Source organism: Pseudomonas sp. SZ57 (assembly GCF_009495975.1).
Taxonomy (GTDB): Bacteria; Pseudomonadota; Gammaproteobacteria; order Pseudomonadales; family Pseudomonadaceae; genus Aquipseudomonas; species Aquipseudomonas syringae.
Map to the genome: position 1 here is coordinate 57672 of NZ_WIBD01000003.1, position 114818 is coordinate 172489.

104 protein-coding genes, 2 tRNA genes, 2 pseudogenes and 1 riboswitch (2 of these 109 cut by a window edge) are annotated in these 114818 nt (G+C 57.8%); of the genes and pseudogenes, 38 read left to right on the forward strand and 70 right to left on the reverse strand.

Annotation, left to right across the window (positions count from 1 at the left end):
* The 8 genes from GE543_RS03905 to GE543_RS27320 form a co-directional block, all read right to left on the reverse strand.
* Positions 1-853 carry the 5' portion of a DMT family transporter gene (locus tag GE543_RS03905; RefSeq protein ID WP_153220824.1) on the reverse strand. The gene continues 119 nt to the left of window position 1, outside the view, so only the first 853 of its 972 coding nucleotides appear in the window; the start codon lies at positions 851-853; its stop codon lies beyond the left edge, outside the window.
* Positions 854-937: 84 nt separating this feature from the next.
* The gene (locus GE543_RS03910; protein ID WP_003421655.1) at positions 938-2218 is read right to left on the reverse strand and encodes a TRAP transporter large permease; all 1281 of its coding nucleotides are present in this window, start codon (positions 2216-2218) and stop codon (positions 938-940) included.
* Positions 2219-2746, reverse strand: coding sequence for a TRAP transporter small permease (locus GE543_RS03915; RefSeq protein ID WP_004402549.1), 528 nt, complete (start codon positions 2744-2746; stop codon positions 2219-2221).
* 63 nt (positions 2747-2809) lie between these two features.
* Positions 2810-3823 carry a TRAP transporter substrate-binding protein gene (locus GE543_RS03920; protein ID WP_153220826.1) on the reverse strand — a complete coding sequence of 338 codons (1014 nt, stop codon included), beginning with the start codon at positions 3821-3823 and terminating at the stop codon, positions 2810-2812.
* A gap of 57 nt (positions 3824-3880) precedes the next feature.
* Complete coding sequence (locus tag GE543_RS03925; protein WP_153220828.1) at positions 3881-4765, reverse strand: SMP-30/gluconolactonase/LRE family protein; 885 nt, start codon at positions 4763-4765, stop codon at positions 3881-3883.
* A 42-nt stretch (positions 4766-4807) separates the two neighbouring features.
* Complete coding sequence (locus GE543_RS03930) at positions 4808-5635, reverse strand: NAD(P)-dependent oxidoreductase (protein WP_153220830.1); 828 nt, start codon at positions 5633-5635, stop codon at positions 4808-4810.
* A gap of 179 nt (positions 5636-5814) precedes the next feature.
* Positions 5815-7083, reverse strand: a complete 1269-nt coding sequence (locus GE543_RS03935; RefSeq protein WP_153220832.1) for an OprD family porin — start codon at positions 7081-7083, stop codon at positions 5815-5817.
* Between the two features lie 142 nt (positions 7084-7225).
* Positions 7226-7354 carry a hypothetical protein gene (locus tag GE543_RS27320; protein ID WP_256664677.1) on the reverse strand — a complete coding sequence of 43 codons (129 nt, stop codon included), beginning with the start codon at positions 7352-7354 and terminating at the stop codon, positions 7226-7228.
* 226 nt (positions 7355-7580) lie between these two features.
* On the opposite strand from GE543_RS27320, the gene GE543_RS03945 reads away from it, so the two are divergent.
* Entirely contained in the window at positions 7581-8345 is a 765-nt protein-coding gene (locus GE543_RS03945) for an SDR family NAD(P)-dependent oxidoreductase (protein WP_046236383.1), read from the forward strand.
* Between the two features lie 63 nt (positions 8346-8408).
* Here the strand turns inward: GE543_RS03945 and GE543_RS27745 are convergent, their stop codons facing one another.
* Both GE543_RS27745 and GE543_RS27750 read right to left on the reverse strand, forming a co-directional pair.
* Positions 8409-9272, reverse strand: a complete 864-nt coding sequence (locus GE543_RS27745; protein ID WP_371124103.1) for a methyl-accepting chemotaxis protein — start codon at positions 9270-9272, stop codon at positions 8409-8411.
* Between the two features lie 39 nt (positions 9273-9311).
* A pseudogene (locus GE543_RS27750) lies at positions 9312-10538 on the reverse strand (methyl-accepting chemotaxis protein); the annotation flags it as partial.
* A 172-nt stretch (positions 10539-10710) separates the two neighbouring features.
* On the opposite strand from GE543_RS27750, the pseudogene GE543_RS27755 reads away from it, so the two are divergent.
* Positions 10711-11685, forward strand: a pseudogene (locus tag GE543_RS27755) (cache domain-containing protein); the annotation flags it as partial.
* 117 nt (positions 11686-11802) lie between these two features.
* The gene (locus GE543_RS27760) at positions 11803-12591 is read left to right on the forward strand and encodes a methyl-accepting chemotaxis protein (RefSeq protein WP_370737602.1); all 789 of its coding nucleotides are present in this window, start codon (positions 11803-11805) and stop codon (positions 12589-12591) included.
* Between the two features lie 157 nt (positions 12592-12748).
* On the opposite strand, the gene GE543_RS03960 is transcribed toward GE543_RS27760, so the two are convergent.
* The 5 genes from GE543_RS03960 to GE543_RS03980 form a co-directional block, all read right to left on the reverse strand.
* Positions 12749-13012, reverse strand: a complete 264-nt coding sequence (locus GE543_RS03960; protein WP_046236434.1) for a hypothetical protein — start codon at positions 13010-13012, stop codon at positions 12749-12751.
* 162 nt (positions 13013-13174) lie between these two features.
* Complete coding sequence (locus GE543_RS03965; RefSeq protein ID WP_153220836.1) at positions 13175-13501, reverse strand: hypothetical protein; 327 nt, start codon at positions 13499-13501, stop codon at positions 13175-13177.
* Positions 13488-13718, reverse strand: a complete 231-nt coding sequence (locus GE543_RS03970; RefSeq protein ID WP_046236387.1) for a hypothetical protein — start codon at positions 13716-13718, stop codon at positions 13488-13490. The genes GE543_RS03965 and GE543_RS03970 overlap by 14 nt, the downstream gene beginning before the upstream one ends.
* Positions 13719-14054: 336 nt before the next feature.
* Positions 14055-14131 (reverse strand) — tRNA-Met (locus GE543_RS03975).
* A 117-nt stretch (positions 14132-14248) separates the two neighbouring features.
* On the reverse strand, positions 14249-15370 hold the full coding sequence (locus GE543_RS03980) for a J domain-containing protein (RefSeq protein ID WP_096114176.1): 1122 nt from the start codon (positions 15368-15370) through the stop codon (positions 14249-14251).
* A 1371-nt stretch (positions 15371-16741) separates the two neighbouring features.
* On the opposite strand from GE543_RS03980, the gene GE543_RS27765 reads away from it, so the two are divergent.
* A complete protein-coding gene (locus GE543_RS27765; RefSeq protein WP_370737603.1) occupies positions 16742-17767 on the forward strand; it encodes a methyl-accepting chemotaxis protein in 1026 nt (341 codons plus the stop codon).
* A gap of 63 nt (positions 17768-17830) precedes the next feature.
* Here the strand turns inward: GE543_RS27765 and GE543_RS03990 are convergent, their stop codons facing one another.
* The 3 genes from GE543_RS03990 to gmd form a co-directional block, all read right to left on the reverse strand.
* Positions 17831-18943: a glycosyltransferase family 4 protein gene (locus GE543_RS03990; RefSeq protein WP_153220840.1), complete on the reverse strand. Its 1113-nt coding sequence runs from the start codon at positions 18941-18943 to the stop codon at positions 17831-17833.
* A gap of 115 nt (positions 18944-19058) precedes the next feature.
* Positions 19059-19955 carry a GDP-mannose 4,6-dehydratase gene (locus GE543_RS03995; RefSeq protein WP_153220842.1) on the reverse strand — a complete coding sequence of 299 codons (897 nt, stop codon included), beginning with the start codon at positions 19953-19955 and terminating at the stop codon, positions 19059-19061.
* Positions 19955-20986, reverse strand: a complete 1032-nt coding sequence (gmd, locus tag GE543_RS04000) for a GDP-mannose 4,6-dehydratase (protein ID WP_003408569.1) — start codon at positions 20984-20986, stop codon at positions 19955-19957. The genes GE543_RS03995 and gmd overlap by 1 nt, the downstream gene beginning before the upstream one ends.
* 511 nt (positions 20987-21497) lie before the next feature.
* Between gmd and GE543_RS04005 the strand changes: the two genes are divergently transcribed.
* The 7 genes from GE543_RS04005 to GE543_RS04035 all read left to right on the forward strand — a co-directional run bounded on the left by GE543_RS04005 (position 21498) and on the right by GE543_RS04035 (position 30765).
* Positions 21498-22292 (forward strand): ABC transporter permease, encoded by a 795-nt coding sequence (locus GE543_RS04005; RefSeq protein WP_046236391.1) that lies wholly within the window; start codon positions 21498-21500, stop codon positions 22290-22292.
* Positions 22289-23506, forward strand: a complete 1218-nt coding sequence (locus GE543_RS04010) for an ABC transporter ATP-binding protein (RefSeq protein WP_046236392.1) — start codon at positions 22289-22291, stop codon at positions 23504-23506. The genes GE543_RS04005 and GE543_RS04010 overlap by 4 nt, the downstream gene beginning before the upstream one ends.
* Entirely contained in the window at positions 23503-25167 is a 1665-nt protein-coding gene (locus tag GE543_RS04015; protein ID WP_046236393.1) for a class I SAM-dependent methyltransferase, read from the forward strand. Before GE543_RS04010 ends, GE543_RS04015 begins: the two co-directional genes overlap by 4 nt.
* Positions 25167-27692, forward strand: coding sequence for a glycosyltransferase family 1 protein (locus GE543_RS04020; protein WP_046236394.1), 2526 nt, complete (start codon positions 25167-25169; stop codon positions 27690-27692). The genes GE543_RS04015 and GE543_RS04020 overlap by 1 nt, the downstream gene beginning before the upstream one ends.
* A 272-nt stretch (positions 27693-27964) precedes the next feature.
* Positions 27965-28438, forward strand: coding sequence for a GtrA family protein (locus GE543_RS04025; protein ID WP_225651098.1), 474 nt, complete (start codon positions 27965-27967; stop codon positions 28436-28438).
* 9 nt (positions 28439-28447) lie between these two features.
* Positions 28448-29302 (forward strand): polyprenol monophosphomannose synthase, encoded by an 855-nt coding sequence (locus tag GE543_RS04030; protein WP_046236395.1) that lies wholly within the window; start codon positions 28448-28450, stop codon positions 29300-29302.
* The gene (locus GE543_RS04035) at positions 29299-30765 is read left to right on the forward strand and encodes a hypothetical protein (protein ID WP_046236396.1); all 1467 of its coding nucleotides are present in this window, start codon (positions 29299-29301) and stop codon (positions 30763-30765) included. Before GE543_RS04030 ends, GE543_RS04035 begins: the two co-directional genes overlap by 4 nt.
* A 109-nt stretch (positions 30766-30874) precedes the next feature.
* On the opposite strand, the gene rfbA is transcribed toward GE543_RS04035, so the two are convergent.
* From rfbA to GE543_RS04095, 12 genes are all read right to left on the reverse strand, one after another.
* Complete coding sequence (rfbA, locus tag GE543_RS04040) at positions 30875-31756, reverse strand: glucose-1-phosphate thymidylyltransferase RfbA (RefSeq protein ID WP_046236397.1); 882 nt, start codon at positions 31754-31756, stop codon at positions 30875-30877.
* Between the two features lie 8 nt (positions 31757-31764).
* The gene (gene rfbD, locus GE543_RS04045) at positions 31765-32670 is read right to left on the reverse strand and encodes a dTDP-4-dehydrorhamnose reductase (protein WP_046236398.1); all 906 of its coding nucleotides are present in this window, start codon (positions 32668-32670) and stop codon (positions 31765-31767) included.
* Positions 32667-33767, reverse strand: coding sequence for a dTDP-glucose 4,6-dehydratase (rfbB, locus tag GE543_RS04050; protein ID WP_046236399.1), 1101 nt, complete (start codon positions 33765-33767; stop codon positions 32667-32669). The genes rfbD and rfbB overlap by 4 nt, the downstream gene beginning before the upstream one ends.
* Before the next feature lie 40 nt (positions 33768-33807).
* Positions 33808-34803, reverse strand: coding sequence for a class I SAM-dependent methyltransferase (locus tag GE543_RS04055; RefSeq protein ID WP_153220846.1), 996 nt, complete (start codon positions 34801-34803; stop codon positions 33808-33810).
* Between the two features lie 23 nt (positions 34804-34826).
* A complete protein-coding gene (locus tag GE543_RS04060; protein WP_046236401.1) occupies positions 34827-35993 on the reverse strand; it encodes a nucleotide sugar dehydrogenase in 1167 nt (388 codons plus the stop codon).
* A 35-nt stretch (positions 35994-36028) separates the two neighbouring features.
* Positions 36029-37414 carry a glycosyltransferase family 2 protein gene (locus GE543_RS04065; protein WP_153220848.1) on the reverse strand — a complete coding sequence of 462 codons (1386 nt, stop codon included), beginning with the start codon at positions 37412-37414 and terminating at the stop codon, positions 36029-36031.
* Positions 37415-37428: 14 nt separating this feature from the next.
* Complete coding sequence (locus GE543_RS04070) at positions 37429-40071, reverse strand: glycoside hydrolase family 99-like domain-containing protein (protein ID WP_046236403.1); 2643 nt, start codon at positions 40069-40071, stop codon at positions 37429-37431.
* Positions 40072-40163: 92 nt separating this feature from the next.
* Positions 40164-41480, reverse strand: a complete 1317-nt coding sequence (locus GE543_RS04075; RefSeq protein WP_153220850.1) for a hypothetical protein — start codon at positions 41478-41480, stop codon at positions 40164-40166.
* A gap of 158 nt (positions 41481-41638) precedes the next feature.
* On the reverse strand, positions 41639-44029 hold the full coding sequence (locus GE543_RS04080; RefSeq protein ID WP_046236405.1) for a glycosyltransferase: 2391 nt from the start codon (positions 44027-44029) through the stop codon (positions 41639-41641).
* Positions 44026-46473 (reverse strand): glycosyltransferase family 2 protein, encoded by a 2448-nt coding sequence (locus tag GE543_RS04085; protein WP_178118541.1) that lies wholly within the window; start codon positions 46471-46473, stop codon positions 44026-44028. Before GE543_RS04085 ends, GE543_RS04080 begins: the two co-directional genes overlap by 4 nt.
* 146 nt (positions 46474-46619) lie before the next feature.
* Positions 46620-48080, reverse strand: a complete 1461-nt coding sequence (locus tag GE543_RS04090; protein WP_046236407.1) for a DUF4214 domain-containing protein — start codon at positions 48078-48080, stop codon at positions 46620-46622.
* Positions 48081-48097: 17 nt separating this feature from the next.
* Positions 48098-48916: a hypothetical protein gene (locus GE543_RS04095; protein ID WP_010424838.1), complete on the reverse strand. Its 819-nt coding sequence runs from the start codon at positions 48914-48916 to the stop codon at positions 48098-48100.
* A gap of 791 nt (positions 48917-49707) precedes the next feature.
* On the opposite strand from GE543_RS04095, the gene GE543_RS04100 reads away from it, so the two are divergent.
* Genes GE543_RS04100 through GE543_RS04110 form a run of 3 tightly spaced genes read left to right on the forward strand, consistent with a single transcriptional unit; the run spans position 49708 to position 54204 of the window.
* Positions 49708-51462, forward strand: coding sequence for a type I secretion system permease/ATPase (locus GE543_RS04100; protein ID WP_153220854.1), 1755 nt, complete (start codon positions 49708-49710; stop codon positions 51460-51462).
* A 13-nt stretch (positions 51463-51475) separates the two neighbouring features.
* Positions 51476-52801: an HlyD family type I secretion periplasmic adaptor subunit gene (locus GE543_RS04105; protein WP_032658927.1), complete on the forward strand. Its 1326-nt coding sequence runs from the start codon at positions 51476-51478 to the stop codon at positions 52799-52801.
* Positions 52798-54204, forward strand: coding sequence for a TolC family outer membrane protein (locus GE543_RS04110; protein WP_153220856.1), 1407 nt, complete (start codon positions 52798-52800; stop codon positions 54202-54204). The genes GE543_RS04105 and GE543_RS04110 overlap by 4 nt, the downstream gene beginning before the upstream one ends.
* Positions 54205-54247: 43 nt before the next feature.
* Here GE543_RS04110 and GE543_RS04115 read toward each other — a convergent pair whose 3' ends face one another.
* Entirely contained in the window at positions 54248-55396 is a 1149-nt protein-coding gene (locus tag GE543_RS04115) for a glycosyltransferase family 1 protein (RefSeq protein ID WP_153220858.1), read from the reverse strand.
* Between the two features lie 276 nt (positions 55397-55672).
* Between GE543_RS04115 and GE543_RS04120 the strand changes: the two genes are divergently transcribed.
* Positions 55673-57091, forward strand: coding sequence for a mannose-1-phosphate guanylyltransferase/mannose-6-phosphate isomerase (locus GE543_RS04120; RefSeq protein ID WP_153220860.1), 1419 nt, complete (start codon positions 55673-55675; stop codon positions 57089-57091).
* Positions 57092-57233: 142 nt separating this feature from the next.
* Here the strand turns inward: GE543_RS04120 and GE543_RS04125 are convergent, their stop codons facing one another.
* The 10 genes from GE543_RS04125 to GE543_RS04170 all read right to left on the reverse strand — a co-directional run bounded on the left by GE543_RS04125 (position 57234) and on the right by GE543_RS04170 (position 66041).
* Positions 57234-58124, reverse strand: a complete 891-nt coding sequence (locus GE543_RS04125) for a VOC family protein (RefSeq protein ID WP_153220862.1) — start codon at positions 58122-58124, stop codon at positions 57234-57236.
* A gap of 14 nt (positions 58125-58138) precedes the next feature.
* Positions 58139-58903 (reverse strand): serine O-acetyltransferase EpsC, encoded by a 765-nt coding sequence (gene epsC / locus GE543_RS27620; RefSeq protein ID WP_153220864.1) that lies wholly within the window; start codon positions 58901-58903, stop codon positions 58139-58141.
* 228 nt (positions 58904-59131) lie between these two features.
* On the reverse strand, positions 59132-60232 hold the full coding sequence (gene ychF / locus GE543_RS04135) for a redox-regulated ATPase YchF (RefSeq protein WP_003404927.1): 1101 nt from the start codon (positions 60230-60232) through the stop codon (positions 59132-59134).
* A 21-nt stretch (positions 60233-60253) separates the two neighbouring features.
* Positions 60254-60838 (reverse strand): aminoacyl-tRNA hydrolase, encoded by a 585-nt coding sequence (pth, locus tag GE543_RS04140; protein WP_003317127.1) that lies wholly within the window; start codon positions 60836-60838, stop codon positions 60254-60256.
* Positions 60839-61002: 164 nt separating this feature from the next.
* A complete protein-coding gene (locus GE543_RS04145; protein ID WP_003317126.1) occupies positions 61003-61617 on the reverse strand; it encodes a 50S ribosomal protein L25/general stress protein Ctc in 615 nt (204 codons plus the stop codon).
* Positions 61618-61741: 124 nt separating this feature from the next.
* Entirely contained in the window at positions 61742-62683 is a 942-nt protein-coding gene (locus GE543_RS04150) for a ribose-phosphate pyrophosphokinase (protein ID WP_003317125.1), read from the reverse strand.
* A gap of 45 nt (positions 62684-62728) precedes the next feature.
* Positions 62729-62803, reverse strand: a tRNA-Gln gene (locus tag GE543_RS04155).
* A gap of 37 nt (positions 62804-62840) precedes the next feature.
* Positions 62841-63689, reverse strand: coding sequence for a 4-(cytidine 5'-diphospho)-2-C-methyl-D-erythritol kinase (gene ispE, locus GE543_RS04160; RefSeq protein WP_024693410.1), 849 nt, complete (start codon positions 63687-63689; stop codon positions 62841-62843).
* 2 nt (positions 63690-63691) lie between these two features.
* Positions 63692-64309 (reverse strand): lipoprotein insertase outer membrane protein LolB, encoded by a 618-nt coding sequence (gene lolB, locus GE543_RS04165; RefSeq protein WP_003408639.1) that lies wholly within the window; start codon positions 64307-64309, stop codon positions 63692-63694.
* Positions 64310-64313: 4 nt separating this feature from the next.
* Positions 64314-66041: a tetratricopeptide repeat protein gene (locus tag GE543_RS04170; protein ID WP_080052472.1), complete on the reverse strand. Its 1728-nt coding sequence runs from the start codon at positions 66039-66041 to the stop codon at positions 64314-64316.
* Positions 66042-66267: 226 nt separating this feature from the next.
* Between GE543_RS04170 and hemA the strand changes: the two genes are divergently transcribed.
* The 6 genes from hemA to GE543_RS04200 all read left to right on the forward strand — a co-directional run bounded on the left by hemA (position 66268) and on the right by GE543_RS04200 (position 71666).
* Positions 66268-67545: a glutamyl-tRNA reductase gene (hemA, locus tag GE543_RS04175; protein WP_003317121.1), complete on the forward strand. Its 1278-nt coding sequence runs from the start codon at positions 66268-66270 to the stop codon at positions 67543-67545.
* Positions 67542-68624 carry a peptide chain release factor 1 gene (gene prfA, locus GE543_RS04180; RefSeq protein ID WP_003408642.1) on the forward strand — a complete coding sequence of 361 codons (1083 nt, stop codon included), beginning with the start codon at positions 67542-67544 and terminating at the stop codon, positions 68622-68624. The genes hemA and prfA overlap by 4 nt, the downstream gene beginning before the upstream one ends.
* Complete coding sequence (prmC, locus tag GE543_RS04185; RefSeq protein WP_153220866.1) at positions 68625-69458, forward strand: peptide chain release factor N(5)-glutamine methyltransferase; 834 nt, start codon at positions 68625-68627, stop codon at positions 69456-69458.
* Positions 69452-70222, forward strand: coding sequence for a molybdopterin-synthase adenylyltransferase MoeB (locus GE543_RS04190; RefSeq protein WP_371927088.1), 771 nt, complete (start codon positions 69452-69454; stop codon positions 70220-70222). The genes prmC and GE543_RS04190 overlap by 7 nt, the downstream gene beginning before the upstream one ends.
* Positions 70215-71030 (forward strand): glutamate racemase, encoded by an 816-nt coding sequence (gene murI, locus GE543_RS04195; protein ID WP_153220870.1) that lies wholly within the window; start codon positions 70215-70217, stop codon positions 71028-71030. Before GE543_RS04190 ends, murI begins: the two co-directional genes overlap by 8 nt.
* Before the next feature lie 117 nt (positions 71031-71147).
* Positions 71148-71666, forward strand: a complete 519-nt coding sequence (locus GE543_RS04200) for an acyloxyacyl hydrolase (RefSeq protein ID WP_002552154.1) — start codon at positions 71148-71150, stop codon at positions 71664-71666.
* 311 nt (positions 71667-71977) lie between these two features.
* On the opposite strand, the gene GE543_RS04205 is transcribed toward GE543_RS04200, so the two are convergent.
* The 12 genes from GE543_RS04205 to GE543_RS04260 form a co-directional block, all read right to left on the reverse strand.
* The gene (locus tag GE543_RS04205; RefSeq protein ID WP_044309893.1) at positions 71978-72337 is read right to left on the reverse strand and encodes a YkgJ family cysteine cluster protein; all 360 of its coding nucleotides are present in this window, start codon (positions 72335-72337) and stop codon (positions 71978-71980) included.
* Positions 72292-72801: a DUF2878 domain-containing protein gene (locus GE543_RS04210; protein ID WP_003318232.1), complete on the reverse strand. Its 510-nt coding sequence runs from the start codon at positions 72799-72801 to the stop codon at positions 72292-72294. Before GE543_RS04210 ends, GE543_RS04205 begins: the two co-directional genes overlap by 46 nt.
* Positions 72794-74062, reverse strand: a complete 1269-nt coding sequence (locus GE543_RS04215) for a cyclopropane-fatty-acyl-phospholipid synthase family protein (RefSeq protein WP_003421694.1) — start codon at positions 74060-74062, stop codon at positions 72794-72796. Before GE543_RS04215 ends, GE543_RS04210 begins: the two co-directional genes overlap by 8 nt.
* Positions 74049-74849 (reverse strand): DUF1365 domain-containing protein, encoded by an 801-nt coding sequence (locus GE543_RS04220; RefSeq protein ID WP_371927089.1) that lies wholly within the window; start codon positions 74847-74849, stop codon positions 74049-74051. The genes GE543_RS04215 and GE543_RS04220 overlap by 14 nt, the downstream gene beginning before the upstream one ends.
* Positions 74846-76093 (reverse strand): NAD(P)/FAD-dependent oxidoreductase, encoded by a 1248-nt coding sequence (locus GE543_RS04225; protein WP_153220872.1) that lies wholly within the window; start codon positions 76091-76093, stop codon positions 74846-74848. The genes GE543_RS04220 and GE543_RS04225 overlap by 4 nt, the downstream gene beginning before the upstream one ends.
* Positions 76090-76878: an SDR family oxidoreductase gene (locus tag GE543_RS04230; protein ID WP_003408650.1), complete on the reverse strand. Its 789-nt coding sequence runs from the start codon at positions 76876-76878 to the stop codon at positions 76090-76092. Before GE543_RS04230 ends, GE543_RS04225 begins: the two co-directional genes overlap by 4 nt.
* Positions 76875-77297 (reverse strand): nuclear transport factor 2 family protein, encoded by a 423-nt coding sequence (locus tag GE543_RS04235; RefSeq protein ID WP_153220874.1) that lies wholly within the window; start codon positions 77295-77297, stop codon positions 76875-76877. The genes GE543_RS04230 and GE543_RS04235 overlap by 4 nt, the downstream gene beginning before the upstream one ends.
* Entirely contained in the window at positions 77290-78738 is a 1449-nt protein-coding gene (gene phrB / locus GE543_RS04240; protein WP_153220876.1) for a deoxyribodipyrimidine photo-lyase, read from the reverse strand. The genes GE543_RS04235 and phrB overlap by 8 nt, the downstream gene beginning before the upstream one ends.
* 9 nt (positions 78739-78747) lie before the next feature.
* Positions 78748-79650, reverse strand: a complete 903-nt coding sequence (locus GE543_RS04245; RefSeq protein ID WP_003408656.1) for a MerR family transcriptional regulator — start codon at positions 79648-79650, stop codon at positions 78748-78750.
* Positions 79651-79653: 3 nt separating this feature from the next.
* Positions 79654-80616: a DUF523 and DUF1722 domain-containing protein gene (locus tag GE543_RS04250; protein ID WP_103695894.1), complete on the reverse strand. Its 963-nt coding sequence runs from the start codon at positions 80614-80616 to the stop codon at positions 79654-79656.
* Between the two features lie 117 nt (positions 80617-80733).
* Complete coding sequence (locus tag GE543_RS04255) at positions 80734-80949, reverse strand: TIGR02450 family Trp-rich protein (protein ID WP_003318221.1); 216 nt, start codon at positions 80947-80949, stop codon at positions 80734-80736.
* The gene (locus tag GE543_RS04260; RefSeq protein WP_153220877.1) at positions 80946-81932 is read right to left on the reverse strand and encodes an NAD(P)/FAD-dependent oxidoreductase; all 987 of its coding nucleotides are present in this window, start codon (positions 81930-81932) and stop codon (positions 80946-80948) included. Before GE543_RS04260 ends, GE543_RS04255 begins: the two co-directional genes overlap by 4 nt.
* A gap of 289 nt (positions 81933-82221) precedes the next feature.
* On the opposite strand from GE543_RS04260, the gene GE543_RS04265 reads away from it, so the two are divergent.
* Positions 82222-83124, forward strand: a complete 903-nt coding sequence (locus tag GE543_RS04265; RefSeq protein ID WP_153220880.1) for a TIGR01777 family oxidoreductase — start codon at positions 82222-82224, stop codon at positions 83122-83124.
* A gap of 27 nt (positions 83125-83151) precedes the next feature.
* On the forward strand, positions 83152-84174 hold the full coding sequence (gene hemH, locus GE543_RS04270) for a ferrochelatase (protein ID WP_003408660.1): 1023 nt from the start codon (positions 83152-83154) through the stop codon (positions 84172-84174).
* Positions 84175-84250: 76 nt separating this feature from the next.
* Here hemH and GE543_RS04275 read toward each other — a convergent pair whose 3' ends face one another.
* Positions 84251-85528: a uracil-xanthine permease family protein gene (locus GE543_RS04275; RefSeq protein WP_003408661.1), complete on the reverse strand. Its 1278-nt coding sequence runs from the start codon at positions 85526-85528 to the stop codon at positions 84251-84253.
* A 4-nt stretch (positions 85529-85532) separates the two neighbouring features.
* Positions 85533-86171, reverse strand: a complete 639-nt coding sequence (upp, locus tag GE543_RS04280; RefSeq protein WP_003408662.1) for a uracil phosphoribosyltransferase — start codon at positions 86169-86171, stop codon at positions 85533-85535.
* 207 nt (positions 86172-86378) lie between these two features.
* On the opposite strand from upp, the gene GE543_RS04285 reads away from it, so the two are divergent.
* The 3 genes from GE543_RS04285 (at position 86379) to GE543_RS04295 (ending at position 87860) form a co-directional block, all read left to right on the forward strand.
* Positions 86379-86936, forward strand: a complete 558-nt coding sequence (locus GE543_RS04285) for a hypoxanthine-guanine phosphoribosyltransferase (protein WP_003421702.1) — start codon at positions 86379-86381, stop codon at positions 86934-86936.
* Positions 86937-87002: 66 nt separating this feature from the next.
* Positions 87003-87506 (forward strand): hypothetical protein, encoded by a 504-nt coding sequence (locus GE543_RS04290; RefSeq protein ID WP_153220882.1) that lies wholly within the window; start codon positions 87003-87005, stop codon positions 87504-87506.
* Between the two features lie 66 nt (positions 87507-87572).
* The gene (locus GE543_RS04295; protein WP_004419120.1) at positions 87573-87860 is read left to right on the forward strand and encodes a PA4642 family protein; all 288 of its coding nucleotides are present in this window, start codon (positions 87573-87575) and stop codon (positions 87858-87860) included.
* Between the two features lie 299 nt (positions 87861-88159).
* Here GE543_RS04295 and GE543_RS04305 read toward each other — a convergent pair whose 3' ends face one another.
* Both GE543_RS04305 and GE543_RS04310 read right to left on the reverse strand, forming a co-directional pair.
* Complete coding sequence (locus GE543_RS04305; RefSeq protein ID WP_153220884.1) at positions 88160-88993, reverse strand: amino acid ABC transporter permease; 834 nt, start codon at positions 88991-88993, stop codon at positions 88160-88162.
* The gene (locus GE543_RS04310; protein ID WP_371927090.1) at positions 88990-89811 is read right to left on the reverse strand and encodes an ABC transporter substrate-binding protein; all 822 of its coding nucleotides are present in this window, start codon (positions 89809-89811) and stop codon (positions 88990-88992) included. Before GE543_RS04310 ends, GE543_RS04305 begins: the two co-directional genes overlap by 4 nt.
* Positions 89812-89921: 110 nt before the next feature.
* On the opposite strand from GE543_RS04310, the gene GE543_RS04315 reads away from it, so the two are divergent.
* Positions 89922-90818, forward strand: a complete 897-nt coding sequence (locus tag GE543_RS04315) for a homocysteine S-methyltransferase family protein (RefSeq protein WP_178118542.1) — start codon at positions 89922-89924, stop codon at positions 90816-90818.
* An 85-nt stretch (positions 90819-90903) separates the two neighbouring features.
* Here the strand turns inward: GE543_RS04315 and mqo are convergent, their stop codons facing one another.
* The 3 genes from mqo to GE543_RS04330 all read right to left on the reverse strand — a co-directional run bounded on the left by mqo (position 90904) and on the right by GE543_RS04330 (position 93367).
* Entirely contained in the window at positions 90904-92412 is a 1509-nt protein-coding gene (gene mqo / locus GE543_RS04320) for a malate dehydrogenase (quinone) (RefSeq protein WP_003408666.1), read from the reverse strand.
* A 362-nt stretch (positions 92413-92774) separates the two neighbouring features.
* On the reverse strand, positions 92775-92951 hold the full coding sequence (locus GE543_RS27235) for a hypothetical protein (protein ID WP_153220886.1): 177 nt from the start codon (positions 92949-92951) through the stop codon (positions 92775-92777).
* A 182-nt stretch (positions 92952-93133) separates the two neighbouring features.
* Positions 93134-93367 carry a hypothetical protein gene (locus GE543_RS04330; RefSeq protein ID WP_153220887.1) on the reverse strand — a complete coding sequence of 78 codons (234 nt, stop codon included), beginning with the start codon at positions 93365-93367 and terminating at the stop codon, positions 93134-93136.
* A gap of 228 nt (positions 93368-93595) precedes the next feature.
* On the opposite strand from GE543_RS04330, the gene GE543_RS04335 reads away from it, so the two are divergent.
* On the forward strand, positions 93596-94177 hold the full coding sequence (locus GE543_RS04335) for a YajG family lipoprotein (RefSeq protein WP_003408667.1): 582 nt from the start codon (positions 93596-93598) through the stop codon (positions 94175-94177).
* Between the two features lie 73 nt (positions 94178-94250).
* On the opposite strand, the gene GE543_RS04340 is transcribed toward GE543_RS04335, so the two are convergent.
* Together GE543_RS04340 and GE543_RS04350 are read right to left on the reverse strand one after the other, a co-directional pair.
* Positions 94251-94457, reverse strand: coding sequence for a hypothetical protein (locus GE543_RS04340; RefSeq protein ID WP_003346138.1), 207 nt, complete (start codon positions 94455-94457; stop codon positions 94251-94253).
* Between the two features lie 284 nt (positions 94458-94741).
* Entirely contained in the window at positions 94742-95908 is a 1167-nt protein-coding gene (locus GE543_RS04350; protein WP_100072302.1) for a 1-acyl-sn-glycerol-3-phosphate acyltransferase, read from the reverse strand.
* A 103-nt stretch (positions 95909-96011) separates the two neighbouring features.
* Here GE543_RS04350 and GE543_RS04355 point away from each other — a divergent pair, with 103 nt between their 5' ends.
* From GE543_RS04355 to GE543_RS04370, 4 genes are all read left to right on the forward strand, one after another.
* On the forward strand, positions 96012-96194 hold the full coding sequence (locus GE543_RS04355; RefSeq protein ID WP_003318204.1) for a CPXCG motif-containing cysteine-rich protein: 183 nt from the start codon (positions 96012-96014) through the stop codon (positions 96192-96194).
* Complete coding sequence (locus GE543_RS04360) at positions 96194-96454, forward strand: putative signal transducing protein (RefSeq protein WP_003346143.1); 261 nt, start codon at positions 96194-96196, stop codon at positions 96452-96454. The genes GE543_RS04355 and GE543_RS04360 overlap by 1 nt, the downstream gene beginning before the upstream one ends.
* A gap of 29 nt (positions 96455-96483) precedes the next feature.
* Complete coding sequence (locus GE543_RS04365) at positions 96484-97113, forward strand: SOS response-associated peptidase (RefSeq protein WP_003365552.1); 630 nt, start codon at positions 96484-96486, stop codon at positions 97111-97113.
* A gap of 183 nt (positions 97114-97296) precedes the next feature.
* Positions 97297-98115, forward strand: coding sequence for a M48 family metallopeptidase (locus tag GE543_RS04370; RefSeq protein WP_100072300.1), 819 nt, complete (start codon positions 97297-97299; stop codon positions 98113-98115).
* Positions 98116-98169: 54 nt separating this feature from the next.
* Here GE543_RS04370 and GE543_RS04375 read toward each other — a convergent pair whose 3' ends face one another.
* Positions 98170-98754, reverse strand: coding sequence for a TMEM165/GDT1 family protein (locus tag GE543_RS04375; RefSeq protein WP_003415077.1), 585 nt, complete (start codon positions 98752-98754; stop codon positions 98170-98172).
* A 13-nt stretch (positions 98755-98767) separates the two neighbouring features.
* Positions 98768-98961: riboswitch (yybP-ykoY riboswitch) on the reverse strand.
* A gap of 39 nt (positions 98962-99000) precedes the next feature.
* Positions 99001-99999 (reverse strand): class I SAM-dependent methyltransferase, encoded by a 999-nt coding sequence (locus GE543_RS04380; RefSeq protein ID WP_003346154.1) that lies wholly within the window; start codon positions 99997-99999, stop codon positions 99001-99003.
* A gap of 234 nt (positions 100000-100233) precedes the next feature.
* Between GE543_RS04380 and GE543_RS04385 the strand changes: the two genes are divergently transcribed.
* The 5 genes from GE543_RS04385 to GE543_RS04405 all read left to right on the forward strand — a co-directional run bounded on the left by GE543_RS04385 (position 100234) and on the right by GE543_RS04405 (position 109285).
* A complete protein-coding gene (locus GE543_RS04385; RefSeq protein WP_153220888.1) occupies positions 100234-100866 on the forward strand; it encodes a LysE family transporter in 633 nt (210 codons plus the stop codon).
* Positions 100867-101023: 157 nt separating this feature from the next.
* On the forward strand, positions 101024-102706 hold the full coding sequence (locus GE543_RS04390) for a fatty acid--CoA ligase (RefSeq protein WP_153220889.1): 1683 nt from the start codon (positions 101024-101026) through the stop codon (positions 102704-102706).
* Positions 102707-103015: 309 nt separating this feature from the next.
* Positions 103016-104953, forward strand: a complete 1938-nt coding sequence (locus GE543_RS04395; protein WP_153220890.1) for a DUF1302 domain-containing protein — start codon at positions 103016-103018, stop codon at positions 104951-104953.
* Positions 104954-104981: 28 nt separating this feature from the next.
* A complete protein-coding gene (locus GE543_RS04400) occupies positions 104982-106346 on the forward strand; it encodes a DUF1329 domain-containing protein (RefSeq protein WP_032698033.1) in 1365 nt (454 codons plus the stop codon).
* 209 nt (positions 106347-106555) lie between these two features.
* Complete coding sequence (locus GE543_RS04405) at positions 106556-109285, forward strand: LuxR C-terminal-related transcriptional regulator (protein ID WP_178118543.1); 2730 nt, start codon at positions 106556-106558, stop codon at positions 109283-109285.
* A 24-nt stretch (positions 109286-109309) separates the two neighbouring features.
* On the opposite strand, the gene GE543_RS04410 is transcribed toward GE543_RS04405, so the two are convergent.
* The 6 genes from GE543_RS04410 to rutA form a co-directional block, all read right to left on the reverse strand.
* Positions 109310-110503: an HD-GYP domain-containing protein gene (locus GE543_RS04410; protein ID WP_100072293.1), complete on the reverse strand. Its 1194-nt coding sequence runs from the start codon at positions 110501-110503 to the stop codon at positions 109310-109312.
* A 228-nt stretch (positions 110504-110731) separates the two neighbouring features.
* The gene (gene rutF, locus GE543_RS04415; protein WP_046236804.1) at positions 110732-111268 is read right to left on the reverse strand and encodes an NADH-dependent FMN reductase RutF; all 537 of its coding nucleotides are present in this window, start codon (positions 111266-111268) and stop codon (positions 110732-110734) included.
* A gap of 26 nt (positions 111269-111294) precedes the next feature.
* A complete protein-coding gene (gene rutD / locus GE543_RS04420; RefSeq protein WP_153220892.1) occupies positions 111295-112074 on the reverse strand; it encodes a pyrimidine utilization protein D in 780 nt (259 codons plus the stop codon).
* A gap of 41 nt (positions 112075-112115) precedes the next feature.
* A complete protein-coding gene (gene rutC, locus GE543_RS04425; RefSeq protein ID WP_003317005.1) occupies positions 112116-112499 on the reverse strand; it encodes a pyrimidine utilization protein C in 384 nt (127 codons plus the stop codon).
* 10 nt (positions 112500-112509) lie between these two features.
* Positions 112510-113247 carry a pyrimidine utilization protein B gene (gene rutB, locus GE543_RS04430; RefSeq protein WP_024959488.1) on the reverse strand — a complete coding sequence of 246 codons (738 nt, stop codon included), beginning with the start codon at positions 113245-113247 and terminating at the stop codon, positions 112510-112512.
* A complete protein-coding gene (gene rutA / locus GE543_RS04435) occupies positions 113247-114329 on the reverse strand; it encodes a pyrimidine utilization protein A (RefSeq protein WP_153220893.1) in 1083 nt (360 codons plus the stop codon). The genes rutB and rutA overlap by 1 nt, the downstream gene beginning before the upstream one ends.
* 293 nt (positions 114330-114622) lie before the next feature.
* Here rutA and rutR point away from each other — a divergent pair, with 293 nt between their 5' ends.
* Positions 114623-114818, forward strand: the beginning of a protein-coding gene (rutR, locus tag GE543_RS04440; protein WP_032702618.1) for a pyrimidine utilization regulatory protein R. 533 nt of this gene lie beyond the right edge of the window; the window shows 196 of its 729 coding nt (coding positions 1-196); its start codon is at positions 114623-114625; the stop codon falls past the right edge of the window.

The following is a 114818-nucleotide window of genomic DNA, read 5'->3' on the forward strand; positions in this document are numbered from 1 at the left end:
CCACCTGACCGCTGCTGAGCAATTGATCGAGAATCAGCCAGCCAAACAGCAGGCTGGCCACCGGCTCGATGTTCATCACTGGCGCGTTGCGGGCGATGTCCAGCCGTGCCATGCAGATGAACAGCAGCGAGAAACCCAGACCATACAAAACCACCAGACTGGCCAGTGCGGTCCAGCCGACAGAACTCGTCGGCAGACCCACGCCACCGGGCAGCACGCCGCTGCTGCCGGCAATGGCCGCGACGACGAACACCACGGCCATGGTCAGCATGCTGCGTACGCTGCCGCGCATGCCGGCCAGTTTGTTATCGGTAATCCACAGCGCAAAGGCGAACACCACCGCAGCGGTCGACGCGTAGGCGACACCCTCCAGCCATTGCGGCTCGCTGCTGCCGGGGTTCGACAGGCGCTGTGGCACGTCCAGCGCCAGCGTCAGGCCAAACAGAATCAGGCCCATCAGGCCTGCGGCACGCCGCGTCGGCCGGGCACCGCCCAGTGCCCAGGTCAGCAACGCCAGCAGGATCGGCGAAACATTGACCACCAGCAAGGCCAGGGCCACCGGAATACGCGCTACCGCCGAGTAGATGCAAAAGCTTTGAGTGGCGATCAGCAGCCCCAGAAGCAGCTGCCAGCGCCAGGTACTCGCGGGCAGACTGAGCCTTTCGCGCTGCCAGAGCACCAGACTGGTCAGCGCCAGCAAGGTCACGCCGGAGCGACAGAGAATGGCCAGCAGCAGGCCGGTGTCATGATCGAAGGCAATGCGTGCCGCGATGTGGTTGCCGGCAAACGAACAGGCCAGCAGCGCCAGAATCAGCACAGCAATGTGGCGCGGAAACAGGGCAGGGGCAGACATACGCAAACCAGCCTCCTTGGCTGGACAACAGGAGTGCATGCCGGAGCGCTTTCAAGCGCTCCGGCAGCCTTGCAACAGAAGACTTTAGAGCACGACGCTCGGCAGCCACAACGAGATGGCAGGAATGTAGGTCACCAGCATCAGCACCAGGAACAGCGCGACATAGAACGGTACCAGCGCTTTTACCGTCGCTTCGATGGTGACTTTACCCACCGCGGCACCGACAAACAGCACCGCGCCCACCGGCGGGGTAATCAGCCCGATACCCAGATTGACCAGCATGATCATGCCGAAGTGCACCGGGTCGATACCGACGCCAACGATGACCGGCAACAGAATCGGGGTCAGGATCAGAATCAGCGGCGCCATGTCCATGACCGTGCCGAGCAGCAGCAACATCACGTTGATGCACATCAGGATCACGTAGCGGTTGTCCGACAGGGTCAGGAACGCGGTGGTGATCTTCATCGGGATTTCCATCAGCGTCAGGATGTAACCGAAGCTGGCGGCAAAACCGATCAGGATCATCACGATGGAAATGGTGCGTGCCGCCCGGTGCATCAGTTTGGGCAGATCGCGCCATTTGTAATCGCGGTAGATGAACATGGTGACGAAGAACGCCCAGAGCACGGCAATGGCTGCCGACTCGGTGGCCGTGAAAATCCCCGACAGAATGCCGCCGAGAATAATGACCATGGCCATCATGCCCCAAAGCGCTTCACCGGCAATTTTCAGTGCCTGGCGCAGCGGGATCACTTCACCCTTGGGGTAATTGCGCTTGCGCGCGAAGATCATGCACAGGCCCATCATCACTGCGCTGAGCAGCAGGCCCGGGAGGATCCCGGCCATGAACAGCGATGCGATCGACACCGTGCCGCCTGCCGCCAGCGAATAGAGCACCGAGTTGTGGCTGGGCGGCGTCAGCAGCGCCTGCACCGAGCCGCTGACGGTCACTGCCGTCGAGAAGTCCCGCGGGTAGCCGTTGCGTTCCATTTCCGGGATCAGCACCGAGCCCACCGAGGCCGTGTCGGCCACCGAGGAACCTGAAATCGCGCCGAAGAAGGTCGAAGCCACGATATTGACCAGCGACAGGCCGCCACGCACGAAGCCCACCAGCACTGCGGCAAACGCGACCAGGCGTCGCGACATGCCGCCTTCGGCCATGATTGCTCCGGCCAGTACGAAGAACGGAATTGCCAACAGCGAAAATTTGTTCACGCCGCCCGCAATCTGGATCATCAGTGCATCGGCCGGGATGTCGATCCACCAGGCGCCGATCAGGGCTGAAAGGCCCAGCGCGTAGGCCACCGGCATGCCGATCAGGATCAGCGCGATAAAGCTGCCCAACAGTATAAAAGCGTCCATTTATGCGGCACCTTCGCTTTCTTCAATGACGTCGAAACGCATGACCGCGCGATGACTCTGGTCACCCAGCAACAGCCTTTCCAGGACGAAGACCAGGGTCACGAGACCGCCGAGGGGGATCGGCAGATAAGAGATACCGACGCGCAGAAACGGCAGTTCGCCGACGAATTGATTCCAGGTGGTGGCGCACAGCTTGAAGCCCTTGAAGATCATGAACAGGGCGACGATCGCCATCAGAATCTGCACCACCACGCCGGCAACTCTGCGCACCTGTTGCGGCATGCGGTCCACGGCCATCGACACGGCCATGTGCGCACCGGCCCGGTAACTGGCGGCGGCGCCGAAGAAGGTAAACACCACCATCAGCAGGATGGCGGTGGGTTCCGGCCAGCTGGAACCGCTGCCGAGGATGTAGCGGGCAAAGATGCCCCAGGGGATGATCAGGGTCATGATCAACACCGACAGACCGGCAATGCCGATGCAGACCCGGTAAAGCGTGTCGTTGATGCGCAATAGCGTATTTTTCATAAGGCTCACCACTGCGGCGACGAACGAGCTGGTGCTCGTTCCCGCTGCTTGATCGGGACAGGCTTATTGGGCCGCTTGTGGGGTGCTCGCAGTGGTCTGGACCGCTTCGATGCGGTTGATCAGATCCTTGTAGGGCGCACCGAATTTGTCGCGTACCGGCTGGGTCGCGTCGTAGAAGGCTTTCTTCTGCTCAGGCGTCAGCGTGATGAACTCCACGCCAGCAGTCTTGAGCTTGGTCTCGGCATCGGCTGTCGACTTGTCCCACAGCACGCGCTCTTCCATCTGCGCTTCACGTGCGAGCTTTTTCACCAGCGCCTGCTGCTCGGGGTTGAGCTTTTCCCAGGTGGCTTTCGCCATCACGATGGGCTCGGGCAGGATCAGGTGTTCGGTCATGGTGAAGAACTTGGCGTTCTGGTAGTGGTTGTGCTGGAAATACGTCGGCGGGTTGTTTTCCGCACCGTCAATGACGCCGGTCTGCAGGGCGCTGAAGATCTCGCCGGTGGCCATGGCGATGCCGTTGCCGCCCATGTCGTTAATGGTTTCGATGAACACCGGGTTGCCCTGAACGCGGATTTTCATGCCTTTGAGGTCGGAAATCTGGCGTACCGGCTTCTTGGTGTACAGGTTGCGGGTGCCGCCATCCATCCACGCCAGGGCGACCATGTTGAATTGCGAATTGGTGATCTTGTCGAGGATTTCCTGACCGATCTCGCCATCAATGATGGTGCGCATGTGCGCCTGATCACGGAACACGAACGGCAGGTTGAAAACGTTGACGTCCGGCACGACCGGGCCAACGATGCCGAGGCTGACGCGAGTCATCTGCACGGCACCACTCTGCACCTGTTCGACGACTTCCTTCTCGGAGCCGAGCACGCCACCCGCGTACATCTTGAAACTGATCTCGCCCTTGGACTGTTCTTCGAGTTTCTTGCCCATGTTCTGTTCTGCCACGACCGGCGCATAGCCAGCAGGGTGAACCTCGGCGAACTTGATTTTGACGTCAGCGTGGGCCATGCCTGATACACAGAAGGCCAGCGGAAGTGCTGCGATGAGAAGCTTGCGTTTGAAATCCATGGATATCTCCGATTTTGTTATTTTTGGTCGAGCTACGGGATTTTCGGTAGGGCGCTGTCAGCCCTGAAACGTGGGTTCCTCCAGGCCCTGGACGCCAGGTCGCAGGGCGAACACGCCACCGGCCAGCGGCTGATCGCCAATATCGCCACCCGGGCGAATCGACGTCACGAACAGGGTGTCCAGATTGGGGCCGCCAAAGGCACACATGGCTGGCTTTTTCACCGGCACGACCAGCGAGCGGTCGAGTTTGCCGGTGGGGGTGAAGCGGTGAATCAGGCCTGCGTCGTTGCCACAGATCCAGTAGCAGCCGTCGGTGTCTATCGCCGCACCGTCGGGACGACCCAGGTGATGGTTCATGTCGACAAACAGGCGGCGATTGTGTGGCGTGCCGCTGTCGGTGTCGTAATCGAAGGCCCAGATCTGTTGCACGCTGGGGTGTGAGTCGGACAGGTACATGACCTTGCCGTCGGGGCTGAACGCCAGGCCGTTGGGGACGATGAAGTCCTTGAGCTGCGCGTCCAGCGTGGTCTGGCCGGCACTGTAGCGATACAGCGCACCCACCCTTGCACCGGCGGCCATGTCCATGAACATGGTGCCTGCCCAGAAACGGCCCTGTCGGTCGCAGCGGCCATCGTTGAAGCGCATGCCAGCCTGCGCGTGTTCGACGCTGGCCAGAAGCGTGCTGATCAGGCTGCCGTCTTCGCAGGGCTGCAAATGAAAGATTCCGTTCTCCATCCCCGCAATCCAACCGCCGCGGCTGTCGGCGGCGATACAGGCGAGCATCTGCGGCGCTTTCCAGCTGCGCGTGCTGTCCTGACTGAAGTCCCAGCGATGCAACTCGCCCTTGGGAATATCCACCCAGTACAACGCTTGGTCACGCACGCTCCAGACCGGGCTTTCGCCGGTGGCGTTCTGTGCATCGACAATCAGTTCGGCATCCATGACGGTTCGTGTCTCCAGAGTGCTGCGAGAGGAAAGCGCTGCTTATTGGTCGCCGAACGGTCCTGAGGCCACAAAGGCACCGCCCTGGTAGAGCATTGCCGGGTCATCGGCTGCCGGCAGCGGCTGGGCGTCGACCTTCTCGCGAAAAACTTCCGAGCTGTCTTTCGGGGTGTAGTCCAGTTTGCTGGCCAGGCGGTTGTCCCACCAGACGGTCTTGTTGTCCGAGACGCCGTAGACCACGGTGTGGCCCACGTCTGGCGTGTACAGAGAGCGCTCGATCAACTGGGTCAGGTCGGCAAAGCTCAGCCAGGTGCTCATCATCCGGCGGTTTTGCGGTTCGGCAAACGACGAGCCGATGCGGATGCTCACGGTTTCGATGCCGTAGCGATCAAAGTAGAAGCTGGCCATGTCTTCGCCGTAGGACTTGGACAGACCGTAGTAGCTGTCCGGGCGGCGAGGGGAGTGCGCGTCGATGGTCTCGGTCTGCTTGTAGAAACCGATCACGTGGTTGGAGCTGGCGAAGATCACGCGTTTCACGCCGTGCCTGCGGGCCGCTTCGTAGATGTGGAACACGCCGCAGATATTGGCGCCGAGGATCTCCTCGAACGGCCGCTCGACCGATACACCGCCGAAATGCACGATCGCGTCGACGCCTTCTACCAACTGGTGTACGGCATCCTTGTCGGCCAGGTCGCAGACCTGAACTTCTTCACGGTCGTCGACAGCGGGCGCCATTTCGGCAATGTCAGAAAGCCGCAGCACGTTGGTGTAAGGGCGCAGAGTTTCGCGCAATACCTTGCCCAGGCCACCTGCCGCGCCGGTCAGCAGGAGGCGATTGAAGGGAGTTTGAGTGGTATGAGCCGATGCCATGAGAGAAGTCCCGATTGTTATTTTTGTCATCTGTTGTCGTATGACTTGCCGGATTATCGGCACCGCATACGCTGATTGTCAACGCGGCCAAGGTCTAAAAACGGACTGGGCACGCACTTGGCCGGATACATTTGTAACAAGGCAAAACCTGCCGTGGCCGACAGGCTCTGCCACCGGTTTCAAAGCAATGAAATAGGGTAGCTGACGAACACGCGATTCTCGTCGAATTCGTTGGTGCTGAAATCACGACGCAGGCTGGAGTTGCGCCATTTGACGTTCAGATTCTTCAGCGCACCACTTTGTACGGTATAGGCCAGTTCAGACTCCCGGCCCCATTCCTTGCCGTCAGTGATGTTGCCGGTGTGCACATTGTCGCCGCTGATGTAGCGGTTCATCAGGGTCAGACCGGGCACACCCAGCGTCGCGAAGTTGTAGTCATGACGCAGCTGCCAGGATTTCTCTTTGGCGTTGTCGTAGCTGGAGTTGTAACTGTCGTTGGCCAGCGTACCGCCACTGGTGCCGTTGACGCGCATCCACGCCGTGTCGCCAGTCAGCTTCTGCAGACCGACATAGAAGGTGCTGCCGCCGTAGCGGGCCGAGAGCAGCGCGTAGGCCGTCTTGTTATCCAGGTCGCCGGCCAGTTTGTTGCCGTCTTCCTTGCCGATGAAGTAACCCAGGTTCGCGCCCAGGGTCCAGTCGCCGAGCGGCTGGCTGTGCAGCAGGTTGAAGAATTGCTGCTGATAGATGTCCTGCAGCTCCGAGTACCAGACGCCTACCTGAGTGCGCTTGTCGTTGAAGACATACTCGCCGCCGCCGAAGTTGAAGCGGTCCGAAGTGAATGCGCCTCGCCCGTTCAGCGACATGTCTTCCATGCTCGCATCGTTGCGCGGGCTGTTGCCGCGGAATTGCCCGCCGTACAACGTCAGGCCGTCGATCTCCTTGGAGGTGACCTGGCCACCGCGAAACGTCTGCGGCAACGAACGACCATCATCGGAGCGCAGGATCGGCAGCACCGGCATCCACTCGCCGACCTTCAGTTCGGTCTTGGAAATCCGCGCCTTGCCCGCCACGCCCAGGCGCCCGAAATCATCGGCCGGACGACCGTCGCTGTGGATCGGCAGCAACTGAGTGCCACCCGTACCCTTGCCGCCATCGAGCTTGAGCGAATACAGCCCCAGCACGTCAACCCCGAAACCCACCACACCCTGGGTGAAGCCCGACTTGGCGTCGAGAATGAAGCTTTGTGTCCACTCTTCGGCCTTGTTCTGCGGCGCCGTACTGTTCGGGAAAGCCGGGTTGGTGAAATTACGGTTGAAGTAGGCGTTACGCAGGGTGAGCGTGGCCTTGGTGTCGTCGACGAAACCCTCGGCCATGCCGAGCATCGGGAAAATCAGCGTCATGCCGCCGACGCCCAGCAGGATGCGTGAGCGGGTAGTGTGAGATGTCATTATTGTTGTGCTCCCTTGTTTAGTGAAACCGTCCCCTTTCCTGGCCGCGCGCAAGCGGCGGCCGACACCTTCGAGGATTACGTGATGCCTGTCGCCAGGCATGGCCTCGACCTGCAGGCGGCCGAGTACCGTTCGCTGTGTTTCAGCGAATGTTGTGAATCGAGAAGGGTGTCTGGAAGTGCGAGTGTTCAGTAAACGAGGTGTCACTGATCAAGGCTTCGGTGATTGAGCCTTTACTGATCGGGCGGGCAGGCGCGGCGTGAATGTTCATAATGGACTGGCCTCGGTGTTGTTTTTATTTTTGGCGTTATAGGTTGTCGTACAACTACGGGGATTATTTGCAGACCGTCGCCGCGTTGTCAACGCACCCATGGTCGAGGTTTAACGATTCACCGGCCATTTACAGCGCTCTTGAAAGCAAAATTAAATGCGAGTGAACGCTGCGGGCGGGTGTGCAGTCCACCCGATAATCCCGTTCATTTTTTGGAGACTGCCGAATGAATCGTTTCACCCAGAAAGTCATCGTCGTCACAGGTGCCGGTTCCGGAATCGGCGAAGCGACCGCCAAACGTTTTGCCGAGGAAGGCGCAAGTGTCGTGCTGGTCGGCCGTAATCGCGACAAGCTGGCCAAAGTAGCCGCGCAACTGAAAGGCGAAGGGCACTTGGTCAGAGCCACCGATGTGGCCGACCCGAGCGACGTGGAAGCGCTGTTCAAGGAAGTGGCGACCCGCTTCGGGCGTCTGGATGTGCTGGTCAACAATGCCGGCATCGTCAAGTCCGGCAAAGTGACCGAGCTGGGCATAGAGGACTGGAAAGAGCTGATGTCCGTTGACCTGGACGGCGTGTTCTATTGCACCCGCACCGCCATGCCGGCACTGATCGCCAGCAAAGGCAACATCATCAATGTCTCGTCGGTGTCCGGTCTGGGCGGCGACTGGGGCATGAGCTTCTATAACGCGGCCAAGGGCGCCATCACCAACTTCACCCGTTCGCTGGCCATGGACCATGGTGCTGACGGCGTGCGCGTGAATGCCGTCTGCCCCTCACTGACCCGCAGCGAGCTGACCGAAGACATGATGGGTGACAAAGCATTGATGGCCAAATTCATGGAGCGCATCCCATTGGGTCGCCCGGGCGAAGCCGAAGACGTCGGCGACGTGATCGCCTTCCTGGCCAGCGACGACGCGCGCTTCGTGACCGGCGTCAACCTGCCAGTCGATGGTGGCCTGTCGGCGTCCAACGGGCAGCCGCCACAGGCGTGACGGTCAGGAGTGCAGAAACAATCAAGCCCGGTAAAGACCGGGCTTGATTTCAACACAGGGTGGTCAGATCCGGAAGTGGCTGACCATCGTCTGCAACTGCCCGCCCAGGCGCGCCAGCTCAACGCTGGACGCAGCGGTTTCTTCACTGGCCGAAGCGGTCTGCTCGGACACATCGCGCACGTTGACGATGCTGCGGCTGATTTCTTCAGCGACTGCGCTTTGCTCTTCAGCGGCGGCGGCAATCTGCTGGTTCATCGCCTGAATGCTCGACACCGTTTGCGTGATGCTGCCCAGCGACGTGCCAGCCTTACGGCTGAGGGTCACGCTGCTGACGGTCAGTTCGCGGCTGTTAAGCATGATGCTGGACACTTGGCGCGTACCGCTCTGCAATGCAGCGACCAGTGTTTCGATCTCCACGGTGGATTGCTGCGTACGTTGTGCCAGGCCGCGGACTTCGTCGGCAACTACCGCAAAACCACGTCCGGCTTCACCCGCACGGGCCGCTTCGATAGCCGCGTTGAGCGCCAGCAGGTTGGTCTGTTCGGCCACCGCCTTGATGACGTCCATGACCTTGCCGATCTTGTCGCTTTCCTGCTCCAACTGAGTCATGGCATCGGCGGAGCGACCCACTTCGTTGGCCAGACGCTCGATCTGGGCGATCGCTTCACCCACCACCTTGTCGCCGTCACGCGCTTCGCGGTCGGCGTTGGAAGCGGCCTGCGAGGCCTGTTCGGCGTTACGCGCCACTTCTGCAACCGTCGCCGACATCTCGTGCATGGCGGTGGCGACCTGATCGGTTTCGACTTTCTGGCTGTTGACGCCAGCGCTGGTCTGTTCGGTAACCGCCGACAGTTCTTCGGCGGCACTGGCGATCTGTACGACGCTGTCGCGAATACCGCCAATCAGCTCGCGCAGGGTGGTGCCCATGCGCTGGATGCCTTGCTGCAGAACGCCGAGTTCATCACGGCGTGTCACGGCCAGGGTATGGGTCAGGTCACCGGATGCAATACGGTCGACCACCGCCAGGGTTTCCTGCAGTGGACGGGTAATCTGCCGGGTGATGATGACTGCGGCGATGATGCCCAGAATGATAGCCAGCAGTGTGCAGACAATCTGCGTGGTACGCGCCTGTGCGCTTTCCTGATCGCGGCGATCCAGTTGCAGCTTGTACATGTCCTCGCTGATCTTGACGATATCCTGCCCTTGCGTGGTCATTTCCTTGCGCGCCTGGACAATCGTGCCCGTGGCGGCCTTGAAGTTTTGCAAGGTCGTCCGGTACGCCATCAACGAGGTTTCCAGCTGCCTGAGCTGATCGGCCTGAGTGCCGCTGAAGGTCGCCTTGAGCACGTCCAGATCCTTGATGGCCGCATCCAGTTTCGAAACAGCTGCCTGCTCGGTCTCGGGCGTGGCATTGGTGGTGTAGCCGCGCACTTCATAGCGTGCGAGTCTCAAGTCATCTTTTGCGTCGGTGACGAGTCGGTACTGCTCGAAGCGGTTGGCGTCAGCCGGGTCCATGTTTTTGACTTCAGTCACAAGCTGCTCGAATACCGCGAGGCTTTTGACAGCATGGGTCGTCAGCTCATCACGCGCAGCGGTACTGGCCTTGTAGCCACTGCGCATGTTGTTGAGGGACTTCTGGTAGTCAGCGATCACAATGCCCAACTGATCGAGCATTTTCAGATTTTCGGGACTTTTGAACGAGGCGCGCAGTTTTTCCTGATACGCCTTGAAGCTGTCCAGCGAGGTCTGCACGGTTTCGGCAACCTTCTCGTCGCCATCGGCCACCATGTACTGGAGGCGTGTCACGCGCAGTTTGGTCAACTGGGCATTGAGTGAAGTAATGTCACTCATCCAGTTGCTGCGATTGATCAGCCCGCTCATGCTGGTCCAGCCAGTCAGAGCAAGAATGGCTGTAAAAACAAGTACTAGACCGAAGCCAAGGGCCAGTTTCATATTCACGCTGATGTTTGCGAACCAGCTACTCATTGAATTCTCCAACAACTGCCATTGAAACGGTCTTCTCCCTGAAAGGTATGGCATACAGGTCAGGGCGGGGTGAGGTATACAGACACTATCGGCAGGGACTGGCCAAGCTGAAATAAAAAATAAAGAAAGTTCCGCGACGCTCCGAATATTTTTTTCCAGGCATATCATTTGCGCCGGTACACCGTTATAAAGCACCGCGTAAGTCATTGAATTAGAACCGCCGCATTCCAGGAGGAACGGCACACTTTCGGCTGTGTTTACACGATTAAAACCCTATCCGTTGTAGGTTCATTGTGTGTGCAGGGCATGACATTTTTTGTGTCGCAAGTTGCTCTGACATCCGAGCCTGCTCCCAGCAGTCCTGTTGAGATGCCTTGTCATGAATTTGAAGTTTCGTCATAAGATTCTGCTGGCCGCGGCCGGTGTAGTGGTGCTGGCGTTCGCCCTGTTCACTTTGTACAACGATTACCTGCAACGTAAGACGATCAACCAGAACCTCGAGTCCTCCGTGGGCCAGGCGGGTCAACTGACTGCCAGCAGCGTCCAGAACTGGCTGAGCGGGCGTATTCTGGTGCTGGAAAATCTCACCCAGAACGTAGCCTTTCAGGGGGTCAATTCCGACCTCAGCGGACTGGTCTCGCAGTCTGCGCTGGTATCGACCTTTCAGTTCACCTATGTCGGTGACAGCAAAGGCACGTTCACCCAGCGGCCCAATGTGGACATGCCGGCAGGCTACGACCCTCGCCAACGGCCCTGGTACAAGTCCACCGTCGACGCGGGCAAAACCATTCTCAGCGCGCCTTATCAGGCTTCCGTGGGTGGTCTGGTGGTAACGATCGCCAGCCCGGTCAAGGCGGCAGGTCAGGTCACGGGTGTCGTCGGCGGCGATCTGAGTCTCGACACGCTGGTAAAGATCATCAACTCGGTCGAATTCGGCGGGCTGGGTTACGCCTTTCTGGTCAGTGGCGACGGACAGATCATCGTCAGCCCGGACAAGGAACAGGTGATGAAAAACCTCAAGGACATCTACCCCGGACAGACCGTCAGCCTGGACGCGCGCCTGCGTGAGGTGACCCTCAATGGTCAGCAAAGGCTGCTGTCATTCACCCCGATCACCGGGCTGCCCTCGGCTGACTGGTACATTGGCCTTTCGATCGACAAGGAAAAGGCCTATGCGCCGTTGAGCCAGTTTCGCAGCTCGGCGATGGTTGCCGTGCTGATTGCAGTGGCTGTGATTGCGTTGCTGTTGAGCCTGCTCATTCGTGCGCTGATGCGCCCGCTGACCGACATGGGCCGTGCGATGCAGGACATCGCTCAGGGCGAGGGTGATCTGACCCGGCGCCTGAGCATTCAGGGCAAGGACGAGTTCGCCGCACTGGGCGGTTCGTTCAATCAGTTCGTGGAGCGCGTGCACGCGTCCATCGTCGAAGTCTCCTCAGCGACGCTTCAGGTGCATGACCTGTCGCAACGGGTGGTCAACTCCTCCAACTCGTCCATCGTCGGTTTCGATGAGCAGAGTGCCCGAACCAACAACGTCGCTGCAGCGATCAACGAGCTGGGTGCTGCAACCCAGGAGATTGCCCGCAACGCATCGGACGCCTCGATCCAGGCCAGTGAGGCCCGCAACCAGGCTGAAGACGGTCAGGTAGTGGTCGAGAAAACCATCCACGCCATGAGCGCGCTGTCGGCCAAGATCAGTGATTCCTGCACGCAGATCGAGCAACTCAACGCCAGCACCGAAAACATCGGTCACATTCTTGATGTCATCAAAGGCATCTCGCAGCAAACCAACCTGCTGGCCCTCAACGCCGCCATCGAAGCCGCCCGCGCGGGTGAAGCCGGACGCGGTTTTGCGGTAGTGGCCGACGAGGTGCGCAACCTTGCGCATCGCACCCAGACATCTGCCGACGAGATCCACAAGATGATTGGCGGCCTGCAGACCGGCTCTCAGCATGCCGTACTCAACATGAATGAAAGCCAGACGTCGAGTCAGGAAAGTGTCGAAGTTGCCAATCAGGCGGGCAGTCGTCTGCGCGATGTAACACGGCGCATTGGCGATATCGATGGCATGAATCAATCCGTTGCTGCGGCGACAGAAGAGCAGACTGCTGTTGTCGAAACACTCAATATCGATATCAATCAGATCAACACGCTTAATCAACAAGGCGTGGCCAACCTTAATGAAACGCTCAAGGACTGTGCTGCGCTTTCGCAACAGGCCGGGCGTTTGAAGCAACTGGTCGACAGTTTCAAGATCTGACCGTATATCCAGTGATCCAGGCCGGGCCACTTACAGGTGGCCAGGTCTTTAAGAATGAGGGATTAAAAGCATCAGTGCATGTATGTTTCAGCAAACCCGCTGGACCGTCCAGCGTCATCCGCCCATTAAAAAAGCCTGCTCGGTGGCAGGCTTTTGGTCAGAGATCCTTTTTAACCTCTTTATCGATGTGCTTGTCAGCCTTGTGACGCTCTTTGTCGTCATGCTTCGCACCTTTGTCGACTTCGTCGGCGTCGTGCTTCATACCCTTGTCCACTTCCTTGGCGTCATGATCGACACCCTTATCCAGCTCTCGGTTATCGTGTCGGACACCCTTTTCCAGTTCACTCTCTGCAAAGGCGACTGGCGCTACCGCACCTGCCAGGAAGAGGGCGGCAGTCATTGAGAGTACGAATTTACGCATGCTTTGCTCCTTCATGAGAAATGCTGGCTCGTCTTGAGCCATCATTTTCGAGCATAGCTCATACCTGACAATCGGAATTGGCAAAGAAGTGTACTGAGCAAAAAAGCCCGGCATTTGGCCAGACTTTGCGGTGCGGTGCGGTGCGGTGCCTAGTCGGAAGAGTTAGCCGAGCGCCCTGGCAAGCCCGAAAGCTGTTGCTGAAAATAGCGCCGCCATACTCGTGGCGCCAGCGAGGAACTTCCAGGTCTGCTCGTTCATGGACTTGTGAAGTGATACTGCGAGCTCTGAAAGATCAGTTTTTGTGGCAGAGACGTCTAGCTTCGCCTCTACTCGAATAAGCCTGACCTGAATCTCGGACATCGCTGATTCGATCTTTTCTACACGCTTTTCCAATCTATCACCTCCAGGTGGGTCGGTCGGCCCGCCTTGGCCTTTGAGCTTTTCATATTGAGCCTGGAGAAGCCGAACATCAATATTACTGCTCGACATCGACATCGCCCTCAATTTCGCCTATTTCCTTGAGCAGGTCGATTTGCTCCTGAATACTGTCAAAAGCCATTTGCGCTGCTTCACGTGCTGCTGGCGTGAGGCTATCTGCACTCAGAAGCGCCTGGCTAAGATTCAGAACGGTAGCAAGATTTGCAACTCCAAGCCGATGAAGCCTTGAAACCGTCATTTTGAGTTGCATCACATCGTTGCCTTCCATAGCGCTTTCTTTCTCCGATTGCGTAGCGAATCACCCGAAATCAAATCGTTGCCACCGCAGGCTTGGCAGATGATCCAGCATGCAATTTGCGCAGGGTAGGTCGTGTCACGATACGCAAGCAAGGGAAGATAGGGTACGAATGATTTCAAGCCGGCGGCCGATATGGCTGGCACGATCTTGCCGAGCGGATGTGAGGGGGGAGCGTGGAACGGGGTCTTCAGAGAGGAGCCGAGAGAATAATAACGATGAGCAGGCATCGCCAGAAACAAGAAAGCCCGCACGAGGCGGGCTTCTTGTTGATTCACAGTGATCAGAAGAAAACTGTGAATCGGTACTTGGTGGCTACACAGGGACTTGAACCCCGGACCCCAGCATTATGAATGCTATGCTCTAACCAACTGAGCTATGTAGCCAAGTGGCGCGCATTATTCTCGGAGAACGCATATGTGTCAAGCGTTGTTGTGAAAAATAATTGCGTGCGATCAACCGGTTAGGTCGAAGCCCGGGTTGGAGTCAGGTTTTTCGGGCTTTCAGCGCAACAGGGTCTCCAGCATTTCCAGGTCATCGAATTCTTCTACTCTCTCCAGCATCTCGGCCATCTCCCGTTGATCCCTGAGCCAGGCTTTAAGGCTTTTCGGGTCGGTCAGTAACTGCAGTTCGTCCTGTTCCTCGTCGAGATGCTCCCGTATGGCTTTGACCTGCCTGGCACATTTTGTGTTGGCAGTCTTGGGTTTGAGGTCCTCGTACGGGTCCATCAGGAATTGTTCCCGGATCAGCATCTTGCGATCGTGGATCTCGTCTTCCAGCTCTCTGAGCTGTTCGCTCAGGATCCGGTTGAAATGCTTGAGGCGCTTGTCGGAGATGCTGTCGATGTGGCTCTGATCGATTTGCTCGATCTCCATTTGCATCTGTAGCAGCGCCAGCAGGTTGTCATTTTCATAGGCCTCGTTGACCCGTTGCATGAGCGCCGTTTTCCGCTCGCGCTCATCGGCATCCTGTTCACGGTCCGGGTGCAGCGCGCTGGCCAGCTTGCGGTAAATTTCGCGCAGTGACTGGCTGCCTTCAGCCTCTTCCTGCTCACGACGCAGTTCGCTGGCCGTCGGCTTTTTCGGCTTCTGTGCGCCTTGTGCCTGCTCGGCCTGTTCTCTCAGCTTCTCTTCAACATGCCGGGTCACGTCTTCGAGGGAGTCCAGGTCGACATCGTCGTCCAGTTCCACGCCCAGATCTTCTTCCAGCGATGATTTGAACCGCTGTCTTTGCAGGCGCTCCTCCTCGTCGTAGTCGTTGCCGGTGTATTTGAAGTAGAGATGCTTGAGTTCTTCATCGTGTTCGCCGCCAATGAGCGATGTGGTCAGGTCGCAGATAATCTCGAGCAGCGTGGCTCTGTCTTTTTTGGCCAGGCGGAACTGATCGAAAGCTACGTCAAGCAAGCGCAGCTTGTTCATCCCGTTCGCGGCCTGCTCACCGAGCATCGGAACCAGTTCTTCGATCCACAGCTTTTCGCAGGTGGTTGAAATCGAGAGCCACTGCTGCAAAAGCTTGCGCCTGGCTTCGAGCTTTTCCATCAGCGTATTGAATTTCTTCTGACCGGCGCTCAATTGCGGCCTGGACGGTTGCGCGACGATACGTGGCGAGGCGGGTGGGGTGGTCATGAAGACCTCCTTGATGGCGAGAGCACTGCTGCGTGTTGGTCGATTGTCGTTCCCCAGTCTACTTTTTTCGACCTTTTTGCGGGATGAATAAATGGCTGCCGTAAAGCACTCTTTTCGTCTGCCGAGCGGTCCGGTTCTTGCTTGGATGTGCCAGATAGCGCGTTTGAGAAGCTTTTTGACGCCAAAAACAATGAATGGCGACACTTTGCGTACCAATCTGAGGCGACGCGTATCGCCATTGAAACAAGAACATGGCATTTTGCTGTTAGTGTTTTTCCAACAAAAGGCATCGCCTCTGTTTTTGCAGATCTGGCAGGTGTTCACCGGGAGTCGCAGGACATGAACAGTCTTTTGTCACCAGGCATGCGCCTGATGGGACATTTTGGTTTTGCTCGCAAGTTTCAGGTCTTGTTCCTGCTGTTCATGTTGCCGCTGGCGGGCAGCGCATGGGTCATCACCAAGGAGTACAGCAACAAGCTCGATGTCATTTCCGGGGAGCAATCCGGCGTGCGTCAACTGCTGGCGCTCGACGATCTGAACATCGAACTCTCCGCCCAGCGCGACCATGCCGCCCGCTGGAAAGCGGCCGACATCCTGCGCGAACCAACCCCGGCAGCGAAGGCAGCGATGGCCAGCGTCGATGCAGGCATCCCTCGTATTGCCAAGGCGCTTGATGGCGTTCAGGCGGTACTGGTCGAAGAAAAAGCACCTGCCGATACCATGAACCGTTTCAAGGCGCTTCAAGCCGCCGTCACCGGTCTGGACACGGCATCATTGCGCACGGTCGGCTGGTGGCCTGATGGCTACGACCGATTCACTACGGTGCTGAACCTGGTTCAGGCACTGCGCGAGCAGATCGCGATGGACAGCGGTTTGATTCTCGACCCCTGGCTTGAAACCTACATGCTCATGCAGCTCTCCACCCAGCAAGTGCCGGACCTGATCGAGCGTATCGGTCGTCTGTCGAGTGTGGGGCAGACGTCGGTGGCATCGGGACAGTTCAGCTTGCAGAGCCGTCTGCAAATGCGCGACCTGCGTGGTCGCATCGATGATTCCAAGGACCAGATGCAAAAGGCTGCCGGCCTGCTGCTGTCCAAGCTTCCCGAGCAGTTACAGCCGTGGGCCGACAAGTACGCTGCAGTAATGCAAGTGCTGGAAGCACAGCTTAAGGTGATTGATGACGGTGTTTTCGGCGGCAGTATCAAGCTCAAGCCGGAAGAGTTTGAGAAGAGCATCGACACCCTGACCGGCAGTACGGCAGATTTGCGCAGGCAGTCGCTTGACGCGCTCAATGGACGCCTCGATTACTACCATGAGACTTCCAACACGGAGTTCATCCCGATGGCGGTGGTCTTCTGCGTTCTGGTGATCATGGCGATCTATCTGTTCGCCTGTCTGCAATCCTCGATTCGCAACAGCGCCAGAGGCATCACCACGCTGGCTGAATCCCTGCGTGACGGCAATCTGTGTGTGGAAGTCGCTGTGCAAGGCCGTGACGAGCTGGCTGCCATCAGCCGCGCGCTGAACGTCGCAGTGGTGCAACTGCGTACCAGCCTGCTGGGCGTCAATCAGGAAACGGTTCGCGTCGGCGATGCGGTGCTGACGCTGAATGCCCAGTCCAGTGGAACGCTGAGTGAGGTCGAAGACCAGCAACAACAGATCAGTCAGATCGCCGCAGCAGCCACCGAACTGGCTGCCACTTCTCAGGGCGTGGCCAGAAGCTGTGAACAGGCATCGGAAAGCGCCAGGCAGACCCGTCAGATTGCTCAGCAAAGCAGCCAGGACAGCCAGCGCACCACCGACAGCATCCAGCAACTCAATCAGCGGCTGACCGAAACTGCCGCCGCGCTGGGCCGGGTCAGCGAGCAGGGCCAGCAGATTCAATCGGTGGTGGATGCCATTCGTGGTATCGCCGAACAGACCAACCTGCTGGCCCTCAACGCAGCCATCGAGGCGGCACGCGCCGGTGAGCAAGGCCGCGGGTTCGCCGTGGTTGCCGATGAAGTGCGCAGCCTGTCCCAGCGCACCCAGGCCTCGACCGCTCAGATCGCCGGCACGGTCGACAGCCTGCGCTCCACCGTGACGCAGGCGGTCAACCTGATGGAGGCGGCCTGTGGACAAGCCGTCAACGATGCGCAGTCGGTGACCGGTCTGGGCGTCCGCCTGGGCGAAATCGCCACGGCAGTGCAGGGTGTGACCGATACGCTGGCGCAGATATCGACCGCCGTGGAAGAGCAGGCGACGACCGCTGATGAAGTGAGCAGCAACATCCAGCAGGTCGATCAGGCCGCAGGGCGTTTGCTGGAAGGTGCCCGTGCGGTCAATCAGGCGGCGGATACCTTGAGTCAGGGCAGTCGGGCGCTGAATGACAATACGGCGCGGTTTCGCTTGGGGTGATACGCCAAGTGGTCAGTAAAAAGCCCCAGTGATGGGGCTTTTTTATTCATCGAGAGACGATATTCATTTCAGCAGGTCGTGATAAACCTGCACCGTCGACGCGCACATTCTTTCTGCGGTGAACACCTCGTGGAAACGTGCCAGCGCGTTCTCGCCAAAGCGGGCCGCTTGCTGCGGGTCTTCCCACAAGCGGCGCATCGCTTCGCGCAACGCCAGCGGATTTTCCGGTGGTACAGCCAGACCGGTTTCTTCGTCGATATTCACGTAGGTCGTGCCGGTGCCGATCTCGCAGGAGATCATCGGCTTGCCGTACATCGAGGCTTCAAGCAGCGAGATGCCGAATGCTTCCGAGCGTAGGTGGGAAGGGAAGACCAGGGCGTAACACATCTGCAGCAGGCACGCCTTGTCTTCATCGTCCAGTCGACCGAGAAACAGCACGTTGCGCAGTTGCAGTTTCTCGGCCTGTTCCTTGAGCTCGGCCTCCTGAGGCCCACCACCGAGTATCACCACCGGGTAATCAACGCCCTCCAAGGTACTGAGCAGTGTGTGCAGGCCCTTGTAATAGCGCAGCACGCCGACGAACAGAAAGAACTTGCCCGGCACGCGCTGCTGCCATTCTGAACGTTTTTGCGCCTGGACCACCGGATAGGCCGACTGATCCAGCCCGTAGGGCACGACCACGGTCTTGTCGGCGAAGGGCTTCAGGGTCTCGCTGGTCTGCAGATAATTGGGCGAGGCCACCAGAATACGGTCCATGCGTTGGAGAAACTGGTTCATCAACGGGCTGTACAGCTTCAGCAGTGTGCGCTGCTTGATGATGTCCGAGTGATAACTGAGCACCGTTGGCCGGCCATGGCGGGTGGCGAAATGCACCAGATCCATCAGCGGCCAGGGGAAATGAAAATGAACCAGATCGGCTTCTGCGGCCATTTCCCTGAACTGACTGAAAACACTGGCAGAAAAGCCCGTGGACGCCAGATTGAAGTTTTCCTTCACGCGCGTGACCTGGTGGTCGGCGACCTGCAGGCGAGCGGGTGAGGGGGATGGGCTCAGCGTCAGCACCTGGCTTTCTACATCCTGCGCACGGCAGCCCTGAGCGAGCTGGAAAATGACCTGCTCTATCCCGCCGGTGGTGTCCGGGTAGTAGGTTTTGAAGAAGTGAAGAACCTTGATCATCGTCTGCCTGATTCAGCCATGCGTGCTGAGTCGTTCACCACGGGCTTTAAGGGTGTTTAAAAAGGAAAGGCCTGTCTACCAGGTAGACAGGCCTTATTTTGTAACTGCCCACCAATCAAGCGGAGGGCAACATCCAGCTCAGGGTTTCCCGAAGCGGCGGGGTCTCCCAGTCGTGGACCAACGCGCGCAGGCGAGCGTTGTTGCCGCACAAGGTCTTGACCTCATTGGCCCGGACAAACGCAGGGTTGATCTGAACGTCGATATCCTGACCCGTGATGTCCCGGCACATGTCGATCACTTCGCGCAGCGAGTGCGTCACGCCAGAGCTGACGTTGATTGTCTGCCCGACCGGGCGGGCTTCCAGCAGACCGCGGTAGGCGCTGACAACAGCGCGCACGTCACTGAAATCACGCCACACATCAAGGTTGCCCAGTTCGATGGTGCTGGCCTTGCGTGCGAAGTGCGAAACGATCTTGGGCAGCAGAAAGTTCTCTGCCTGCCCGACGCCGGTGTAGTTGAACGGCCTGGCGATGACGATGGGCAACCTGGTTTGCCAGAGGCTCGCCATGTATTCCATCGCCAGTTTGCTCACGGCATAGTCGTTGGCCGGTGCGGGCGGAGTCGTTTCATCCAGCATGCCGGAGGAAGCATTGCCGTAGACATTGGCGCTGCTCGCCAGCAACACACAGTCAGGCACCTTGCCGCAGGCATCGATCGCTTCGAGCAGGTTGCGGGTGCCGATCAGGTTGACCTGATAGAAAGCATCCGCTGCCCCATGCCCGACGAACGCCAATGCTGCGAGGTGCACGACGATATCCGGCTGAGTGTCTGCCAGCAGCTTGCGAAGACCTGCCACGTCTGCCAGATCCACCTGGTAGTAGCCGGGACTGTCCGAAGGCTGACTGCCGACGCCGAGGACTTCACAGCCCTGGGCGGCAAGCTCGTTCGCCATGAAACGGCCTGTAAAGCCGTTGATTCCGGTGATCAGTGCGCGCTTGCCGGCAATACTCATCAGAACGAAAAGCCTTTTTCATTACGACGCAGATCCGCTTCGACCATCATGCGGCACAGCTCTTCCAGATTGGTCTTCGGTTCCCAGCCCAGGACTTCCTTGGCTTTTGCAGGGTTACCGATCAGCAGCTCGACTTCGGTTGGGCGGTAGAATTTCGGATTGACCGAAACCAGTACCTTGCCAGTGTCCGCGCAAATGCCTTTTTCCGACTCGGCTTCGCCTTCCCACTTGATGGTCACACCGGTGGCCTTGAATGCCATGCTCACGAAGTCGCGTACGGTTTCAGTGCGGTTGGTGGCCAGGACAAAGGTGTCCGGCTCATCAGCCTGCAGCATGCGCCACATGCCTTCGACGTATTCCTTGGCAAAACCCCAGTCGCGCTTGGCGTCCATGTTGCCCAGTTCGAACGACTCGATCAGGCCCAGTTTGATCTTGGCAACCGAATCGGTGATCTTGCGGGTCACGAACTCACGGCCACGCAGTGGCGACTCGTGGTTGAACAGAATGCCGCTGGTGGCAAAGATGTTGTACGACTCACGGTAGTTGATGGTCATCCAGTGCGCGTAGAGCTTGGCGACGCCATACGGGCTGCGCGGGTAGAACGGAGTGCTTTCTACTTGCGGGATGGCCTGGACCTTGCCGAACATCTCGGAAGTCGACGCCTGGTAGAAACGGATCTTGGTGTTGACGATGCGGATGGCTTCCAGCAGGTTGACTGCGCCGATGCCGGTGATTTCGGCAGTGGTCAACGGCTGTTCGAACGACACGCCCACGAAGCTTTGTGCCGCGAGGTTGTAGACCTCGGTAGCGCCCGTGGTTTGCAGCAAGCGAATGCTGGCAGACAGGTCAGTCAGGTCATACTCGACGAGATGCAGATTAGGGTTGTTCTGGATCCCGAGCTCTTCTATACGCCAGAAATTGACGGAGCTGGTACGGCGATAGGTGCCGTAAACGGTATAGCCTTTTTCGAGCAGCAGCTCAGCCAGGTAAGCGCCGTCTTGACCAGTAATGCCGGTAATGATTGCTTTCATGCTATGTCTTTTAACTCCATCGAAGAACGGGGCCCCGGATTATTATCGAGGCTTGTACTGTATGTCTGGTGTGCAATGATACAGGTTAGAAAGCCTATATACGACTGTTTCACCCATAGATCCTTAGCTTTCAAGAGTGAGTGATCCGCGATCCGGAGTGTCTGGCGGTGCAATCGCTATGGCCATGAGGCATCATTGGGAGTCTTCAATCTCCGTCATTTTTCAAACGGGCGCTGGCTTGCCAGAAAATAGCTGATTTTTCGATGTTTTCCACCGTCAGACCCGGCTGGGCTTCATGAACAATTCAGCTATAAAGCGGGGATTTGTAGACTAGACGGTGACTATTCCAGCGAAGGCGATATAGTGCGCCCCCAGAAACCTTTTCTGCTTTTTACGTATCGTGGCTTCGTATGCCTCTCACAGGGCGAGCCTCGATTGAGGCCTTGAGTAACGTTGCGCGAAACGGAAACACTCAGGGTAAGCACGACTTCACCCTTTTCAGGAGTCATCAATGTTGGAGCTGTTCAGAAGCCTTTGGGGTTACCGGGGATTCGTCTTTTCATCTATACGCAATGAGTTTTCCGCACGATTCTCCCGTAGCCGCCTGGGTGGCCTGTGGATGATTATCAACCCGCTGGCACAGGTTGCGATCTACGCGCTGGTTCTCTCCAACGTTCTGGCTGCCAAACTACCTGGCATCGACAACAAGTATGCCTACGCGGTCTACCTGATGGCCGGTATGCTGGCCTGGAGCTATTTTTCTGAGATCATCGGTCGTTGCCTGACGCTGTTCATCGATCAGGGCAACCTGATGAAAAAGATGCGCTTTCCGCGTATTACATTGCCGGTGATTGTCGCGGGTTCATGCCTGCTCAACTACGTACTGCTGTTTGCCGCCATCTTGCTGGTCTTCGCAGCGTTGGGACAATGGCCGCACTGGCAAATGTTGTGGCTGATCCCGCTGACTATCGTGATTACTGCGCTGGCCGTAGGGCTGGGGTTGATTCTGGGCGTCTTGAACGTATTCATACGCGACGTTGGCCAGGTCATTCCCATTCTGCTGCAGGTATGGTTCTGGTTTACCCCGATTGTCTACCCGCTCAACATCATTCCTGAGCAATTCAAGAGTGTCATGGGCATCAATCCCATGTTTCCGATCGTCAGCGCCTATCACGATGTTCTGGTTTATGCGCGAGCGCCTGATCTGCAAAGTATGGCCGTCACTGCCTCTGTTGCTGTTGGGTTGATGCTGTTGGGCCTCTTCATGTTTCGCCGGGCGGCGCCGGAAATGGTGGATGTACTATGAGCCTGCTAAGTGTCAATAATCTGGGTAAGGCCTATCGCGTCTATGCCTCCGAGTTTCAGCGTATCGCTCGCTGGTTTGGGCTGAGTACCAAGCCCAAAGAGGAACATTGGGTTCTCAAACATATAAGCTTTTCGATTCACCCGGGTGAGGCTATAGGCATTGTCGGACAGAACGGCGCGGGCAAGTCGACACTGTTGAAAATGATAACTGGCACCCTGCAGCCGACTGAAGGCAATGTGCAGGTCAATGGACGCATCGCTGCGATTCTTGAGCTGGGAATGGGTTTTACCCCTGATCTGACTGGCCGTCAGAATGTGTATCATGCGGCAGGCCTCATGGGCTTCAATGCCGACCAGATAGATACCGTTATCAGCGAGATTGAAGCCTTTGCGGAGATCGGAAGCTATTTCGATGAGCCGGTGCGCACCTATTCGAGTGGTATGCAGATGCGTGTGGCATTTGCCGTCGCTACTGCCATCAGGCCTGAGATCCTTATTGTCGACGAGGCCTTGTCGGTAGGTGACAGTTATTTTCAGCACAAAAGCTTTGACCGCATACGCGAGTTTCAAAAGCAAGGCACAACCCTGTTGATCGTGTCGCACGACCGTGGGTCCATTCAGGCATTGTGTAATCGAGCGATCCTTCTTGAAAAAGGCACCGTCATCAAGGATGGCAAGCCCGAAGAGGTCATGGACTTTTACAATGCTTTGATCGCTGAAAAAGAAAACGCCACCGTGCAGACTCGAGAGCTGGAGGAGGGTGTTGTGCAGACGCGGTCAGGTAGCGGCGAGGCCACAATAGGCCCCGTTACTTTGCATAACGCTGCGGGCGAACGCATTGAATATGTGTCTGTTGGTGAGCCGGTTTCATTGCGTATTAACGCTCAAGTGAATAGCGCAATCCCCGAGCTGGTGGTGGGGTACTTGATCAAGGACCGTCTTGGGCAGCCAGTGTACGGCACCAACACTCACCATATGGGGTGCAAGGTTGTCGATCTACAGGCAGGCGAGTCGTTGGACTATGTGTTCAGCTTTGCGGCCAACCTCGGTCCGGGCTCTTACTCGATTGCGGTAGCGCTTCATACAACGGACAGTCATTTATCACGCAACTATGAATGGGTAGATCTGACGCTCGTGTTTAACGTAGTCAATATTTCGCAAAGCGAGTTTGTAGGACTGGCCTGGCTGCCGCCTGTTGTGGAGTGCAATCGATGACCCTTCCTTTCTATCGCGCCTTTGAGGACCGCCATCGTGGTTCCCGTGAGTTGATTCACGAGCGGCAGCAGGCATACTTTCCGTTCATTCAGCCTCTGGAACGATTGTATCCAGAGTCCAAGGCTGTGGATCTTGGCTGTGGTCGCGGAGAATGGCTCGAAATCTTGATTCAGACCGGTTTCGCTCCGCTCGGTATAGATATGGATAAAGGTATGCTCGACGCGTGTACCGAGCGCGGTTTGCCCGTTGAACTGGGTGATGCACTCAGTTCGCTGAAAAAACTGCCCAACGAAAGCCAGGCACTTGTTTCAGGCTTTCACATTGCAGAGCACATACCCTTCAAGGATCTGAAAGTCCTGGTCACAGAAGCACTACGAGTATTGAAGCCGGCAGGTCTACTGATTCTCGAGACGCCCAACGCAGAGAATCTGGTAGTAGGTACACACAATTTCTATCTTGATCCGACTCATGAACGCCCGATTCCGCACTTGTTACTGGATTTTCTGATCGAATTCTCCGGGTTCAGTCGATCGAAGCTGATGCGCCTTCATGAACCTTCGGTATTGGCAAATGGCGGTCCCGTTGATCTGATGGATGTTTTGGGCGGGGCTAGTCCGGATTATGCGATTGTCGCTCAAAAAATGGCATCAGCTGAACAGCTCGAGCTTTTTGACAGTGCGTTTTCGACGGACTACGGCCTTGCGCTCGATACGCTTGCCAAGCGATATGATGAACAGGCCTTGAATCGACTCCAAGAGATTGAGCAGCGTAATCAGAACGTGGAAGCTCTTTTAGAACAGCTAACGCTTCGTAGCGAGCAAGCCAAGCAGGACACTGAACATGCCGTGCAGCACAGCGAGCAATTGGAAGTTGTCGTTCATGAGCTTGGAGGACGTACTGATATAAATCACGCACGAATGGATGCTCAACTGCAAGAGCTTCATGAGCGCATGAATACCCAACTTCAAGAGAGTTATACGTACATGGACGCGCAGTTGCGAGAGATCGGCTTGCGCGCTGATCTTGCGGAGTCGCGCTACCACACTGTGCAGTTGTTGCAGGAAGACACGCTCCATCATGTAAAGCAGGCAGAGGATCGTATTGATGAAGCCTTGGCCACCATAGGGCAGCTCCAGACCAGGATTGAACTCCTGACTCGGGATTCTTTAACTGATGGACAGGCAGAGCAGGCTCAGGCGCAAGCGCAACTTGACGATTTGAATGCACGTTTGAATGCGTCGCTGGGCAATGCACATCACTGGTGGTTGCGCGCTACAGCCTATGAGCAGCAGTTGAATGCGGTGCACCGGAGCACGTCCTGGCGCCTTACTGCACCGCTGCGGTTCATCGCGCGCTGCATTTACTGGCCGTTCCGCCGCAGTCGTCCTACGCTCGGCCAGGCATTACGTCGCACCGTTCCACATGCGCGGCTGTGGCTGGCACGTAGACCCGCAATCGAACGTCCAGTCCTCGCGGTTTTGAAGTCGAGTCCTTGGCTTCACGCCAAGCTGAGCGGAATGCATCAGGCGACTGTGAACCCGGCACCTGAAACCATTATCAGCGATCCACCGCACGGCGTGATTGATCACGCACCACTGACCCAGCGAGGCCGCACCATCGAGAATGCCCTCAGGGAAGCTATGATTAGAGGGCAAAAATAATGCGCATCGTAATTGACATGCAGGGCGCACAAACAGAAAGCCGGTTCCGCGGTATTGGTCGTTATAGTCTTTCTCTGGCGATGGGCATTGTGCGCAATCGTGGTGATCACGAGGTTTATCTGGTCCTCAACGGCATGCTTAGCGAAAGTATTGAAAGCATCCGCGCAGCGTTTGTCGGCTTGCTGCCGCAGAGTCATATACGTGTATGGTATGCCCAAGGGCCGGTATCTGATATGGATCCGGCCAATGTTGTCAGGAGGGATGTGGCGCAGCGGATTCGGCAAGCCTGCATCAGCGACTTGAAGCCGGATGTAGTGCATGTCACTAGCGCGGTCGAAGGGTATGGCGACGATGCGGTCATTGGCAGCCCTCTCCTGGACACGACATCGTTGGTCAGCTCGACACTGTATGATCTGATCCCCTTTGTTAGTCCGGAGAAATACTTAGACAATAATCCCGTCTACAAAAAGCATTATCTGAACAAGGTTGAGGACTTCAAACACTACGGTCTTCTGCTTTCTATTTCGGAGTTTGCGAAGGAAGAGGCGCTGTCTCTGCTGCCGCTTGATAACTCTAAGATCGTCAATGTATCGACAGCCGCAGACGATGTTTTTCAACCGGTTACCTTGAGTATTGATGAACGCGCTGATCTTGAAAAAAAGTTCGGACTGCGAGAGAGGTTCGTGCTTTATTCCGGCGGAGCTGACGAGCGCAAGAACCTGCCACAATTGATCAGAGCGTTTTCAATGATCAAGACGGAGCAGAGCGACATTCAGTTAGTCTTTGCGGGAAAAATGCCGGATTTCCATGTAAACACTTATCTGGCACTCGCCGAAGAGCTTGGCCTGGGTCCAAGTGATGTCGTGCTAACAGGCTATGTCACTGACGCTGAGCTGGTGGCATTATATAGTTCATGTCAGGTGTACGTATTTCCTTCTTGGCATGAAGGTTTTGGTTTGCCACCGCTCGAGGCGATGAAGTGTGGTGCGCCGGTAATAGGTGCCAATACCTCTAGCGTGCCAGAGGTCATCGGTTGGCATGACGCGACGTTTGATCCGTTCGACGTTAAGGCGATTGCCGAGAAAATCCGTACCGTACTCAACGATGACTCGTTCCGAAATACCCTTGTCAGCCATGGTCTGCAGCGTGCCGAGAAGTTCTCATGGGGTCGCACTGGCATTGCCTCGGTCCAGGCATTCGAACAGGCTCTGGCCAATTTCAGACGTTCGGCTGACAGAATATCTCCGGAAAAAGATAGTGCATTGGCTCTGGTTGACGCATTGGCCGCAACAGGGCACTTGGGCTCTGGAGATCTGGATATCCCGCGCCTTGCCAAAGCCATTGATTTTTCTTTGCAGGGCCCTGCAGATAAACCAACGCTGTTCGTTGATATCTCGGAATTGTGCAAACATGACGGCAAGAGCGGAATACAGCGAGTTGTACGCAGCATCCTGGCCGAATGGCTGAACCACGCTCCTGAGGGCTATGTTGTCAAGCCGATTTATACGAAGGCAGGTGAGCCTTTTTACCGGTATGCAGCGCAGTTCACGACGTTGTTTCTGGGTAAGGAGGCCAGTGAAGCAGAAGAGGACGAAGTCATCAGCTACCGTGCGGGTGATACCTACCTTTGCCTCGATCTGTTGATGGATGTTCTGCCACATAAGCAGACTTATCTGGATACGATGCAGGCCCATGGGGTCAACATCTTCTTCGTTGTCTACGATCTTCTGATTCTTCAACTGCCGCACTGTTTTGTTGACAGTCTGCAGGCGCATTACGTGAAGTGGATTCACGCAGTTGCCCAGTACGATGGCGCGATGTGTATATCTCATGCGGTTGCAGACGAAATGCGCCAGTGGCTGGAGCACAATGCTCCCCCGCGTACTCGCCCTTTCCGCATAGGTGCTTTTCATCTAGGCGCAGATATCGACCAGTCAATGCCGTCCACCGGCTTTCCGGAAAATCCTGCTCTTCGCATCGAGTCGCTTGAGCCGTTCCCGAACTTTCTCATGGTAGGCACACTTGAACCCCGTAAGGGGCATGCGCAGACGCTGGACGCGTTCGAGCTGCTGTGGGCGTCAGGTGTCAAGGCGAATCTGATCATCGTTGGCAAGCACGGCTGGCTGGTGGATGATCTGGCGGCGCGGCTGATGAGCCATGAGCAACTGGGCAAGCAATTGCTGTGGCTGGATGGGGTAAGTGACGAGTATCTCGAGCATCTCTATAACCATTCCGATTGCCTGATAGCAGCTTCCTACGGTGAAGGCTTTGGTCTGCCATTGATTGAAGCAGCGCAATACAAACTGCCGATCATTGCAAGAGACTTGCCTGTATTTCGCGAGGTGGCGGGTGAGTTTGCCTGGTATTTCAATGGCGCGATTGCGCAGGACGTCGCCGATAGCCTGACTGAGTGGCTGATTCTTTTCGAGCAGAAGCAACACCCACAGTCTGGCGAGATGCCTTGGCTTACCTGGAAAGGTAGCGCGCAACAGCTCATTGGCGAGATAGAAAAGTACGCTTTTTGACGCGCCCTTCTTGGCTCAAGCTCTGATCATGTGCTGCAGGAGCAGTCCTGTGGCCTGAAAGCGGTGTGAGATTTAGGTCGTGGTGCTTACTCGTAGGCGTTCATCGGGACCTTGTACGAGGTGGCGTGTGTTGTCGTTTGGTCTGGTTGTAACGCCGTGTTACTTGCTAGATAGGCCTAAAAACCCTATCATTCCGGCCTATTTTTTGGGCGATTTCTGCGCGTTAATCAGCGTTTGTCAGCGTCAAAACCTTCAATACGGTAGTGAACAGCGTGATACCTAATTTAATACGAAGAATCGCCAACCTCGCTTACAGACTTACCCGAGGGATATTTCCCTTATCACTCATCTCATTCCTGATCGTTGGATCACTTGGCGTTCTGGTACACATGAGTGTTCTCAAAACACTCATGCTGACCTCGACGGACAGCTTCCGGTACGCCAACGCGGGCGCGATGATCGTTGCTGCCAGCTTCAACTATCTGATGAACAACAAGTCGACCTATCGTGAGACAAGCCTGGCCGGCAAGCGAATCATTGCCGGGTATTTGATCTATCTGACGATCACTTCTCTTGGGCTGGGTTTGAGCTTGCTGATTTCTGGAGAGGTCTACGACCGGATACAGATGCCTATGATTTCCGCGCTGTGTGGCATCGTGGTGGGTTCGCTCTGGAATTATTTCATGTCCTATAACTTCGTTTGGAAAATGCTGTCTCCAAAACCCAAGCCAATTGAACAGAATTAAGCAAAAATAATGAAAAAATTGATTTTTTTTGCCACCTATAACGAGGCAGGCAACGTAACGTCCATGATTGAGCGGATCACCGCTGCCGCACCCGATGCGGACATCCTCGTGGTCGATGACAGCAGCAAGGACGGCACCCTCGATATTCTGGCCACCTTGGCCAGGCCAAGCCTGAAAGTGATCGTGCGTCCAGGAAAACTGGGGTTGGGTACTGCCCACCTTCTGGCGTGGAAGTATGCGATTTTTCATTCATACGACATTCTGGTCACCATGGATGGCGACCACTCCCACGATCCCGCCGACATCCCGAAGCTGATTGGTGCTCTGGATGCCACGACAGATCTGGTCATCGGCTCTCGTTACGCTGAAGGCGGAAAGTGCGATTACACCGGATATCGTCTGCGTGTCAGTCAGGCAGCAAACAAAGCCGCCAGGCTGTTGCTTGGCATCAAGCTGACCGAGTTTACTACCTCTTTTCGCGCGTTTCGCGTCAGCCGGTTGAATGCAATCGACTTCGATACACTGGTCGTGGGCGGCTACTCATTCTTCCTCGCGGTGATTGTTCAGGCTTACCGACATGGCCTGAAACTATCCGAACGTCCGATCCACTTCCATGAGCGCAATGCTGGTGTATCGAAGATTCCTCCACTGGAAATCTTCCGCGGCATCGCTAATTTGCTCAGGCTGACGGCAATCAGTCATTTCACCAAGATTTCTCCTGCGGTGAACAACGTGATAATGAAATGCGAGAAATGCCAATGTGAATTCTCGCTGATCAAAGTAGATCAGCCGAGCGCAAAAGGCATCAAGGATGACGTTTGTTTGAGCTGCGGTAACCGTCAGCATGGTGCGAAAAGCGTATGACAGGCACTTCGACCAGTGATAGTGATGAGCGTCGCAAGCTGCTGCTAGGTGTTCTGCTTATAGTGATGTCTGGTGTAATTGCGGGTGCGATATTCCCGCTTACCCAGGCGTTAGCCGGGTTTCAGGATGGCGATGGGATCCTGACCTCGCTGATGTCGACCCAGAAGTTGACCTGGTATTTCTGGGGCCAGGACCGCCTGCTGAATTTCATACCCGCACTGGCCTCGCCATTTACAGATGTGGAGACCAATTTGAGGGTGCAGGTTTTTTTTCGAAGCCTGTTCGCGTATCTGTCCCCGTTGGGCATATTGATCTTCTTCAACAGAAGCCCGAAGTTTCTGTTGGTCGCAATTGCAATTACCAACGTCATATTGCTGGCTTGCCTGAGCCAATACGCTCATTTCAATTTCTATGTTCAGCACAATACGTTCGGTACATCGCTGGTCATGCTGGCCTTCGCTTACGCACTGACCTACTCAAAACTACCAAAGCCTGTGATTGCTGCCATTGCGTTGTTTGTGTGCAGTGTCGCTTACGCCACTAACTATGCGTTACTGACCTACGCGATCCCGGCGATCTTTCTGCTTGGCGTCTTGAGGTGGCCTTCCTGGGAACGATACCTTTCCTTTTTTGTCATCAATTGCCTGGCGGTTCTGATCGCGCGCTATCATAGCCAGACCTATGGCGTGGCACCTACTGAGCTAGGTCTTTTGATATCGCTTCAGGCCGTTATTGATGCCCTGCATGTCATTTATCAGAATCTTAAACTTGGCGCATTTCTGCTGTTCCTCGCTATCACATTCGTTTGTTATCAGATATCGGCAGAGAAAAAGTTTCTTGAATTAAGCGGCGTGTTGTGCGTAGCGTTGGCCATCGTTGTACTGTTGGCCAACACACTATGGGTTCAAATGAACCTACATAACATACGTTATTTCCTGACCAGCGAACTCATCATCGCCAGTGTGTTCGGTTTTGTCATCACCCGTACACTCATGCTGGGTCGGTACAAGTACGCACTGCTCATCCCGGGGCTTGCACTGGTGTACTGTGTATTTTTTCCTCTGGGTGGTTTCACAGCGACTTATAAAGAGCTGGTTGGTGCACCATGGCGCTCCAATTCCAGTGCCGTGGCCAATGTGGCTGTGGAAGAAAAAGCCGAGGTCATTGCTGGTGCTTTCTGGGACGTCTGGCCCGCTGTATTCGAAACCAAGCATCTGCAGCCTGATTTGCCCGTCTATGGCGCTGCGTTTCGTGGCGGAGTCCTCAGAGATGACTTCCTGGCAACGACAAAGGGCAAGGGCGAATTTACGGCGCTTTGCTTCTTCGACACCACTGAGCTTTGCGTAAACGAAATCGTTGGTAACTTCGGTGTCACAGGTGATAACCAACTGGTTGTCAAGAAGGCCGAGCCTATCGTTGTAGGTGAGAAAAAACTGCTCAAAATGGTGCTTGAAGTCAACTGACTCCAGATGTAGCTCCTGTCAGCAGCGCTAAACAGCGAAAGGGCGCGATACCGTTAAAAACGGTATCGCGCCCTTTATCGATCTGGCATCTCGAACCGCCAGATTCAGATCAGAAGACCTTTTCCTTCAGCACATTCTTCAAATACTGGCCGTAGCCATTCTTGATCAACGGCTGCGCAAGCTTTTCAAGCTGAGCGGCATCAATCCAGCCCGCGCGATAGCAGATCTCTTCCGGACAGGCGACTTTCAGACCCTGGCGTTTTTCCAAAGTGGCGATGTACTGGCCGGCCTCCAGCAGGCTGTCATGCGTACCTGTGTCCAGCCAGGCATAGCCACGACCCATGATCTCGACGTGCAGTTGCTTCTGCTCCAAGTACAGCGTGTTGAGATCGGTGATCTCCAGCTCGCCGCGTGCGGAGGGCTTCAACTGACGGGCCAGATCGACCACCTGATTGTCGTAGAAGTACAAGCCGGTGACGGCATAGTTCGACTTGGCTACCTGCGGCTTCTCTTCCAGCGACAGCACTCGGCCGCTGGCATCGAATTCGGCTACGCCATAACGCTCGGGGTCCTGCACGTGATATGCGAAGACCGAGGCGCCCGACTCACGGTTGCTGGCATTGAGCAGCAGCGACTGGAAGTCGTGCCCGTAGAAAATGTTGTCGCCCAATACCAGTGCCGATGCATCGTTGCCGATGAAGTCCGCGCCGATGGTGAACGCCTGAGCCAGGCCGTCCGGGCTAGGCTGAACTGCATAGCTGAGGTTCAGGCCCCACTGGCTGCCGTCGCCCAGCAACTGCGAGAAGCGCGGCGTGTCCTGCGGTGTGGAGATGATCAGAATGTCGCGGATCCCGGCCAGCAACAGCGTGCACAGCGGGTAGTAGATCATCGGCTTGTCGTACACCGGCAACAACTGTTTGGAGACAGAGAGCGTGGCCGGGTGCAAACGGGTACCCGATCCACCAGCCAGAATGATTCCTTTACGAGCCATGAGAGTCCTTAGCGCTGGATTTCGTCCAGCATGCGTTGTGCGCCTTGTTGCCAAGACGGCATCTTCAATTGAAAAGCAGTTTCGAGTTTACTCAAAGCCAGCCGCGAATTGCGCGGGCGCGGTGCAGGCACTGGATACGCTTCTGTGGGGATGGCGCCGATCTGGTCGGGTGCTACCTTTAATGCCACGCCATTACGTGCGGCGTGTTCCAGAACGAACTGTGCAAAGCCGTACCATGACGTCTCACCAGCAGCAGCCAGGTGATAGATACCTGCCAAGGCTGCCGGGTTCTGATCAGCGCGCACTCGATGCAGAATCTGCGCAGTGACGTCGGCGATCAGTTCGGCACCGGTGGGGGCGCCATATTGGTCCGCTACCACGTTCAACGAGTCGCGTTCGGCGGCCAGGCGCAGCATGGTCTTGGCAAAGTTGTGGCCGCGCGCCGCATACACCCAACTGGTGCGCAGTATCAATGCCTTGGCACCACTGGCCTGAATCGCCTGCTCGCCCATCAGCTTGCTACGGCCATAGACCGACAACGGACCGGTTGGCGCGCTTTCCTGCCATTGTTCTTCACCACTGCCATCAAACACATAATCAGTCGAGTAGTGAATCAGCCATGCGCCCAGTGCGGCAGCCTCGCTAGCCAAAACGCCCGGAGCTTCGCCATTGATCAACATTGCCAGATCCGGCTCGCTCTCGGCCTTGTCCACGGCCGTATAGGCCGCTGCATTGACGATCACATCAGGCGCCAGCGCACGAACCGTGGCGGCCAGGCGTTCCAGATCGGCCAGATCACCGCACAGGCCATCGGCACCCTGACGATCCAGCGCAATCACCTCGCCCAGCGGTGCCAGAGCGCGCTGCAGCTCCCAGCCAACCTGCCCATTCTTGCCCAGCAGCAGAATCTTCATGCGTCGCTGACCTCATACTGTTGCACGATCCAGTCACGGTAACTTCCGTCCATGACACCACTCACCCATTTCTGATTGGTCAGATACCATTCCACCGTCTTGCGAATACCGGTCTCAAAGGTTTCTGCAGGCTTCCAGCCCAGCTCGCGTTCAATCTTGCGCGCATCGATCGCGTAGCGGCGGTCATGGCCCGGGCGATCGGTGACATAAGTGATCAGCTCTGCATAAGTGCTGACCGGCTGACCGGTCTTCTGATTGATGACCTGACGTGCGGCGGCCGGAGCCAGTTCATCGAGCAGAGTACACAGGGTCTGCACGATATCGATATTGGCCTTCTCGTTCCAGCCACCGATATTGTAAGTCTCGCCCAGCGCACCGGCTTCCAGAACACGGCGAATACCTGAGCAATGATCTTCGACGTACAACCAGTCGCGGATCTGCTGGCCATCACCGTAGACCGGCAGCGCCTTGCCGGCCAATGCGTTGACGATCATCAGCGGGATCAGCTTTTCCGGAAAGTGGAAAGGCCCGTAGTTGTTTGAACAGTTGGTGGTCAGTACCGGCAGGCCATAGGTGTGATGGTAGGAACGTACCAAGTGATCACTGGCAGCCTTGCTGGCCGAATAAGGGCTGTTCGGCTGATACGGCGTGGTCTCGGTAAAAGCCGGATCGTTCGCGCCCAGCGTGCCATAGACCTCGTCGGTAGACACGTGCAGGAAGCGGAACGCAGCCTTGTCAGCCGCCTCCAGACCGTTCCAGTACGCACGAGCCGCTTCGAGCAAACGGAACGTACCCATCACATTGGTCTCGACGAAGGCTTCGGGGCCGGTAATCGAACGATCCACATGCGATTCTGCAGCGAAATGCACCACCGCGCGCGGGCGATGCTCGGCAAACAGCCGCTCCAGCAATGCAGCATCACCAATATTGCCGTGAACGAAACGATGCTGCTCGTTGCCTTCCAGCGACTGCAGGTTGGCCAGATTGCCAGCGTAGGTCAGCGCATCGAGGTTCAATACCGGCTCGCCATTACGAGCGCACCACTGCAGAACGAAATTCGAGCCGATGAAGCCGGCTCCGCCTGTGACTAGGATCATTGAGAGTCTCTTGAATTAGTGTTTGATCAAAGGCTGCGCGTTAAACCAAGCCGCTCTTGAGTCGTGCGTCGTTAATACCCGCTAACTGTGTTTCAATGGATTGAAGCCGCTCGCTCAATTGCAGTTTTTCGGCTTCGAGGGCGAAAATAAGTGCTGTTTCGTCTGCAAAATCGACGTCTTTTTTATCATATTTTGACTCGGCAGTGACAGGGTTTTTACTGTCGGCTTCGGAATTACTCTCTGAGCCTGGGGACCTAGCATAAGAGCGTTGCGTCGGTGCTTTGCTCACCGAGCCATCAAGGTGTTGAACCGGGACTACCAGATCTCTGTCACCTTTGACCACTCTAACCCCCAACTGAGTTTCCGAAGCCTTTTTGCGTTGGACGATGCACACAGAGTTAATGAACTCCACCGAGTAGATCTCCGATAACAGCTCCTCAGTAAGACGCTCTGTGATGCAAAAAGTAGAAAGCCGTTCGAGTCGTGAGATGGGGAGACCCCAGTGCTCGTAGTTAATGATGTCAGACAAGGCCTTGAAGAAGTTGATGCAAGATGTCGGATGATCCAGGCCGCCCTCATAGTCAGCCCAGTAGCTGCAGTGCAGGTCTTCCGCGACATAAATACCGTCGTAGCGCAGGCGAGAAAACAGATTGCTGAACGACTTTATGATGTCTGAGCTGAGGTGGGATCCATCGTCAATGATAATATCGAATTCGCTCGACAGTGAAGCAATGGAAGACAATGTGTTGGGCTGATTGATATCGCCTATGATAATGTTGATGTTGCCAGAGGCATATTCAAGCTGGGAGCAGGCCGGATTAATATCACAGCCTATAATGTGAGTGGCTTTTGGAAAATACTGACTCCAGATGTCCAGCGATCCACCGTTCTGCACGCCAATTTCAAGCAATGCCAGAGGCTTGTCCCGTAGCGAGTTGAACAAGCGAGAATAGGCTGGAATGTAAAGACTCCACTTGTCTGAAATGAAACCTTGATGGCACATATAGAGATCTTGAAGGCTTTTTAGCTCACTCATGGCACATAATCCTCTGGTGCGACTCAATCTTCACCAAACAAGTCTCGGGTGTATACCTTGCTCAGGCAATCCATAATGTCCGCAGACAATCGATTGGCAACGATAACATCCGACATTCTCTTGAAATCGTTCAGGTTCTCAATAACCTTTGATCCAAAAAAATCTGTGTCTTCCAGGACCGGTTCATAAACAATGACGTTAATGCCTTTGGCGATCAGCCTTTTCATGACGCCTTGTATTGAAGAAGTTCTAAAGTTATCCGATCCTGCCTTCATGATAAGCCGATAAACGCCGACCGTCTTGGGGTTCAGTTTCGAAATCGCATTGGCGATATAGTCTTTTCGCGTGGCATTTGACTCGACAATTGCCCGCACAAGAGTATTAGGTACATCAGCATAGTTGGCCAATAACTGTTTGGAGTCTTTAGGCAGGCAATACCCTCCGTATCCAAATGAAGGATTATGATAGTGTTCCCCTATGCGCGGATCAAGACTCACACCTTCAATGATTTGTTTTGTTTGCAGATTGTGAATGTCGGCATAGGTATCCAGTTCATTGAAATAAGCTACGCGCATGGCCAAGTAGGTGTTGGCAAAAAGCTTGATAGCTTCAGCTTCTGTTGATTCTGTCAGCAGGACAGGCGTGTCCTTTTTCTTAGCGCCATCCAGTAGGAGCTGAGCAAAGCGTTGTCCTTTTTCCGAGCGGTCACCCACAATAATTCTTGACGGATGAAGGTTGTCATAGAGTGCTCGGCCTTCTCTCAAAAATTCAGGAGAAAAAATTATATTTTTATAATTAAACTGGATGCGCATGCGTTCGGTGAAACCGACAGGGACTGTCGATTTTATTATTATCGTAGTGCCAGCGTGAATTTGAAGTGCATTAGCAATTACTGATTCAACCGATGAGGTGTCAAAAAAATTTGTGACAGCATCATAGTCGGTAGGCGTCGCGATGATGACGTAGTCGGCTCCCAAGTAGGCCTCCGAATCAACGAGCGTAGCTCGTAGATTCAGAATTCTTGACGATAAGTAATCTTTGACTTCCGGGTCTGACATGGGCGCATGGCGAGAGTTTATAGCGTCCACTTTCTCTTTGAGGACATCCAGAAGGATCACTTCGTTATGTTGAGCAAGCAGTATGGCATTCGACACGCCAACATAACCTGTTCCGACAATTGCAATTTTCATCTGACGCTCGTTTTAGTAGTGCTAGAGTGACGAGTCTACGGTGAGGTCTGTAGGTCATTAAGGTTAAGTATTATTTCTTTGTGAGTAGATGCATAAGTCAAAAGCAGCCTGATCTCTTCTGACAGATAAAAAGATTCTGATGTGCTTTTGGTTAGGGTCATCACAAAGCCCGCGTCACTGTCAGCGTCGGGATAGAGTTCCAGAACATCCAGTCGATGAATATAGTCTATGTGTATATGAATGTCAGCGCTGCCGTTATAAACAACTGAAACCTCCGGTTTGGAGCATGACAGGGTGTCGAACGTCCATCCTTCGACGTGTATAGATCGGTTGTGCTCAGTCAAAAGTAGCACGTCAACCGAAAGAAAAGCACTCTCCACTTTTAGAGCTTCAGAAATAAGATCATTTATCTTAACGCCCTTAAGCTGCTCTCTGTATCTGGGCAATAGGTCAGGGTTGGCCCTAATTAATGCAACCGCTTTGTAAAACCGCTCAAAAATGAAGTGCCTGGCCTCTGCAAGCAGTGCTCTGATTCCCGTTCTTTGCAAGAAGTCTTCAAAGCCTGAGTCGTAGTGTTCAAGCAAGAGAGCGTCAATTTTGAAAGGAATGCCAGGACCTGAATCCAGATCTGCCAAGTAGCCTGTTCTATTTGCTTTAAATACATTGTCATCATTTTTATGACCACGGCCACGCAGTAAGGATGACAGGTATTCTAGGGAGGATCTGTTGATCTGATGAAGAATAAACGCATCGTCATTTAACGACGCCTTTGTTTCCTCAAAAAACGCAAGTGGAGCTAATGATTTATTTTGAGTCTCTTCGTCATCTCCAGAGAACACAACTTTATTATCGAGCAGGTAGAGCCCTTCATAAATCAGATGGTTGTGTATAGATAGCTCTTCCATTTGCGTTGTTAGTTTGGTAAGGGTTTTTAGGTGCCTGTTCTTTTGGACAATATTAATGTTAGAAAACGGTGGGCTAAAAACGTGCTTGAAACGGTCAGGTGAGTCTATAGCCCATTGGAATGAGATAGCATCAAATGATGCAGACTCAAGAATGTAATCTTTGATCGATGATTTGAAGTTTCTTGGAGTCCAAAACTCATCGAGGTCAAGAAACATAATATGAGAACACGTTGATTCCAGTAATGTCTCAAAATAAATCTTTGAGTAGACTCTTTGTTGAAACGGCAAATCTTCTTCCAGGCATTGCTTCAGGAACGCATCTGCGTTCCTGAATTTGATCACGTCAGACCCGTAATGCTCCGCTAATACAGTGAGCATCGGGTCAGAGACATCGGTGGTGTTGTTTAACCAAATTTCAATCTCGTCAAATCCAAAAAACAAATGGTGGTATATCCATTGAGGTATATAGGCTCCTTCGTCTTTCGCAATAGCAGCCAGTTTTATTTTTATACTCATGACCTGCTTATTCCTTAACCAATTTTCGCAAAAGCGTATGGTTTTTTGGATTTTTTGCTCACCTGTTCGACCGTTTCGAGTCCTGCTGCAAGGCTACTAATCGAGATAATGCGCTCAATGGCGTGGGCGAAGGTGCCATCTGTTTGCCCTAACTCTTCGTCGAAGTCACCCTCATCAATAGCAAGGTTTAGCAGCGGCAATAATGCTTTCGTTTGAGCAAAGAACATTGTTCCGGCGGGAAATTCCTTGTCAATAATTTCTTCAAACTCGAAGCCCAGGCGGTTGGCGAGCCGTGCGCAGTTTTCAGCGTTGCCGCCCCAATGATTTTTCAAGGGTACAAGGTGTCCGCTAGGCGACAAAACGCCGATGCGTTGGTTCTTGATAAGTGCCTGATGATTTTTATACAACGCCCCATCACTCACTAGCTTATCAACGAGTTCATTACGCCATTTATCACCGTCTTCGCGATGCTTGGATCGTTTAGTGTGCAACTTCAAGATGATGGGATATTCATCTTTCGCGACGATTCGTGCGAGGTGCATGAAAGGGAGTATGTCTCGGCCTAGGTTTTGAACGCCAGACAATAGATACGGTAAGCCTGAATCGTTCAACAGTGCTTCTACTTCTTTCTCGTTTTCATGAGGCGTCGAAACGTAAAGTTTTATTTTTAAGGAGGATGCGTTCTCCTGGATTTTTGAAATGAACTCTTTAAGTATGTCTACGTAAAATGCATGGATTACGATAGCCAGTTTATTATTGTCTTCTTTTATTTTTTCAGCTCTGACTGCCGCAGCCTTTACCAAAGACATTTTAGTTGATTCTAAGTAAGCGTAACCATATTTCTGGTCAGGTTCCAAATGAGCACCTTCTGCCCATTCATTCCAGGCATTGATGAATATCAGGTTTTCGCCACTGCCTTTGTTGTATTCGTTGACATATTTGATGGAGTTGTCCAGCCATTTCTGATAGAGCAGAGGTGAACTGTTTAGGAAGATATAGCCTTTGTTCTTTTTACGTGCGGTGTTGTCCCATGAAGGGCATGCGCCTCTAAATATAGTGAAGTCTTCTTTTCGGTAGTTATCGCTTTGAACGACCAGGTTTTCGTAGTTGAATAATCCACCTTCAAATTCATCGGGCAGGTTTTCCAACAATGCAGACGAGGGCGAAAGTCCAGCGCTATTGGGTGTAAAGTCTACCACAGCGTCAAAGCCAAACTCATCGGGGTGAGATTTTTCAAAAGAGTTTGTCATGGCAAGGTATATTTCGCCTATGCCATCTTTTCGGCAGTAATCACGCCAGATTTTAGCAGTTCGTTTTGCATCCGGAAGTTCGGCTGGTCGATAAACGACGACCAAAGGTTTACCGTCTACACAAATATATCTTTTGTCAGAAATATATTTCTTTATGTATTTTATGAACTTCAAGTCATCTTGGTCAGAGTGTTTTTGTGCCATTAACACATCGGACTCGTTACCGTCCCAACGGCGGGACCAGTTTTCATTGGCCCAGCAAAGGCAAAAAGGCATCGAGTGACTTTTGTCCTTATGAAACATTTCTATAGGCTTTTCAAGCAGACGTTTTCCGTCGAACCAGTAGAAATAGAAGCAGAAACCATCAATGCCGTAATCTTTAGCTTGAAGGATTTGGCGTTTTAAAGTTTCCGGTTTCAATAAGTTGTAGTAGCCCACGTCCTCATGAGGGACATGGGGTTGATAATGACCTTCGAACTGAGGTTTCGCGGGTTGTACATTAGTCCACTCAGTGAATCCTTTACCCCACCATTTGTCATTTTCAGGTATGGCATGGAATTGAGGAAGAAAAAGGCAAATCGTTTTAACTGTTTTCTCCGGTATGAAGCTATAGGTTCCGCGTTTGATCGGAGGGTTGTCGATAGTTCCCAGTTCTTCAATTTTCAAGAATCGTTTGAAGTTTCGGCCTTCCATGAGGCCTTGGAAAATGTAATGCTCTAACGGGTTTATTTGTGCTGAATAAACGTCTGGATTTAATTCAAAATAAGCGATGGTCGAAAATTTGGTGCTAGGGTCTCGGCCCATTTTCCAGCCGTATCTCATATAGTGGATGACGGGGTCTATGCCGCTCAGCGCGACGTCCAGATAAGTTTTTACATACCATGCTTTATCGAAGAGTTTCGAAGCTGCTATCGCTTCGTAAACGAAGGAGTTTACTTTTGGAGAGGCTCCACTTGCGTAGCTGTAATCGACGCCATCATCAACCCTGCTATGGCTGCGTATCGCCAGGGCCAGGTCTTTTATAAGATCTTTTTCCGTTTCTGGTTTTGCTTCAAAAGTAATGACTGTTTCTGTCGGTAGCTCGCTAAAATCAAGCTGCCACGTATAGTCGTCAATGATTTTCACAGGAGCGCCAGCGGACTCACTTAGGGGCGGCATTTCAACCGGCGCAGCGTGTTCAATGAACTCTCGCTGTGAAAGGCGAGCGGGCTGAGCTGCCGCAGCAGCGAGTATTTCGGTTGCGTTTCTACGCTGTTTGGCGAGCTTTATGTTGAATTCAATAAGTGAACTTATAGAGGGGTTTTGTTCAACTGCCAGCGTATAGAGCTCTAAGGCCTTGTCGTAATCATGCTCTCTCATCGCGAGGTTTGCTTGAGTCATCAAAGACTGGATCGGGACATTTTTCATAAAGTGCAAGCCTGTGAATAGATTTAATTAGACGATATGGCGTCTACGATTCTTCTGCTACCTTGGTATGGCCAAAGAACGCAAACCATAGATCATGCCTCGATACGTCGGTGAGTTCTCATGTTATTAACCATGATTGCTCTCACCGCGTTAGCTAATTCCTGCCACTCCTTCCAGCGCAGTGACTTTTTAACGGCTTCTCTTTCCAGCCTGCCCAGCTGAACTGATAAATTACTTACCAAGGCTGCTATCAGTATTTGGTCAGCATCTGAAAGAAGCTGCCATACGTTTGTATCGATAGCTTGTGGGCGGGCAAAACGCAGTTCTAACCGCAACCCGCGTCCGTCTTCACTCTCGACAAACCAATTGTCGATGACATCTCGCGCACTTTCCGGGAACTCCAGACGAGGGTTTTCTCCAAACCCTCCATTCTCGTCGACCGTTGCCAAGTTGTATTCAAGGCTATCCCAATGCTTCTCGCCGAGGCTCACATTGCTTAATGAAATACCGAGTGATCGGTAGTGTTCAGTTTGAATCGTGTTGGTCAATGTCACTTTGTCATAGCGTAAAGAGAGCGGCCAGTTATCCAGTCGCTCCACCAGCTTTGCCAACCCGTTCCCGAGTAAACTAGCGTTGACGTTTTTTGACACCGATGTGTCTGCTCCTTTATCAAGAGCACTTGCCATTCTCTTGAGCAATTCTTTCAGCTTTTTCCAGTCGCTCGTTCCCAGTGAACTCAGCAGCCAGTTTGTGCCTTGGTATGGATGACCCTGAATAGGAGTGCAAGGAAAAACGTCTTTGTCGGTCAGGCTATAAGGCCAACTGATCCAGTTTGAATTTTGTTTGTCAGTTCGGTGAATAAAAACCTCCACGTTGTCATTAAGACAGTAGGTTTTCATTTTTATTAAAGGAATCAGCTCATCGCCTAGATAAGCGTTGTGGATGTGCCATTGAACGACTTCTGCTGAGCCTTCATCCTCTAGGCGTTCCACTTCTACACGTTCCACTTCCCAGTGGGTTGGAAACTTTTCCAATACGTTCCTGAGTCGACTCGATTGCTGGTTCAAAGCTTGCGTATTCAGTTCATCACGCTGCATCAGTCGCTCGTAGGCTTCCTGTGCTTCGTGAAGCTTTTCTAAAAGAAGCTGGTTTTCAGACAACACATCATTAAGCTGCTCGAGCTGTCTATGCTGCTGAAATGCATTTTCCTCTTTTTCTTCAGCGGTAACCCTTTTCAGCTCCGACCTGAATGCTTCCAGCCGCTGCAGGGTTGCTTCGATTTCTGAATCGATCAGCATGGTCATCTCTTTTCTTGACTGGTTTTTTTCAAAACCTGGGCCGCCTTGAGTGGATCTAAAGCCCGCACTGACTTCCGGGCCAGCGCCGCCATAAACAGAAGTGTTATTCATTTTTACGCCATTAATTCTTGAGATTCATTAAAAATGACAAATTATTAAAAACGTCTGGCCAGCCTTGGATAACTTTGATCCGTCCGCGGGCGGCGTTGATTACGCTATCCGATGCCTGTTTACAAACTAGAAATTCTGTTCCGATCACGTGGACGCCCTTATGGGGTTATCATTCTTGCTTCGCTATCCCTTGGCGGCATCGCCAACCCCCCATAAGGCCCACTCAAATAATCCAGACTCAGCGCCGGGTGGTAATACGGGTCGCTTTGGCCAGATTGGGACCAGCGTTCGATAAAGCCTTGCTGTTCCCGTTGACCACGGGCTCGCTTTTCCGGAGTCTGGTCTTTGCCGCGGCTGGCCGATTCGGCGTGGATGAGTTCGGCGAATGGCGTCCATATGATGTTCAAGCCTTGTTGTCGAATACGCAGGCACAGATCCACGTCATTGAAGGCCACTGGGAAAGCCTGTTCATCCAAGCCTTGCAGCGTATCGAAGACCGATTTGCGCAACAGCAGGCATGCCGCCGTAACTGCGCTTTGGCGTCTGGTGATCTGATTCATGCCCAGGTAGCCAGGGTCGCGTTGTTCCAGGTGGTTGCCAGTGTGCGCGGCCAGTCCGTTGACTCCTACCGCCACGCCGCCGTGCTGCACCATGCGGTTGGGCCACAGCAGTTTGGCTCCCACTGCGCCGACGTTCGGACGGAGCAGTTGGCTGACCATTTCCTTTAACCAGTCGGCCGCTATGATTTCGATGTCGTTGTTGACCAGCCCGATCAGTTCACCTGTGGCATGAGTGACTGCATAGTTATTGATCGCTGAGTAGTTGAATGGATGAGGGTAGGGCAGAACCTTCACGCCGCGCTCAGACAGCTGTTGCAGGTAAACCAGGGTTTGCGGGTCACTGGACTGGTTGTCGACAACGATGATTTCCAGGTCAGGATAATCAGTCGCGGTCAGCAGGCCTTCGATACAGGTGCGCAGCAACCCGAGTTGGTCGCGGGTTGGAACGATCAGGCTGACGCGCGGCAGGGTGGCCGGCAAGGGCCACTGCGTACGCAACAGCGTCGGGAAGTTCGGCAGTTGTGTGACGCTGGCACCTGGTGCGAGGCTTTCGCTCAGCCAGGCAATCGCTTGCAGGCGTTGCGCAGAAGGTTCGGCTTGCTCCGGGCTGGCGGCTGCTAGATGGCTGCGGTGATAAAGCACGTGCGGCAAATGTGCGACGACGGCCTGGCTGGTCTCGGTGGCCAAGGCGATGGCCGCGCTCAACTGGTGCCAATCAAGAGTTCGCTGGCCATCAGTGGCGGGTATCAGCGCCAGTGCCTTGTCGATGATCGCAGCGCCGAAGATCGCACCGGGGGTGAAGATATCGGCCCCCATAAACAGGTCGATATCCCATACCGGTTTCAACCACGGCAGGCTGCGCTCGCCTTGTGGACCATCGCGATCACAATCTGCATAACCCCAAGCACAGCCATCGTCGAGCAGAGCACTCAGGTGTTCCAGTGCGTGCATTTCCAAGTGATCGCCGGCCATCAGCGGGACCACTGCGTCGCAGCCTGCTTCAAGTAACTGCTTGAGTGCGGGCAGCAGGCCAGTGGCGTCTGCTTTGACCAACTGATGAGGCGCTGTTCGCTGGCTGTTCATGCTCGCGAGGCTGATGGCTTCGAGCTGGGTGTCGCCGTCACTGATCAACAGCAAACCGATCCTGCAGTGCTGCAGATGATCGTCTTTTGGCGCAGCAGGACGGAAGCGTTCAAACCACTCGGGGTAATGATGAAAGCCTGCACTTTTCGGCAGGCGCATTGCCTGGTCCGCTGCAATCCGGGTCAGCAATGCCAGATTTTGCTCGGTGGGTGCGCGCTCATGCTGCTTGAGCAGACCTTCCAGCCCGTCGTGCCAGCAGCACAGGGTTATCGGGCTGCCGGAAAGCGTATGGCCGAGGTCATTTTCGATGTCCAGCGTATGTGGCTTACCATCAGCGAGTTCCCAGGGCAGATCAAAACTGAAACCGTGATCGCTGCTGGCGCGATAGACCAGCGCCTGGTGATGAACATTGCAGGTAGCCTGGCCCAGTACCCGACTGCCCTCACGCACGGTGATTTGCACATGCCGCTGCGGTGCATCCGGGTCCCAAGACCAGCCGCCGAGCCGCAGGCCACCGCTGTGCCAGACCTGAGACGCGATGGGCGCCGGCTCTGCGCTGGGCGTGGTCGGTAATTGCAGGTCGCCCGCAAGCCAGCAGTCACTGTTGGCCACCCGGGCGCTGATGTGCTTTGCATTATCCAGCCAGCCTTGGCGTAGCTGTACACCAAAGCCATGGAATGGATCATCCGCACCGACACGGGGATGAAACTGGTCGGCCCGCACCAGTGAAACGCAGGCGCCGTCGACGTAGACCTCGACAACCAGGCGTTCATCCATGTGCAGGGTATCGAGCGCCCAGCCTTGCAGCACATCGCCATACAGGCCGGTGATGGCACCATTGAAGCGGTTATTGCCGGGGGGCTGAGCGGTCGGGTCGGAGTTAACCTGTGGGTGTTCTGAGATCATGTCCGACTCAATGAAGTAAGCAGTGTGTTGATCGGTAATGCTCCGGCTTCCTGGGCGAGCGGCCCTGGCATGGCGTACAGCGGCAGACCCAGTTCGACGGCCAGGTCCGCAGCGCGCCAGGATGCGCCTGGGCTGCGCTCCAGGCTCAATGCGGCGGTGCATCCGCCAAGCAGAATGCAGTCGGCCTGGCTCAAGCCTTGCGCAATGGGCAATGCATGAATTGCGCCAGTGGCGAGCAGGGGGGCGACCCATGGGCCGTCCTCTGCAACGAGCAGTACCAGAGATTGATTTTCGTGTGTGATGCGCCTGCCCAGTTCCAGCCACTGTTTGGCAATGTCAGGGTCTGAAAGGCGGTCGGCAATCAGCAGGGTGGTTTGCACGGAATCGCTGTTCGGCAGCGCTTGGGGGGCTGACCGGATCAGAATATCGGCCTGGGGCAGAGCGGCGGCGTAACGCTCGCGCAGGGCCTGCCACGGCAACTCGATGCTCTGCGCCTTGCGTGCGAAATGCGGCCAGTCGAAGCGGCTGTCTGGCGTGAGCAACGCGTCATCGCGGCAAACGATTCGGTAAGGTTTATTCAGTTGCTCGGCCAGTGCGCAGAGTGCTTCAGGGCAATTGGCGAGGTTCTGATAGATCAGCTCTTCCAATGGCAGGCTGCGCAGGTCGTGCAGCAGTTGCTCGGTGTCGGCAGGCAGTTCGTAATCAAGGCTGAATGCCAGCGGCAGCACGTTGGCCTGCAGCGTTGCCTGCGCATGCTGGCCCTTGTTCCGCCACGTGAGGCTTAAAGGCGCTTGCGATGCTGTGCTGTTGGCGATATGCAACTGCCGCAATGCCGGTGTCGACAACTGCTCGGGCAGTTGCACAAGGCGCGCGCGTTGCAGAGCCTCACGCGCATGCCTGATGGGATCGCGCAGGCAGAAGTTTTCATAGCGCGATGACGCGTCCGGGTAGCGACGCTTGAGGATGGCGTTATTGTGCGCCACCCGCAGCGCCTTTTCGGCGCCGAACGAAATCCCGCCCTTGTGCGCAACGAACACATTGGGCGCGCCCACATGACGCCAACCCAGGCCGCGTGCCCTCAGGCACCAGTCAGTTTCCTCACCATAACCGCGCAGCAGTTCGACTTCATCCAGATAACCCACACTGTCCAGAGCGCTGCGTTTGATGTACAGGCAAAAGCCGCAGCCGGTTTCGAGTTCCATGGCCGGGCTGCCAGTCATTCGCGCCAGATCGTCCAGGCGGGCCTGTTCTGCTGCGCTGGGCATCGGATGGCTGAAACGGCTTTCAGGAAAGCTCATCAACTCGCCGTTATTGGTGAACGGGGTGACCGAGGCGATGGTTTCGTCGGCATAGGCAGTCGTACGCAGCCGGTCCAGCCAGTCACCCTGCACACGGGTGTCGGCATTTAACCAGACCACATCCTGCTTCGGGCTCAAAGCCATCGCCCGGTTCATGCTGCGGATGAAGCCCAGGTTGATGGGGTTCTGCACCAGAGTAATTTTGCCCTTGCCCGCGAGAACCTTGAGGGCTTTGCGCAGCGCGGGGACCGGCGTTGCGTCTTCGATCACCACCAGACGATGAGGTGTGCGATTGCGTTTGCGCGCTTCCAGCGCACTGTTGATACACTCAAGGGTTTCTTCCAGCCCGTCGTAAACAGGGATGAGTACATCCACCGGCTGCTTGTCACCAACCTTCAACGCCGCAGGCGGAGCAATGAAAGTCGGCATTGCTGACAGCGGGCTGCCCAGCAGCGCAGTGCCGTTATCGAAGCGCACATGCACGGCAGGGGTGGCGTTGGGCACCTTGATGCGAATACCGCCGTGAGTCGCAGGCAATCCTGCCGCTGTCAGTAACGGGTGCGGGGCGCTGGCGACCATGCTGATCAAGTGACCGTTGGCTTCCAGTTGCAACGACACAGGCGTCTGCACATCGTGCACGTCGATGGCCCAGCCGTGGATCTCCTGCACATCAGGCAGGTAACGGACCACGCCCAGCGTGCCTGGCAATCCGGTCTGCGCAGCCAGCAGTTTGAGTACCAGAGTGAGTTCGTTGGCAGCGGTAATATCAGGGAGGTGCGCGAGAATGATGCGGCGTAAGTCTTCGGGTGTTTCCGACAGGCTGCGTGCCTGCCAGAGCATCATGCGTAGCGAAGCGTCGGCAGGCAGTTTTTGCCAGACATTGCTCATGTAACGGTTGGCCAGTAGCGGCTGACCCTGGGCAATGATGCTGCGCCCGAGCAGGGCGTGAATATCCGCACGCAGAGGAAAAGCATGCGCGGCGTTGAGCAAATAAATAAAAGCAAGCTTTGGGTCTTGCGGCAGGGCCTCGATACCTTTCCAGACCAGTGCTTCCGGACGGTATTCAGGGGTCTGCAGCGCACACTCGAGTGCCACGGTGGCAAGGTTGTGCTCATCGGCCTGGCGGTGGCGATGAAACATATCCATGAGCGTTTCTCGCCCACGGTCGAGGTGTCTGGACATAAGCTGGCGTGTTCACTTTAAAAATAAAAGAGGGGCGACCCGAAAGTCGCCCCTTTTTGCATACAACCCGGCCTTGCGGCCGGGCGTATTTGTTACAACGACGGGGCTAGTTACACCGCGCCGTGCAGCACGATAACGTTGTCGTTATGTGCTACTGCTTCCTGCGAACCAACGATGCCGATAGCGACGTCAGCGTGGGTGCCGCCGTTAGCCAGAACTTCAGTCCAGGTAGCTTTGCCGCCTGCATCCGAAGCGCGACCGGTAGCGGTCAGGTACAGATTGTCGATGAAATCGCTATCTGCCTTGGCAGCAGCTTCCTGCGAACCAACGATGCCCTGAGCCACTTCAGCACGGCTGGAGCCGTTGAACAGCTGCGATACCCAGTTGTCCAGGCCGCCTTGGTCAGCAGTACGGCCTAGCGCTGCGGTGTACAGGTCCCGAACGAAGTCACCGTTCGACTGATCGAACGTCTGAGCTTCTGCGGAACCAGCAATACCTGCAGCTACATCAGCCAAGGAACCGCCGCTAGCCAGCAAGGCCTGCCAGTTGGCCAGACCGCTGGAATCGGCACCGCCAGTGCGACCCAACAATTCGGTGTACAGGCTGTTGATAGGCGCAGCACTCGAATTGTCGGAGAACTCAGCGGAGTTCAGGAAGGTATTCGCGATTTCTGTCAACGAAACACCGGAGTTCGCAATACCCGCGAACGCCTGAGCGCCACCCAGATCTGCGTCACGGCCCAGAACGCCTTCATACAAACGCAATGCCGCAGCTTCAGTGTCGTTCTGTGCCAGAACAACAGTTTCAACAGCGCTGGTAGTAGTGTTGACGAAGGTCAGGAACTCAGCGCCAGTGATCGAGGCAGTTTGCGCGCCGGTCAGGTTGACGTTGAAGTTGTTGCCAGCGGTGAAGGTGTAGTCAGCAACCGAGCCGTCCAGCTGCACAACGTCGTAGCCTGCGCCTGCATTGACAACGTCTGCGTGGTTAACACCACTCAGAACGATGGTGTCGTTGCCGGTACCGGTGATGATGTTGTTGTTGCCAGCACCAGCGATAACAGTGTTGTTACCGTTGCCAGTGATGATGGTGTCGTTGCCTGCACCAGCGTCAATGAAGTTGTTCTGATCGCCATTAACGATGATCACGTCATCGCCCGAGCCAGTGGTCAGCAAGAACTGAGTGGTGGCGGAAGCATCAGCCGAAACAGCAACGCGAGCCAGCGACGAAACGTCGGCAGCAGCATCAGTAGCGATGGTCGGAGTGATGTTGACGCTCAGGTTAGCCTGGCTGTCCAGAATGATCGCCTTGGCAGCAGCTACTTCAGCGGTAACATTCAGGGTAACCAGGTCGCCGCGTGCGCCAGCGATAGTGCCAGTGATCACGTCGGTAGTACCGGTTTGGCCGGTAGGAATCTCAAGGCCGTTTACACCGTCCCAGCTAGCCAGGTTTACAGTGGAAGCGCTGTCCAGAGCCAGCAGAGTGCTGATTGCGGCAGTGGTGCTGTCGGTCAGGCTGGTAGCTGCCAAGAACGAGTTGAACTCAGTTGTAGTTACCGGGGCATCGTATTGCATGGGAAATTCCTGTTACTTCAAGCCATCTGGCCTGTGCTGCTAATTTTCTGCGTCAATGCAGAGTTTTCCCACGGAGACTTATAGCGGGCAGCGTTCATCTTCGTAGCGGGTGCGATGCAAATGTGTAACGCCACCAGGGGCTCTGTGCCGGTGGGGCCGTACATCATCTGGTTGGCGACAATGACCTGCGGCGCAGCGCCGCGAAAGACAAGGTGGCCAGACAATTCGTAAAAATGCCGATCGGGTCCGACCAGGCTGAAACCTGCTGAAACCAGAGGCAAAGACTTGCCACGGGTACCGGTGAAGGCTCCCGTAGCGACATTAGGGCTAGGGCCGGAGCCTGCAACGGTAGAGGTGTAAACCAGGTCCACGCCTGCCGGCTTGTCGTCCCACAGGATGGAAAATCCTTCAAGGCGACGGGTGCCGTCAGGTTCACCGGTCCAGCCTTCCGTAGACATCACATCACCTTCGCCTTGCAGATGTGCGACCAGCTTCAGCGCAACGGGCGTGAGAGTCGACGAGATTGCCGCGCTCGGTTCGGCAGTCGCAGCGATCGTGAAATTGCGCATGATGGCGGTAGACGTGTCGATTCGGTCGATGCGCAAGTCGATAGGGTCGATGACTGCGTCGAACATATGGTATTCGGTGATCAGAACCGTGGTGATACCACCCTTGACGCGAGCAACGATAGTATCGCCCAACCGGGTCAGCATGTTCTTGCTGACACCTTCGGCTGGAAAGAAATCAATAGAACCTTTACCCAGTGGGGCTTGCTGCAGTGCGATGCACACAGGCTTGTCCGCGGGTGGCTGCGAGGCATAACGGAATATGTACATTCCTGGCTCGAGCAGCGTCACGCGAGAGCTGATCTTTAATCCATCGAGTTCTGGAGACTGCACCCAACAAGCTTCCTTCTTATCCTGAGCGGCTAAACCGTCAATCCCGTTAGAGGTCTGACAATAAGCTGCTCGGGTACTGCTACATAGGGTTAATGGCCGTGTGCTAGCCAGACTGCGAGAGTAGTCCTTTGGTAGGAAAAGTCAATTTGAATCAGGTGAATTTTCGGCAGCTAATGTGTGGAATTTCTTACACTCATATTTCGCTCAAGAACGGCCCTGTTGGGGCGGTAGGTGGCCGAAAGCCATAGGCTTTTAGGCTTTGCTCACGTCCGGCCGGATTGATTCGGGATGTTTCTGCGCTCACGTGCAGGCTCACGTTGGTCCATGGGTAGGAAGTTGAAGTCAACAGGTGTTATTGTCCTACAAACCGCTGTAGTGGAAGTGTTTAATCGGTCAGGTTTTTAGCGGGACACGCCTAGCGGCCTCAGCCTTTTGCCCATAAAACTCTACCTAGGCCATATCCCTAGCTTCTTACCGCACTCATGCGTATATGACAGTTTTTGCATTGCACACTTTTATTTGCACTGTAAGATCAAAAAATAAACGTTCAAAGTTTGTGCAAGTATCTGGCGCCACGTGGGTGATGCGGACGAACCTTGACGTCCAGGAAACCTTCACTTGTATCTGGCTGCCTTTTGCGTATTTTGATGGCGCCATAATGCTGCGTTGCTTCAAAAGCAGGTGCTACACTGCCGCGCGTTCACCGATCTCTCATCAGTACGGATTCTATGAGTCGTTCACACGAAAATAATTTGCAGGTAGCCCTCAAGGCTTGCAGAGGCAGCTTTATCTCAGTCGGTTTCTTTAGTCTGTTCGTAAACGCCTTGATGCTGGTCCCTACGTTTTACATGATTCAGGTTTCCGGGCGGGTGGTGCCTAGCAGCAGTACCTCTACCCTGTTCATGCTGACTCTGATCATGACCGTGCTGATGTTGACCTTGGGGTCACTAGAATGGGTCCGATCGAGGATTCTCGTTCGTATCAGTAATCGGCTGGACATGATGCTTAGTAGGGATGTGTACCGGGCCAGCTTTAAGAAAGCGCTGAGCAGTGGTGGTATGGATGCATCCGCGCAATCACTTAACGATCTCACGGGATTGCGCCAATATCTGACAGGTAACGGCCTGTTTGCATTTTTCGACGCCCCTTGGTTGCCCATCTATACGGCCGTCATGTTCATGTTTCATCCTTGGTTCGGCTGGATGACAGTAGCCTGCGCGATTGTCCTGGTGATACTTGCCTACCTGAACAATCGCTATACCGGTAAGTCCTTGATCGAGGCCAATCAGCAAAGCGTGGCAGGAAATCTTCAGACGACCAAAAACCTGCGCAATGCCGAAGTCATCGAATCGATGGGTATGCTTGATACCTTAATGGCGCGCTGGGGCAAGCGCCAGCGCAGAGTCCTGGTGCTTCAGTCAGATGCCAGCGACAAAGGCGGCGTCATCACTTCGATTTCCAAGACCTTCAGAAACTGGTCTCAGTCATTCATGCTGGCGCTAGGTGCTTATCTGGTGATTACTCACCAGGTGAGCCCAGGTCTGATGATGGCGGGCTCTTTGCTCTTAGGGCGTGCGCTGTCGCCAATCGATCTGATGATCGGCAGTTGGAAAGGTTTTGTTGCTGCACGTGTGCAATATAGCCGCCTGAATGAAACCCTTGAAAAGCTGCATAACGAACCGGATCGTATGGCCCTACCTGATCCTGAAGGGCACATTCAGGTCGAGAATCTGGTGGTTACTCCCCCGGGAGCGAAAACACCGGTAATTCGTAATATAAGCTTTGTTGCGCCAGCAGGAACCGTCGTCGGTATCGTAGGACCGAGCGCGGCAGGCAAATCGACGCTGGTCAGGGCTCTACTGGGCATTTGGCCCGCACAGCACGGTACGGTGCGCCTGGACGGTGCCGACATCAGTGCCTGGGACAAGCAGAAGCTTGGCCCGCACCTGGGCTATCTGCCACAGGACATTGAACTGTTCGAGGGCAGCATCAGCGATAACATCGCCAGGTTTACCAAGGTCGACCCCGAGAAAGTGGTTCTGGCGGCGCGCACCGCGGGTGTGCATGAAATGATCCTGCAACTGCCCGACGGCTACGACACCGTGATCGGCAGTGATGGCGTCAACCTGTCCGGTGGGCAGCGGCAACGCATCGGTCTGGCCAGGGCTATCTACGGCAGCCCGCGGTTGATTGTGCTGGATGAGCCCAACTCCAATCTCGATGAAGTCGGCGAGCGCGCTCTGAGCGTGGCGCTGCAGCTGATCAAGGAGTCAGGTGCGACGGTATTCATCGTCTCTCACCGCCCGAATATTCTGTCGCGGCTTGACCGGGTAATGGTCATGAACGCCGGCACTATTACCTTGTACGGCGCGCGTGATCAGGTCATTGCCGAGCTGGCACAACAACAGGCGAAGGCGCAGCAGGCTCAGCAACGCGTGGCTCCTGCAGCCACCGGTGTCGGCCCTGCGCAACCTGGCGCGTGAAAGGAATTCATGAATGAGCATTAAGACAATATCCACGCTCGACACGCACTCGGATGATATGCCCACCTCTGACAGGGGTATTCGTCGGATAGGCGCAGTGATTGTGCTGGTCACTTTTGGCTTGTTCGGAACCTGGGCGGCATTCGCTCCATTGGAAAATGCCGTCTATGGTACTGGGTTGGTCACAGTGCAGAGCTATCGCAAAACGGTCCAGCACCTTGAAGGCGGTATCGTCAAGGAATTGCTTGCGAGAGATGGAGACACTGTACGAAAAGGTGATCCTTTAATTGTGCTGGATGACTCACAACTTCGTTCTCAATATGAGTCCACTCGCAACCAGTTGGTCTCTACTCAGGCCAGGGAGGCGCGACTGCGCGCTGAACGTGACGAGTTGAATACAATTCCGCCGTTGGCCGTCAGCGGTACAGACAGTCAGCGGGCCAAGGAAGCAATTGAAGGCGAAGAGCAAGTGTTCCGGGCCCGGAAAAACTCACGCCTCACCGAGATATCGGTACAACGCGAACGCATCGGGCAATTGAAGCAGCAGATCCTTGGCCTGCAAGACATGATTCGCACCAAGATCAGCCTTGAAAAATCCTACAGCAGTGAGATCACTGAGTTGAAGGATTTGCTGTCCCAGGGCTTTGTCGACAAGCAGCGCTTGCTTGAGCAGGAGCGCAAGCTGGACATGCTCAAGTCTGAGGTAGCCGATCACGAGTCCACGATCACCAAGACTAAGTTGCAGATCAGCGAGACCGAACTGCAGATCATTCAGTTGAACAAGAACTTCAGCTCTGATGTTGCGAAAGAGTTGAGCGACGTGCAGGCCAAGGTATTCGATTTGCAGGAGACTGCGACCGCGCTGCAGGACCGCCTGTCTCGCGTGGTCATTCGGGCTCCCGAAGACGGAATGGTACTGGATATGAAAGTTCATACCGTGGGCGGCGTAGTCAGCGCTGGTACGCCATTGCTGGATATCGTGCCGGAATCTGCCGAGCTTGTGGTAGAGGCTCATGTTTCAACCAACGATATTGATCGAGTCGCTGTGGGTCGACTAACTGACGTACGCTTCAGTGCGTTCAACAGTGCAACCACGCCGGTAATACAGGCCGTAGTCACTAGGGTTTCTGCTGACCGCCTGACGGATCCTGCTTCCGGTGACCCTTATTATCTCGTGCGTGTGAAGCTGACTGATGAGGGGTTGAAAAGGTTGGAAGGTCGTAAACTGCAACCTGGCATGCCTGCCGAAGTGCTCATTAATGCTGGTGAAAGGACGATGCTGGAATACCTGATGAAGCCGGCTCGTAACATGTTCGTTAAATCGATGATCGAGGAATGATCGTGCTGCGCTTCGTTCCTGTGTTCCTTTCCCTCGGGCTGGCCAGTGTTCAGGTTCATGCAGACCCTACGCAGCCCGCTGCACCCCAGGTCACCAGCGCTTCTGCATACTCCGTGGATCTGATGAAGCTGTATCGCGAGGCGCGTCTGGAAGACCCGCGCATGCTGTCTGCCTACCTGCGTGCCCAGTCGGCAGTCGACAGTGAGCGCGATGCGCTCGGCGGTCTGTTGCCGCAGGTGACTGCAAACGGCAGTTACAACCGGATCCTGCGTAAGGACGACACGCAGCGCGAGATCTATAACAACTCCAGCTATTCGCTCAACCTGACCCAGTACCTGTACAACAAGCAGGCCTGGGAAACCTACCAGAAGGCCAAGAGCACGACGGAGCAGAAAGGCCATCAGGCCGAAGATGCCCAGGCTGAAGCCACGGTAGATCTGGCCAAACGGTATTTCCAGGCGCTGTCTGCCGACGATGAACTCGAGCTGATCATGGCTGAGCGCCGGGCGACGCAAAAGAGCCTGGATCGGGTCAGTGCGATGTACGACAAGAAGATGGCCGTCGTCACTGATCTGCTGGATCTGAAGGCGCGTGTCGATTTGCTGGCCGCGCAGGAGGTTGACGCCCGCAACCAGATCAGGCTCAGCCGTGCTGCGCTCTCTGAAATTGTCGGTCGGCCGATCACTGAGCCGCTGAGTCGCATCAGAAACGACATTGCGCTGCAGGTGCCGTCCAAATCGATGGACACCTGGGTGGCGCAGGCCATCGACAGCAACCCGCTGCTCAAGGCACGTGAAAGCAGCCTCGACGTCGCCAACGCGGCGGTACGTGAAGGCAAGGGCGGGCATTATCCGACCCTGACCTTTACTTTGGGTGCCCAGCAAAGTGACGTGGGCTATGACAACACCCTGTCACCGCGCAGCGACAGCTATGTGGCGACGATCGGTGTGCGCGTGCCGATTTACAGTGGCGGCTCGACCTCTGCGCGGGTTCGTGGCCTGTACAACGAGCAACTGGCCACCGAGCAGGATGTGGAAAGCGTGCGCCGTCAGGTGGTCAAGGAAACCACCAACGCCTACCTGACGGCGTTTTCCAGTGTCGAGAAGATCCGCGCCAACAAGAATGCGCTGGCATCTTCAGAGCAGTCGAGCATTGCGGCGCAAAAAGCCTTTTCTTATGGTGTCGTTAACGCGGTCGATGTGCTGACCAGCGTGCAGAACGAGTTCAAGGCGCGGCGTGACCTGCTCAAGGCGCAGTACGATTTCATTACCAACCTGTTCATCCTCAATCGATGGGCAGGCCGCCCGCCACAGGAGAGCGTCGACAGCGTCAATGTCTGGCTGGGTGGTACCAATCCGGCAGTCGAGAAGGCTGCGGACTCAGCCTTGAAAAAGACGCCCTGATCGCACCCGCGGCGCGCTTCAGGGCTGTTGCCTGGCGGCTCTTCTAGCGACGAGCCGCGAGCACCATGCGGTAGATATCCAGCGTGTTCTGCGCACAGGCATCCCAACTGAAGTGACGCGCACGTGCCAGCCCCGACTGGGCCTTGCGCTCACGCTCTTCAGGCTGTTCCAGTACGGCGAGCATCGCGGCACTGATGCTCTGCGCATCGTGTGGGTCGACAGCCCATGCTGCATCGCCTGTCACTTCCGGTAGTGAAGAATTATTGGATGCGATCAGCGGGCACTGTGCCGCGAATGCCTCGATGGCCGGCAGGCCGAACCCTTCATACAGCGAAGCAAACACCAGCGCTTCGGCACTTTGCAGCAGCGCCAGCACCTCATTCTGTGGCAGGTAACTTAGCCAACGGCCTTCGCCACGTTGCTGCAACGCCTCAAGCTGCGGTAGCAGTTCTTCGTTGCTCCAACCGTCACGACCGACAATTACCAACGGATGCTCTTTACGTACCTGTGCGGGCAGTTGCTGGAAGGCTTCCAGCACGCGCTGCAGGTTCTTGCGAGGCTGCAGGGTGCCAACTACCAGAAAGAAGCCGGGTTTGAGGCTATAGGCGTCCAGCACCCTGTTGCGCTCGGCGGCGCCGATGCGCTCGAAATACACAGGGTCCACGCCTAGGGGCGTGACGCTGATGCGCTCTGGCGCGATGCCCAGGTGACGAATCATGTCCTGCTTGCTGTATTCGGAGATGGTGATGATGTGATCGGCACGTTCGATGCTGGTGGTGAACAGCCAGCTTTTCAGGCGCTTGAGGTCTTGCTTGATCCATTCCGGGTGCAGCACCGGAATCATGTCCATGATCGTAGCGACGACAGGTACGCCTTTGATCCGCGGAATATGGTGATCCGTGGCATGGAACAGTTGTACGTCTTTGGCGATGCTTGCCGAGCTACCCAATGGCAGTTTGAGGACGCCACTGAGCACGGCATGAATACGGTAGTCGCTGGACAACTGTTGCGGCTGACCACAGGCCAGGACTGGCAGTTGCTTGCCGAAAGCGTAAGGTTTGACGTGGATATCTTCAGCCTGACTCAGCTTGGTCAGGCTGTGCCAAAGCGCCCTGGAATATATGCCGATACCGTCCAGATGGCCGGCACGTTCGCCTTTCGCCCAGACCGTACAACTTAAGCCTATATCCATGTTCTGTCGTTCTCAATGTCGATCAATTACATTACTTCTCAATGGTGTACCAAGGCAGCGTATTACGCTTGCGTGTGGCGGATATGCGGAGTCGGGCGCGGAATCGGGCGCGAAGACTAACATGCGGCGGCCTGGCTCGCACGGGGTGGCGAGCAGTTGCGGCGACGGAGTTACTGAATGGTAGGCATATTGTAGTGGCCTTCATGTTGCATAGCAGCCAGAGCACCCGGATAATGGGCCTTTGCCACGCCTTCGTGGCCCAAGAATGGAGCGTCTATGTTCACCCCTGTAATCCTGGCTGGCGGTAGTGGTTCGCGGTTATGGCCTTTGTCGCGGCAGAGTTTTCCGAAGCAGTTTCTTGCCCTTGATGGCCAGGATCAGGGAACCATGTTTCAACGCACACTGGCTCGCCTGAAAGGCCTTGAACACGCGCCTGCGGTAGTTGTGAGCAATGAAAATCATCGCTTCATCGTCGCCGAGCAACTGCGTGTAGCGAAGATGGGTAGCCGTCGTGTCATTCTCGAACCACTTGCCCGCAACACGGCGCCGGCCATCGCTCTGGCTGCGCTCGAAGCAACGACTGATGGCACTGACCCGATTCTGCTGGTGCTGGCTGCCGACCACCATATCCATGACGAAGAAGCTTTCCGACAAGCCGTAGCGGTTGCACAGGTACATGCCGAGGCGGGTCGTCTGGTGACGTTCGGGATTACCCCGACTCACGCTGAAACCGGTTTTGGCTACATCCACTGTGGTGAATCCATTGCCCAGGGCGGCTTCGCGATTGAGGCCTTCAAGGAAAAGCCTTCGCCGGAAATGGCTGCCGAATACTTGTCCTCGGGTGCTTACCTGTGGAACAGCGGCATGTTCATGTTCCGTGCCTCGGTGTTCCTGGCTGAGCTGAAAAAGCATCGCTCCGACATATTGTCTGCCTGCCGTATAGCCTTGGCTGACTCCGATGCCGACAACTACTTCCTGCACGTTTCGGCCGAGAAGTTTGCCTTGTGCGCCGATGAGTCCGTGGACTACGCGGTCATGGAGCACACCGACCTCGGTCTGGTCGTGCCACTGGATGCAGGCTGGAACGATCTGGGCAGTTGGGCAGCGATCTGGGACGTGGGCCCGCACGACGAAAATGCCAACCGCCTGGAAGGCGATGTGATGGCAATCGACACGCGCAACTGCCTGGTGCAGTCGCACCATCGACTGGTTGCTACTGTTGGCGTCGAGGACCTGATCGTCATCGAAACCAAGGACGCCGTCCTGGTTGCCAACAAGCACAACAGCCAGCAGGTCAAGGACGTAGTCAAGCGTCTGCAGGCAGAAGAGCGTCCCGAGTTCGTCACTCATCCACTGGTCAACCGCCCGTGGGGCCACTACGACACGATCGATCTCGGCGAGCGTTATCAGGTCAAGCGCATCAGCGTACTGCCCGGCGAGTGCCTGTCGCTGCAGATGCACTACCACCGCGCCGAGCACTGGATCGTTGTATCCGGTACCGCCAAGGTTATCTGCGACGATCAGGAACTGATCCTTTCCGAGAATCAGTCCACTTACATCCCGCTGGGCGTCAAGCACTCGCTGGCCAACCCTGGCAAGGTGCCGTTGGAGCTGATCGAAGTGCAGTCCGGCTCGTACCTGGGCGAAGACGACATCGTGCGCTTTGAAGACCGTTACGGTCGTCTGAAGAAGTAATCCGACATCCGCTGCATGCTGGTCCGAACGCCCCGCAAACCTGTTTGCGGGGCGTTTTTCGTTGGGAAAGGGCCGGTTGTTCTGTCCATGTGTCTGCCGCCTGATCGTTCAGGACAGTGACAGCTCCTTGACTAAGCCTCGTCTAGCGGTTCTGAGTGAACTCCAGGATGACGTTGCCGGCGGCTTGTGGCGCGACGTAGATGCGCCCCGAGGCTTCTCGATGCGCAACCTTGTTGTCTTTGAGGATCGTGCGCAGTGCATCGAGGCGTTTGGTGTGCAGCCGGATGGCAATCGCGTGGGGACGCTCTTCAACGCTGCCGGGCAGTTCGATGCCTGCAAACTCTCGGGCTGCCGTGGCTGCGTCGATGGCCCTGAGCAGGCCGCATCGTGTATCTGCTTCCAGTACCTCGCCGTTGTACCTCACCGCATCGCCATAGATCGCTCTCCAGCGGGGCTCCAGTAACCGGGGTTCTGCAAGGTAGGTGATCGCAAGGATTGCGTCCGCGCCATTGGGGTGGTTTTGCCAGCCTGGAACCCATATCAACTCGGGTCTGTGTTGATGGCAGATAAAGTTGGAGGCGTCCGGTAGTTCAGAGTCTATAAACAAGGCCAGGGAAACCACCGCTTCATCCTGACGACCATCGGGCAAGGTCATCTTGCGGCGAAAGTCGATACGCCCCTGACTTTCGAGACCAGCCTGCACCATACGGGCGTGGTCAGCGTCGGCATCTTTGCTGTGCAGTGCTACCAACGAAATGCCTTCTTCACCGCGGTCGAGAAATTGCCCCAACTGACGGCCGAAACAGAAGCCGTTTACCGCGTTAGTTCCGAATTTGGAGGCATCTTCGACGCCGATCAGTTCGATGAAGTTACCCGGGAACATCATCAGGGATGTGACACTTCCCCAAGGGTGACGGCTGACCGGGGAGGGCGCGAACCCCATCTTGCGATAGAGCTCCAGTGCCTCGGAGTGATTGCGTACCGTGACCAGAGGATGATCGATACCCTGCGGGAACTGCGCGGTAGCTGTCATGGCGGGATCTCCTGTTAGCGTCGGGATTTTGCGTTAAAGGTAGCGAGGGCTGCGGGGGCGTCGCCTATCACCTTGGCTGGAGCACCTGCAACCACGGTTCCTGCGGCTACCGGCTTGAGTACCACCGCATTGGCCGCCACGATTGCACGGGCCCCCACCTCAATGTTTCCCAGAACGGTTGCACCGGCGCAAATCAATGCGCCTCGGCGTATCTTGGGATGTCTGTCGCCCGCCTCGCTGAGTGTGCTGCCCAGCGTGACGCCGTGCCACAGGCTTACCTCATCCTCGACTACAGCGGTCTCGCCAATGACCAGGCCAATACCGTGATCGACGAACAGTGCTCGGCCCAGACGAGCGGCAGGATGAATGTCGATGCTCCAGGTATTGGCCGCCCAGTTCTGTACAAGCACCGCGCTTTGCACGTCTCCGTCAGCCCAGAGTGCATGGGCGATGCGATACGCCTGCACGGCGAGGATACCGCGGAAGGTCAGAAAAGCGGTGAGGTGGTCAGGGCAAGCCGGATTGACGATTTCCAGGTGGTTTATATCGGCTGCGGCCGCTTCTGCGATACCGGGGTTGGCGTCGATTATCGACTTGAACCAGCTCTCCAGTGCTACGTTACTGGCTTGAGCCTGAATCTGACGCGCGAGGTTTGCGGCAAGCGCAGCCTCGAACGTTTCGTAGGCGAGCAGGTGGCTTTTGGCGTATTCGCCTAATGCCGGATTGCGTTCGCTCAACTGGTGAGCCTGTTCGCGAAGGCGCTGCCAAAGAGGGCTCATATCCATCTCCTGTGTCGGTAGGGGAGTATGGGCATGGCGTCGAAGAGCCAGCAAAAACACAAACTGAAAACTTTGTTGCTTTTAGTGCAACACAAGAATGGAGCGTAGCAGGCGCAAGGCGCGTTTTTCGCAAGCAGCCCAAAAACGACAAAACCGCGGCAGGGCGCGGTTTTATCGAGGTATGCAGTTCGAAGTGTTTCAGGAAGCCCCTGAAACCGGGTACTCGAATCAGACGTTAAACCGGAAATGCATCACATCACCGTCTTTAACGATGTATTCCTTGCCTTCCAGACGCCACTTGCCGGCTTCCTTGGCGCCTGACTCACCCTTGAACTGGATGAAGTCGTCATAGGCCACCACTTCGGCGCGGATGAAGCCTTTTTCGAAGTCGGTGTGGATCACGCCTGCGGCTTGTGGTGCGGTGGCACCGACGCGGACGGTCCAGGCGCGGACTTCTTCGACGCCTGCGGTGAAGTAGGTCTGCAGGTGGAGCATTTCGTAGCCAGCGCGAATCACGCGGTTCAGGCCGGGTTCTTCGAGGCCCAAGGCTTCGAGGAACATGTCCTTCTCTTCGCCGTCATCGAGCTCGGCGATTTCGGCTTCGATCTTGTTGCAGACCGGCACCAGCATTGCGCCTTCTTCTTCGGCGATGGCGCGGACCACGTCCAGCAGCGGGTTGTTCTCGAAACCGTCTTCGGCGACGTTGGCGATGTACATGACCGGCTTGGTGGTCAGCAGGTGGAAGCCACGGATGGTGGCTTTCTCGTCATTGCTCATGCTCTTCATCAGGCTGCGTGCAGGCTTGCCTTCGCTGAAGTGTGCAATCAACTGCTCGAGCAGGCCCTTCTGGACCACTGCGTCCTTGTCGCCGCCCTTGGCGTTGCGGGTGACCTTTTGCAGTTGCTTCTCGCAGCTGTCGAGGTCGGCGAAGATCAGTTCCAGATCAATGATCTCGATGTCGCGCTTGGGGTCGACGCTGTTGGAAACGTGAATCACGTTCTCGTCTTCAAAGCAGCGCACCACGTGGGCGATGGCGTCGGTCTCGCGGATGTTGGCGAGAAACTTGTTGCCCAGGCCTTCGCCCTTCGAAGCGCCTGCCACGAGGCCGGCGATGTCGACGAACTCCATGGTGGTCGGCAGTATGCGTTTCGGGTTGACGATGGCTGCCAGGGCCGCCAGACGCGGGTCGGGCATCGGCACGATACCGCTGTTCGGTTCGATGGTGCAGAAGGGGAAGTTCTCGGCCGCGATACCAGATTTGGTCAGGGCGTTGAACAGGGTGGACTTGCCGACGTTAGGCAGGCCGACGATGCCGCAATTGAATCCCATGGTGTTTCCCCTCGAGTGATGTCAGGCCTTCTGGCTGTGCAGGTTTTTCATCGCCCGGTTCCATTCACCGGCGAAGATATCCGGCAGCACGCCGAGGGCAAAGTCGATACTGGCGTCCAGTTTTTCCTGTTCGGCGCGTGGCGCTCGACCCAGGACAAAGCCGGATACCTTGCTGGCATCGCCCGGGTGGCCAATGCCAAGCCGCAAGCGATGAAATGTGTTCTGATTGCCGAGCTGCGCAATGATGTCGCGCAGCCCGTTATGACCGCCATGGCCGCCGCCCACTTTGAGTTTGGCAACGCCCGGAGGCAGGTCAAGTTCGTCATGCGCCACCAGAATCGACTCGACCGGAATACGATAAAAGCCGGCGAGTGCCGCGACAGCCTGGCCGCTGCGGTTCATGTAAGTGGTGGGAATCAGCAGACGAACATCCTGACCCTGGTGCGTGAAGCGCCCGGTCAGGCCAAAGAATTTGCGCTCGGGAACGAGGTTGACTCGTTGCGCCGCAGCAATACGCTCAACAAAAAAAGCCCCTGCGTTATGCCGGGTCTGTTCGTATTCGGCGCCTGGATTTCCCAGGCCCACGATCAGTTGTATGGCGGTCACGACAGGGGCTCTTCCTTTGGAGTTGAGGGTTGAACCGCTGACGACAGCGGCAATGTGGACGAAAACTGCTCATTTACCATGATGTAAACTCAGCGATCTCGCCCGCTTTGCCTGCTATCGCTCGCGATGTTCCCTGAGCAACTCCGACGTTACCAAGTAATGAATTACTCGGCAGCGCCTTCTTCAGCTTCACCTTCTTCTTCGTCTTTGACGATACGCGGTGCGTGGACGTTGGCGATTGCCAGGTCAGTACCGTGTGCCAAAGCGACGAACTCAACGCCTTTAGGGGCTTTCAGTTCGGACAGGTGAACGTTGTCACCTACTTCCAGCGCGCCCAGATCAACTTCGATGAACTCAGGCAGGTCTTTCGGCAGGCAGGTCACTTCCAGTTCAGTGGTAGTGTGCGAGATCTCGCCGCCTTTCTTGACCGGAGCTTCTTCGTTCAGGAAGTGGATCGGCACGATTGCGGTCAGCTTCTGGCCGGCAATAACGCGCACGAAGTCAGCGTGCATCACGTGGCCTTTGGCCGGGTGACGTTGCAGCGCCTTGATGATGACGTTTTGCTTCTTGCCACCAACGTTCAGCTCGATGATGTGGCTGTAGGCCGCATCGTTTTCCAGCAGTTTGGCAACTTCTTTGGCCAGCATGCTGATGGACTCGGGGGCTTTGTCGCCACCGTAGACGACAGCTGGAACCAGGCTAGCGAGACGACGCAGGCGGCGGCTCGCACCTTTCCCCAGGTCGGAACGCTGTTCTGCATTCAGGGTAAATTCGTTCATGTTGTATCTCCAAATTAACCACATCCACCGTTGCGTTTGCGACCAGCGCTCGGATGGTATGGGCAAAAAAGCCCCGCCCTGACCGGATGTCAGGGCGGGGCGCTTTTCGTCTGCGTGATGTCAGTTAACGGAACATCGCGCTGATCGATTCTTCGTTGCTGATGCGGCGAACCGCTTCGGCGACTACCGGGGCAATATCCAGTTGACGGATACGGCCACAGGCTTGAGCGGCGGCGGACAACGGGATGGTGTTGGTCACCACCAGTTCGTCCAGCACGGAATTTTCAATGTTTTCGATCGCCCGACCCGACAGCACAGGGTGTGTGCAGTAGGCGAAGACCTTGGCAGCACCATGCTCTTTCAGGGCCTTGGCCGCGTGGCACAGCGTGCCGGCGGTATCGACCATGTCATCGACCAGAATGCAGGTACGCCCTTCGACATCACCAATGATATGCATCACTTCGGAGTGATTGGCCTTCTCACGGCGTTTGTCGATGATACCGAGATCGACACCCAGGGATTTGGCGACAGCACGTGCACGCACGACACCGCCGATATCCGGGGAAACGATCATCAGGTTTTCAAAGCGCTGATCTTCGATGTCATCCACCAGAACGGGGGAGCCGTAGATGTTATCTACCGGAATGTCGAAGAAGCCCTGAATCTGGTCAGCATGAAGATCAACCGTGAGCACACGGTCGATTCCCACTACGGTCAGCATATCAGCGACAACTTTTGCGCTGATGGCAACGCGTGCGGAGCGCGGACGGCGATCCTGGCGGGCATAACCAAAGTAGGGAATCACAGCAGTGATTCGGGAAGCTGAGGAGCGACGGAAGGCATCAGCCATCACGACGAGTTCCATCAGGTTGTCGTTCGTGGGTGCGCAGGTCGGCTGAATGATAAAGACGTCTTTACCGCGGACGTTTTCATTAATCTCAGTGCTGATTTCGCCGTCGGAGAATTTTCCAACAGAAACATCACCCAGTGGGATATGCAGCTGACGTACTACACGCCGAGCGAGATCGGGGTTGGCATTCCCCGTAAAGACCATCATCTTGGACACGCGCAGTACCTAGAGGCTGAGGGTAACCTGGATGAGTATAGAAAATGGCAGGGGCGGCTGGATTCGAACCAACGCATGGCAGGATCAAAACCTGCTGCCTTACCGCTTGGCGACGCCCCTGTATTGAATCAATCGAGTGCCTGGCACTCAATTCCTGCTACAGAATTTGCAGCTTACGATGCAACATCGAGATGTTGCTTCCTTTCGCTACGAACCCCGTAAGGGTCTCTGTAAGAAGGGCCGAGACTTTATCAGCTTCAGCTTTGTTTGGGAAGGCCCCAAACACACAACTTCCAGTTCCGGTTAATTTTGCTTCGGTAAATTTACCTAACAAATTCAAAGCGTTACGTACTTCTGGGTAACGCCTCTCTACAACCGCCTTACAGTCATTTCGACTGTTTCCCTTGGGAACGGGGCGCACTTTAATGGGCGGCGTGTCGCGTGTCAACAACGGATCTGAAAAAATTTCTGCTGTACTTACAGATACTTGCGGGACGAGCACCAAATACCAGGGTTCTTCCGGGTCAACCGGGGTGAGAATTTCGCCGACGCCCTCAGCAAAAGCGGCATGTCCACGCACGAAAACCGGTACATCGGCGCCCAGCGTCAGCCCCAGTTGCGCCAGACGATCCTCATCCCAGCCGAGCTGCCATAAATGATTCAGGGCGAGCAGGGTGGTCGCTGCATCCGAGCTGCCGCCGCCGATACCGCCACCCATGGGCAGGCGTTTTTCCAGCCAGATGTCCATGCCCAGTGTGCAGCCGGACTGTTGTTGCAGGGCGCGGGCGGCTTTGACGATCAGGTTGCTGTCATGCGGGACGCCGGGAACGTCGGTCTGCAGGCGAATCTCGCCATCTTCGCGAACGCTAAAACCCAGTTCGTCGCCGTAATCGAGAAACTGAAACAGGGTCTGCAGTTCGTGATAACCGTCAGGGCGACGTCCCAGAATGTGCAGCATGAGGTTGAGTTTTGCCGGGGCAGGCAAAACCAGTTGTGGCGTGCTCATGCTCATTGCCCCAGTTTGCGAGGCTGCCAGTCCTTGATGACCAGCGTGACATCCAGGTCCTGCCCGTGCAGCTTGACGCGCTCCGGTAGCCAATAGCCGTTCTGCTCGACGTAGCTGAGGTATTCCACCTGCCAGCCATCCTGTTCAAGGCTGGCCAGCCGGCTGTCACCATCGAGTGTCACGTTGCTTTTGCTGTCCGGTGCCGGCAGACCGCGTACCCACCATACGAGGTGCGACACGGGCAGTTTCCAGCCCAGTTGATCCTGCAGCAGTGATTCTGGCGAGGTGGCTTCGTAGCGACCCTGATTGGCGACTTCGAGCACCACGGCGCCGGGCCTGCCGGTCAGCCGCGCTGCGCCACGACCGAGCGGGCCGGACAGGCGGATATCGTAGTAATCCTGGCGCTGCAGCCAGAACAGGGTGCCGCTGCCGGAGTCTTTCGGCGCGCGGATACCGACCTTACCGTTAATCTGCCAGCCATCGAGGCTGCTCAGTTGTTGTTTGTGCTCGCGCCATTGCGCGGGGTCACCCTTGCCCTGAACGGCTTCGCGGGAGGTGAGGCCGGCGCAGCCGGTGAGCAGGGCGATGAGGCTGAATACTAATACGTGGCGCAAAAACATAACGTCAAAGGGTCTCTGATCCGGTCAAGCGTCGCAGTGTGCTGCGCAGGACGGTGCTGTCGGGTTGTTGTTCCAGGGCCTTGGCCCAGACTTTTTTGGCTTCGCGCTGCTCGCCCTTGGCCCAGAGTACTTCGCCCAGATGGGCAGCTACTTCGTGGTCAGGGAAGCGCTCGAGTGCCTGACGCAGGTAGCGCTCGGCATCGTCCAGATTGCCCAGGCGGTAGTTCACCCAGCCAAGGCTGTCGAGCACTGCCGGATCGTCAGGACTGATCTTGTGGGCTTTTTCGATCAGTTCGCGGGCTTCGCTATAACGCGTGGTGCGATCGGAAAGCGTGTAGCCCAGCGCATTCAGCGCCATGGCATTTTCCGGTTCGCGCTTGATGATGGTCCGCAGGTCTTTTTCCATCTGCGCCAGATCATTGCGTTTTTCAGCCAGCATGGCGCGGGTGTACAGCAGGTTGGCGTCGTCCGGGTATTGCTTGAGCGCCTGATTCAATACCTGCCAGCCACGATCCAGCTGATCATTGCTGGTCAGTGTTTCGGCTTCGATCAGGTACAACTGCACAGCATAATCGGGCTCTTCGGCGCGGGCTTCTGACAGCCGTTTGGCGGCTTCGGCACCGTTACCGTTGCTGACCAGAATATCGGCCTGGCGCAATTGCGCTGCGAGGAAGTCCGGGCCGGGGCCTACCTGAGCGTATTCGTTGAGCGCGCTTTGCGGGTCATCGCGCTCTTCGTGGATGCGGCCCAGATTCAAGTGCGCCGAATCGACATGCGCGCCACGGGCGATCAGTTCTTCCAGATAACCCGCTGCTTCGTCCCAGGCCTTGGCTTCAAGGCACACCAAGGCCAGCGAGAAGCGCAGCTCGTCATCATCCGGATACTGCTGCAAGAGCGCAGAAAACTGCACTTTGGCGTCTTCCATACGGTTCTGCTCGACGAGCATGCGCGCATAGGTCAGGCGCAGACGCTTGTCGTCGGGGTATTTCTTGATGCTTTTTTCCAGCAGGGGCACCGCTTCCTTGCCTCGATTCATGCTTTGCAGCAGGCGGGCGTGGAGCAGGATCGGCGCGATTTCGCCTTCTTTGGGCGGGTTGTCTTCGAGCAGTTTCAGCGACTGTTCGGAATCGCCGTTCTGCTGCAGCAACAGCGCCTTGCCGAAAATCAGCTGGCCATTGTTCGGGTATTTGCCCAGCAGTCGGTCAAAGCTCTTGAGCAGACCATTGCGGGTGTCCGGATCTGTTTCGGCCGCCGACAGGGCCAGAAAATCGAAGTGCGTGTCGCCCTGGCCTTGCAGGACCCTCTCCATGTACACAAGGGAGTCGTCGTAACGCCCGGCGCGCGCCAGTTGAATGGCGGCGGCTCGTTGCGCTTCAAGATTGCCCGGCGCGTTCCTCGCCCAGATCAGTGCGGTATCCAGCGCCGACTGATCGGCACCCATGTACTCGGCAATCTGATAAGCGCGCTCCGAGACCCCCGGGTCCTGAGTCTTGATCGCCTGGGTCACGTAGTTGTCCAGGGCGATGTCGAAGCGGTTGCGCTGGCCAGCCAGCTCCGCACTCAACAGGCTGACAAGAGTGTCCTGAGTGAACGAGCCATAGACCTGCGGCTTGGCTTCAGGCGCGGGTGGGGCGTCCTTTTGAGCGGGCACAGGCTGTGACGAGGCGGGGGTCATGGACTGACAGCCACCTAGAAAGGCAAGAGCAAGGAACAACGCGGAGGATCTATTCATATATAAGAAGGGCGGCTTACCTGCGGTGGGAGCATCATGACACAAGGCTGTTGGCAAAACCCACAGCCGTCGGAAAAACTGATGCAATGCGTGTGTTTGCAGTGTCGCGGACCCAAAAGCACGGTCTGCGACGAGCGATTGTAGTGGGACAATAATATGTGGTGGTTGTTCTGAGCTTATCGAAGTAGGACAATTACCGGCTTCACGTCACCACCTGCGACCCTGAATGGCCTTCCTTGCACTCGGTATCAACCATAAGACCGCCTCGGTCGACGTTCGCGAGCGTGTGGCATTTACCCCGGAACAGCTGGTCGAGGCATTGCAGCAGCTCTGCCAACTGACGGAAAGCCGCGAGGCTGCGATCCTTTCTACCTGCAACCGCAGCGAGTTGTACATCGAACACGAGCACCTCGGCGCGGACAGTATTCTTGCCTGGCTCGCCAATTATCATCACCTCAGTCTTGAAGAACTGCGCGCCAGTGCTTACGTGCACGAAGATGACGCTGCCGTGCGGCACATGATGCGTGTCGCCTCGGGGCTCGATTCGCTGGTGCTCGGCGAGCCGCAGATTCTCGGCCAGATGAAGTCCGCCTACGCGGTTGCCCGCGAAGCCGGCACGGTCGGGCCGTTGCTCGGTCGTCTGTTCCAGGCGACGTTCAGCGCCGCCAAACAGGTGCGTACCGACACCGCCATCGGCGAGAACCCGGTCTCTGTGGCCTTTGCCGCAGTCAGCCTGGCGAAACAGATTTTCAGTGACCTGCAACGCAGCCAGGCCTTGTTGATCGGTGCAGGCGAGACCATTACGCTGGTCGCCCGGCATCTGCATGATCTGGGCGTCAAGCGTATTGTGGTCGCCAACCGCACGCTGGAACGCGCCAGCATGCTTGCCGCCGAGTTCGGTGCGCACGCGGTGCTGTTGTCGGACATCCCGGCGGAACTGGTCAACAGCGATATCGTGATCAGCTCGACGGCCAGCCAGTTGCCGATTCTGGGCAAGGGCGCCGTGGAAAGTGCGCTGAAGCTGCGCAAGCACAAACCGATTTTCATGGTCGATATCGCCGTACCGCGGGATATCGAGCCTGAAGTCGGCGAGCTGGACGATGTTTACCTGTACAGCGTCGATGACCTGCATGAAGTGGTGGCAGAGAATCTCAAGAGCCGTCAGGGCGCGGCGCTGGCCGCCGAGCAACTGGTCAGCGTGGGTGCCGAGGACTTCATGTCGCGCCTGCGCGAACTGGCTGCAGTCGACGTGCTGCGCGCCTATCGTCAGCAAAGCGAACGGCTGCGTGACGAAGAACTGAGCAAGGCGCAACGTATGCTGGCCAACGGCAGCAATGCCGAGGACGTACTGATCCAGCTGGCGCGTGGCCTGACCAACAAATTGCTGCATGCACCCAGCGTGCAGCTCAAGAAGCTGTCTGCCGAAGGCCGCGTCGATGCGCTGGCCATGGCCCAGGAACTATTTGCCCTCGGTGAGGGCTCGACGGATAAAACCCCGCAATGAAAGCTTCACTGCTCAATAAGCTGGATGTGCTCAGCGACCGTTTCGAGGAACTGACCGCGCTGCTCGGCGACGCGGAAGTCATCAGCGATCAGACACGCTTTCGCGCCTATTCCCGTGAATACGCTGAAGTGGAGCCGGTCGTTACGCTCTACGCGCAGTTGCTCAGGGTGCAGGGTGATCTGGAGGGCGCACAGGCGCTGCTCAAGGACAGTGATCCGGACATGCGCGAAATGGCCGTCGAGGAAGTTCGCGAAACCAGGCAGCAACTGGTCGAGCTGGAAGCGCAATTGCAGCGCATGCTGCTGCCCAAGGACCCGAACGACGGTCGTAACGTGTTTCTGGAAATCCGCGCGGGCACCGGCGGTGACGAAGCGGCGATCTTCTCCGGCGACCTGTTCCGCATGTATTCGCGTTACGCCGAGCGGCGTGGCTGGCGGGTCGAGATTCTTTCCGAAAACGAAGGCGAGCATGGCGGCTACAAGGAAGTCATTGCGCGCGTCGAGGGTGACAGCGTCTACGGCAAGCTGAAATTCGAGTCCGGCGCGCACCGTGTGCAGCGTGTTCCGGAGACCGAATCCCAGGGCCGCATCCATACCTCTGCCTGTACGGTTGCGGTGTTGCCGGAGCCTGACGAGCAGCAGGCGATCGAGATCAACCCAGCCGACCTGCGGGTCGACACCTATCGTTCTTCGGGTGCCGGTGGTCAGCACGTCAACAAGACCGACTCGGCGATCCGCATCACTCACTTGCCGTCAGGTATTGTCGTCGAGTGCCAGGAAGAGCGTTCGCAGCACAAGAACAGAGCCCGGGCAATGTCCTGGCTATCTGCCAAACTGAATGATCAGCAGACCAGCGCGGCGGCCAATGCCATTGCCAGCGAGCGCAAGCTGCTGGTCGGCTCGGGCGATCGGTCCGAGCGCATACGTACGTATAACTTCCCTCAGGGGCGAGTGACGGATCACCGCGTGAACCTGACTTTGTATTCGCTGGATGAAGTTCTGGCGGGCGGAGTCGATGCAGTGATAGAGCCGCTACTCGCTGAATATCAGGCTGATCAACTTGCGGCACTGGGTGAGTAAATGACCATCATCGCAAGTGTACTCAGAAGCGCCGAGCTTCCCGATTCACCGACCGCACGGCTCGATGCCGAGTTGCTGCTGGCGGCAGCGCTGGGCAAACCGCGCAGTTTTCTGCACACCTGGCCCGAGCGCATCGTCAGCACCGAAGCCGCAGTGGCATTCGCTGGCTACATGGAACGCCGCCGCAAGGGCGAGCCGGTCGCTTACATCCTCGGCCAGCAGGGCTTCTGGAAGCTGGACCTGGAAGTCGCGCCGCACACGTTGATCCCGCGCCCCGAGACCGAAATGCTGGTCGAGGCGGCACTGGAAATGGTGCCTGCCTTCGCGCCTGCTCAGGTGCTGGACCTTGGCACCGGCACCGGCGCGATTGGGCTGGCGCTGGCCAACGACCGCCAGCAATGGAAGGTCACCGCGGTTGACCGTGTGCCAGAGGCCGTCGCCTTGGCCGAACGCAACCGGCAGCGCTTGCAACTGAACAACGCCGAAGTCTTCGAAAGCCACTGGTTCAGTGGCCTGCAGGGTCGACAGTTCGACCTGATCATCAGCAACCCGCCGTACATCTCCGACGCCGATCCGCATCTGTCGGCTGGCGACGTGCGTTTTGAGCCGAGCAGTGCGCTGGTGGCCGGTTCCGACGGGCTGGATGACTTGCGCACGATCATCGAACAGGCGCCTGCACACCTCAACGCGGATGGATGGCTGCTGCTGGAACACGGCTACGATCAGGGGGCTGCGGTGCGTGAGCTGCTGATTCGCCAGGGCTTCGAGCGTATTCAGACGCGCCGTGATCTGGGCGAGCATGAGCGCATCACGTTCGGATGCAAGCCGTGCTGAGTGACCAGGAGCTGCTGCGCTACAGTCGCCAGATTCTGCTGCAACACGTTGATATCGACGGCCAGCTGCGACTCAAGCAAAGTCGTGCGTTGATCGTGGGCATCGGCGGGCTTGGCTCGCCGGTGGCCTTGTATCTGGCCGCCGCAGGGGTCGGCGAACTGCATCTGGCGGATTTCGATCACGTCGACCTGACCAACCTGCAACGCCAGATCATCCACGACACTCAGAGCATCGGGCAGGCCAAGGTGGACTCGGCCATCGCCCGGCTCACCGCGATCAATCCCGAGATCACCCTTGTCGCTCATCGTACGGCGCTGGATACCGACTCACTGGGCGCGGCGGTGCAGGCTGTCGATCTGGTGCTGGACTGCTCGGATAATTTCGCCACCCGCGAAGCGGTCAATGCCGCCTGTGTCGCTGCCGGCAAGCCGTTGGTCAGCGGGGCGGCCATCCGGCTCGAAGGGCAGTTGTTGGTGTTCGATCCGCGTCATGCGGACAGCCCTTGTTACCATTGTCTGTACGGGCATGGCAGCGAAGCCGAACTGACCTGCAGCGAGGCCGGTGTCATCGGGCCGCTGGTCGGTCTGGTTGGCAGCCTGCAGGCGCTGGAGGCGTTGAAACTGCTGGCCGGCTTCGGCGAGCCCATGGTCGGTCGCCTGTTGTTGATCGACGCCTTGAGCACGCGTTTCCGTGAACTGAAGGTCAAGCGTGACCCGGCGTGCAGCGTCTGCGGTGCGGCCAGCGTGCAGGGCGAGCATGCGTGACGTGCATATGAGCCATGGCAGCGATGCGCCGGTCGGAATCTTCGATTCCGGGGTCGGTGGTCTGTCGGTGCTCAATGAAATACGTCAGCTGTTGCCCAGCGAGTCGCTGCTGTATCTGGCGGACTGCGGGCACATTCCCTACGGCGAAAAGACTCCCGAATTCATCATCGAGCGGTGCCTGACGATTGCCGGGTTTTTCCGCGAGCAGGGTGCCAAGGCGCTGGTCGTCGCCTGCAACACGGCCACGGCAGCAGGCGTGTCGCACCTGCGTCAGCGCTACCCGGATTGGTCGATTGTCGGCATGGAGCCAGCGGTCAAACCGGCTGCCGAGGCGACCCGCAGCGGCGTTGTCGGTGTGCTGGCGACCACCGGAACGCTACAAAGCGCCCGCTTTGCGGCCTTGCTGGACCGTTTTGCCAACGATGTGCGGGTCGTGACCCAGCCGTGTCCCGGGCTGGTCGAACTGATCGAAACCGGCGACCTGTTAAGCCCGCAAATCCGTCAATTGCTGCAGCATTATGTCGAGCCGCTACTGGCAGCGCGCTGTGACACGATCATTCTGGGCTGCACGCACTATCCGTTTCTCAAGCCATTGCTGCGCGAAATGCTCCCGGAGTCGGTCACCCTGATCGATACCGGAGCCGCAGTGGCGCGGCAGCTGCAGCGTCTTTTGGCGCGGTCCGGCCTGCTTGCCAGTGGTATCGCCCGAGACACTGTGTATTGGTCTAGTGACATACCGGACAATTTCAGAAAAATCCTACCTTTTTTGTCGCAAAACGTCGGCGATGTGAGAAGCTTCCGTTTGTAAAAAAAACGTGAAAAAGGCGCTTTTGGGGTGAACTTACGTCGCCTCCGCGGCTTCTATAAAAGCGGCTGATGAATTCCAACACTTTTCGTACAATTTAATATATTTAGGACGTTTCTCATGAAGAGACTCTTTTGCCTGGCCGTGATTGCGGCCGCTTTGGCAGGGCAAGCTTCAATCGCGCAGGCTGATGGTGTTGAGTTTTCGGTCGGTCAGACCGGCGAGTCGACCATGACTTATCGTCTGGGCGTGCAGTTTGATTGGGATAAAACCTGGCTGCAAAGCGACATCGGTCGTTTGACCGGCTACTGGGATGGCGCTTACACCTACTGGGATGGCAAGGACTACAAGGATAACCACAGCCTGTCGTTCTCCCCGGTTCTGGTCTACGAATTCGGCAACGGCAACGTCAAGCCATACGTAGAAGCCGGTATTGGCGTCTCGGTGTTCTCCAACACCCAGGTCGAAGACCGCAAGTTCGGTTCTGCCTTCAACTTCGAAGACCGTATCGGTTTTGGTCTGCGCTTCGCGGGCGGGCATGAAGTCGGTATCCGTGCGACCCACTACTCCAACGCCGGCATCAAAGAGCCGAACGACGGTATAGAAAGCTACGCACTGCACTACAAGATGCCGTTCTGATAAAACAGCTGCCTCTCATGCCAGCGCCCCGCGTTGGCATGCATTTCGTGACGCTCCGCTCCGGACCATCCCCCCCCCCCCCCCCCCGCAGAAGAGCCCGGGTGACGGCGCTTTCAGGCTTCTGCCCGCAGGGCGTAGGAGCGAACTTGTTCGCGAAAGGGCCGGTATATTCACCGAAAATACTTCGTCTGAACTGACGCCTTCGCGAACAAGCGAAGCGTCGCCCGGTCCGCTCCTACGGCCTTCGGCCAGAATCAAGAACAGATTTGTGTATAACGCTTAGCACAGCGCGTGGGGACGATAGTGATGAATCAAAGATAAGCCGTCGCAATCCCTTTGCGTTCGTTCAGGCAATCTTCCGCACCCGCTTCGAATTCACGACAGATCAACGGGCGTTTCTCGTAGATCGTGCACATCATCGTGTTGCGATCCAGTGCAGCGCACCAGCCGTCATCCAGACGCAGCATGACCTCGCCACCCCACTCATCGGTATCGATGTAACGCTCAGGCACGCCCGTGTCGGTGATCAGCATCACTTCCAGCTGGCAACAGCAGGCTGCGCAGGTCGAACACGTGACTGCCGGTTCTTCGCCGTGGATCTCCGCGAGCGGAATGAGTGTAGCGTTCAGAGCGGTTCTCCCGAGTGTCTGGCGGCGCGGGCTGCCAGCCATTGCAGCAGGGGAAATACACCCGCCCAGACCAGGCCCAGCACCAGCATGCCTGGCCACACTCCAAGGGGAAGATGGACCTGTGCCAGTTGCGAGCCGGCATAGTACGACATGGGGCCGCCAATAGCGCCCAGCACGACTGCGCGCCATAGCGGCTTCGCTGTCCAGGCCAGGCAATGATTGAGCGTGGTGCCTAGCACCGCCCACAACAGCGCCAGCCACAGCGGTAAGAGATAGCCGCCCGTGCCGAAGTCAAAAACACCGAGCGTCATCAAGGCACTGTCCAGCACGATACCGATCAAGGTCACGGTCAGAATCAGGCGGCCTTCGGCTGCCCATGAGCTGATCCACAGAAAATGCACCGCCAGAACGCCGACAGCGATCAGCAGCCAGAAACTGTTGCCGCCCAGTACACAGGCGAACCAGCCGATCTGAAACAACAGCGCATTGGCGATGGATTTAAGCATTGAAGCGCCCAAGCAAGGGTTCGCGCAGCGCTTCGGGCTTGGCGAGCAGCAGTTGCGCGGTGCCAATGGTCCGCTCCAGGAAGCCGCCTTCGCAGTAACACAGGTAAAACTCCCACAGGCGCAGGAAATGCTCGTCGTAACCCAGTTCGGCGAGTTTGCCGTGAGCGTCTTTGAAGTTGTCGTGCCACAGGCGCAGGGTTCGCGCGTAGTGCAAGCCGAAATCTTCCATGTGCAGCAGGTTCATGTCGGTATCGCTGCCGACGATGTCGAGCATCTTCGCCACCGAGGGCAGGGCGCCACCGGGGAAAATGTAACGCTGGATGAAGTCCACATTGCTTTTGGCCTGTGCGTAACGCTGCTCGCGGATGGTGATCGCCTGCAGCAGCATCATGCCGTTGCTTTTCAGCAGGTTCGCGCATTGCTTGAAGTAGGTGGGCAGGAAGCGATGGCCGACCGCTTCGATCATCTCGATGGACACCAGCTTGTCGTACTCACCGGTCAGGTCACGGTAGTCGGTCAGCAGCAGCGTCACGCGATCCTGCAGGCCCAGTTCGATCAACCGTCGCTCGGTGTAGGCGAACTGTTCTTTGGACAGGGTCGTGGTGGTCACCTGGCAGCCGTAGTGCTGCGCCGCGTAAATAGCCATGCTGCCCCAGCCGGTGCCGATTTCCAGCAGGTGATCGGTGGGTTTCAAGGCAAGTTTCTGACAGATTCGTTCGAGCTTGTTCAACTGCGCCTGTTCCAGCGTGTCGTCTTCGCTGAGGAACTGCGCGGCTGAGTACATCATTGTCGGGTCGAGAAACTGCTCGAACAGCGTGTTGCCCAGGTCGTAATGGGCCGCGATGTTTTTCTGCGAGCCTTCGCGCGTGTTGCGGTTGAGCCAGTGCAGCGCATGAATCAGCGGGCGGGTCAGGCGCGCCATTCCGCCCTCCATCGCATCCAGTACATCCAGATTGCTAACAAACACCCGGACCACCGCCGTCAGATCTGGTGTCGTCCAGTAGCCATGAATGAAGGCCTCGCCCGCACCGATGGAACCGTTGCTGGCGACCATGCCCCAGGCTGCCGAGTCCAGAATATGGATTTCAGCCTGAATCAGCGCGCCGTTCTTGCCGAACACATGGCGCTCACCCCGTTCGACAATCACCAACTGGCCGTTGCGCAGTCCTGCGAGTTGCCGCAGTACACCTCGGCGCAGGAGGTTGGCAGTCAAACCATTGGTGCCCAGATTGGCAGAAAAACTACTGCTACTGCTTTTCATGGAGTGAGTCCTTGGATTGCGCGGCGGCAGCACGGTACTCGCCGTCAGCGGCCTGATGGGAAAAGATCGGTATGCGTTTGACCAACAGGCGCATGGCCTGCCAATAAATGGCCAGACAGGTTTTCGCGGTCATCCATGGATAAGCGATCAGATAGCGATGCAGCGTCTTGCGGTTCAGATTCTGGCGGGTCAGATTGAGCGTGGCGTCAAACATCTTCAGCTCGCCTTGCCAGTCAGCCATGTGCACACCGATCCGTTCGGCGGGCTGGCTGAAGCTCATGCGGTATTCGAGATCACGTGGCAGGAACGGTGAAACATGAAAGGCCTTGGCCACGGCAAAATGCTGATGGCCTTCACCGGTGGCGGGCAGCACGTAGCTGTAGCGCTCGCCCCACGGGGTATTGGTGACTTCACACAGAATGCCGGCCAGTGTGCCGTCAGCCTCATGGCAGTAGAAAAAACTCACCGGGTTGAAAGACAGGCCCCAACTGCGTGCCTGGGTCAGCAGGCAGACGCGACCCGACGGGATGCGGCCCAACGCTTTGCCGACCCGCTCGCGGACCGCCTCGATGAGCGTCAGCCCTTGTCCGGTCAGCTCTGGCAGGTAGTCTCGCTCACGAAACGAGAACGGCGCAAAACGCCCCCGGCCTGCCAGTGGGGAGAGCCCCAGCACGCTGTCCTGTTCATCCAGATCCAGATAGATCAGGCCTATCCGATAGGTGAACTCATGGGCGCGCGGTGCAAACCGCCGGTGGCTGATCCAGCCACTGTAGAGGGCGCTGTTCACAGCGTTTCACCAAAGGCCTGGGCGACACGCAGGCCGCTGACCACGCCGTCTTCGTGAAAGCCATTGGCCCAGTAGGCGCCGCAGTACCAGGTGTTATCCACACCATTGATTTCCTCCCAGCGCGCCTGTGCAGCGATCGCACCGAGGCTGTATTGCGGATGGGCGTAGCGGTAGCGGCCGAGGATTTTGGCCGGGTCGATGGCCGCAGTCTGGTTGAGGCTGACGCAGAACGTCGTGTCGCTCTCGATCCCTTGCAGAATGTTCATGTCATAGGTGACGGCGGCCGACTGCTGTTCGCCGCCGCCCAGGCGATAGTTCCAGCTTGCCCAGGCCAGTTTGCGCTTGGGCAGCAGTCGCATGTCGGTGTGCAGCACCACATCGTTTTCGGCATAGCGCAGCGCGCCGAGAATCGACTGCTCGGCACTCGATGGCTGCGCCAGCATGGCCAGGGCTTGATCGCTGTGGCAGGCAAACACCACCTTGTCGAAGCGTTCGCTGCCCATGGCGCTGTGCAGCGTCACACCTTCGCTGTCACGTTCGACACGTGTGACCGGGCACGACAGACGAATGCGCTCGCGGAACGAGGCTGTCAGCGGTTCCACATAACTGCGGGAGCCGCCCTTAATCACGCACCATTGCGGGCGGTGGGTGACCGAGAGCAGGCCGTGATTCTTGAAAAAGCGCACGAAGAACTGCAACGGGAAGCCGAGCATGTCGGCCAGCGACATCGACCAGATCGCCGCGCCCATGGGCACGATGTAATGATCGATGAAGCGCTGGCCATAACCGCCGGTCTTCAGGTATTCACCCAGCGTGGTGTCCGCCGCGATGCGCTGATTTTCCAGATCATCGACCGATTGGCGATTGAAACGCAGGATATCGCGCAGCATGCCCCAGAACCGTGGCGACAGCAGATTGCTGCGCTGGGCGAACAGGCTGTTGAGGTTATTGCCGTTATATTCCACGCCAGTGCGCGGATCATGCACCGAAAAGCTCATTTCCGCAGGCTGGAAGCCGACACCCAGCTGGCCTAGCAGGCGAATGAAATTGGGGTAGGTCCAGTCGTTGAAGACAATGAAACCGGTGTCAATGGCGTAGGCGCGGCCTTCGACCTGCACGTCCACCGTGTGAGTGTGCCCGCCGATCCAGTCCGAAGACTCGAACACGGTCACCTCATGCGCGCGGTTGAGCAGGTAGGCACTGGTCAGGCCAGAAATCCCGCTGCCAATGACTGCGATCTTCATTGCGCGTCCTTATTCGACGATTCGCTGCGCGCCATGCGTTTACCGAGGGCGAGGCGGGCGCGTGCCGGAAGCAGGGCCAGTAGGCTCATGCTGAAGATGAACAGCGCCGGAAAGGCGATATCCAGTGGGCGTTTGTTGCGTCCCAGTTTGCTGGCGATGTGCTTGGCTGCCTTTTCGACAGGCCAGCGCATCGGCATGGGGAAATCGTTTTTCTGCGTCAGCGGCGTGTCGACGAATCCGGGGCTGACCACCGTCACGTCGATGTTTTCGCTGGCCAGGTCCAGGCGCAGCGCTTCGAGCAGGTAACGCAGGCCGGCCTTCGACGCGCCGTAGGCCTCGGCGCGGGGCAGGGCCAGGTAGGTCACCGCACTGGCCACGCCGACCAGATGCGGCTGATGACCTTTGCGCAGCAGCGGCAACGCGTGCTCGATGCAGTAACTGCTGGCCAGCAGGTTGGTACGCACCACGCGTTCGACCATGGCCGCTTCAAACTGCCGGGCATCGATGTACTCGCAGGTGCCGGCGTTGAAGATGGCGGTGTCCAGGGCTCCCCATTGCTGGGCGATGTCGTCGGCAATCGCCTTGACTTGCTCGGGGTCGGTGATGTCACCGGTCACCAGCAGCACCTGCGTGGGATAAACCTTCGCAAGGTTCTGCAATGGCTCAAGCGTGCGTGCGGTCAGCGCGAGCCGATGACCGGCGTTGAGCAGTTCTTTGGCCAAGGCCAGGCCAATGCCGCTGCTTGCCCCGGTCAACCAGATGCGTCGTGCAACAGGAGTGCTCATCCCAACCTCTTCTTCAACCAATGGATGACTCGACCCATGATGGGCAGATGTTCGTAGAGCAATGCACCGGCATCGAAGTAGTCCCGGTGTCGATAAACCTTGTCGCGCCACTTCAGGTGCGAACAGCCTTCTACCTGAATTGTCCGGCCGGCGGCCAGACGCGGATGCGAATAACTCATGGTCCAGACCAGATAGCCCTCGCCGGGGCGCACTTCGTCGAAGGCGTGGAAGTCGAAACGCAGGTCCTCGACGTTGGCGTACAGCTCGCCGAAGTAGTGGCGCATGGCGGCAAGGCCGTGGATATCGTGCATCGGGTCGCTGAACGACACGTCTTCGCTGTACAGCTCGGCAACCTGGTCAAGGTTGTCCTTGTTCAGCGCGGCAAAACCTTCGGCGAAGCGATGCAGGAAATCAGCCATGTTCGACTCCTGCGGCCGGCTGTCGAGCCGGGAGCGCCTTGAACGCCGCCAGGGCGCGAGCGCGGCTCTTGCTCAGGTCGACGATGGGTTTCGGGTAGTCGGCAGCGCCAAACAGGTCACCGATTAACGACGGGTCGTGAATCTGCTTTTTATTCATATCCGCCAGTTCCGGCAGCCAGCGCTTGATGAACACGCCTTCCGGGTCGAAGCGTTCCGACTGCGACAGCGGATTGAAAATACGGAAATAGGGCGCCGAATCGGTGCCGGTGGACGAGCTCCACTGCCAGCCGCCATTGTTCGACGCCAGATCACCGTCGATCAGGTGGCGCATGAAAAAGCGCTCGCCCTCACGCCAGTCGATCAACAGGTTCTTGGTGAGAAACATCGCAACGACCATCCTTAGCCGATTGTGCATCCATCCGGTTTCCAGCAACTGACGCATCGCTGCGTCAATGATCGGCAGCCCGGTCCGTGCCTCTTGCCAGGCGCGCAGTTCTTCAGGGGCATCGCGCCACTTCAACGCCTCGGTTTCCGGGCGAAAGGCGCGATGACGCGAGACGCGCGGGTAGCCGACCAGCGTGTGTTTATAGAACTCTCGCCATAATAGCTCGTTGATCCAGGTCACGGAGCCCACGTCGCCGGTCTCGAACTCGCCCTGATTGCTGGCCAGGGCCGCGTGCAGGCACTGGCGTGGCGAAATCACCCCGGCCGCCAAATAGGCCGACAGCTGGCTGGTGCCGGGCTTGGCCGGAAAGTCGCGTTCGGTCTTGTAGTAGCTGATCTGCTCGTCGGCGAAGGCGTCCATACGCCGTCTGGCTTCCGCCTCACCGGCCGGCCACAGGTCACGCAACGCTTTCGAGGGCGTGGCAAAGCCCTTGACCTGATCGGGAACCGCATCGCTTTTTATCGACTGTGCCGGCTGCGCTTTCGGGGTGCGCACCGGGTGCGGCATGGCCTCGTGCAGTCGGGTATAGCAGACCTTCTTGAACTGGGTGAATACCTGAAAATAGTTGCCGGTCTTGGTCAGGATGCTGCCGGGCTTGAATAACAGCTGATCGAGGTAGCTGCTGAAGTGCACACCGGCTTTTTCCATCGTCTTGTGCACCGCCTGGTCACGGCGGGTCTCGTTGATGCCGTATTCCTGATTGACGTGCAGGCCCTCGACCTTGAACTGTGTGCACAGCTTTGCCAGCACTTCAGGCGCCTGGTCCCAAGTGTCCGCCTCGCGGATCAGCAAGGGAACATTCAACGCGCCCAGCGCCTTCTCGAGCTCGACCAGATTGCGCAGCCAGAAGTCGACCTTGCAGTCGGCATCGTCATGGCTGCGCCACTGCGCAGGACTGAGCAGGTAGACCGCCAGCGTCGGACCGCGCTCCATGGCGGCGGTCAGGGCAGTGTTGTCTTGAGCGCGCAGGTCACTGCGCAGCCAGATCAGTTGCATGAGAAGTCCTTAGATAAGTCCGAGCTTGCCCAGCTCGATCTGAGCGCTGAGTACGTCGTGGGCAAGGGTCAGTCCAGATATCTCCTTGGCCTGTACGAGCAACTCGGCATTATGGATCTGCACCGTTGGTCCGCCCAGCACGACAGGGCAGGTGATATTGGCCAGCAATCGGGGCAAATGGGTCACGTTCAGCGACTTGCTGGAATACAGCAATATGCCTCGTGGCTTGAGGTATTCGGCTGCCAGCGCCAGCTCGCCGACCGGCAGTGGCCAGTCGAACACCTCGACCGGACAGTCGGCGCTGCTCACCAGCCAGGCCGCGAGCCACAGATGCGGCTCCAGCGGCAGATCGGACTGATTGACCAGCAGCAACGGGCTGCCATTGAGCTGACGGTTGTTGTGATAGATGCGCGCGCCGAACTTGCTGCGCAGCCAGGAGTAGAAAAACGTGCGCTCCAGTTGTGCGCCGAACTTGCCTTGCCAGCGCCGTTCCAGTTCGGCCAGCAGCGGCAGCAGCAGCTGTTCACACAGCGTGCGCGGCGGGTACAGCGACATCGCTTGATTGAACACATCATCGACCCGGCGTTCGGCCAGCTCGCCGATCGCGACCAGCAAGGTTTGACGCAATGCGTCCCAGTCGTTGGTCGGCGGCAGGGCGTCCTGGCGATTGTCATCGATCAGGCCCTTGACCTGACTGACCGACACGCCACGGTTGAGCCAGGTCAGAATCTTCATGACGCGCTGCACATGCTCGTCCGAATACAGCCGATGACCTTTGGCGGTGCGGTGCGGGACGATCAGTCCGTAACGACGCTCCCAGGCACGCAGGGTGACGGCGTTGACGCCTGTCTGCCGTGCGACCTCGCGGATCGGCAGCCAGTCGCCCGGCACCTCTGTATCTGTTTCATTCATGAGTCAAATCGCATTGCGCAGGCTGAGGTTTTCCGGGTGGGGCTGCATGTACACCTGCAGTGCCACATACGGGTCCGGATGTTGGCGAAAATGATGTTTGAGCAGCGTCAGCGGTACGATCAACGGCACGATGCCCTGATGATACTGGGCGATGACCTGCTGGATTTCCTGCTTGTCCTCACTGGTAATGGTTTGTTTCAAATAACCACACAGGTGCTGCAGGACGTTGGTGTGAGTGCTGCGCGTGGCGCACTTTTTCAAGGCCGCCATCAGTTGGCTGAAGTACATCGGCGCGATTTCATTCGGGTCGGTGCGGCCCATGCTGCCGAGCAGCTTGCCCAGTGCCTTGTATTGCACCGGGTCATTGGCCATCAGCTGGTATTTGTAGCGCGAGTGGAATTCGGTCAGGGCGCGCCGGGTGACGCCTTCTTTCAGCAGCTGTTGCCAAGCCGCGTAGGCAAACACGCGGGTAACGAAGTTTTCGCGCAGCACGGCATCGTTGAGCCGCCCGTCTTCCTCGACGGGTAGATCGGGGTGACGTTCGCAAAAGGCCTGCGCATAGATGCCGCGACCACCGCCATCGACCGGGGCGCCGTTTTCGCGGTAGACCTTGACGCGCTCCAGGCCGCAGGACGGGGATTTCTGCATGAAGATGTAGCCGCAGATATCACCCAGCTCAGCGGCCATCTGTATGCCGTAATCCGCCAGGGCCTCGGTGACGTCCAGGTCACGATTGACCGTGCCGAGCGCCTTTGGGTTTTCTGCGTCGCCTACCAGCCTGATCGGCTCGCGGGGGATGCCCATGCCGATAGCGACTTCAGGACACGCCTGGACGAAATCGAAATACTTGCTCAGCGCCTGTGTACACAGATGAGATTCCTTGTGTCCGCCATTGAAGCGAACCTCTGCACCCATCAGGCAGGCACTGATGCCGAGTTTGGGTTTTTCGATTACGGACGCCGCCATCAGTCACCTCTACAGAAGACTTGTACAGATAGTTCGTGCTGTACAACTTGTCTTCATCATAGGGGTGTAACTGTACAAGTCAAATTCTTTGTAGAGGGCGGTAAGGGCTGATTCCAGCTACTTCCAGCCCATCCGCCAGGTATCCGCCTGTTGCAGCACTTGCCACGGCAGTCGCTCGCTGCGCTGGGTCAGCACGGCCTGCAGCTCGACTTCCAGAACGGTGCCTTCTTCGTCCTTGAACAGTTCGGTCACCAGAAAGTGTTTTTCCCGATTGAGCGGGGTGGCGGCTGTCCATTTCGACAGCAGCAGCTTGCGCGGGTTGATCTGATTCATTGCACATGCTCCAGCAGTCGGCGCGCGGCTTCCTGGCCACTCAGCCAGGCGCCTTCCACACGCCCGGACAGGCACCAGTCGCCGCACACGTAAATGCCCAGATCGGCGTCCGACAGGGCGCCCCATTCGTGAGAGCCGGCAGGTCGTGCATACAGCCAGCGATGCGCGAGGCTGAATACCGGCGCCGGCATGGTGCAGTCGATCAGCTCCGCGAATGCACCGTGCAACTGTTCGGTGACCTGTTCTCTGGAGGCGTCGATATTCTGCTGGCTCCACTGGCTGGTGGCGTGCAGTACCCAGGTATCGAGCGTGGCGTCGCGCTCGGGTTTGCTGCGGTTGCGGGCCAGCCAGTCCAGCGGGCTGTCCCGCACGAAACAACCCTGCATGGGCGTCTGCAACGGGGTTTCGAAAGCCAGCGCCACAGCCCAGGTCGGGTCCATCTTCACGCCAGCCACGACGCTGGCCAGTTTCGGCGCGGCAGCCAGCAGGGCAGTGGCCTGAGGGGCCGGGGTGGCGATGATCACATGGCTGAAAGGGCCGTGGCTTTCGCCGTCGGCATCCAGCAGGTTCCAGTGTTGTTCGCCGCGAAACACTTCAGTGATGCGGCACGAGAACGACACCGGCAGATCGCCGCGCATCGCCCGGGTAATGGCGCTCATGCCAGGGGTGCCGACCCAGCGCACCTGCTCGTCCGGTGAGGGGCTGAGCCTGCCGTCATGAAAGTTGTAGAGCGAGGGCGTCCACTCGGCGACGTGGCCCTGGGTTTGCCACTGCTTGACTGCGGTGGCAAAGCGCCGGTCACGGGCGGTGAAATACTGTGCGCCCATGTCCAGCGAACCTGCGTCGCTGCGCTTGCTGGACATACGACCGCCGCTGCCGCGGCTCTTGTCGAAGAGGTGCACCTGATGCCCGGCGGATGTCAGCGCCTGGGCTGCTGAGAGTCCGGCGATACCGGTACCGATGATTGCGATAGGGACAGTCATAGGGGCCTCGTTACCTTGTCTGTACAGACTACGCCGTAGTTAAAACCTGTACAATCTTCTTGTTTGGTATAACTTGCAGTGGTTTTGGCATTTAGCGATTGAGTCACATTGCCACTGGCAAGGTCGAACGGTTCAGCGACTCGGGCAAAGGCCTCGGAAGCTGCGTTTCATTCTGCTGTGGCCTATGGTTCAGCTGACAGTTTCGTTTTCCGGACCAACGTCACGGACAGCGTTATTGGTAAAAATAAGACTACCCAATTGTCACCTACGCCACGCGAGGTTATCTGCCATGCACATATTGCTGACCGGTGGTACTGGTTTGATAGGACGAGCGCTCTGCCGTTCCTGGTCTGCTCAAGGCCATGAGTTGACGGTATGGAGCCGAAAACCCGCCGACGTCGCCGAGCTGTGCGGCCCCTCGGTACGTGGCATTGCTAGCCTTGATGAGCTGGGTGCGCAGCCGGTGGATGCAATCATCAATCTGGCAGGCGCGCCCATTGCGGATCGCCCCTGGACCCGCAAGCGCCGTCTGTTGCTGTGGGAAAGTCGCGTTGGCCTGACCGAACAACTACTGAAATGGTTGGGCACTCGCGAGCAAAAACCTGCGCTGATGATTTCCGGTTCTGCAGTCGGCTGGTACGGCGACAGTGGCGAGCGCGAAATCGACGAAACCTCGCTGCCTGCCAAGGAAGACTTTGCCAGTCAGCTGTGCAACGCCTGGGAAGAAACCGCGCAACGCGCCGAGGCGCTGGGTGTGCGCGTGGTGCTGATACGCACAGGGCTGGTGCTGTCCGATCGTGCCGGTTTTCTGCAGCGTCTGTTGCCACCTTTCAAATTCGGCATGGGCGGGCCGATCGGCAATGGCAGGCAGTGGATGCCGTGGGTTCACATCCATGACCAAATCGCCGCGATTGATTTTCTGTTGAATCTGAATGAAGCAAAGGGTCCTTATAATGTGTGTGCGCCTTCACCGGTGCGCAATCGTCAGTTTGCCAAGTCACTGGCCGGCATTCTGCACCGACCGGCATTCATGCCCATGCCTGCGCTGGCCCTGAAGGTATTGCTGGGTGAGCTGTCGGTATTGCTGCTCGGTGGTCAGCGTGCGCGGCCGGAGCGTTTGCAGGAAGCTGGTTTTACATTCAAGTACACCGAACTCGACATTGCCCTGCAGGATTTGCTGGGTCGCCACTGAACGCTGTTGAAATGAATAGGATGTTGCATGACCGATCACGCTTTGTTGCTGGTCAATCTGGGTTCGCCTGCTTCTACTCAAGTGGCAGACGTGCGCAGCTATCTGAACCAGTTCCTGATGGATCCTTATGTGATCGACCTGCCATGGCCCGTGCGCAGGCTGTTGGTCTCGCTGATTCTGATCAAGCGGCCCGAGCAGTCCGCGCACGCCTATGCGTCCATCTGGTGGGATGAAGGTTCGCCCCTGGTGGTGCTGAGCAAGCGCCTGCAGCAAGCGATGAAAAAGGAGTGGTCGCACGGACCGGTCGAGCTGGCCATGCGTTATGGCGAGCCGTCCATTGAAACGGTGCTGACGCGGCTGGCAGAGCAGGGCTTCAAGAAAGTCACCCTGGCGCCGCTGTACCCGCAGTTCGCCGACAGCACGGTGACCACGGTCATCGAAGAAGCCAAACGCGTGGTGCGCGCCAAATCGTTGAAGATGCAGTTCTCGGTTCTGCAGCCGTTCTACGATCAGCCCGAGTACCTGAGTGCGCTGGTGGAAAGCGTGCGGCCGCATCTGGAGCAATCTTATGACCATTTGCTGCTGAGCTTTCACGGTCTGCCTGAGCGGCACTTGCACAAGCTCGACCCGACCGGCAAGCATTGCCTGAAGGACGACTGCTGCATGACCGCACCCGCCGAAGTGCTCGCGACCTGCTATCGCGCGCAGTGCATACAGTCGGCGGCGGCGTTCGCCAAGCGTATGGGCATTCCTGACGGCAAGTGGTCGGTGTCGTTCCAGTCACGTTTGGGGCGCGCCAAGTGGATCGAACCCTACACCGAAGCGCATCTGGACGAACTGGCGGCGAAAGGTGTCAGGAAGCTGCTGGTCATGTGCCCGGCGTTCGTGGCTGATTGCATCGAGACGCTGGAAGAGATCGGTGACCGCGGTGCCGAGCAGTTCAAGGAAGCCGGGGGAGAGGAGCTGATCCTGATCCCTTGCCTGAACGACGATCCCAACTGGGCGAAAGAGCTGAACAGGCTGTGCGAGCGTGCGCCGTTGATGTTGTGATGCGCTGAACATCAAAGGCGGACGCAGAGCGTCCGGAATGTCATGTCGGACACAGGCTCACTCCCACAAGGGCGCATCAAGGCAACTGATCATCCAGTTGCTTGTTCTTCCAGCTGTCATTGCCCGGCAGGATCAGGTTCAGGACGATGGCGGTCACTGCGCACAGGGCAATGCCTTTCAGGCCGAAGTCGTTCGGGCCGTTGCCGGTGCCGATCAATACGCCGCCGATCCCGAACACCAGAGTGACCGAGACAATCACCAGGTTGCGCGCTTCGGCCAGGTCGATCTTGTGGCGGATCAGGGTGTTCATGCCCACCGCTGCAATCGAACCGAACAGCAGGCACAGAATGCCGCCCATTACCGGCACCGGAATGCTCTGCAGCAGCGCCCCGAACTTGCCAATGAACGCCAGCGTGATGGCAAAGAACGATGCCCAGATCATGATCTGCGGGTTGTAATTCTTGGTCAGCATCACCGCGCCAGTGACTTCGGCGTAGGTGGTATTGGGCGGGCCGCCGAACAGACCGGCAGCAGTGGTGGCGATGCCGTCGCCGAACAGCGTGCGATGCAGGCCCGGCTTTTTCAGGTAGTCGCGTCCGGTCACGCTGCCGACTGCAATTACTCCGCCGATGTGCTCGATGGCCGGGGCCAGAGCGACCGGGACAATGAACAGAATCGCCTGCCAGTTGAATTCCGGTGCGGTGAAGTGTGGCAAGGCCAGCCAGGCGGCGTCAGCGATCTTTTTGGTATCGACCACACCAAAGTAGAACGACAGTGCGAACCCCACCAGCACGCCGGAGATGATCGGCACCAGACGGAAAATGCCTTTGCCGAACACCGCCACGATCAGCGTGGTCAGCAAGGCGGGCATCGAAATCAGCATGGCGGTTTGATAAGGGATCAACTGCACGCCATCGCCGGACTTGCCCATCGCCATGTTGGCTGCGATCGGCGCCATGGCCAGACCGATCGAGATGATGACCGGCCCGATCACCACCGGAGGCAGCAGGCGGTCGATGAAACCGGTGCCCTTGATCTTCACGGCCAGACCGAGAAAGGTGTACACAAAGCCTGCCGCCATGACGCCGCCCATGGTCGCGGCCAGGCCGAACTGGCCCTTGGCGAGGATGATCGGGGTGATGAAGGCAAAGCTCGAGGCCAGAAAGACCGGCACCTGACGCCCGGTGACAATCTGGAACAACAGCGTACCCAGGCCTGCGGTGAACAGTGCCACGTTCGGATCGAGCCCGGTGATCAGCGGCATCAGGACCAGCGCGCCAAAGGCCACGAAGAGCATTTGTGCGCCGGATAGAATCGTGCGCCACAGTGGATCGTTGAACTCCTGCTGCGTCATCGGGTTACGCGTCCTTCTGCTTGGTGCCGAAAATCTTGTCACCGGCATCGCCCAGGCCCGGAATGATGTAGCCGTGTTCGTTCAGGCGCTCGTCGACGGAAGCGGTGTAGATCATCACGTCCGGGTGCGCTTTCTCTACGGCAGCGATGCCTTCGGGCGCAGCGACCAGAACCATGGCGCGGATTTCCTTGCAGCCAGCCTTCTTCAACAGATCAATGGTGGCGACCATCGAGCTGCCGGTGGCCAGCATCGGGTCGATGATCATCGCCAGACGCTCGTCGATTTCCGGGACCAGTTTTTCCAGGTAGGTGTGCGCCTGCAGGGTTTCTTCGTTGCGGGCCACGCCGACCGCGCTGACCTTGGCGCCCGGGATCAGGCTGAGCACGCCGTCCAGCATGCCGATACCGGCGCGCAGAATCGGCACGACGGTGATTTTCTTGCCCGCGATCTTCTCGACTGACACCGTACCGGCCCAGCCTTGAATGTCGTAACTTTCCAGGGTCAGGTCGGCCGTGGCTTCATAGGTCAGCAGCGCGCCGACTTCCTGAGCCAGCTCACGGAAGTTCTTGGTGCTGATGTCGGCGCGGCGCATAAGGCCGAGCTTGTGGCGGATCAGTGGGTGACGGATCTCACGAATGGGCATGGGGAAAGGCTCCAGCGGGGCAAAAATCGGTCTAGGTTAATCTATTCAGCTGTTACTGTCTTAAAGCGCGTGCAGTATCGTCTCGAAGCTTCGACGTTCGCGGCTTTTGCAAGACACTCGCAACGTTAGTCCAGAATCGCTTGCTCTGGCTTGAACGGATGCGTACCTTTGCCCGCTTTTCTCAAACTGCCTTACCTGGAGAGCGTCATGTCCGCTGATCTCGAGCATATCCGTCAAGTCATGCGCGAAGCTGACTGCCTGTACACCGAGTCCGAAGTGGATGCGGCCATTGCCCGCGTCGGCGCGCAGATCAACGCCGAACTGGCCGAGCGCAATCCTGTTGTGTTCTGTGTCATGAATGGCGGCCTGATTTTCTCCGGCAAGTTGCTCACCCACCTGAACTTCCCGCTGGAAGCGTCCTACCTGCACGCAACGCGCTATCGCAACGAAACCACCGGCGGCGATCTGTTCTGGAAAGCCAAGCCGGAAGTCTCGTTCATGGACCGTGACGTGCTGATCATCGATGACATCCTCGATGAAGGTCACACTCTGGGCGCCATCATCGACTTCTGCAAACACGCCGGTGCCCGCGCTGTGCACACTGCCGTGCTGATCGACAAGGACCACGACCGCAAGGCTCGTCCGGACCTGAAAGCCGACTACGTCGGTCTGCCGTGCATCGACCGTTATATCTTCGGTTTCGGTATGGACTACAAAGGCTACTGGCGTAATGCTGCCGGTATCTATGCGGTCAAAGGGATGTAAGGCATTCTGACGACCGCTTCTGCGAACAGGGGCGGTCGTCGATTGGCAATTATATGGAAACCCTCAATGAAGCTACTGATTCCCGGCGCCGTGGCGTTGGTGCTGTTGTCTGGTGTGGCAGTTGCCGCACCTACTGCGCCGGTATCGGCCAGCCCCATGCACGATCAATACCTGCCGCCTGACGATCTGAGCCTGCGCGAAGGTGTGCCCGAGCAGCAACAGTTGATGCGTGTCACCGAATACACCATCGTTGCCGGTAACCAGCGGCAGTCGAGTCAGCAGCCGATTCCGGTCACTTCGCCCTTGTCGCTGCGCCTCAAGGGCAAGTCGCTGAACAAGGGTGCGTCCATCTCCCAGGTGCTCGTGCACTTCGACGGCGGTGATAGCAAAAGCCTTAAAAAGCCGACCTATGATGAGCCGTCGAGCACGTTGACGCTTTATTACCCGCTGTCCCAGTACCGCGTGCTGGTGGACTTGCTGCGCAACGAGAAGGTCTATTGTCAGTTCCTCAGTTATGCCAACGGGCACATCTGGGCTGATCTGCACACCACCTCTGCACGTGCGCGTTGAGTGCGGCGCTCGCCGGAGGGTAAACTGCCCGCCCGTGAAAGTGTCTGCGACCTGCTGGAGCCTGTAATGCGTAAAGATAAGAAGCAGCTGATTGGCGATGAGATCGGCGATGAGCAGATCAAACTGTTCCTCAACTTCGAGCCGTATGATGCTACCTCGCCGTCGCTGCACAAGCTGATCAAGGCCTACCGTGGGCTGCGCATCAACGATTTCGAACGCTTTCTGGTGTTCTTCAAGGAAGCGGGCCATGACTTCGATGGCAAGGACGAGCACGGCAACGACTTCATCGCCCTGATCAAGGATCAGCGCAATGCTGATGAATACATCGAACTGATCGAGAAAGCCCGCGGTTGACTGTCGTGCCAATGCTCCGCATTGCCAGAGCTGGACGCAGAGCGTCCGGAACTGCATTCCCACGCGGAGCTCTCAGTCGTTATACACACGTCCTAGAGCGCCCGGAATAACGGGCTTCCGAGCTTCTGCCCAGAGGGCGTGGGAGCGAACTTGTTCGCGAAGACGGTGTTTTAGTCGATGCATTTTCGGCGATTATACGACCCCCTTCGCGAACAAGTTCGCTCCCACGGCCTTCGGCCAGAATCCAAAACAGACTTGCGTATAACACTGAGCGCAAAGCGTGAGGACGAACGCTGCAGTTATTTGCGCGCCTGATACGCCTTGCCGTAATGCCGCTCCAGTCGTGACTGCAACAACTCCAGCCCGATCGACATGATCCAGTACAGCACCGCTGCGGTGGTCAGCATTTCGATGTATCGATAGCTGGAGCGGCCGTAAGACTGGGCCAGAAACATCACTTCCCAGACGCCCATCACTGAAATCAGTGAAGAATCCTTGAGCATGGAGATGAACTGGTTGGTGGTCGGCGGAATGATCGTGCGCATGGCCTGGGGCAGGGTGACGCGCCAGAAGATATGCGCCGGGCGCAATGCCAGGGCCAGTGCGGCTTCACGTTGTCCTGCAGAGACGCCGATGATGCCGGCACGGAAAATCTCGCTCAGGTACGCCCCGTAGTTGAGCGACAGCGCGATCACTCCCGCCGTGATGGCTCCGGGCACGATGCCGAGTTGTGGCAGACCGAGATAGATCAGCAGGATCTGAATCAACAATGGCGTGCCGCGAAAGAACGAGGCGTAGAAGCTGGCGATGCCGAACGCCACCGCGCTGCTGGAAAGCCGCGCGAGTGCCGTGACAAAGCCGAGTGCGACCGAAACCACGATCGAGCACACCGACACGAATAATGTCAGCGCCGCGCCCTGCAGAAAGCCGTTGGGGGCCAGATGCAGTCCGATCAGGTTCGGCAGCTTGTCGAGGATGATCGACAGCTTCAGGTCGAAGCTCAGGAAGAAGCCGGCGAACAGGACGAACATGACCAGCCAGGTCAGGTAAAGCCGTGTGCGGAAGCCGAAAACTCGCTTGAGCAGGCTCTGTTCGGCCTGCTCGGGTGGGCGCTGGGGCTGAAAGGAAGTCATTTGCTGATGTCAGCACCGATCCACTTTTGCGACAGCTTGCTCAGGGTGCCGTCGCTCTTGAGTTCGGCAAAGACTTGGCGAACCTTGGCGTCCCATTCCGGATCGTCTTTTTCGATGGCTACCGAGTTGGGTTCTTCATACAGCGGCTCGCCTGCCAGTTTGAAGCGCTTGTCCTGATCCAGGCGCGGTTTTGCGGTCACCAGATTGGTGAGTATCGCGTCCAGCCGCTTGCCGGCACCCAGCCCGAGGTCTTGAAAGGCCACGTTGTCGTTGTCGTACGGAGCGATCTGCACGTCTTCGAACGGGTACTGCAGTGGCTTGTCTTCGGCGCCATCAATGACCAGATTCTTGTTCAGGTAACTTTCGTAGCTGGAGGCGCTGGTCAGACCGACCTTCTTGCCGCTCAGGTCCTTGGCCGAATGGATACTATCATCCGAGGCGTTGACCACGATCACCGCAGGCGAGGCGTAGTACTCGACCGGGAAGTTGAACACTTCGGCGCGGGCCTTGCTCGGCGTCATCGAGCAGACGCAGATGTCATAACGGCCGCTCCAGTGGCCCGCGGCGATCACGTCCCAGGACGGTGTTTCGAGGCGCAGCTTGACGCCCAGTTTCTGCGCCACGGCCTTGGCGACGTCGACATCGAAGCCGTCCAGTTCATTCTTGTCATTCAGGAAAGAGAAGGGCGGGTAACTTTCCATGAGAACGTTGACCAGCTCTTTGTTTTTCTGCACGCGATCCAGCGTGGCGCCGGCCAGAACTTGCGTGGAGGCTGCCAGAGTGACCAGGCCGATGCCCAGCAGAGCGCGATAGTTCACAGATATCCCCTGAAAAAGTGTTTGTAGTTTGATGAAAGGGCCGTATTAAATACGTTATACAAGACTGACTCATAATGAGTTTTTTTCATATACATATAAGCAGATCACATATGAAGCTAGGCACAACTGTAATTCTCGATGGCGGCATGGGCCGTGAGCTGCAGCGTCGCGGAGCCCCGTTTCGCCAGCCTGAATGGTCGGCGCTGGCATTGAGTGAAGCACCGGAAGCAGTCAGTGCGGTGCACGCCGCTTATATCGAAAGTGGTGCTCGGGTCATTACCAGTAACAGCTACGCCGTCGTGCCGTTTCATATTGGCGAAGAACGTTTTGCCCGCGAAGGTGAGGCATTGGCAGCACTGGCCGGGCAACTGGCGCGCGAGTCGGCCGATGCGTCTGGCGGACGCGCCCGGGTGGCCGGCTCCATTCCGCCGCTGTTCGGTTCCTATCGCCCTGACCTGTACCAGCCAGAACTGGCTGCCAACGTTCTGAAACCACTGGTTGCCGGGCTGTCGCCGTATGTCGACCTGTGGCTGGCCGAAACCCAGAGCTGCATTCTCGAAGCGCAGACCATCCGCGCCGGGCTGCCCAATGACGGCAAACCGTTCTGGCTGTCGTTCACCCTGCAGGATGAAGACACTGACGAGGTTCCGCGCCTGCGCTCAGGCGAGCCGGTCGCCGACGCCGCCAGGGCTGCCGCAGCAATGGGCGTCGCCACGCTGCTGTTCAACTGCAGCCAGCCAGAGGTGATCGGTGGCGCAATCGATGCGGCGCGAGAGGTGTTCACGTCGCTGAACGTCGACATTGCCATCGGCGCGTACGCCAACGCCTTCCCGCCGCAACCCAAGGACGCCACCGCCAACGACGGCCTGGATGAGCTGCGTGAAGACCTTGACCCGCAGGGCTATCAGCAGTGGGCGGCAGACTGGGTCAAGCGCGGCGCCACGCACATTGGCGGCTGCTGCGGGATTGGCCCGGAGCACATTGCCGTACTGTCCAGAAGCCTCTGACCGGCGCCTGCAATAAACGCAATAAAAAGCCCCGTGGCTGGTAAAGGCTCACGGGGCTTTTTGTGACAGCACAGCAGCAGTCGGGTCAGGCGAAGCTGTGTTCCTGGCTGCTTTTCTCGACCAGCTCCAGCGCCTCGTCGTTCTGCGCGCTGATGCGCTCGTAGAGCGGCGCATCGGTTTCGAGGATCTTCTCCCGGGCCGGGAAAATCTCTTCGAGCTTGGTCGCCCATTCCGTGCGGGTTTTCTCCGGGAAGCAGCGCTCGATCAGTTCAAGCATGATCGACACAGTTACCGAAGCGCCGGGCGAAGCGCCGAGCAGTGCGGCCAGCGAGCCATCCTGTGCAGACACCAGCTCGGTGCCGAATTGCAGCACGCCGCCTTTTTTCGCGTCTTTCTTGATGATCTGCACGCGCTGACCGGCGATTTCGAGGCGCCAGTCTTCGGCTTTCGCTTCCGGATAGAAGCGGCGCAGCGATTCCAGGCGTTGCTCCATCGATTGCATCACTTCGCTGACCAAGTATTTGGTCAGGTCCATGTTGTCGCGCGCCACCGCCAGCATCGGTTTGATGTTGGCCACGCGGACCGACAGCGGCAGGTCGAGGTACGAGCCGTGTTTCAGGAACTTGGTGGTGAAACCGGCATAAGGTCCGAACAGCAGGGACTTCTTGCCATCGACCACGCGGGTATCCAGATGCGGGACGGACATTGGCGGCGAGCCCACGGCAGCCTGGCTGTAGACCTTGGCCTGGTGGTGCTTGACCACTTCCGGGTTGTCGCAACGCAGCCACTGGCCGCTGACCGGGAAGCCGCCAAAGCCCTTGCTTTCTTCAATGCCCGACAACTGCAACAGCGGCAACGCTGCGCCACCGGCACCGAGGAACACGAACTTGGCATCTATCTCACGCGTGCCGCCGCCATTCACATCCTTGACGCTGACGGTCCAGCCAGCGCCGTTGCGGGTCAGATTGGTCACCCGGCTGCGGTACTTGATCTGCGTGCCTGGAGCGCTGGTCAGGTGGCCGAGCAGTTGATTGGTCAGCGCGCCAAAGTTGACGTCGGTGCCGTTCATCATGCGCGTTGCGGCAATTTTTTCGTCCGCAGGCCGGCCAGGCATCATCAATGGCATCCACTCGGCCAGCGTTGCCTTGTCCTCGGTGTATTCCATCGAAGAGAAGGCGTGATGCTTGCTCATGGCTTCAAAACGGGTCTTGAGGAACGAGACGCCTTTTTCGCCCTGTACGAAGCTCAGGTGCGGAACCGGGTTGATGAATGAGCGAGCTGAACCAAAGGTGCCCTTGCGCGCCAGGTAGGCCCAGAACTGTTTCGAGACTTCGAACTGGGTGTTGATGTGTACCGCTTTCTTGATGTCGATGGAGCCATCAGCCGCAGGCGGCGTGTAGTTCAGCTCGCACAGACCGGCGTGGCCGGTGCCGGCGTTGTTCCACGGGTTGGAACTCTCCGCAGCACCGGAATCCATCAGCTCAACGACTTCCAGCGTGATGCCGGGGTCGAGCTCTTTTAGCAATACCGCCAGAGTGGCACTCATGATGCCCGCTCCGACCAGTACTACATCGACTGCTTCGTTATGCGCCATTAACGCGTCTCCAAAATCTGCAGCACCAAATTGACGGCATACGATCCTGAGGCTGTTTGCCAGGTGTTCGTGGGCTGAATCAAGCGTCTACCCTCGTTTGCCTGGCCAGGATCGCCTGACCGATTCTTCGCAATTTTTCGCATCCAAAGCGCAGGTCCCGGTCAGGCCCGGTCATGGTTCATCAATACTTCATGAACGCATTTCCAGGCCTGCGAGGCCATTCGACCATCGTCAGGGAGCCCCTTTTGCAACGGGCGCCTGTCGATGGCGTCAGGCTCCGGTCATGGAGGCGCAGTCGCGGTCAGTCCTGTTCAAGAGAGCCGGTTCAGACGCTGATGGTGCATTTACAAACGCGTACCTATTCATTTGCTCGCCACACTCTTGTGAAGTAGTGAAACCCGTTTTTCGCGTCCTTTTGGGAACGCGAACCAAACCTCGAAATGGCTGCGATGACAGCGCTGGCAGGTCAGGCGCATAAAGAGTGAGGCGCTGACCGGCAAGAAAGGTTCGATATGATTCGAGCATTCTTCACCTTTCATCGAGCACACTCGTGCGCAAATGACCTGTGTGGGCGGCTCTCTGTGGGCATTACGAAGGCGCTAATACGGCGATTAGCAGTGCTGCGAGGCCCGATCAGGAGACGTCCTTATAATCGGGGGGAGATTATAGCGATGAAATGGCAGGAATTGATCGCTTTAAATGACTTTTATTCGCTCCCCGGTCAGGCGGTGAGCAACTGGCCGCGCGTTGAGCGTTCGCTACGCTGCGTCATGCGTGCGCTGGCGGGCAGTGGCTGATTCAGCCAGCTGAGCCGTTGCTCGGTCACTTCGACCCATTCCACGCCATTCGGACGTTGTGCGCAGTGTTTGAACGCACGGCAGACGCCCGCCTGATCGATACGCGCGTAGTGGCGATGCTGGGGACGTGCAGTGAACAGAGACCGGAACAGATTCATGGCGCAGCTCCTGTGACGTGAATGAGCGTCTGTGCGATGGAGGCGAGTCTGCCGTGTGGATGTGACGCCCTGATTACACCGTGCCGGATGAATCTTGCCCTGCGTTGCGGCGTGAACCCCGATGCGTGGCGAATGTCCGAGGCTTAACGGTCAGTGGCCTCTGGTTAGCGGCTGTGACAGGCCGCTATACTGCGGCACATTCAGTGTCTGGCCCATGGAGAAATGAGCATGCTGCGTCGCATTTTGTTCGGTTTGCTTGCTGTAAGCAGTTTGACCCTGGTGGGCTGTGCCCACAGCCCACAACAACTCAGCCCCACGCCCAAGCTCAATGCGCAGCTGGCAGCGGTAGGGCGCGGGCAGCCTGTGGTGGTGCGTGTCGTCGACGGCCGTCCTGGCCCGACACTGGGCACGCGCGGTGGCATGTACCCGGAAACCAGTTCGATCAGCGTCACCGGTGCCGACATCGTTCCCAAGCTTCAGGCTCAGGCTGAAGCCGCCGTGCGCCTGCTGGGCTTTACGCCGACCCAGGGCGGCAGCGCTCCGCAGTTGACCGTGACCCTGGCAGACCTGAAGTACCAGTCGCCGAAGGAAGGTCTGTACGTGACTGAAGCCACCATCAGCTCGACGTTCCGCGCTGACGTGCGCAATAACGGTCGCACCTACAGTGGTCGTTACGCCGCATCGCTGGATCAGCGTTTCGGTATGGCGCCGAATCAGGAAACCAACACCAAGCTGGTGAGCGACGTGTTGAGCGACGCACTGACCCGCGTCTTCCAGGACCCGACCATCGGTTCGACCCTGTCGCAGTAAGCCTCTAACCATTGCGATAAAAAGCCCGGCCCCTGTTGAAGGGGCCGGGCTTTTTGCTGTTCCGGGTTTGGTATCAAGCCGCCTGTTGGTAAAAGTCGAGGAAACTCAAGCCCGTGTCCTGATCCAGATCCGGCAGATCATGATGAACATGCCCGCCCAGTGCACAGTAGACCAGCCAGTGGCGGTCCTGAACATTGAAGGCCAGGCCATCGATCAACTCCTGCTGCTCATCGCTTGGGGCGATGAGATAAAGGCGATCCTGATTTTTTGCATGCAGCATGACAAGCTCCAAAGAGAGGGAAGTCCGTTTCTCGAGGAGCCACACAATGCAGGCGAAGTATGACGCTGGGGTGACAGCGGCAGAGAATTGTCATGCAGGATGTTTCGAGGGCGCATGACCACGCGGAGCCTGGGCGTGATACGTGCTCGCCCGTACACCTGTCGTTCCTCACACTCCAGCGTGGGAAAGCCTTGGGTGACGCTCTGCGTCATGGCGCTGAAGCGCTCAAGACCGGGCGCAGAGCGCCCGGAGCGGCAGCATGGGCACGATAGACGTTCCAGGTCTTAAAGCGCCAGCCCTGCCTTGACGCGGTACTGGTTGCGTACCGGGGTCGCGTATTGCTGAATCATGTAAGGGCGGTGCTCGATCGGTGTGCCTGCCAGGCGGGTTTCCCACTCTTCCCTGGCGCGCTCGAGTTCATCGGCCGGGAACAGCGCTTCGGCCTTCGGCACTTCAAGCGCCGGATCTGCATCGTTCCACTGTGCGTACGCCAGGTAATGCACCGGGAACAGCCGATAGCCGCCGAGAATCTGCCGGTCCATCTCTATGGCCAGTTGCTTGGTGTCCTCGAAATGCTCGGTGATCGGCGCTGCGAAGTTCACATGCACACGGCCTTTATAGCCGGTGATCCCCAGGGCAATGCTCACGTCGTCTTCGCCCGGCGTCTTGGTGTAGACGCCGGTTGTCGCACGAATGTACAGCTCGCGGGCCTTGGCGCTGTCGCATGGATCATATTCGTAGCTGATCGACACCGGGATCAGGTTCAGCGAACGAATCACGTCGCCAAACGGCTCATCCTTGCGGCTCATGTGGAACATCTTGAGGATCGCCGACTCGGTACGGTCGTCACCGTCCTTGGCGCGGCCCTCGGCCTGAGCGATCCAGATCGACTGGCAGTCTTGGGTGATCGAGTGATTGATGTACGCCGACAGCAATTGATAAGCCGCCATTTTCTCGCGCCGCCCGATGATCGAGCGGTGCACGATGAAGCTCTTGTTCAGACGCATCAGGTCGCTGACGAATGGCTTTTGCAGCAGGTTGTCGCCAATCGCGATGCGCGGGGTGGGCAGGCCTGCGTGGTACACGGCGTAGTTGACGAACGCCGGGTCCATGACGATATCGCGATGGTTGGCCAGAAACAGGTAGGCGCAACCGGACTTCAGCTGTTCGACGCCGGTGTAGGTGACCCCGTCCGTGGCGCGTTCGATGGTGTGGTCGACGTAATATTCGACTTTGTCCTGCAGCGTGGCGACCGAGTCGATACCGGCAAATTCGCGGCGCAGCTTGCGCGCCAGGGTGGGCTGCAGCAGCCAGCCGAATGCGCCCGCCAGGCGTGGAAAGCGGAATCGGGTCAGAATGGCGAGAAAGGCTTTGTCGCTCAGCAGACGTGCCAAGACGGCGGGGACTTCTGCATCGTTGTAAGGTCGGATGGCATCAAATTCGCCCATCATGCTCTCTTGTTTGAATCGAATAGGGTAAAAAGAAGACGGATTTGTTAAAACTGCCTTCTGAAGAATGGGTCAATTATACGCATAACTGATCCCGGAGACCGTGATGCAGGAATTACAGAGTTACGACTGCCCTTATTGCGGCGAACCTGTCGAAGCCGTACTGGACCTTTCCGGCGGCGATCAACAGTACATTGAAGACTGTCCGGTCTGTTGCCGCCCGATCGTTTTCGACCTGCAGACCGACGGCGAAGACTGGAATCTGGACGTTCGCAGCGAGAACGAGTGATGCAGAAGATCTACGAGCCCGAGAACCTGATGGAGGCCGAGTTGCTGCTGGCGATGCTTGCCAGCGAAGGTGTCAACGCGCACCTGGCCGGTCGCGATCTGCTCGGGGCGATGGGCGAACTGCCGGGGCTGGGGCTTCTGGCCCTCAAGGTCGAAGATGCGCAGGTCGCTCGCGCACGAGCGTTGATCACTGCGTACAATAGCGCTTCGCCCCTGTCTGGCGATGAGCCGGACGACTTCCCCGATGTACTGGTGTGCTGAGCACCTTCAAACGAGTCTGATTAGCCCCCATGTGTGGACGCTACGCCCTGTTTCGCTGGACCCCCGCCTTTGCCGCCTTGCCCGGTTTTCCTGCCGATCAGCAGGCGCAATGGAATATTTCGCCAGCCGACTGGGTGTTGATCATGCGTGCCGCCGAAAATGCTGACGGTATCGAACTGGTGCGCGCGCGCTGGGGCCTGACCCCGGCCTGGCTCACCGACCTGTCGAAAACGCCTGCCCATGCTCGCGCTGAGACGGTGGCCGAGCAGCCGATGTTTCGCGATGCCTTCACCCATCGCCGCTGTCTGCTCCCCGCCAACGGCTTCTACGAATGGCGTGGCACGGTGCGCAAGCGTCCTTTCTGGCTGACGCCGGGGGAGGGCGCCGCACTGTTTTTCGCCGCGATCTGGGAAGCCTATCCGGTGCAGGGGCATACGTACCTGAGCGTCGCGGTGGTCACCCAGGCGGCTGCGACCCAGCGTCGGCCGTTGATTCTGGACGCCAAAGGCCAGAAAGACTGGCTGGCCGCCGACACGCCGCTGCCGACCCTGCAAGCGTTGCTGGCTGCCCCGCAGACGGCGCTGCGCGAACGGCCTTTGGCCAATCTGGTTAATGATCCGAAGCTGAATGCCCCCGAGTGCCTCACGCCGCTAAGTTAGTCGGGCAAGGCAAAAAACACCGAATCGGACAAATCCGATATCCGCGTTGAAGTACATCTGATACAAACTGGACACACCTGCGGGAACCATCCACCCCTGTCAAAGACCAAGATGCCAGTTGGCCGGTATCTGGCGCAGAGGTCTGCCCCGGGACTGACCGTTTCATACACAAGGAGATACACCATGCGTCCTTCATTTGCCTTCTGTGCCTTGAGCGCTGCGTTGCTGCTCGGCGGGTGTCAGGCAGTCAATACCACGAGTGGCGACTCGGTCGGTGTGGAGCGCAAACAGTACATGTTCAGCATGCTCTCCACGGATGAAGTCAACAAAATGTACGCCCAGTCCTACCAGCAGACCGTTGGCGAGGCGACCAGCAAAGGGGTGCTGGACACCACCAGCGCCAATGCCAAGCGGGTTCATGCAATCGCCAATCGACTGATTGCCCAGGCGCCCAAATTGCGGCCTGATTCGGCGCAGTGGCAGTGGGAAGTCAACCTGATCAAGAGCGACGAGCTGAACGCCAACTGTGGTCCTGGTGGCAAGATCATTGTCTACAGTGGCCTGATCGATACCCTCAAACTGACCGACGATGAAATCGCGGCGGTCATGGGCCACGAGATCGCCCATGCCTTGCGCGAGCACGGGCGTGAAGCGATGTCCAAGGCATACGGTGTTTCAATGGCCAAGCAGGGCGCAGGCGCCTTGCTGGGATTGGGACAGGACAGCCTGGCGTTGGCAGACACCGTGGTCAACTACAGCCTGACGCTGCCCAACAGCCGCAGTAACGAAAACGAAGCCGATCTGCTCGGTCTGGAACTGGCCGCACGCGCCGGTTACAACCCGAATGCGGCGATCACCCTGTGGCAGAAGATGACCCAGAACTCCGGTGGTTCGCAGCCTGAGTTCATGAGCACTCACCCGGCCTCGGAAAGTCGCATCGCTTCGTTGCAGGCTGCGATACCGAAAGTCATGCCGCTGTATCAGAAAGCCGCTAAATCCTGAGTGGATGAGTCGCCCGTAGCGTTGCGAGTGTTTTCGCAACGCTACGGGCCAGCATCACACCCAGCCGCTGACTTGCATTGCCTTGTAAACCGCTACCAGCGCCAGCACGAAGAACGCGCAGGCAGCCAGTCGGCGGATCAGGGTCAGCGGCAGCTTCTCGGCGGCGAAATTGCCCGCCAGCACCACCGGCACATTGGCCAGCAGCATGCCCACCGTGGTGCCCAGAATGACCAGCCACAGATAGGAATACTGCGCCGCCAGCATCACCGTGGCGATCTGCGTCTTGTCACCGATTTCAGCGATGAAGAACGTGATCAGCGTAGTCATGAACGGACCGAACTTGCGTGCCGTGCTGGCCTCGTCATCGTCCATCTTGTCCGGAACCAGTGTCCACAGCGCCGTGGCGGTAAAACTGGCGGCGAGGATCCAGTGCAGCACTGCGTCCGACAGATAACTGCTGAACCAGGCACCTACAGCGCCGGCTGCTGCATGGTTGGCCAGCGTTGCGGCGACGATACCGGCGATGATCGGCCATGGCTTGCGAAAGCGCGCAGCGAGAATGAGCGCGAGCAACTGCGTCTTGTCACCGATTTCGGCGAGCGCGACCACTGCGGTAGGGACTAAGAATGATTCCAGCATCAGGTTTCCTAAGGGGCGGGCCGACACGGCTATGACACGTACGACCTCCCCGCCCCGGGTAAGGTGTTCGTGTCATAGGTCTTGTCAAACCACCGATCCGTCTGAGCGGATTCCGGGTCGCACGTACCATGGTCTGAGGACCAAGTATGTTGATACGTGCCGGACGAGCATGGCGCTCGTGGGAGACTACTCCCCTAGGACGGAGCGGATTCTGCCTCCGCGAAAACGTTTCGGCAAGTGCTTATTTCAGGGGCGTTTGGCGCTGTAGATTTTGAAACCGTTGCCCTGCGCCCTGACTTCGCACTGGCCGACGTGCTCTTCGATCAGCGGTTGATAGCGCAGGAAGTTATTCGCCACCAGGCGCAGTTCGCCGCCTGATTTGAGATGTTGGCGGGCTTTTCTCAGCAGGTTTTCCGTTGCCATGTAATCGGTATGAACGCCGACATGGAACGGCGGGTTGCTCAGAATGGTGTTCAACCCCATCGGTGCTGCGTCGATGCCGTCACCGGTCAGCACTTGGGCTTGCAGGCCATTGGCGGCCAGGGTCAGGCGCGAACTGGCGGTGGCGAAGGCGTCGACATCGAGCATGATGACTTCGTTGTGCGGGTAACGACGCTTGATCGCCGCGCCCAGCACTCCGGCGCCGCAACCGAAGTCGAGCAGGTTGCCGCTGGGCAGCTTGTCGATGTTTTCCAGCAACAGGGCTGAACCACGGTCGAGGCGGCCATGGCTGAACACGCCGGGCAGGCTGACGACGGTGAGCGGGCCGTCCTGCAATTCGATCTGGTAGGGCCTGGCGAGGCTTTCCAGGCTGACGGCTTGCGGTGCGTGCTCGACGGTGACTTGCCACAGCTGGCAGTGGCGAGCGCTGTCCAGCTTGCGCGCGCGGCCGAAAGGGCTCAGTTGCTTGGCAGCCGCTTCGATGCCGCCACGTTTCTCGCCGACCAGAAACAGCTCGCGCCCGGCCAGCCGCGAGGCCAGTGCATTGAGCAGGTAGTCGGTCAGGTCACGTGCCTTGGGCAGGAACAGCACAGCGGCTTCGAAGTCAGTCTGTGGCGCTTCGACACCGAAATCCACACGCCCTTCAAAGCGTGCGTCCAGAGCCGCCTGATCACCGGCGTGCCAGCACCATCCACGGGCATCCGGCAGTTTTCCGAGCAGGTCATCGGCGGGCAGCCCGACCAACAACAGCGAGCCCTGAAACAGCTCAGCCTGACGGAGTAACACTTCACTGCGCGGGTCCATGGAATGGCTCCTGAAAAAGCGCGCAGTCTAACAGGATATGGCCCGGGAGGACGCGGAGCGTCCAGAACGGCATGCGACGCGGAGCGCCGCACGATAGTTGCGATCGTTCCGCATGCTCCAGCGTCGCACCATAGTTAGAGCGAGCTCTGCATCGTATCAATGCCGGCATCTGTTGCGAGGACATCAGACAGCGTAATCTGCCGGGTCAGACGTCAATCCTCCAGGAGGTCCCGCATGTATTTCGCAGAATTTCTTACCGTTGCGCTGATTCACCTGCTGGCAGTGGCCAGTCCCGGTCCGGATTTTGCGGTGGTGGTGCGTGAAAGTGTCGCTCATGGGCGCAAGGCCGGGACCTGGGCGGCGTTGGGCGTCGGCTCGGCGATCTTTCTGCATGTGGGCTATTCGCTGCTGGGGATCGGGATTATCGTTTCCCAGTCCATCGTGCTGTTCAACGCGCTGAAATGGGCAGCCGCTGCCTATCTGCTGTACATCGGCATCAAGGCGTTGCGCGCCAAACCGGCCGCTGCGACGGGCGATGCTGCCATCAAGGCCGCTCCCGGCGAGCGCACGGCGCGCGGTGCCTACATCAGCGGTTTCGTCACCAATGGCCTGAACCCCAAGGCGACGCTGTTCTTCCTCTCGCTGTTCACCGTGGTGATCAATCCGCACACGCCATTGCTGGTGCAGGGCGGTTACGGCGTGTACCTCGCAGTGGCGACGGCGGCGTGGTTCTGTCTGGTGGCGCGACTGTTCAGCCAGGCCCGGGTACGCGCAGGATTCGCGCGCATGGGGCACTGGTTCGACCGGGCCATGGGCGGCGTGCTGATCGCGCTGGGCATCAAACTGGCGCTGACCGAGGTCCGCTGAACGCTGAATTCAGGCCTGCATATGCAGCAATCCGGACGCCCCTTGCAGACAGCGCGGGGCGTCTCGGCAAATCATCCCTTTTACTGATTTCACTGGCAGCCCGAGGCCCTAGAGTGCATATTTTCAGCACGCCTATGGACTTTGAAAAGGGCTTCATATGTTACAGACTCGCGTTCTTGCGCCCGCCGATGGCGCGTATCAGTGCCCTCTGTTGATCAAGCGCCTGCTGTTGTCGGGCGGTCGTTATGAAAAGACGCGCGAAATCATCTACCGTGATTCGGTCCGCTATACCTACGCCACCCTCAACGAACGCATCTGTCGCCTGGCCAACGTGCTGACGGCGGTAGGCGTGAAGGCCGGCGACACCGTGGCGGTGATGGACTGGGACAGCCACCGCTACCTGGAATGCATGTTCGCCATCCCGATGATTGGCGCGGTCATCCACACCGTCAATGTGCGGCTTTCTCCTGAGCAGATCGCCTACACCATCAACCACGCCGATGACCGTCTGGTGCTGGTGAACAGCGAGTTCACGGCGCTGTATCAGGCCATGTCCGGACACCTGAACACGGTTGAAAAGACCCTGTTGCTGACCGACTTGCCAGACAAGAGCGCCGAGCTGCCCAACCTGGTGGGCGAGTACGAGACCCTGCTGGCGGCGGCCAGCCCCGAGTACGTGTTCGAGGATTTCGACGAAAACTCGGTCGCCACCACGTTTTACACCACCGGCACCACAGGCAACCCCAAGGGCGTGTATTTCACCCACCGCCAACTGGTGCTGCACACCATGGGCGTGGCGACCATCATGGGCTGTATCGACAGCACCCGGCTGCTGGGCACCGATGACGTCTACATGCCGATCACGCCGATGTTTCACGTGCATGCCTGGGGCATTCCCTATGCGGCAACCATGCTCGGTCTGAAACAGGTGTACCCCGGCCGCTACGATCCCGAGTTGCTGGTAGAGCTGTGGCGCAGAGAGAAAGTCACCTTCTCCCATTGCGTGCCGACCATCCTGCAAATGCTCCTGAACGCCAAGTCTGCTCAGGACGTCGATTTCGGCGGCTGGAAGATCATCATTGGCGGCAGCTCCCTGACTCGTAGCCTGTATCAGGCCGCCAAATCCCGTGGCATCCAGCTCACTGCCGCTTACGGCATGTCCGAAACCGGACCGCTCATTTCCGTAGCGCACATCAACGAAGAACTGAAAGCCGGCAGTGAAGACGAGCGCATCACCTACCGGATCAAGGCCGGCGTGCCGGGGATGCTGGTGGAGGCCGCCATCATCGATCAACAGGGCAACTTTCTCCCGGCCGACGGCGAAACCCAAGGCGAGCTGGTGTTGCGTGCGCCCTGGCTGACCGGAAGCTACTTTCGCGAGCCCGAAAAAGGCGCCGAGTTGTGGGCGGGCGGCTGGCTGCACACCGGCGATGTGGCGACGCTGGACGGCATGGGTTTCATCGATATTCGCGATCGTATCAAGGACGTGATCAAGACCGGTGGCGAATGGGTTTCCTCGCTGCAGCTCGAAGATTTGTGCAGCCGCCATCCGGCAGTGCGCGAAGTGGCAGTGGTCGGCATCGCCGATCCGCAATGGGGTGAGCGGCCGTTTGCCTTGATGGTGATTCGCGATGGCCAGCAGCTCGACGCCAAGGGTTTGAAGGAACACCTCAAGCCGTTTGTCGAGCAAGGTCACATCAATAAGTGGGCCATTCCCAGCCAGATCGCGCTTGTTACCGAAATTCCCAAGACCAGCGTCGGCAAGCTGGACAAGAAGCGCATGCGCCTGGACATCGTGGAGTGGCAAAGCAGCAACAGTGCCTTTCTCTCGACCCTCTGACACCTCGGGCGTGCCGTATCGGTCGGCGACGGCACGTGTCTGCGCTGCAGGTCCTGCTCTGTGACTTGCCAAATTTGCAAATTACGCCATCCTCCCCGCCACATGTTTTTTGGCGGCTTCCCGGAAACGGGCGGTCCAGAGGCGTTGGTCGTGCAAATCACACTTTAGAGGGATCTAGCGTCAGAGCGTGCTGGCTATAGTCAGCACCGGGAATGGCAAGAGCGGACCTGGCGCGTGTGTTGATTCGATGACTGATTCGTTTCTGGATTTCCCCACCGCCATAACAATAAAACACAAGGAGTAGCGTCGATGACTAGCACATCCCCCTTCTGGCGTCGGGCCAGGCTGCCTCTGGCTGTCAGCCTTGCCTCATCGCTCGCCAGCCCGGCCTTTGCCGTGACCTTCAACGTCGGTGAGATCGAAGGCAGTTTCGACTCGTCGCTGTCGGTGGGCGCGAGCTGGTCGACGGCCAATCCCAACAAGAACCTGATCGGCGCCAACAACGGCGGGCGTGGTCTGTCGCAGACGTCCGATGACGGTCACTTGAACTTCGAGCGTGGGGAGACGTTTTCGAAGATCTTCAAGGGCATTCATGATCTGGAATTGAAGTACGGCGATACCGGCGTTTTCCTGCGCGGCAAATACTGGTACGACTTCGAGCTCAAGGATGAAAACCGCGAGTTCAAGGACATCAGCGACTCGGGCCGCAAGGAGGGCGCCAAGTCGTCCGGGTTCCAACTGCTCGACGCCTTCGTCTATCACAACTACTCGATTGCCGATCAGCCGGGCGCCGTGCGCTTCGGCAAGCAGGTCATCAGTTGGGGGGAAAGTACCTTCATTCAGGGCGGCATCAACAGCGTCAACCCGGTCGATGTCTCGGCCTTCCGGCGACCCGGTTCGGAAATCAAGGAAGGCCTGATTCCGGTCAACATGTTCTACCTGTCCCAGAGCCTGACCGACAACCTGTCTGCCGAAGGTTTCTACCAGCTGGAATGGGACCAGACGGTCGTCGACAACTGCGGCACCTTCTTCTCGCAACCCGACGTGATTGCCGATGGCTGCAACAACAACCTCGCGGTATTGCGCAGCCGCAGCGGCCTGAACAGCTCGCTGACGGCGGCCGGTCTGCCTGCCGGGGCGCGCGGTGCGGTGTTCAATTCGCTGTCGCAGCAGGGCGTGGTGTTCGGCAACCCGGATGAGGGCGCGGTGGTGCGCCGAGGCCCTGACCGCGATGCGCGCGACAGCGGCCAGTTCGGTTTCGCCTTGCGTTACAACTTCGAACCGCTGGACACCGAGTTCGGCGCGTACATGATGAATTACCACAGCCGTGCGCCGATTTTCAGCGGGCGCGGCGGCTCGGCCGCTTCGTTCAGTCCGCAAGGGCTGGTCGGTTCGCTGGTCCGCAACGGCATTCCTGCCAGCACTGCCGCCGCGCTGGCTCCCAGCCTGCTGCCGGTGGTGGTGGCGGGCAACTCCAGTTACTACGTCGAATACCCCGAAGACATTCGTCTGTACGGCCTGAGCTTCTCGACCACGCTGCCCACCGGCACGGCGTGGAGCGGCGAGATCAGTTATCGCCCCAACGCACCGATTCAGGTCAATACCACCGACATCCTCTACTCGGGCATTTCGCCGCTCAACCCCAACGTGTCGCTGCTCAGCGGGCAACCCAATACCGATCAGCCCGGTTATCGCCGTAAGGAAATCACCCAGCTGCAAACCACGTTCACCCAGTTCTTCGATCAGGTCATGGGCGCCGAGCGTCTGACGGTGGTCGGTGAAGTGGGCTGGACCCACGTTGGCGGGCTCGAAAGCACCTCCAAAATCCGTTACGGCCGCGATCCGGTGTACGGCCCGGGGCCGCTGCCTGGCGGTCAATGCGCAACCTTGAACGCCGGCACGCTGACCGGTGCCGAGCAGAACAACCTGACCCGCTATTGCGAAGACGACGGCTTTACCACCGCCAACTCCTGGGGCTACCGCGCGCGTGCCATCTGGGATTACAACAGCGTGTTCGCCGGGGTCAACCTCAAGCCGAGCGTGGCCTGGTCGCATGACGTCAAAGGCTATTCACCTGGCCCAGGCGGCAACTTCGAAGAGGGGCGCAAGGCCGTCAGCCTGGGGCTCGATGCCGAGTACCAGAACACCTACACCGCGAACCTTTCCTACACCAACTTCTTTGATGGCAAGTACACCACGGTCGATGACCGGGACTTCGTGGCGCTGAGCTTCGGCATGAACTTCTAAGAACATGGTTTTCAGGATGACGATGAACATGAAAATAACAAAAAGTCTGTTGCAGGCCGGGGTTCTGGGGATGTCGCTGCTGGCGACCGGTGTGATGGCTGCGGTGTCCGAGTCCGAAGCGGCAAAGCTGGGCACCTCGCTGACGCCGATGGGCGCGGAAAAGGCCGGTAATGCGGCCAACACCATCCCGGCCTGGAGCCCGATGCCGAAAAACGCCGGGGCGGTGGACAGCAAGGGTTTCCTTGCCAACCCCTACGCCAGTGAAAAACCGCTGTTCATCATCACCGCGGCCAATGTCGAGCAGTACAAGGACAAGCTGGCGCCGGGCCAATACGCGATGTTCAAGCGTTACCCGGACAGCTACCGGATTCCGGTCTACCCGACCCATCGCGGTGCCACCGTGCCGGATGACGTGTTCGCCGCGATCAAAAAGAATGCCACCACCACCAAACTGGTCGGTGGCGGCAGTGGCCTGGAAAACTTCGATACGGCCATCCCGTTCCCGATCCCGGCCAGTGGCGTCGAGGTCATCTGGAACCACATCACCCGCTACCGGGGCGGCAGCGTCAAGCGTCTGGTCACCCAGGCCACGCCACAGCCCAATGGCTCCTACAGCCTGGTGTATTTCTCCGATCAGTTCGTGTTTCGCGACAAGATGAGGGATTTCGACCCGAAAAATCCGGGCAACGTGCTGTTCTACTTCAAGCAGGAAGTCACCGCCCCGGCGCGTCTGGCCGGTGGCGTGCTACTGGTGCATGAAACCCTCGATCAGGTGAAGGAGCCGCGTTCGGCGTGGCTGTACAACGCCGGTCAGCGCCGCGTCCGGCGTGCCCCGCAGGTGTCCTATGACGGGCCGGGTACCGCGTCCGACGGGCTGCGCACCTCCGACAACCTCGACATGTACAACGGCGCGCCGGACCGCTATGACTGGAAACTGATCGGCAAGCAGGAAATGTACATCGCCTCCAACAGCCACAAACTGGACGATCCGACGCTCAAGTACGCCGACATCATCAAGGCCGGCCATATCAACCAGGACCTGACCCGCTACGAACTGCGCCGCGTCTGGCACGTGACCGCCACCCTCAAGGAAGGGCAGCGTCATATCTATGCCAAGCGTGACTTCTTCATTGATGAAGACACCTGGCAGGCCGCGGTCATCGACCACTATGACGGGCGTGGTCAGCTGTGGCGCGTGGCCGAGGCGCACTCGGAAAACTACTACGACAAGCAAGTGCCGTGGTACGCAGTAGAAACGCTGTACGACCTGCAATCGGGTCGCTACGTGGCGCTGGGCATGAAGAACGAAGAGAAGAAGGCCTACGAGTTCGGCTTCACGGCCGGCACCAGCGACTTCACCCCCAACGCGCTGCGTCAGGAAGGGGTTCGTTGATACCTGACCGATACACGCTGTAACTCAGCGCCTGCCTGGTGCGCCTGAAAAGCCCTTTGATCGGGGCTTTTTCAGATGTGGGAAGTGGCCTTATAAGCTGTAGGAATTTTGTTACAGTCTTTTCGGTGATGGCCTTTCAAAAGTAGCGATTTACCCGCTAGTCTCCGAACACCGCGATGCCGAAACAACGATTCCTACACGAGCCGGCCATGACTGATCTGTCCCGAATGCAAGGGTTTGCAGACGGCGCGATTCCTGCGTTGGAAGGGCGGTTTTTCCGTCCACCTCTGCCTGAGGGTTATGTTCCCCGTGCGCGCCTGTGTCAGCGTCTCGATGCAGGGCTTGGCGGCCGACTGCTGCTGATCTGCGCCCCGGCCGGGTTCGGCAAGAGTTCGCTGGCTGTCGAGTTCTGTCAGGGGCTGCCGGACAACTGGCAAAACGTATGGCTGGGTCTGAGCGCGCGGGACAGCGACCCGGGTCGTTTTCTAGAGCGGTTGCTGGCCAGCCTTCAACAATTCTTCCCGCAACTGGGCGTGCAGGCGATGAGCCTGCTGAAGATGCGCCAGCGCCACCAGCCGTTTGCCTTCGAGGAGTGGCTCGACGGCCTGCTCGACGAACTGGCCATGCACCTGATACTGAGCAAGCCGCTGTTGCTGGTGCTCGATGACTATCATCTGGCCCAGGGGCCGGTACTCGATCGCTGCCTGCAGTTCCTTCTCAATCATCTGCCGGCCGGGCTGGTGGTCATGGTGACCAGCCGACAGCGCCCGGACTGGCATCTGGCGCGCTTGCGTCTGACGCGGCAGCTGATGGAAATCAACGAACAGGACCTGCGCCTCACGCACGCCGAATCCATGGCAGTGCTGGGGCGGCACAGCGGCTCGCTCGACAGCGAGGCGTTGCAACGCCTGATTCAGCGCAGCGAAGGCTGGGTCGCCGGGTTGCGCTTCTGGTTGCTGGCGGCGTCCGAGGCCGGTGATGAAAGCGCCTTGTCCCAGGCGCTGCGCGGCAGTGAGGTGCTGATTCGCGAGTACCTGCTGGAAGAAGTGATCGACTGCCTGCCTGCCGACGTTCAGGCGTTTCTCTACGACACCGCCTGCCTGGAACGCTTTTGCGCCGAGCTGTGCGACGCCGCGCGGGATGGGCACGACAGCGCCGGGATGCTGGGTTATCTGCAGGCGCATCAGGTCTTTCTGGTGCCGCTGGACGAGCAGGGCCACTGGTTTCGCTATCACCATCTGTTTTCCGATCTGTTGCGCGCTCGTCAGGCGGCCGGGACACCACCGACCCGCCTGCACCTCAATGCCTGTCGCTGGTTCAGCGCTCAGGGCCAACTGGACGAAGCGGTCGAGCAGGCGTTGCGCGCCGGGCACCTGGATGTGGCGGCCAATCTGGTGCAGAACCTCTCCGAAGAACAGCTGCTGGCCGAACAGAATGTCGGCATGCTGCTGCGCTGGAAGATGGATTTGCCGGATGACTTGCTGACCAGCACACCCCGCTTGATCGTGCTCTACGCCTGGGCACTGGGGCTGGCCTGCCAGCTGGATGCCGCCGAAGAGCTGGCCAATCAGCTGAGCCGGTTTCTGCCGGCGCCCTCGGCAACCGCTCAGAAATCCATGCTCGCCCAATGGCTGGCGCTCAGCGGCATCATCGCCCGCGGCCGCGGAGACAGTGACAAGACTCAGCGCTATTGCACCGAAGCCCTGCTGAGCCTGCCGGAAAAACGCTATGGGCAGCGGCTGGTGTGCCTGTCGACACTGGCCAACCTCGCGGTCGCCAACGGTGACCTGTGGCGCGCCCGCGTGTTGAATCGTGATGCGCTGGAGCTGGCTCAGCGGGTCGCCAATCCGCTGTTCGAGGCGCTGGCGCATTACGACCGCGCCCGAGTCCTGCAGGCCCGGGGCGAAATTCTCCGGGCGCTCGAGGAAGTACGGCAGGGGCAGCAACGCCTCAAAGGCTTGTCCACCGTTCGGCTGTACGCGGTCCGCGCGCGTCTGACGCTGTATGAGGGCTACTTGCTGACCCTGCGCCTGCAGGTAGACGAGGGGCGGGTGTTGTTGCTGGCCGGCCTGGCCGAGGCGCGCGCCTGTCGCGACATCAGCGTGCTGATCGGTCACTGTGTGATCGCTACCATGGAAGGCTGCACCGGCCGGTTTGCTGAAGCCTTCGCCGAACTCGCCGAAGCCGAACGGCTGATGCACATCTGGGACGTGCCGCCGATCTACTACCTGGCGATGATTACCCTGGTCAAATGCGAGCTGTGGCTGTTGCAGGGGCGTATGGACCTTGCCGAAGCGTGGCTGCTGCGCCTGACGCAGACCTACAACGGCGGCCTCGGCGCTGCTGCCCCGGAATGCCATCCACAATTGCCGCAACACATCGAGTTGCAGCGTGCCGTACTCGAACGATTGCAGGGTGATGGCGTTGCCTGCGAGCAGCGCTTGCAGGCGCTCGAACGGCGCGCTCAGGAGGTGGGGGCGAAACTGTTTGGACTGATCGCCATGACCCAGCAGATCGGCCTGCTGCTGAGCCAGGCGCGACGCGACGAGGCGCGGGCATTGTTGCTGCGCAGCCTGCCCGCAGCGTCCGGTGGCGCACTGATACCGTTCAAGGCGCTGCTTGCCGAGCACCCCCGGTGGCTGCATGAGCAACTTCTGCAACTGCCACCTTGTCGGGTTCAAGCTGCATTGCTGGAAAAGCTCCCGGCCTGTTGCACGCCGTCGCCCGAGCCGGCACATGGCGGCGATTGCCTCAGCGTGCGCGAACTGGGTGTGCTGCAACTGATTGCACAGGGCTGTTCCAATCAGGAGATCAGCGAGCAGTTGTTCATCTCCCTGCACACCGTCAAGACCCACGCCAGCCACATCAACAGCAAGCTGGGGGTCGAGCGTCGCACTCAAGCGGTGGCGCGGGCCAAGACACTGGGCTTGCTGGGTTGACGGCGATGTTGTTCACCGGGCTTCTCAGGCCGGACTGCCCGCCCACAGCGTATCGACTTCTTCCAGCCCCCAGTCGGTGGGTTTCTCGATTCTGAGGATTCCGTCCGGGTCGGAAGGGCAAGTCAGGTCGATGACTTGTGCGGCGAACGTCTTGCCGGTGCGTGCTGACATGAAAACCTTCACTTTCGGTTTCAGCAGCGATGCCTGACCTTGTTCGACCACCACGCCGAGGCGCCCGCTTTCCAGGCGTACCAGTGTGCCGATCGGGTAAATACCCACGGTTTTGACGAAGCTTTGAAAGACCACCTCGTCAAAATGTCCCTTCCACGACGCCATCTCGCGAATCGAATGGGCAACGCCCCAGCCCTTTTTGTAGGGACGGTCGGAGGTGATGGCGTCATACACGTCGCAGACCGCGCCCATGCGCGCAAAGATGCTGATCTGGTCGCCTTTCAGGCCGTGCGGGTAGCCCGAGCCGTCGACCTTCTCATGGTGATGCAGGCAAACGTCAATCACCGACGCGGCCACGGGCTGCGTCTCCATGAGGATCTTCACGCCCAGCTCGGGGTGGGCCTTCATGATCTCGAATTCGTCGCGGGTCAGGCGGCCCGGTTTGTTGAGCACCGCCGGGGCAATCATCATTTTGCCGACATCGTGCATCAGCCCGGCCACACCCGCCTCACGGACCTGATCGTCAGGCATGCCCATGCGTTTGGCCAGCGCGACCATCAACGCGCAGACCGCCACCGAGTGCATGTAGGTGTACTCGTCGGACGTCTTCAGGCGTGACAGGCTGATCAGCGCGTGCGGATGGCGCAGGATCGAATTGGAGATTTCTTCCACCAGCAACTGCACATTGCCCACGTCCATGGCCCGGCCCATGCGCGCTTCGGTAAACATGGACATGACCGCATCCCTGGCCCGTCCGCAGATCACCCTGGCGCGTAGAACTTCCTTTTCGAGACTGGCCGGCGTTGTATCGTCGCTGGCCGATGGCGCTGTGGATGCGGCTGAGGGCTGGGGTGTCACTACACGGCTTTTACCGGTTTCGATCCAGACTTCCCTGGTGCCCGATTGCTGAATGCGCTTGAGCACTTCAACGTCATCGAGCATGACTTCGACCAGGCCTATCCAGAATGGATCATTGGTCCAGCGGCGGCAGATTTTGTGGATGTACATGCCCAGCGCAAGCTCAGCCACAGGTATTTTCTTCAGCATGCTCAGCCACCTGCGTGCATAGGCATGCCAGGCGGCGGGTAAGCGCGACGAGTATACGATGGGCTGCTGGCGGGTATCAGCAGACTGCCGGCGCTATCGATCGACATGACTTCACCTCGTTGACCGCAAGGATCATCCTGATCTCAAAAAGCCAGTATACGGAGCTGTCATAAAAAATCATGCCTATTTATTCCATTCCGGTAATCCGCCAGTCAGCCCGCAAAGCCTTCAGGCCACCGGTGTTTCGCTCGGCAGGTGATGGTAGCCACGGGCGAAGTAGACCAATGCATCTGCACCGCTCTGATGCCTGATATCCACCACCTCGCAGAACAGAATGTCATGCGTGCCGACGCTGACTGACTGGCTCACCTTGCAGTCGAGCGACAGCCTGGCAGTGTCGAGGATCGGCGCGCCGGTCACTCCGGCTTCCCACTGGCCGCAGGCAAAGCGCTCCTGCTGTGAGCTCTTGCCGCCGAACAGGTTGGACAAGTCCTGCTGACCGTTGCCCAACGTATTGACACACAACGTGCCGTTTTCGATGAAGGCGTCATACACCGACGCACTGCGGTTGATACACACCAGCAGCGTCGGCGGTTGATCCGTCACGCTGCACACGGCGGTCGCGGTAAAGCCGGCACGTCCGCCAGGGCCATCGGTGGTGATGACGTTGACGGCAGCGGCCAGGCCGGACATCGCATCGCGAAAGGCCAGCTGGCTGACAGCAGCGATGGGCTGAATGGCGGGAGCTGCAGAGGAAGTAGGCATGGGATGAGTCCTTTCAGGGTTGAGTGTCAGGGTTGTGTGCTGAGAAAATCGCGCAGGGCGCGTTGGAAGGGCAGTGGATCGGTAATGTTCGAGGCATGGCCGCCGTATTCCAGCAGTACCAGCGTTGCATTCGGCAGAGCGTTGGCCAGGTGCCGGGATTGCTGCCAGGGCACCAGCATGTCGTCGCGGTTGGCAATCAGCAGGGTCGGGGTGTGGATGCGCGCGAGATCGGCCTCCACGTCAAAGGTTTCCAGCGCATGGATACGCCGCAGCAGGTTGTCGGTGTCGGGAAAGTGCGCCAGCGCGTGGGCTTCGTCGTCGGCCAGCCGCGGGCCGTTGGCGGCGATCCAGTCTGCCGGGTAGAGGAACAGCGCCTGAGCCTGTACGTAGGCCTCCGGCCCGCTGTTCAACAGCAGTTTCTTGCGCACTGAAAAGCAGCGCGCGCTGTGCGGGTTCGGACTGCTCCAGGCATTGATCAGTACCTGACTTTGCAGCAGTTCCGGGCGCAGCAGGGCCAGTTCCAGACCCACCAGACCGCCCAGCGCATGGCCCATGAAATGGCAGCGCTGGATATCGAGTGAATCAAGCAGGGCCAGCAACTCGACAGCCATGTGCCGGATCGAATAATCCGCCGGCAGCACCGCAGGGCTACGCCCGGTTCCGGCATGGTCATAGACGAGCACGCGGTAGTCGCGGGTCAGCAGTGCCAGGTCATCCGCCCAGTAGCGGCCAGACCCGCCCAGCCCGGAACTGAGCACCAGGGTCGGTGCGTCGGCATGCTGGCAGGCATGAAACTCATGGAACATGGGTTTGCTCCGGGTGGGCGTCAGCTGCCCACGGTCGCGATTCAGCCGATGTGGGCGATGCTGGCGATTTCGATCAGCGCCTCGGGTTTGACCAGGCCGCACTGGATGCAATAACGGGCTGGCTTCTCGCCGGCGAAATACTCGGCATACACCTCGTTGACCTTGGCGTAGTCGGCCCAGTCACGAATCATGATCATGTTGAAGGTGACATCGTCCATCGTTCCGCCCGCGGTCTCGACCACGCTTTTGATGGCTTCCAGCACGTGACGGGTCTGTGCGGTGGCGTCGCCGACGTGTACCACGTTGTTGTCTTTGTCAAACGGCAGCGTGCCCGAGACATAGAGCACACCGTCGGCCATGGAGCCCGGTACGAACGGCGCGATGGGCTTGCTGGTGCCGGCAGGGATGATCGCTTTTTTGGTCATGCTGGTGTCCTCACGAAAGTTGCCCGACAGGGCTGAAAGTGGTGCAGAAGTCATCGACGCTGGAAACCCAGCCAAAGAAGGTTTCGATGTTGAACAGCGCGGCTTGCTGAGCGAATTCGGGGCCGGCCTGATGGGTCGCGTCAGCCAGTACCACGCCGAAATATTCCAGGTGAAAACCGTCGCGTAGTGTCGATTCGACACAGACATTGGTGGCGATGCCGGTGAACACCAGGTTGCGAATGCCGCGGCTGCGCAGCACGCTGTCGAAGCTGGAATTGAAGAAACCGCTGTAGCGGATTTTCGGCACCACGATATCGCCAGGCTGTGGCGTCAGCTCGTCGACCAGCTGGTAGTCCCAACCACCCTTGGCCAGCAGCTGCCCTTCGAGTTCAGGGCGCTTGCGCATGGTTTTCAGGGCATTGGACTTGTGCCAGTTCGGTGAACCGGGGCCACCGGCCTCGACGTAAGCCGGGTCCCAGCCATTCTGGAAAAAAATCACCGGAATGCCCGCCGCACGCGCTGCGGCACAGGCCTTGTTGATATTGGCGATGACCGGCCCGGTGCTGCTCACATCGAACCCGGCGAGGTCCAGATACCCGCCGAGCGACGCGTAGGCGTTCTGCATGTCGACTACCACCAGCGCGGTTTCGCCGGGCTTCATGCGCAGCGGCTCGGGACGGGCGGGCAGCTCGCGAGCGGGCTGCACATCCGGCAGGTCAACGCCTGCGACGGTTGTCGGGGTTGCCATCAGACCACCTCCTTGAGTTGCGCAATGTGCTTGCGGCTGGTCATCAATGGCTGGATCTTCTCGCCGAAATCTTCGACGCCTTTGACGAAATCATCGAACGTCAGCATCACGCCCTGAGTCCCCGGCACAGTGGCGACCTCGTCGAGCATTCTCGCCACTGTGGCCCACGACCCCACCAGCGTGCCCATGTTGATGTTGACCGCCGAGGTCGGGTCGGCCATCTGCCGCAGGTTGGAGCCGGCACTTTTATCTGCCGAACCTTTTTCGCTCAGCCAGGCGATGGCCTCTTCGTCGGCACCGTCCTTGATGTGCTCCCAGCGAGCGCGTGCGGCTTCGTCGGTATCGTCGGCAATGATCATGAACAGCACGCAGGAGGTGACATTGCGGCCGGTTTTTTCGTTGGCTTCGAGCAGTTTCTGTGCGGTTGGCGCAAAGGCTGTGGGGGTGTTGACGCCTTTGCCGAAGCAGAAGTTGTAGTCGGCGTATTGCGCCGAGAACGCCATGCCCGCTTCACTTTGACCGGCGCAGATCAGCTTCATGTCGGCCTGTGGGCGAGGGCTGACGCGGCAGTCCTGCATGCTGAAATGCTCGCCCTTGAAGTCGCTGCTGCCGGTGGCCCATAGGTCGCGCAGAACCTGAGCGTATTCGGCCAGGTATTCGTAGCGGGTGTGGAAGAACTCGTCGCCCGGCCACAGCCCCATCTGCTCGTATTCCGGCTTCTGCCAGCCGGTGACGAGGTTGATCCCGAAGCGGCCATTGGAGATCGAATCGATCGTCGAGGCCATGCGCGCGGCAATGGCGGGCGGGATGGTCAGGGTGGCAACGGTGGCGAACAGCTGGATCCGGCTGGTGACTGCGGCCAGGCCGGCCATCAGCGTGAACGACTCCAGGTTGTGTTCCCAGAACTGCGTCTTGCCGCCGAAGCCACGCAATTTGATCATCGACAGCGCAAAGTCGAAGCCGTAGCCCTCGGCCTTCTGCACGATCTGTTTGTTCAGCTCGAAGGTCGGCATGTACTGCGGAGCATTGCTGGAAATCAGCCAGCCGTTATTGCCGATGGGGATGAAGATACCAATGTCCATATGAGGCCTCTCTGCGTGGGTCGATGCGTGCCAAAGCGCGACTGGCGGCACTTGAATCGTCTTTCAATCGTCTCTCGATCACCTTTTGCATTAAGCGGGCCAGAAAATTTTGTTGTTTTTATTCAAAGGCTTGAAAGTTTTCATGGTTTATTTCAGACCATTTGGTCCGAATCAGAGCACTTGGTTTGTGCAGGGCGCACGCAGATGGGGCAGGGCGGACGGCGCAGGCAATCCGTATCGACAAAACAGCTGCGCCCGTTAAGATGCCCGCTCATTTCGGCATCACTGGATGGATGTGCGTGAACAAGAAACCTCCCCTGGCTGACCCGGCGAACAAGCGCGTGCGCAAGGCCAAGCCAGAGACCGTGGTCAAGACGACCCGCGAACCCAGTGCGACGTCCCTGAAGCGGCGCATGCGCCTAATGGAAGGCAAGCGCACGCTGATTCTCGATGCGGCGCTGGAGATATTTTCCCGCTATGGCGTGCACG

Excerpts from the sequence above, each read along its gene's own strand:
- GE543_RS03910 (WP_003421655.1), bottom strand. The coding sequence starts at position 2,218 with ATGGACGCTTTTATACTGTTGGGCAGCTTTATCGCGCTGATCCTGATC.
- GE543_RS03915 (WP_004402549.1), bottom strand. The coding sequence starts at position 2,746 with ATGAAAAATACGCTATTGCGCATCAACGACACGCTTTACCGGGTCTGC.
- GE543_RS03920 (WP_153220826.1), bottom strand. The coding sequence starts at position 3,823 with ATGGATTTCAAACGCAAGCTTCTCATCGCAGCACTTCCGCTGGCCTTC.
- GE543_RS03925 (WP_153220828.1), bottom strand. The coding sequence starts at position 4,765 with ATGGATGCCGAACTGATTGTCGATGCACAGAACGCCACCGGCGAAAGC.
- GE543_RS03930 (WP_153220830.1), bottom strand. The coding sequence starts at position 5,635 with ATGGCATCGGCTCATACCACTCAAACTCCCTTCAATCGCCTCCTGCTG.
- GE543_RS03935 (WP_153220832.1), bottom strand. The coding sequence starts at position 7,083 with ATGACATCTCACACTACCCGCTCACGCATCCTGCTGGGCGTCGGCGGC.
- GE543_RS27320 (WP_256664677.1), bottom strand. The coding sequence starts at position 7,354 with ATGAACATTCACGCCGCGCCTGCCCGCCCGATCAGTAAAGGCTCAATC.
- GE543_RS03945 (WP_046236383.1), top strand. The coding sequence starts at position 7,581 with ATGAATCGTTTCACCCAGAAAGTCATCGTCGTCACAGGTGCCGGTTCC.
- GE543_RS27745 (WP_371124103.1), bottom strand. The coding sequence starts at position 9,272 with ATGGGCACCACCCTGCGCGAGCTGATTGGCGGTATTCGCGACAGCGTC.
- GE543_RS03960 (WP_046236434.1), bottom strand. The coding sequence starts at position 13,012 with ATGCGTAAATTCGTACTCTCAATGACTGCCGCCCTCTTCCTGGCAGGT.
- GE543_RS03965 (WP_153220836.1), bottom strand. The coding sequence starts at position 13,501 with ATGTCGAGCAGTAATATTGATGTTCGGCTTCTCCAGGCTCAATATGAA.
- GE543_RS03970 (WP_046236387.1), bottom strand. The coding sequence starts at position 13,718 with ATGGAAGGCAACGATGTGATGCAACTCAAAATGACGGTTTCAAGGCTT.
- GE543_RS03980 (WP_096114176.1), bottom strand. The coding sequence starts at position 15,370 with ATGACCACCCCACCCGCCTCGCCACGTATCGTCGCGCAACCGTCCAGG.
- GE543_RS27765 (WP_370737603.1), top strand. The coding sequence starts at position 16,742 with ATGGCGATCTATCTGTTCGCCTGTCTGCAATCCTCGATTCGCAACAGC.
- GE543_RS03990 (WP_153220840.1), bottom strand. The coding sequence starts at position 18,943 with ATGATCAAGGTTCTTCACTTCTTCAAAACCTACTACCCGGACACCACC.
- GE543_RS03995 (WP_153220842.1), bottom strand. The coding sequence starts at position 19,955 with ATGAGTATTGCCGGCAAGCGCGCACTGATCACCGGAATCAACGGCTTT.
- gmd (WP_003408569.1), bottom strand. The coding sequence starts at position 20,986 with ATGAAAGCAATCATTACCGGCATTACTGGTCAAGACGGCGCTTACCTG.
- GE543_RS04005 (WP_046236391.1), top strand. The coding sequence starts at position 21,498 with ATGTTGGAGCTGTTCAGAAGCCTTTGGGGTTACCGGGGATTCGTCTTT.
- GE543_RS04010 (WP_046236392.1), top strand. The coding sequence starts at position 22,289 with ATGAGCCTGCTAAGTGTCAATAATCTGGGTAAGGCCTATCGCGTCTAT.
- GE543_RS04015 (WP_046236393.1), top strand. The coding sequence starts at position 23,503 with ATGACCCTTCCTTTCTATCGCGCCTTTGAGGACCGCCATCGTGGTTCC.
- GE543_RS04020 (WP_046236394.1), top strand. The coding sequence starts at position 25,167 with ATGCGCATCGTAATTGACATGCAGGGCGCACAAACAGAAAGCCGGTTC.
- GE543_RS04030 (WP_046236395.1), top strand. The coding sequence starts at position 28,448 with ATGAAAAAATTGATTTTTTTTGCCACCTATAACGAGGCAGGCAACGTA.
- GE543_RS04035 (WP_046236396.1), top strand. The coding sequence starts at position 29,299 with ATGACAGGCACTTCGACCAGTGATAGTGATGAGCGTCGCAAGCTGCTG.
- rfbA (WP_046236397.1), bottom strand. The coding sequence starts at position 31,756 with ATGGCTCGTAAAGGAATCATTCTGGCTGGTGGATCGGGTACCCGTTTG.
- rfbD (WP_046236398.1), bottom strand. The coding sequence starts at position 32,670 with ATGAAGATTCTGCTGCTGGGCAAGAATGGGCAGGTTGGCTGGGAGCTG.
- rfbB (WP_046236399.1), bottom strand. The coding sequence starts at position 33,767 with ATGATCCTAGTCACAGGCGGAGCCGGCTTCATCGGCTCGAATTTCGTT.
- GE543_RS04055 (WP_153220846.1), bottom strand. The coding sequence starts at position 34,803 with ATGAGTGAGCTAAAAAGCCTTCAAGATCTCTATATGTGCCATCAAGGT.
- GE543_RS04060 (WP_046236401.1), bottom strand. The coding sequence starts at position 35,993 with ATGAAAATTGCAATTGTCGGAACAGGTTATGTTGGCGTGTCGAATGCC.
- GE543_RS04065 (WP_153220848.1), bottom strand. The coding sequence starts at position 37,414 with ATGAGTATAAAAATAAAACTGGCTGCTATTGCGAAAGACGAAGGAGCC.
- GE543_RS04070 (WP_046236403.1), bottom strand. The coding sequence starts at position 40,071 with ATGAAAAATGTCCCGATCCAGTCTTTGATGACTCAAGCAAACCTCGCG.
- GE543_RS04075 (WP_153220850.1), bottom strand. The coding sequence starts at position 41,480 with ATGAATAACACTTCTGTTTATGGCGGCGCTGGCCCGGAAGTCAGTGCG.
- GE543_RS04080 (WP_046236405.1), bottom strand. The coding sequence starts at position 44,029 with ATGATCTCAGAACACCCACAGGTTAACTCCGACCCGACCGCTCAGCCC.
- GE543_RS04085 (WP_178118541.1), bottom strand. The coding sequence starts at position 46,473 with ATGGATATGTTTCATCGCCACCGCCAGGCCGATGAGCACAACCTTGCC.
- GE543_RS04090 (WP_046236407.1), bottom strand. The coding sequence starts at position 48,080 with ATGCAATACGATGCCCCGGTAACTACAACTGAGTTCAACTCGTTCTTG.
- GE543_RS04095 (WP_010424838.1), bottom strand. The coding sequence starts at position 48,916 with ATGTACATATTCCGTTATGCCTCGCAGCCACCCGCGGACAAGCCTGTG.
- GE543_RS04100 (WP_153220854.1), top strand. The coding sequence starts at position 49,708 with ATGAGTCGTTCACACGAAAATAATTTGCAGGTAGCCCTCAAGGCTTGC.
- GE543_RS04105 (WP_032658927.1), top strand. The coding sequence starts at position 51,476 with ATGAGCATTAAGACAATATCCACGCTCGACACGCACTCGGATGATATG.
- GE543_RS04110 (WP_153220856.1), top strand. The coding sequence starts at position 52,798 with ATGATCGTGCTGCGCTTCGTTCCTGTGTTCCTTTCCCTCGGGCTGGCC.
- GE543_RS04115 (WP_153220858.1), bottom strand. The coding sequence starts at position 55,396 with ATGGATATAGGCTTAAGTTGTACGGTCTGGGCGAAAGGCGAACGTGCC.
- GE543_RS04120 (WP_153220860.1), top strand. The coding sequence starts at position 55,673 with ATGTTCACCCCTGTAATCCTGGCTGGCGGTAGTGGTTCGCGGTTATGG.
- GE543_RS04125 (WP_153220862.1), bottom strand. The coding sequence starts at position 58,124 with ATGACAGCTACCGCGCAGTTCCCGCAGGGTATCGATCATCCTCTGGTC.
- epsC (WP_153220864.1), bottom strand. The coding sequence starts at position 58,903 with ATGAGCCCTCTTTGGCAGCGCCTTCGCGAACAGGCTCACCAGTTGAGC.
- ychF (WP_003404927.1), bottom strand. The coding sequence starts at position 60,232 with ATGGGATTCAATTGCGGCATCGTCGGCCTGCCTAACGTCGGCAAGTCC.
- GE543_RS04145 (WP_003317126.1), bottom strand. The coding sequence starts at position 61,617 with ATGAACGAATTTACCCTGAATGCAGAACAGCGTTCCGACCTGGGGAAA.
- ispE (WP_024693410.1), bottom strand. The coding sequence starts at position 63,689 with ATGAGCACGCCACAACTGGTTTTGCCTGCCCCGGCAAAACTCAACCTC.
- lolB (WP_003408639.1), bottom strand. The coding sequence starts at position 64,309 with ATGTTTTTGCGCCACGTATTAGTATTCAGCCTCATCGCCCTGCTCACC.
- GE543_RS04170 (WP_080052472.1), bottom strand. The coding sequence starts at position 66,041 with ATGAATAGATCCTCCGCGTTGTTCCTTGCTCTTGCCTTTCTAGGTGGC.
- hemA (WP_003317121.1), top strand. The coding sequence starts at position 66,268 with ATGGCCTTCCTTGCACTCGGTATCAACCATAAGACCGCCTCGGTCGAC.
- prfA (WP_003408642.1), top strand. The coding sequence starts at position 67,542 with ATGAAAGCTTCACTGCTCAATAAGCTGGATGTGCTCAGCGACCGTTTC.
- prmC (WP_153220866.1), top strand. The coding sequence starts at position 68,625 with ATGACCATCATCGCAAGTGTACTCAGAAGCGCCGAGCTTCCCGATTCA.
- murI (WP_153220870.1), top strand. The coding sequence starts at position 70,215 with ATGCGTGACGTGCATATGAGCCATGGCAGCGATGCGCCGGTCGGAATC.
- GE543_RS04200 (WP_002552154.1), top strand. The coding sequence starts at position 71,148 with ATGAAGAGACTCTTTTGCCTGGCCGTGATTGCGGCCGCTTTGGCAGGG.
- GE543_RS04205 (WP_044309893.1), bottom strand. The coding sequence starts at position 72,337 with ATGGCTGGCAGCCCGCGCCGCCAGACACTCGGGAGAACCGCTCTGAAC.
- GE543_RS04210 (WP_003318232.1), bottom strand. The coding sequence starts at position 72,801 with ATGCTTAAATCCATCGCCAATGCGCTGTTGTTTCAGATCGGCTGGTTC.
- GE543_RS04215 (WP_003421694.1), bottom strand. The coding sequence starts at position 74,062 with ATGAAAAGCAGTAGCAGTAGTTTTTCTGCCAATCTGGGCACCAATGGT.
- GE543_RS04225 (WP_153220872.1), bottom strand. The coding sequence starts at position 76,093 with ATGAAGATCGCAGTCATTGGCAGCGGGATTTCTGGCCTGACCAGTGCC.
- GE543_RS04230 (WP_003408650.1), bottom strand. The coding sequence starts at position 76,878 with ATGAGCACTCCTGTTGCACGACGCATCTGGTTGACCGGGGCAAGCAGC.
- GE543_RS04235 (WP_153220874.1), bottom strand. The coding sequence starts at position 77,297 with ATGGCTGATTTCCTGCATCGCTTCGCCGAAGGTTTTGCCGCGCTGAAC.
- phrB (WP_153220876.1), bottom strand. The coding sequence starts at position 78,738 with ATGCAACTGATCTGGCTGCGCAGTGACCTGCGCGCTCAAGACAACACT.
- GE543_RS04245 (WP_003408656.1), bottom strand. The coding sequence starts at position 79,650 with ATGAATGAAACAGATACAGAGGTGCCGGGCGACTGGCTGCCGATCCGC.
- GE543_RS04250 (WP_103695894.1), bottom strand. The coding sequence starts at position 80,616 with ATGGCGGCGTCCGTAATCGAAAAACCCAAACTCGGCATCAGTGCCTGC.
- GE543_RS04255 (WP_003318221.1), bottom strand. The coding sequence starts at position 80,949 with ATGAATCAGATCAACCCGCGCAAGCTGCTGCTGTCGAAATGGACAGCC.
- GE543_RS04260 (WP_153220877.1), bottom strand. The coding sequence starts at position 81,932 with ATGACTGTCCCTATCGCAATCATCGGTACCGGTATCGCCGGACTCTCA.
- GE543_RS04265 (WP_153220880.1), top strand. The coding sequence starts at position 82,222 with ATGCACATATTGCTGACCGGTGGTACTGGTTTGATAGGACGAGCGCTC.
- hemH (WP_003408660.1), top strand. The coding sequence starts at position 83,152 with ATGACCGATCACGCTTTGTTGCTGGTCAATCTGGGTTCGCCTGCTTCT.
- GE543_RS04275 (WP_003408661.1), bottom strand. The coding sequence starts at position 85,528 with ATGACGCAGCAGGAGTTCAACGATCCACTGTGGCGCACGATTCTATCC.
- upp (WP_003408662.1), bottom strand. The coding sequence starts at position 86,171 with ATGCCCATTCGTGAGATCCGTCACCCACTGATCCGCCACAAGCTCGGC.
- GE543_RS04285 (WP_003421702.1), top strand. The coding sequence starts at position 86,379 with ATGTCCGCTGATCTCGAGCATATCCGTCAAGTCATGCGCGAAGCTGAC.
- GE543_RS04290 (WP_153220882.1), top strand. The coding sequence starts at position 87,003 with ATGAAGCTACTGATTCCCGGCGCCGTGGCGTTGGTGCTGTTGTCTGGT.
- GE543_RS04295 (WP_004419120.1), top strand. The coding sequence starts at position 87,573 with ATGCGTAAAGATAAGAAGCAGCTGATTGGCGATGAGATCGGCGATGAG.
- GE543_RS04305 (WP_153220884.1), bottom strand. The coding sequence starts at position 88,993 with ATGACTTCCTTTCAGCCCCAGCGCCCACCCGAGCAGGCCGAACAGAGC.
- GE543_RS04315 (WP_178118542.1), top strand. The coding sequence starts at position 89,922 with ATGAAGCTAGGCACAACTGTAATTCTCGATGGCGGCATGGGCCGTGAG.
- mqo (WP_003408666.1), bottom strand. The coding sequence starts at position 92,412 with ATGGCGCATAACGAAGCAGTCGATGTAGTACTGGTCGGAGCGGGCATC.
- GE543_RS27235 (WP_153220886.1), bottom strand. The coding sequence starts at position 92,951 with ATGAAAGGTGAAGAATGCTCGAATCATATCGAACCTTTCTTGCCGGTC.
- GE543_RS04330 (WP_153220887.1), bottom strand. The coding sequence starts at position 93,367 with ATGAATCTGTTCCGGTCTCTGTTCACTGCACGTCCCCAGCATCGCCAC.
- GE543_RS04335 (WP_003408667.1), top strand. The coding sequence starts at position 93,596 with ATGCTGCGTCGCATTTTGTTCGGTTTGCTTGCTGTAAGCAGTTTGACC.
- GE543_RS04340 (WP_003346138.1), bottom strand. The coding sequence starts at position 94,457 with ATGCTGCATGCAAAAAATCAGGATCGCCTTTATCTCATCGCCCCAAGC.
- GE543_RS04350 (WP_100072302.1), bottom strand. The coding sequence starts at position 95,908 with ATGATGGGCGAATTTGATGCCATCCGACCTTACAACGATGCAGAAGTC.
- GE543_RS04355 (WP_003318204.1), top strand. The coding sequence starts at position 96,012 with ATGCAGGAATTACAGAGTTACGACTGCCCTTATTGCGGCGAACCTGTC.
- GE543_RS04360 (WP_003346143.1), top strand. The coding sequence starts at position 96,194 with ATGCAGAAGATCTACGAGCCCGAGAACCTGATGGAGGCCGAGTTGCTG.
- GE543_RS04365 (WP_003365552.1), top strand. The coding sequence starts at position 96,484 with ATGTGTGGACGCTACGCCCTGTTTCGCTGGACCCCCGCCTTTGCCGCC.
- GE543_RS04370 (WP_100072300.1), top strand. The coding sequence starts at position 97,297 with ATGCGTCCTTCATTTGCCTTCTGTGCCTTGAGCGCTGCGTTGCTGCTC.
- GE543_RS04375 (WP_003415077.1), bottom strand. The coding sequence starts at position 98,754 with ATGCTGGAATCATTCTTAGTCCCTACCGCAGTGGTCGCGCTCGCCGAA.
- GE543_RS04380 (WP_003346154.1), bottom strand. The coding sequence starts at position 99,999 with ATGGACCCGCGCAGTGAAGTGTTACTCCGTCAGGCTGAGCTGTTTCAG.
- GE543_RS04385 (WP_153220888.1), top strand. The coding sequence starts at position 100,234 with ATGTATTTCGCAGAATTTCTTACCGTTGCGCTGATTCACCTGCTGGCA.
- GE543_RS04390 (WP_153220889.1), top strand. The coding sequence starts at position 101,024 with ATGTTACAGACTCGCGTTCTTGCGCCCGCCGATGGCGCGTATCAGTGC.
- GE543_RS04395 (WP_153220890.1), top strand. The coding sequence starts at position 103,016 with ATGACTAGCACATCCCCCTTCTGGCGTCGGGCCAGGCTGCCTCTGGCT.
- GE543_RS04400 (WP_032698033.1), top strand. The coding sequence starts at position 104,982 with ATGAAAATAACAAAAAGTCTGTTGCAGGCCGGGGTTCTGGGGATGTCG.
- GE543_RS04405 (WP_178118543.1), top strand. The coding sequence starts at position 106,556 with ATGACTGATCTGTCCCGAATGCAAGGGTTTGCAGACGGCGCGATTCCT.
- GE543_RS04410 (WP_100072293.1), bottom strand. The coding sequence starts at position 110,503 with ATGCTGAAGAAAATACCTGTGGCTGAGCTTGCGCTGGGCATGTACATC.
- rutF (WP_046236804.1), bottom strand. The coding sequence starts at position 111,268 with ATGCCTACTTCCTCTGCAGCTCCCGCCATTCAGCCCATCGCTGCTGTC.
- rutD (WP_153220892.1), bottom strand. The coding sequence starts at position 112,074 with ATGTTCCATGAGTTTCATGCCTGCCAGCATGCCGACGCACCGACCCTG.
- rutC (WP_003317005.1), bottom strand. The coding sequence starts at position 112,499 with ATGACCAAAAAAGCGATCATCCCTGCCGGCACCAGCAAGCCCATCGCG.
- rutB (WP_024959488.1), bottom strand. The coding sequence starts at position 113,247 with ATGGCAACCCCGACAACCGTCGCAGGCGTTGACCTGCCGGATGTGCAG.
- rutA (WP_153220893.1), bottom strand. The coding sequence starts at position 114,329 with ATGGACATTGGTATCTTCATCCCCATCGGCAATAACGGCTGGCTGATT.